Raw genomic sequence first — 115,343 nt, forward strand, 5'->3', positions numbered from 1 at the left:
AAACACTAAAATTGAAATGATAAGTATTTTTACATGAATTATTAAAATAATGAAAGATGTTTTATTTAATGAGGTGCAGGGTGATGACTACTGAAAGAATGGAAAACAATAAAATTTTATACCCTTTTAGAAACCCAAACATTAACATAGAAGAAAGATTAGATGATCTTATTTCAAGACTTACTTTAGAAGAGAAAATACATGTTCTTCCTGGATATCAGGCTCCAATAGAAAGACTTGGAATACAAGCATATTACGTTGGAGGAGAGGGAGCTCATGGGCTTGTAAGAAGACAAGGAAAGTTAACTGGTCCAACGACAGTTTTTCCACAACCAATTGGTCTTTCATCAACTTGGAATCCTAATTTGATGAGTGAAATTGGAAAAGTTATATCAGATGAAGCTAGAGCTTACTATAAGAAGTCTGATAAGATTGCAGGCCTTAATATTTGGGCACCAACTGTTGATATGGAAAGAGACCCAAGGTGGGGAAGAACTGAAGAGGCCTATGGTGAAGATCCTTACCTTACAGGAAAATTATCTGCAGCGCTTACAAAGGCTGAAAGAGGAGAAGATCCTTTCTATTTAAAAATGGTACCAACATTAAAACATTTTTATGCTAATAACTACGAAAAAGAACGTATATCCTGTTCTTCAAGTATAGATCCTAGAAATAAATATGAATATTATTTAAAAGCTTTTAAGCCATCTATTGTAGAGGGTGGAGCTCAATCAATAATGACTTCATATAATGCTATAAATGGAATCCCAGGAATGGTTAATCCTGAAATTCAAACAATATTGAAAGATCAGTGGGGACTTGAGAGTTTTACTGTTTCTGATGGTGGAGCTGTTTGTCAGGTAGTAGACTACCATAAGTATTTTGTTAGTCATGCTGAAACTATAGCAAGTTCCATAAAGGCTGGACTTGATTCATTTACAGATAATCCTGATATGGTAGTAGCAGCAGCTAGAGATGCTATGGAACGTGGATTAATGACAGAAGATGATTTAGATAAAGCAGTTAGAAATATTTTCAGAACAAGAATACGACTTGGACAACTCGACCCAGAAGGGTACGATCCATATGATTATATTTCTGATGAAGTTATTTGTAGTGAAGAAAATTCAAAGGTAGCATTAAAAGCAGCTAGAGAAGCTATGGTTCTTTTAAAAAATGAAAATAACATATTACCTTTAAATAAGGAAAAGCTAAAAAAGGTAGCTGTTATTGGACCTTTAGCTGATGAGTTACTTATGGATTGGTATTCTGGAATACATCCATACAAGGTTACACCGCTAGAAGGAATAAAGAAGAAACTTCAGGAAGTTCAAGTTACATATTCAGACGGGGCGGATATAGTCACGTTAACATCATTATTAAATAATAAATTAATTGCTCAATATCAAGATAATGAAAACATCCTTTATGCAAATAAGACAGAGCTTTGTGATGAAGCTTTATTTAAGCATATTGATTGGGGATGGGGAAGCCATACTCTAAGATCTAAGGCTAACAACAAATATATGTCATCTAAGAGGGATAAAGAAGGAATTTTAGCAGCAGACCAAGAAGAGGCTTTTGGTTGGTTCGTAAAAGAATTATTTAATTTTGATAGAGATTCAGATAATAACTATTATCTTAGAACTTGGAACTGGGAAAATATCGGTGTAGGTGAAGACGAAAAATTATTTATAAACACTGGTAAACCAAAAGTTGAAGTGGATAAGTATAAATTTAAGAAAAGTCTTATTTCTAGCGGAATAGAAGAAGCGACAAGTGCGGCAAAGGATGCTGATGTTGCGATAGTTGTTGTTGGAAACAATCCTGTGATAAATGGTAAAGAGGAAGTTGATAGAAAAGACATTATCTTACCACCATCACAACAAGAGCTTATTAAGGCTGTGTATGAGACTAATAAAAATACTATTGTTGTTATTGTTGGAACATATCCTTTTGCGATAAATTGGGAACAAGAAAATATACCAGCTATCATGTTTACAGCTTCTGGTGGACAAGAATTGGGAACAGCTATAGCAGATTCAATTTTTGGTGACTATGCTCCAGCAGGAAGGCTTAGTATGACTTGGTATAAATCTATAGAGCAGTTACCAGATATTACGGATTACGATATTATCAAAGGTAAAAGAACTTATATGTATTTCGATCAAGAAGTAATATATCCTTTTGGACATGGATTGACTTATCCGAACTTCGAATATAAAGATTTATTAATAAAAAGTAAAAATTATACAAATAATGATACTATAGAGGTTTCTTGCGATATAATAAATACTGGTAATATCGACAGTGATGAAGTTGCTCAACTTTATGTGAGTGCAATTAAATCTAGGATTGTAAGGCCTATAAGAGAGTTAAAGGGTTTCGAGAGAATAAATATTAAAGCTGGGGAGAAGAAAACTGTTAACTTTAAGGTTAAAGTAGAAGACTTAGCTATTTGGGATGTTACAAGAAATAAGTACTGTGTAGAAGCTGGAGAATATAAGTTTGAAATAGGAACATCATCTAAAGATATAAAATTAGAAGGAAATGTTTACATAGATGGAGAAATAATACCTTCTAGAGACTTATCTTTAAAAACAAGAGCAGAGAATTATGATGACTACAATAAGGTCATATTAAAGAACTGTATTAAGGGTGGTACATGTGTTTCAAACATTGATAATAATTCTTGGCTTTGTTACAAGGATGTTGATTTCAGTTTAAGCTACAGCACATTTATGGCACAGGTTGCTAATGATACTACAAAAGCAATTATTGAAGTTAGAATAGATTCCTTAGAAGGTGAAGTTATTGGTACTCTTGAAGTGCCTTCTACTGGAGGATTGCAGAATTGGATAATTAATTCTTGTGAGATTAAAAATATAACAGGAATCCATGATGTTTACTTTACCTTTAATGTTGGTGATAGATTTAATGGAGAGCTTAGAATTAGTTATTTTCAATTTATAACAGGTTAACTTTAAATTTAAAACTAAAAGCCTTATGGCTATTAGATATATTCTTAGATACTAAACTTATTTTAAATAAACATAAAAAAGGAGATGCAATAATGAAATTTGGATTTTTTGATGATGCAAACCGTGAGTATGTAATTAACACTCCTAAGACACCTTACCCATGGATAAACTACTTAGGAAGTGAAGAGTTCTTTGGTATTATTTCTAATACTAGTGGTGGATATTGTTTTTATAAGGATGCAAAGTTAAGAAGGCTTACAAGATATAGATATAACAATGTGCCAATAGATAATGGCGGAAGATACTTCTATGTAAATGATGGTGGAGATGTTTGGTCACATACTTGGAAGCCAGTTAAAAAAGAACTTTCAGCTTATGAATGCAGACATGGACTTGGCTATTCAAAGTTTACAGGAGAAAGAAATGGCGTAAAAGTTTCTCAATTATCTTTTGTACCATTAGGAATGAATGCAGAAGTTCATCAAATAAAGGTTAAAAATACTTCTGATACAGATAAAGCTGTTAAATTATTCTCCTTCATCGAATTCTGTCTTTGGGATGCTGGTGCTGATGGTGAAAACTTCCAAAGAAACTTTAGTACAGGTGAAGTTGAAATTCAAGGTTCTGTAATATACCACAAGACTGAATACAGAGAACGTAGAAATCATTATTCTTTCTATTCAGTAAATACAGAAATAGCTGGTTTTGATACAGATAGAGATTCTTTCATTGGATTATATAATGGTTTTGAGGCTCCAGATGTAGTTATGGCAGGAGAATCTAAGAATTCTGTAGCTAGCGGTTGGGCACCAGTTGCATCTCATGGAATAAATGTTGAGTTAAAAGCTGGAGAAGAAAAATCTTATGTATTTGTTCTTGGATATGTTGAAAACAAGGATGAAGAAAAATGGGAAAGTAAAGGCGTAATCAACAAAACTAAGGCAAAAGAAATGATTGAAGCTTTAGCTGATGATGCTGCTGTTGAAAAGGCTTTAGCTGAATTAAAGAAATATTGGGATGGTTTATTATCAAACTACACATTAAATAGTGATGATGAAAAATTAAATAGAATGGTTAACATTTGGAACCCATATCAATGTATGATAACTTTTAACATGTCAAGAAGTGCTTCATACTTTGAATCAGGTATAGGTAGAGGAATGGGCTTTAGAGATTCAAACCAAGATCTTTTAGGCTTTGTACATCAAATTCCTGAAAGAGCTAGAGAAAGAATAATCGATATAGCTTCAACTCAATTTGAAGATGGTGGTTGCTATCATCAATATCAACCATTAACTAAAAAAGGTAACAATGATATCGGTAGTGGTTTTAATGATGACCCACTATGGTTAATACTTGGTGTAACTGCTTATATAAAAGAATCAGGAGATATGGGAATATTAGATGAAATAGTTCCATTTGATAATGATCTTAACAACACAGCTACATTAATGGGCCACTTAAAAGTATCCTTTGACCATGTTATAAATAATCGTGGACCTCATGGCTTACCTTTAATAGGAAGAGCTGACTGGAATGACTGCTTAAACTTAAATTGTTTCTCAGCTACTCCAGGAGAATCATTCCAAACTACTGAAAACAAAGAAGGTGGAGTTGCTGAATCTGTTCTTATTGCAGGGATGTTTGTATTCATAGGTAAAGAATACGTTGCACTTTGCAAAGAAATTGGTGATTTAGAAGAAGCAGCAAGAGCTCAAAAACATATAGATGAAATGACTGAGGCTGTATTAACTCACGGTTATGATGGAGAATGGTTCTTAAGAGCTTATGACTTCTACGGAAATAAAATCGGAAGTAATGAAAATGAAGAAGGAAAAATCTTCATCGAGTCTCAAGGCTTCTGCGTTATGGGTGGAATCGGTGTAGAAAATGGTCTTGCAGAAAAAGCTATGAACTCAGTTATCGAAAGATTAGATACTAAGTATGGTATAGTTTTAAATAATCCTGCATTTACAAAGTATCATTTAGAAATGGGCGAAATAACAAGTTACCCAGAAGGTTACAAAGAAAATGCTGGTATCTTCTGTCACAACAACCCATGGATAGCATGTGCTGAAACTGTAATAGGCCGTGGAGATAGAGCATTTGAAGTTTATAGAAAGATAGCACCAGCATACCTTGAAGAAATAAGTGATATACACAAAACAGAGCCATATGTATACTCACAAATGGTTGCGGGTAAAGATGCTGTTAGATTTGGTGAAGCTAAGAACTCTTGGTTAACTGGAACAGCTGCTTGGAACTTCATAACCATTTCTCAATGGATACTAGGTATCAAACCAGATTATCAAGGTTTAAGAATAGATCCATGTATACCAAAAGATTGGGAAGGTTACAGCATATCAAGAAAATTCAAAGGTGCTCAATATGATATCGTAATTAAGAACCCTAACAAAGTTTGCAAGGGTGTTGCTTCAATAACTGTTGATGGAAAAGCAATCGAAGGAAACATAGTGCCAACCTTTGAAGGTGGAGTTCATTCAGTTGAAGTTGTAATGGGATAATTATTTATCACATATAATAATATATAATTTTTATTTTTAAAGAGGAAGCTTCTTATATGTTTTACTATATAAGAAGCATGTCCTTTTTACTAAGAGATATATATGGTATTTTAATATGCTTTTTTATATTAAGATACTAAGGTATAATAATATAGTTAAGTATAATAATATACTTAACTATATTATTATAATGAATTTAGAGGTCACATCTTTGATTTGTCATTCATTAGAGAACTTGAAAGAGGTGTATCTATGGAGAAATTTAAGGCTGCACTTAAGCATAGTTGGATATTTTTTGTTTATGCAGCAGTAGGATTAATTTACGAGGTTGTGAATAGACCTTGGGGAGAGGTAAGAAATATTTCTACCGCATTAGATGCGAATATACCCTTTATTAAGGAATTTATTATTCCGTATATGTCTTGGCATTTATTCACGGTAGGCTGTGGAATATATCTTCTATTTAAAGATAGACGAAATTATTACAAGTCCATGTATAGCGTAATAATTGGTTTAATAATTTGTTATGCAACTTATATTGTTTTTCAAACTACGGTTCCGAGACCTACAGTTGTGGGAGACGATATCTTATCACAATTTGTAAGAAAGATGTACAGTCATGATAAGCCAATGAACTGTTTTCCTAGTATACATGTGTATACAACCGTGCTTTTTACTTATTTTATTTTAATAACAAATAGATTAAAAAAATATCAAATAGCTATGATGGTAACATGGGCAGTCTCTATAGTACTATCAACTCTTTTTGTAAAGCAACATGTAATCTTAGATGTAGTTGGAGCATGTGCTCTAGTTTATGCTTGCGTAGGACTAGTTAATTGGTTTGAGGCAAGGAATGATGTTAAGATAAACAATACTGTTGAGAATGAAGGTCAAGTTTAATCATATCAATATTTAGGCTTTGATTTAAGAATTATGTATGTTTATTTAGAATAGAAAATAATAAAAAAAGACAAGTTCTGCAATATTTCAGGAGTTGTCTTTTTTTTATGTAATTTCAAAAAATACAACATAAATTTCTAACGTAAAACAAAAAATATAATGGTTATAAGCTACTCTAATTTTTATAGTAGTTTATATAGAAAAATCATGGTATACGATTACATGGTTATAAACTATAATTTAAATAATCATTATTAAGCTACGAGAGGAGTATGATTATGAAATTTAGTAATGGATTTTGGTTAAATAGGGAAGGTGTGGCATCCTTTAGTCCAGAAGAAGTATATAGCACAAGTGTTAAGGGGAATGTAATAACATTAAATACACCGACTCATAAAATAAACCATCGTGGTGATACATTGCAAGGACCTAATATTACTATAAAAATTTCCTCACCTATTCCAGATGTAATAAGGGTACAATCATTTCATTATATGGGAATAGTAGATAGAGGACCTAAATTTGAAATCAATAATTGTACAGATACAAAGTTTGACATAGTAGAAGATGAAACAACAATTAAATTAACTAGTGGGAATCTTAATGTTAAAATAGATAAAAAAAAATGGAAGATGGAATTCCTCAATAAAGAAGAAAGATTAACATATAGCGGATGGAGAGATCTATCTTACGTTAAGGAAAACTTCAGAGGTATCGCCTATGACAAGGGAGCTCTTGAAGATACATATATGAGGGAACAATTAAATCTTTCTGTCGGAGAACTTATATACGGATTAGGGGAAAGGTTTACACCATTTGTTAAAAATGGTCAGACAGTAGAGACTTGGAATGAAGATGGTGGTACAAGTGGAGAACAATCATATAAGAGCATTCCTTTCTATATATCAAACAAAGGATATGGCGTATTTGTAAATAGTTCAGATAAAGTTTCTTTTGAAGTTGGAACAGATAAGGTTACGAAGGTTCAGTTCGCAGTTCCAGGTGAAAGTTTAGATTATTTCATAATAAATGGACCATCAATGAAGGAAGTGTTAGAAAGATACACTACACTTACTGGAAAGCCAGCTCTTCCACCAGCATGGAGCTTTGGATTATGGCTAACAACATCATTTACAACAAATTATGATGAAGAAACAGTAACAAGCTTCGTAGATGGAATGGCAGAAAGAGATCTTCCATTACATGTATTTCATTTTGACTGTTTCTGGATGAAGGATTTCAATTGGACGGATTTAGAATGGGATTCAAGAGTATTCCCGGATCCAGAAGGTATGCTTAAGCGGTTAAAAGAAAAAGGTTTAAGAATATGTGTATGGATTAACCCATACATAGCACAAGAATCAAGCATGTTTCAAGAAGGAATGGATAATGGATACTTAATTAAGAGACCGAATGGAGACGTTTGGCAATGGGATATGTGGCAACCAGGAATGGCTATAGTAGATTTCACAAATCCTGCAGCATGCAGATGGTTTGCTGATAAGCTAGAAGCTTTACTTGATATGGGTGTAGATTGCTTTAAAACAGATTTCGGCGAAAGAATACCAACAGAAGTAACTTACTTTGATGGTTCAGACCCTGTAAAAATGCATAATTACTATACTTATCTATATAACAAAGTAGTATTTGATGTACTTGAAAAGAAACGTGGTAAAGATGAAGCTGTATTATTTGCGAGATCAGCTACAGTGGGAGGACAACAATTCCCTGTTCATTGGGGAGGAGATTGTTCAGCAAACTACGAATCAATGGCTGAAAGTTTAAGAGGCGGATTATCCTTAACAATGTCTGGTTTTGGATTTTGGAGTCATGATATCGGCGGATTTGAAAGTACTTCTACAGAAGATGTTTACAAACGTTGGGCAGCATTTGGATTACTTTCTTCTCACAGCCGTCTACATGGAAGTTCTTCTTATAGAGTTCCATGGTTATATGGAGAAGAAGCAGTCGATGTAGTAAGACATTTTACAAAGCTTAAAGCTAGTTTAATGCCATATATCTTTAATGAAGCTTATAAGACTTCGAAGACAGGTATTCCTTCGATGAGAAGTATGGTTTTAGAATTCCAAGATGATCCAGCGATAGGATATTTAGATCGTCAATATATGTTTGGTGATTCTATTCTAGTTGCACCAATTTTCAACGAGCAAGGTGTAGCAAATTACTACCTTCCAAAAGGAACTTGGACTAACTTCTTTACTGGTGAAAAAGTTGACGGTGGATCATGGAGAAAAGAGACTCATGATTATATGAGTATTCCACTTATGGTTCGTCCAAACTCGATAATTGCTGTTGGTAGCGAAAACAGAAAGTCAGATTATGATTTTGCACAAGATGTAACTTTAAAAGTTTATGAACTAGAAGAGGGAAAGGGTGCAAGTGCTACAGTTAGATCTATGAATAGTGAAGTTGCACTTGAAGTTTCGGCAATGCTTTCTAAAGGGGAAATAACTATTGATGCTAAGGGGGTTGGTAAACCATGGTCTCTAGTATTAGTAGGAGTTCAAAATGTTGAAGTTGTTGAGGGTGGGTCTTTCGTAATAGAAGGATCAGATACAAAGATATTTCCATCAAGCAATGTAGGAAAATTAGTTATTAAATTAAAATAAATTTTATTAGAAATATGAGAACTTTATTTATATAAAAAGCAGGAGGAAATCTACCTGTGAAAATCTTTCACTTGAGAAATTAGAGTAAAGGATTATCTAGGGATGAAGACTTCTGCTTTTTTATATAATCTAGATAGCATAAAAAATAGAGAGGTACATGCTTATGGATATAGGAAATAAAATAAAAGAATTGATAGAAATGATGACACTTGAGGAAAAGGTTGCAATGATCCACGGTAATGGTCTTTTCAAAACGGGAGGGGTACCAAGGTTAGGGATTCCCCCACTGATAATGTCTGATGGACCAATGGGAGTTAGACGTGATTTTTATGACGATAACTGGATTGCTATCAATAATACTGATGATTTTGTCACATATCTTCCAAGCAATACAGCATTGGCTGCTACTTGGAATATTAATCTTGCCTATAAAGCTGGTCAAGTATTAGGGAATGAAGCAAGAGGTAGAGGTAAAGACGTAATCTTAGCACCAGGAGTTAATATATTAAGAAGTCCAGTGTGTGGAAGAAATTATGAGTATATAAGTGAAGATCCATATTTAACAGCTAGGATGGCGGTAGCAATTATAAAAGGTATCCAAGAAAATGATGTTGCAGCCTGTGTTAAACATTTTGCTGTTAACAATCAAGAAACGAACAGGTTAAAAATTGATGTAGATGTAGATGATAGAGCATTAAGAGAAATTTATTTTCCAGCTTTTGATGCAGCAATTAATGAAGCAGATCCTTATACATTGATGGGGGCATATAACAAATTAAGGGGAATCCATGCATCTCATAGTGATTACCTGCTGAATAGGGTCTTAAAAGGTGAATGGAATTATGGAGGTGTTGTAATTTCTGACTGGGGTGCAGTTCATGATACTTATGAAGCAGTTTATAATGGGCTTGATATAGAAATGAATGTTACTACTAATTTTACTGAATATTTTATGGCTGATCCATTGATTAAAGAAGTTAATGAAGGAAAGATAGAAGAAAAGTCTCTTGATGATAAAATTTCAAGAATTCTTAAGCTTATGTTTAAGCTAAAAATGTTTGATGATAATCGGTATGACGGAGAATATAATACTTTAGAACATAAACAGAGGGTTTTAGAGATTGCAAGAGAATCTATAACATTGTTAAAGAATGAAGGAAAACTCTTACCGTTGGACAGAAAAAAGATAAAGAGATTAGTAGTAATAGGAGAAAATGGTGATAGGATTCATTCGCCAGGTGGAGATAGTGCTGCAATTAAAGCATTATATGAAGTGACCCCTCTTTCTGGTATACGCATGAAATTTGGGGGAAATACAAAAATAGAATATTTCAAGGGTTATTCTTCAGAAGAAAAAGATAACGATAAAATTCTCTTTGATGAAGCTGTAATAGCTGCAAAGGGGGCTGATGCAGTTGTGTTTGTTGGAGGTATAAATCATGACTTTGATACTGAAGGATTCGATAAGCCAGATTTAGTTTTGCCTTATGGGCAAGACGATTTAATTAAAGAACTTCTTAAAGTAAATAAAAATACTGTAGTAGTTATGATATGTGGCACACCAGTTGAAATGAGTCAATGGTTAGATATGGCACCCGCAGTTATTCATAGTTCCTATGCAGGAATGGAAGGAGGAACTGCCTTAGCAGAAGTTTTACTTGGCAATGTCAATCCATCAGGGAAGCTTCCAGTGACATTTCCTAAAACTTTAATGGATTCACCAGCACATAAAATTGGAGAATTCCCAGGAGAGCAAACAGTTCATTATAAAGAAGGATTATATGTAGGCTATAGATACTTTGATACTTATAAAGTCGAACCTTTATTCTGTTTTGGACATGGATTATCTTATACAACCTTTGAATATAGTGACATGGAGGTTTCTAAGGAAGAAAAAGATAATGATATTAAAGTAATAGCAACATTTAAGGTTAAAAATACTGGAACTGTTGCAGGTGCCGAAGTTATTCAAGGTTATGTAAGAGATACAGAATCACAACTTGAAAGACCTGAAAAGGAACTAAAAGCTTTTGCTAAGGTGTTTTTACAACCACAGGAAATAAAATCGGTAGAATTAGAATTTGATAAAAAATCTTTTGCATATTACAACAACGAAGAAGCAATATGGGTATGTGAAGAGGGAAATTTTGAGTTGTTAATAGCAGCATCTTCCCAAGATATTAGATTAAAAGATAATGTTAGTATATATAAGACTATAAAATATTAAGAAAAAACTTTTAGTAGAACAGTTATAATTGTAAAAGATGGTTCTCTATACTGATTTTTATCAATAGAGTTCCACTTTTTACTGCCTAGAATTAAAAAAATGTTTGAGAAAAGAGTGAATTATGATAATATAGCAATAAGAAAATATTTGTAAAATTTATCGGTATTGAGTGTGATAAGTCGTAATATCTTAGAAAGGATATTTAATAATGAAAAGCCTAAAAATATTTAAAAAAGTAATTAGTAATATGAGAATAAGAAATAGGCTTATGGCAATTTATGTGATTGCAGGTTTGATACCATTATTGCTAGTTGGGACATACTTAACAATAAGTACGAGAAATATAGTAAGGGAACGGGCTGTATCAGAAGCAGAAGCAAATTCTGACAGAATTGTTGATAGAATTAAAGAAATTACTGATCTAGCTTCTGATGTTTCAGAATTATTATATGTGGACAAGAGATTGCAAAGTTTAGTAACAACTCAGTATAATGAAAAAGATAGAAGTTTGATACTTGAGGATTATGAACAATATACGACAATAACCGAATACATGAATTATTATGCGTCTATTGATGATATAATTTTATATGTAAAAAATGAGACTGTACTTGATTGGTCTATTGTTAAGGTAACAGATCGAATAGCAGCACAACCTTGGTATCAAAAAACCATAAAAAATGGCGCAAAAATAACTTGGCAGTACGTTTACGATGAATATCTGGATAAATATAATTTAGCATTGCATAGAGTGATAAAGAATGATAATGGCAATGAAATTGGTGTGCTTCAGATAAAAGTTACAGAACAACCATTAAAAAATATAATACAGGATGAACCCTTTGATACATTTATAATATTAAATGATGAGGTGATTATTTCCAACGACAAAAGGACTGAAGACGTATCAATAGCTAATATAAATTACAAAGATAATGGAATTAGTTATATTGAGTATGGAAATGAAAAAATAGTTGCCATAAGCAGAAATATTACATCTAATGAAATAAACAGCATTAAAGTAGTAAGTATGATACCTTTAAATAAAATATATAGACAGTCAGACTTAAAAAGCGCTACAGGATTTGCTATTATTTTCATAAGTATGGCTATTTCTATAATTATAATCTTTAAATTTTCAAATAATTTTAGTAAAAGGGTTATAGTATTTAAAGGTGAGATGCATAAGGTAGTAAGTGGTGATTTCGAAATAATTAAGACGTTAGAAGGTGATGATGAAATTGCTGAACTTTATGATGATTTATATAAGATGATAGACAGTATTCAGCTTTTGATTAATCAAGTGTATGTAGAAAAAATTCAAAAAGAGCAACTTGCATCAAAACAGAAAGATGTTGAATTTAAAATGTTAGCAAGTCAAATAAATCCCCACTTTTTATATAATACTTTGGAAACAATAAGGATGAAAGCTTATTGCAATGAACAATACGAAATTGCTGAGATTGTAAAAATATTAGCAAAAATTATGAGAAGAAACTTAGAAATAAATGATAATCTTGTTTCTTTAGAATCAGAAATTACTATGATTAAGAATTATTTAAAGATACAGAAGTTTAGGTTTGGGGATAGGATAACCTATGATATTAATATTGAATGTAATATAGATGATTATTATGTACTTCCATTATTATTTCAACCAGTAGTTGAAAATGCTTTTGTTCATGGATTCGAACATAAGCAAGGTATAGGTGAAATTAAAATTATAATAAGCAAAGATGAAAATCGACTAATTTTTTCTATACGTGATAATGGCGTTGGAATAAGTCCAGAAACATTGGAGAACCTAAGGGCAAGTATTAGTAATATTAATTATAAAGGTAAAAGTATTGGATTAAATAATGTTAATCATAGAATTAAAATATATTATGGCGATGAATATGGGGTTGAAATTTTTAGTGGATTAGAAGTTGGCACAGAAGTGAAAATATATTTACCAATAAACTAGGAGGAAGACTATGTTAAACGTTTTGATTGTTGATGATGAACCTATTGTTAGGGAAGGTCTAAAGATCATTATTGATTGGAATAAATATGGATACACAGTATGTGGTGAAGGTTTAGATGGTAAGGATGGTTTTGAAAAGATATTAACCTTGAAACCAGACTTGGTGCTAGTTGACATAAACATGCCTGGAATGAATGGAATTGAAATGATTAAAGCTGCTAAAGAACAAGGGGCTCTTAGTAAATTTATAGTGCTTACAGGTTATTCACAATTTGAGTATGCACAAAATGCTATAAAGTTAGGGGTAAAATCTTATCTTTTAAAACCTATAGATGAAGATGAACTTATAGAGAATTTAAAAGGTTTGTATTTAGAGATTGAACAAGAAAAAAATAAAAATAAATATCTTAATCTTACTAAAAAACATTTAAGAAATGAACTTTTAAGAAAAATAGTAACTGGATCATATCTTCAAGATGATTTAATTGAATATAGAGAAATAAGTGGACAAAAGTCAGATGCTGAGAGATTTGTTGTATCAATTATAGATACTTGCGTTGGAGATGAAACTACAAAGCCTATTAAAATAGAAGAGCGAATAGAAGAATGCTTAAAAGATAAAATGGATATAGGGTTGTGCAGAGTAGAAGGAAAGTATGTAATAACCTTTGTAGATAAAAGTGATGCTTCAATTAAGATGCTCTTGTCATCTATTTATAATCAGTTAGTGGGTAATAAGAATGTAAGTGCGTTTATTGCAATTGGAGAAAGCGTTGAAGTTGTAGAAGATATATCAAAATCATATAAGAGTGCTAAGGAAATAATTGAGAATAAGTTCATATATGACGATGAAAAAATAGTAAAATATGGTTCGACAAATCAAGGCGATAAAGATATAACTTTTGGAAAAGATGATATACAGGCATTATATACTTCTATTGAAATAGGAGACATGGATAAGTTAACTAATACAATAAAATTACTTGAGAAAAGCCTTATAAACTCAAATTTATCCACAGAGAAAATGAAAGGATTACTTATAAAGTATTTTCTTGAAATCAAAAGCCAACTTGTGGCAAGTTTTCCAGAGTACAAAGATAAATTTCCAAAGGATGATGATATTATTAACGGAATATATAGTTATGCGAACTTAAAAACTCTTCTTCAATATATTAAAGAGGAATTTATGAGCATGTCTGAGGTTATTGAGAATAACTGTTCTGATAATATAATGAAAAGAATTGTGAATTATATAGATAGGAATTATTATAAAGATATTAAACTTGAAATGTTAGCTGAAATTTTCAATTATAATAGCGCATATCTTGGAAAAATGTTCAAGAATCATACAAATGAAAGTTTCAATAGTTACCTAGATAAAATAAGAATTGAAAATGCAAAAAAATTACTTACAAACGATAGTTTAAAGGTTTATCAAGTATCTGAAAAAGTTGGTTATAAAAATATAGATTATTTTTATAGCAAGTTTAAAAGGTATGTTGGGATGAGTCCAAAAGAGTATAAAAAGTTAAATAAGTGTGAAAACCTATAAAAATAAAGGTGTTTTATGTGCAATTTTCTAGGTATACGTTTTCAGGGTAAAGGTCTATAATATCCTTGTAACAACAAAAGAATACTCCAAAAGTCATAGTGAAAACGATATTATAAATGGTTTTTCGCTTAATTAATTTTGGATATATTCATAATAATTATTATTAGGGGGAACGATGTATGAAAAAAACTAAACTACTTAGTTTACTATTAGTTTCTGCTTTAGCTGTTACATCTTTAGTTGGATGCGGATCCAAAAAAGAAGAAGCAAAGACAGAAAAAGATGACAAAGCACCAATAACTTTTTCATTCTATAGTGCTGATGGAGTTGCAAATGATTTTACAGATCCAATAGCTAAAAAGATAACTGAAAAAACTGGTGTATCACTTAAAATTGATTATCCAGTTGGAGGTAACAATCAAAAGGTGCCTCTAATGATAGCTTCTGGAGAATATCCAGACTTAATCTATGCTAAGGGTGACACAACTAAATTAGTTGAAGCTGGAGCATTAGTACCATTAGATGATTTAATCGACAAATATGGTCCTAACATCAAAAAATTATACGGTGATTACTTAAACAGACTTAGATTCAGTAGTGAAGATAAAAAGATATACACACTAGGTGTTTATGGAGTTAATAATGCAAACTGGAAACCAGATGGTTCAATGCAAATCCAAAATGCAGTATTAGAAGATGCTGGATACCCACAAGTTAAGACTTTAGATGATGTATATAAATTAATAAAGAATTATAAAGCTAAATACCCAACTATAAACGGACAAGAAACTATCGGTATGTCATTATGTGCTGATGATTGGAGATGGTTAATCACAGTTGGTAACCCATCAGGATTCGTTCTAGGACAAGGGGACAATGGTCAATGGAAAGTAGATCCAGAGACTTATAAAGCAGAATATAAATTCTTAGATCCTCAAATGAAAGAATACTATACTTGGTTAAACAAGTTATATAAAGAAGGATTATTAGATCCAGAATCATTTACTCAAAAATATGACCAATATATAGCTAAATTATCTACTGGTAGAGTATTATTAATATCAGACGCATATTGGGATTATAAAGATGCTAACATTTCGTTAAATGCAAACAATCAAGCTAATAGAACATTCTTCCCATTAGCTGTTACATTAAATGATAAAGTTAAATTCAACATGACTAATGCTGGATATTCAGGTGCATCAGGTGTTGGTATAACTACTTCTTGTGCAGATCCAGAAAGAGCAATCAAGTTCATAGACTGGTTATGTACAGATGAAGCTCAAATACTTAACAACTGGGGTATTGAAGGCGTTAACTACGAAATCGTAGATGGTAAGAGAGTTGTTCCACAAGCAGAAAAAGACAAGAAAAACACAGATAAAGATTATGGTAAGAAAACAGGTCTAGGACAATATGGATACCCATTCCCACAATATGGTGATGGTGTTCAAGATGAGTCAGGACAATACTATACAACTAACTCTAAAGAAGATATAATAGCTGATTACAATGAAGCATATAAGAAAACTTTAGCTGCATACGGCAAAAAGATGGTATTAGATATGTTCCCAGATGAAAAAGACTTCCCAGTTTCAGATTTTGGTGCTGCATACAATATCAAAATTCCAAATGATAGCCCAATAACAATAGCTCAAAAGAAAGCAGATGATTTAAGCCAATCAAAAATACCACAACTTATAATGAGCAACAACTTTGATGCTGATTGGACTGCTTATCAAAAAGATTTAAATACTCCAGAACTTCAAACAGCTAACGAAGAAATGACTAAATTAATTAAGGCAACTGTTGATTTATGGAGCGGTAAATAATATCTTTAGTTCACAGAATAACACACAAAACCTTGTATTTCAAAGGCATAGAGTTACTACTCTATGCCTTTTTTAAACAAATTATGTGTAGAAAATTAGAGGTATATCTATATTTTATAAATATCTAAATAGTAGGGTGTTTTACGTTGAATTTCATAGGTATACGTTTCCATGGGGAAAAGTTATAATTAAATCATGAAGAATGGAAGGGGGATTAACGTGGAAAATACAACAGTTAAAGACGAAGAACTTAAATTTTCCAAGAAAAAAAAGATAGGATTAAAAAATCTTATAGAACAAAAATACCTAATATTTATGTCTCTGCCTTTTGTGATATGGGCTATAATTTTTAAATATGTACCGCTTTGGGGATGGACAATGGCTTTCCAAGATTATAAGCCAGCAAAAGCTTTCTCAGAACAAACATGGGTAGGGTTTAAGCACTTTAAAGCGTTTATAACAGATCCAGAGTTTCCAAAGTTAATGAGAAACACATTAGGAATGAGTATTTTAGGAATTATATTTGGGTTTGTAGTCCCAATAATATTTGCATTATTGCTAAATGAACTTAGAGGAAACAAATTTAAGAGGACAGTACAAAGCGTTTCATATTTACCTCACTTTGTATCTTGGGTTGTAACAGCTAGTATTGTAACAACGCTACTTGCTGCACCAAGCGGTCCAATAAATCAATTATTAATGAATTTGCATATAATAAGTAAACCAATTCAATTTTTATCTGAACCAAAGTTATTCTGGGGTATAGTTACAGTATCAGATGTTTGGAAGGAAACTGGTTGGAATGCGATAATATATTTAGCGGCTATGACTGGTATAGACCCAGAGTTATATGATGCTGCAAAGGTTGACGGTGCTGGTAGATTTAGAAGAATGTGGAATATAACATTGCCAAGCATTAAGCCTACTATAATGGTACTTCTAGTAATGAGTATAGGATCACTTATAAACATAGGTTTTGAAAAACAATTCCTATTAAAAACTCCAATGGTAATGGATTATGCTAACGTTCTTGACTTATACGCTTTAAATTATGGTATAGGAATGTTTAGATACTCCTTCGGAACAGCGATAGGTATATTTAAATCTGTAATAAGTATCATACTTATATTCTCAGCAAATAAGATTGCAGAAAAATGGGGAGAAGGAAAGATACTATAATAGTAGGAGGTGGAAATAATGGAAGCTGTAAAGGCGAAAAAGAAAAGAGATATAGGAGCATTTGATATATTTCTATATGTATTAATGATATTAGTTATGATTGCAACGTTGTATCCATTCCTAAATGTATTAGCAATATCATTAAATGATTCAATGGATACAATAAAGGGTTCTAATTTTATAATACCAAGAGAGTTTACTTTTGATAACTATAAAGAAATATTCAAATATAACAATCTAGTGAGTGCGTTCTTTATGTCTGTATTAAGAACTGCAGTTGGAACATTTACGGCAGTTATCTGTACAGCAATGCTTGCTTATGTATTTAGTAGAAGAGATTATGCTTTCAATAGACCAGTAGTTGTACTATTCGTTATAACTATGTATGTTAGTGGAGGTATGATTCCAGAATATATGCTTATTAAGAACATTGGACTTGTAGGAAAGTTCTCAGTATATATAATTCCAGCTTTAATAAGTGTATTCAATGTTATAGTTATGAGATCTTTTATTGATGGTATTCCGATATCATTACAAGAATCAGCTCGTATAGACGGTGCTAATGACTTTGTTATATTCTATAAAATAATAATGCCATTATGTATCCCAGTTTTAGCTACAATATCATTATTCGTAGCAGTTGGACAATGGAACTCTTGGTTTGATACTTACTTATATAGTGCAGGAAAGGCATGGCTCAGTACGTTACAATTTGAAATGATCAAGATCATGGATAATACAAATGCCACCACAGCAATTTCACAGGCACAAGTAAACTCAAACTCTGTAACAAATGCAGTAGTTTCGCCACAATCTATTAGAATGGCGTTAACTATAACAGCTACTGTACCAATATTACTTGTATATCCTTTTGTTCAAAAATACTTTGTTGCTGGTATGACATTAGGAGCTGTTAAGAGTTAATAATAATCTCAAATAAATATGTACAAATAGGGCACGGATTAAGTTCTGTGTCTTATTTATTATGAATATTAAAAACAGTATATGTTAATGATTACTTAGAGGAATCTAGAAAATGTTGAACAAGAAGAATGGAGGAAAAATATGAAAAACTTAAGCTCTATATTTTATGGTGGAGATTATAATCCTGACCAATGGCCAGACGAAATTTATCAAGAGGATATGAGACTTTTTAAGTTAGCAGGTATTAATATCATAACAATTCCTGTATTTAGTTGGGCGCTTCTTCAACCATCTGAAGATGAATATAAGTTTGAATGGTTAGATAAAATTTTAGATTTAGCATGGGAAAATGGAATAAGTGTTTGTCTTGCTACTTCCACAGCTGCACAACCTTCGTGGATGTCAAAAAAGTATCCAGAAATGCTACCAGTAGATTTCTATGGAAGAAGACGTAAACACGGTGGTAGAGTAAACTTCTGTCCAAACAATGAGAAATACCATGAATTTTCAACAAAGCTAACAGGTCTTATGGCAGAAAGATATAAAAATCATCCAGCTATAGCTTTGTGGCATATTGGAAATGAATACGGTAATTATTGCTATTGTGATAAATGTGAAGAAGAATTTAGAAACTGGGCAAAGAAGAGATATGGAACTATTGAGAACTTAAATAAAAAGTGGTACTTAAACTTCTGGGGACATACAATATACGATTGGGATGAAATTGTTATTCCTTCAGGACTAAGTGAAGTATGGATGGACGGGTGGACTGCAAAAACAAACTTCCAATCTATAGCCATTGATTATAATAGGTTTATGTCTGAATCAGTATTTAATTGTTATAAAGCGGAATATGATATTATTAAAAACATAACACCTGAAATCCCAATAACTACAAATCTCATGGGAACTTTTAAACCTTTAGATTATTTCAAATGGGCAGAGTACATGGATATAATATCTTGGGATAACTACCCATCATTAACTGACCCTATGTTTAAAACTGCTATGAGGCATGATCTTATGAGAGGCTTAAAGGATGGAAAGCCATTTTTACTTATGGAACAGACTCCAAGTCAGCAAAATTGGCAACCGTATAATAGCGTAAAACGTCCAGGGGTTCTTAGACTTCAAAGCTATCAAACATTAGCACATGGTGCTGATGCTATAATGTTCTTTCAATTAAGACAGTCTATTGGAGCTTGTGAGAAGTACCATGGAGCAGTCATATCTCATGCTGGACATGAAAATACCCGCGTATTTAAAGAGTTAACACAAATAGGTGATGAACTAAAAGCGTTAGGGGATAAGACTATAGATTCAAGAATGCAAGCTAAAGTTGCAATTGTTTTTGATTGGGAAAATTGGTGGGCAGTAGAGTTTTCCAGTGGTCCTAGCAAGGATTTAAATTATGTTGAACAAGTAGAAAAATATTATGAAGCTTTCTACAATATGAATATAGCTGTTGATATGGTAAAACCAGAAGCGGATTTATCTCAATATAAAATAGTTGTAGCACCAGTTTTATATATGCTTAGACCAGGTGTAGCAAAGAATTTTGAAAGTTATGTCGAAAATGGTGGAACCTTCGTAACTACATTCTTTAGTGGTTATGTTGATGAAACGGATATAGTAAAAGTTGGTGGATATCCAGGTGAATTAAGAAAATTACTTGGATTATGGGTAGAAGAGATTGATGCTATATTTCCAGATATGAGTAATAGTATCGTAATGAAAGAAACAGTAGGAAAACTAGAAAAAGAATACATAAGTAAAATGTTATGCGATATTTTAAATGTTGAAACTGCAAAAGTATTAGCGGTTTATGGAAAAGATTTCTATGCAGGTAAACCTGCGCTTACTGTAAATAATTTTGGGAAAGGTAAAGCTTATTATATAGCTACAGATCCAGAACAAAGTTTCATAGCTGGACTTATGGAAGTTTTATGTGAAGATAACAGCATAACAGCTCCTTTTCAAGCTAAAGCAGGAGTAGAAATTGCCCAAAGGTTTAAGGATGATAAAGAAATTACTTTCATTATGAACTACAATGATGAAGATGTAGTTATAAACCTTAAAGATGAAAATTATATAGATTTAATAAAAAATAAAGGTAAAAAAGGAGAAATATTAATTAAGTCCAAAGACGTTCTGGTTTTAGAAAGAAAGATATAATATGAAAATGTTTACTAAAAGATTTATAGAAAGTTTATTAATTTGACACAGAATTGACACATTAAAGAGTTATAATAAAAACATGATAGATAATCTTTTTTTCATATCCCCTATAGATATAACCCACTGGTATCCCCGTGCCAGTGGGTATTTGTTTGTTTAAATTTAATTATAAAAAATTAAGTAATTTTCTTACTTAATTTAAGGGGGAATCATGAGTAATTATTTTATTAGAAACCATGTAAATGTTTACTAAAATATTTGGTATTAATTATATAAAAAATATATATAATTAAGTAAAGTCTAATATTGATTTTGTAAAAAGTCTGAAAAAATATTAAAACCTAGCTTTTATTATAGTTTATTTTATTGAATAGTAAGCTATTTTTAATATATAATCTATAGTGGAAAACGTAAGCTTATGGAATTATATAGAACATAAGGTTAAAAATTGTTTGGACAAGCTAAGGAGGATATCATGGCTGAAGTAATTCATGATGTGTGCAAAACTGCGCACAAAAAGCTTGCCTTATATAAAAAGGGAAAGGGTAGATATTTTGTTTCATCTGCTCTTGCAGGTTTATATATAGGGCTTGGCATTATCTTAATTTACACTGTAGGAGGATACATGCATGCTGCTAACTCACCAATGACCAAAGTTGCTATGGGTGCTTTCTTTGGAATAGCATTGAGTCTTGTAATGATGTGTGGAGCAGATCTTTTTACAGGGAATACGCTAGTTATGCCAATAGCATCTCTAGAAAAGGAAGTATCATGGAAGGATACGTTCAAAATTTGGGGGTTAAGTTATTTTGGAAACCTTATAGGTTCAATAGTCTTAGCATTTATTTATAAAGCTTCAGGCTTAGCTAGTGGACATACAGGTGAATTTATAAGTGAAGTAGTAGCAACAAAAATGACTACTCCTTATGGAGAACTTATTGTAAGAGGTATTTTGTGTAATATACTAGTTTGTTTAGCAGTATGGTGCACAATAAAACTTAAAGAGGAAACTGCAAAACTTATTATGATATTCTGGTGTTTATTTGCGTTCATTACATCAGGGTTTGAGCACAGTATCGCTAATATGTTTTTGTTAGCTACAGGGTTATTAGTAGCTAATGATCCAGCAGTATCAATAGCTGGTTACATTCATAATATATCTGCTGTAACAATTGGAAATATTATCGGCGGAGTTGTATTTGTTGCTTTAGCTTATTGGTATATTGGGAAAGAAAAATAATATACAGATATATAAAAATGTACCTTAGCTATGCTTAAGGTACATTTTTATAGAATTAATAGGTTTAAGTCTAATTTATAATACTAAAAGAAAGTCTATGTATGTATTGATTTTTCAATACATCCATAGACGTTTTCTTCACTCCTAGCAATGAAGCTTATACATTATAATTTTGAATTTTACAACCGATTGTCTCACCTAAAGATACTTTGGTTTCTATACCTAAACTTGATTGTGCTAAAATATCATCATCTAATTTAAGCTTATCTTTTTCTATAAATAATATAACCGTGGAGCCACCAAATTTGAAATAACCCTTTTCATCACCACGAGCGACAGGCTTATTTGGTTTATAACTTTGTATTATAGAACCTACGCAGGTGGCACCAACTTCTACATATAGTAATTCTCCAAAGTTATCGCTTTTGAAAATACTCCATTCTCTTTTATTCTCACAAAAAAGTCTTTGAATTTTTTCAAGAGCAATAGGATTTACTGAATAATAGTGTCCTTTTATTTTAGTAGTCTCTGAACAAACACCAGAATCAATAAAATGAAAGCGGTGATAATCAGTAGGGTTAAGTCTTAAGATAAGACAAATGCCTCCAGCATATTTATTAGCAATAGTATCATTTTTTATCAAATCCTTTAAAGAATAAGTAAGTCCTTTAACCTGTACTAAGTTATTCATATCTATATTTGTATACGCTATAAGTCTACCATCACCAAGAGATATGAAATCACTGTTATTCTTTGAAATTGGTCTCGCAGTTTCAACTAAGTTCCTTGTAAAGAAATCATTAAAGCTTTTAAATTCTTTAAGTTGTTTTACTGATTGATCCATATCTATATCAAAACTATTTACAAACTTAGGTATTGATCTTTTACTCAAAAAACTATCGTTATAGGCACCATATACCCTAGAAAAAGCTTTCTTTTTGATGAATAGTTCCAAAGGACCTTTGCCAGCTGGAGAAGAGTAGAGCATATTTAGAAACTTTTCGCCTGCAACTTTTTCTATTTCATATTTTTCTGTGGTTCTATTATAAACTTTTATCAAGGTAATACCTCTTTTCATTTTCAATTATATATTTTTAGTTATATCAATAAGAGTATGCATTAATTATAATAATCTTCTGTAAAAATTTCTATATAAGCTAATGCAAAAAAGTTCTCGTTTAATATTTTAAATTCAAATCTTTAAGTTTGAGTCTTATTATTAACTAGAATATAACAATAGGTGCTGAAAGGTCAAGTTAGATAAAGAGACAAAAATATCATTATTCATTAATATAAAAGCTATAGTAATGATTAAAATAAAAATTTTAAGTTTATTATTAGAATAAGTCTATTTTTTATTAAGATTTAGTTTATTATATTTTAGTATATACTATATATAGATTTATAATTAAGAATATTATATATAAGTTTTATTATTGAAGCTAAAATTCTATGGGCATAATATAATCAATGAAGATTCTTTATCTAAACTTATATATATAAGTTTCAATAATAAAAATACATTTAAAATTTTGCGCTATAGCAGCAAATCTTGATAAGTTGTGAATGAACTTTATTGCAATATATATATTTAAAATAGAATTTATATAAAGGAGGAAAAGTATGGATCAAAATATTAAACCAGAAATACTAGATAAACTCACAAAGATATGCTTATGTAAAAGTATATCCAGAGCAACTATAAAAGCAGCTATAATAAAAGGTGCAAAGACTATCGAGGAAGTAAACAAAGCTACAGGTGCTGGTACTGGGGGATGTCAAGGAAGACGTTGTGGTCCTAAGATTCAAGAACTTCTTGAGGCACATGAAAACGGAGAGTTTTAGAGTTGTGAAAATAGGACAGTCAAAGAATCTTGACGTTCTTCGAACCTAGTGATATACTTTTTGTGAAGTAACCTAGAAAAAGGTTACAAAATATCATATTAATTGTGTTCTCATAGTTCAAGGGATAGAACGGTCCCCTCCTAAGGGACAGATACAGGTTCGAGTCCTGTTGGGAATACCAAAAAGCCTTCAGTTTAATGCTGAAGGCTTTTTAAGTATAAAAATAGTAATTCATTTAAATGTATATACAATTGTAAAAAATAAAAGAGATGTGGAGTAAAAATGAATAACAATTTTTTAAAGATAGCAATAGAAGAAGCTAAAAAGGCTCGAGAACTTGGTGAGGTTCCAGTAGGTGCTGTCATAATAAAAGATGATAAGGTTATAGCAGCAGCTCATAATTTAAAGGAAACTAAAAAAGAGGTTACGGCACATGCTGAGTTATTAGCTATAAAAATGGCGTCTGAAATTCTTGATAATTGGAGGCTTAATGATTGTGAAATATATGTGACACTAGAGCCATGTGCTATGTGTGCTTCAGCTATTGTTCAAAGTAGAATTAAAAAGATATATATAGGAACTTTTGAACCAACAACAGGAGCATGTGGTTCTGTAATAAACCTAGTCCAAAATGAAGCACTCAATAGTTTTGTTCATGTAGAATGGCTTTATAGTGATGAATGTAGTGATATAATAACAGAATTTTTTAAGGAAAGAAGAAGCTAGACATGGATAAATTATTTTTACTAAAGAGTGTGCCAATTAAGTAATCTATATTCTTAAAATAAGGTAAAAAACGCTATGTTAAAATAATGATTGTAGTAAACGAATACAAAGGGAAATAAGCTATTTTAAGTCGGTTATTGGCCATTGTAATAGAAATATAATAGTGGTATTATTATAAATGGTAAAAATTAAAAAATCGAATATATATGCATGGTCCAAGGGGATGATCTGGAAAACTGATATACCCTTTGGGTTTTTGGGTTTAAAGTTTTTGTCTACCCATTAATCCTTATAATCTACAGGATTAAGTTGGTTTTAATATAGACTTAATACAAGCTGTGTTTTTGTAGATTATTTCTAGAAGAATATAGGATGACTTTGCGGATGTTCTATAATTTATTTAGGGGTTTATTGTTAAATTTAATTTGTTTAGAGATTGATGATTAATTAATATTATATGTTCCAATAAAGCTATTTCACAATTTATTGCAAGTTATCAATATAAAATAAGGTTTTAATGTCGTTGTATCCTTGAAACCTATATCCATTGATATTTAATATTAATAAGCTTCACTTAATATGGTTAAAAAGTTACAAATTTGTAGTATTGACAATAAAATTATCAGTGATATAATTATGGATATTTGTTATTTATACGGGGAAATATAACAAATTAATACTCTTTAGAAACTGTAATTTATTTGCAAAATAAAAGGGAGAAATGAATTGTGGACATTAAAAGCATTATTTTAGGTAAACCATTAAAAAACTCTGAAATTAAGCATGAGAGATTATCTAGACTATGGGGCTTGCCGATCATGGCCAGCGATGCTGTTTCATCAGTAGCATATGCTATTGAGGAGATTCTATTAATACTTATACCAGCAGTGGGACTCCTTTCCTTTAAATTAGTTCCATCAGTGGTTATTCCAATCTTGATATTATTATCTATTCTTGTTTTATCATATTCTCAAATAATTGACACTTATCCAAATGGTGGCGGAGCTTACGCTGTTGCAAAAGAAAATATGGGAAAGACTCCTTCACTATTAACTGCAGCAGCACTAATAATCGATTATATTATGACCGTTGCTGTTAGTATTTCATCTGCATCTGCAGCTCTTTCATCTGCATTCACAGTACTTCAAGAACATAAGATATTAGTATCTTTAATTTGTGTTGCTTTTATAACTTTAATGAACTTAAGAGGAATTCGTGAGGCTTCAAAGGTTTTCGGATTACCAACATATATATTTATTGGATCAATGGCTATATTGATCATCTGTGGCGTATTCAAGATGGTTTCGGGTACATTAAATCCTATTAGCTATGCAGAACCTATTCTTCCCGCAGAGACGGTAAAAGGAATTGGTATATTAATATTACTTAGAGCATTCTCTTCAGGTTGCTCTGCTATGACTGGAGTTGAAGCTGTAAGTAATGCGGTACCAAGCTTTAAAGATCCTACAACTCGTAATGCTAAGCATATATTGTACATGCTTGGAATAATAATTGTATTTATTTTTGGTGGAACATCAATTCTTGCAGTTCATCTTAATGTTGCGCCTTTAGAAGGACATACAGTTTTATCACAGATTTCTTCAGCAGTTTTTGGTAACAACTTTATGTATTACATTATTCAAATATTCACTGCGCTTATCTTAATACTTGCAGCAAATACTGCATATAACGGATTACCACAGTTATTATATATACTTGCTCATGATGGATATGTACCAAGACAATTTTCATCAAGAGGAACAAAATTAAGTTTTTCAAATGGAATAGTATTTATCTTTATTGCTGCGTCTATATTAATTATTGGTGCTAAAAGCGATGTACATAAATTAATTCCACTATATTCTGTAGGTGTATTTATTTCATTTACAGTTTCACAGTTTGGTATGTTTAGAAGATGGATAAGGAATAAGGGAAAGAACTGGCATTATAAAGCATTTATCAATGGACTTGGTTCTCTTGTGACTTTAGTTGTATCAGGTATTGTTTTATTTACTAAATTTTTTGATGGTGCATGGATGTTAGTTATTGCTATGCCAGCACTTATGGTTGGAATGTATTTTATAAATAAATATTATACTTTTATTGGTAGACAGCTTACTTTAAAAACGTTCAATCCTTATGATAAGGATGAAGTAACTTCAACACAATGTATTTTACTTGTACATGACATAAACAAGCCATTTTTGAAAGCTATGAATTATGCTAACTCTATTTCAGATAATATAGTTGCTCTTCATGTATGTCGTCATCCAGAACATGCTGAAGAATTGCGTAACCAATGGAAGGATTTAAAGATTCCAGTTGAGCTCGTTATTATAGAGACGCCATATCGTGACATAATAAAGCCTATGGATGATTATCTTTGGAAGAGAGAAAGCCAACTTAAACATGGAGAGAATATTTCGGTAATTATGATTAAATTCCTTTCAACTCATTGGTATGATAGGTTTTTGCATAATCAAACAACATATTTCCTTGAGCACCATTTAAGTAGACATAAAAATGTTTCAACAGTAATACTACCTTTCCATTATAAATTTGATAAATCTCTTTTGAGAAAACATAAGAATAGCTAAAATAAATAGAAATAAAAAGCGGTGAACCCAGTGTTGTATTTGGGGGCACCGCTTTCTTATTCAATGAATTGATGTTCTGATAAATCTTTATGAGGTATATAGGTCCAATAATGGGCTACATTAAAAGCAGATACTACTTATAAAAAATGTAGATTTTTAATGGGAACTTATATATACAAGATAGATAATTACTTTTTATATATAGATTATTAGAAGCTTATTAAAGTTTTGCAAGGGCATTTTTCTTATTAAATAGCAAAGCACCCATTAATAATCCACCAAGCAGACCTCCAATATGACCATAGTTATCTATGCCTGTACTTGAAAAGCCAAATATAACATTTACTACAATTACTGAAGCTAAGCTTCCAAGAAAGTTGCTGTTTATATATTTCTTTAACTTTAGTCCCATAATTAGTGCAGCTCCAAAGAGACCAAAGATAGCGCCAGATGCACCAACAGAAACATAAGGTGAAAATAAGAAGCTAGCAAGGGAGCCTGAGAGTCCAGCAAATATATATATTAAAATGAATTTTTTCCAACCATAAACTCGCTCTATTAAGCGACCTATATTATTTAGTGCATACATATTAAAAGCAATATGCATTAATCCACTATGGAGGAATGTACAGGTAAGAAGTCTGTAAAATTCGCCATTAATAATATAACTATTCACTTTTGCACCCAATTGAACTAATATCAAGGTGTTGATGTCAAATATATCTCCATTTATATATGAAGAATAAAGGAAAATTACTATATTTAAAAAGATAATTATTGAAGTTATTTGATTGCTAGAAAAAAGGTTATTTTTTATATGTTTTCTTGAGAATAAAGAGTTTTCCACAGAGGACCTAAGAGAGTCTATTGCAATGTTTGAATATAAAATAATTTTAGCTTTAGAATCTATAAGCATATAATTGTAAAAAGGAGACGATGGGATATAATTATGAGTACTTTCTAGAAAAATTATATTATTAATGATAAATTTCTGGCCTTTCACCAATAGATATTTTCTAAGAAACATTGCATTTGATGCCTCATCATAGGCATTTGAAAAAATAACTGAATAAATTCCATCAGGTAGATATTTTAGTAATACTAGTTTGTCAGAATTGTTAACATTGTCACCATACTTTTCAACAACAAAACCATAATTATTAATCAAATTGTGGATAATTTTATTTATTATAGTATTCATAATAGAAGTCCTTTCTGAAAAGAGTATATATATTTTTACTTATTGAAACTACATCCGAAGTCTATGTAGATATTCCAGTAATAAATAAGCTTTATGTAAGACCTTCATTGAAACATATAACTTATTTCAATAAAAAATAATACTATAAAGTGATATAAACTAGTTTAGTATTACAATACTACATTTTATATAGAAATAGCAAAAAGACCTAAGGCTTATGCCTTAGGTCTTTTTGCTGTTTATACGTTTTCTTTTAATTCATTTAAGCAATTATGGCAAATTTTCTTGCCTTTGTAATTCTCAACGTCTTTTACTTCACCACAGAAAATACAAGATGGTTGATATTTCTTTAGGATAATTTCTTCGCTATTAACGTAAATTTCCAAAGCATCCTTAATTTCTATGTCTAATGTTCTTCTTAATTCTATTGGAATAACTATTCTTCCAAGTTCGTCGACTTTTCTAACTATACCTGTTGATCTCATGATTTGCATCCTCCTTCAAATTTCGACTTCTTATTAAACTTATTTTAATTCAAATAGTAAAAATAGTCAATACCATTAAATAAAAATTAATAAATATTAATGTTTGATAGAAAAATATTAGTAAAATAATATAAAAATGTAGAATGGAGAACAGTTTTAGTATCCTATTCTCTTCCTTTAATATTATTGACATAAAATCAAAGTATTAAAACAAATTTTATAAAAATATTTTAAAAATATTGCTTTAATATAAATTTATATTAAAAAAGAAAAACATCCCAAGTGGAAGAGTATAGGTATTAAATTTTTATTTTTTCCATAGGTTTAAAAGCTTGGGTTTCCAGTTAATATTATTGACATAAAGCTAAGATAATATTACTATAATATAGTAAATGCAAATCATTCGCAATAACTGGAGGCTATATGTTAAAAAGAGTAACAATGTTATTTGTATCAGCAATATTTTGTGTTAGTATAGCTGGTTGTGATAAAAAAGCAACAAGCACAGAAGATAGTGAAAAAATTCAAGTGGTGGCATCTTTTCACGCAGTGAAGGAGATTACAACTTTGGTAGGTGGCGACAAAGTGGATATAGTTTCTATAGTCCCATCTGGTACAGAAGCTCATGACTTTGAACCAAAAGCGTCAGATATAAAAAGAATAGCAGGAGCAGATATATTTATATATAATGGCTTAGGAATGGAAGAATGGGTAGATGATGCTTTAAATAGTGCTCAAAATTCAGAACTTCAAATAATCAATCTATCAAAATCATCTGATTTAATTAAGCTATCTGATGAAGAGCAGAATCATGTAGACATGGAGGATACAAGCGAAAATAAAGAAGATCATAAACATGGAGAATATGATCCGCATATTTGGTTGAGTATAAAAGAAGTAGAAAAGTCTATTTTGACAATAAAAGATAAGTTAGTAGAGGAAGATCCCGAGAACAAAAGTTATTATGAAGAGAATTATAATAAAAATGTAAAAAGACTTCAAGATATTTATGAAGAATATAAAGCTAAGTTTGATGGATTAAACAATAAAAGCTTTATCGCAGGACACGAAGCTTTTGGTTATTTATGTAGAGATTTTAGTTTGAAGCAGATAGGTGTTGAGGATGCATTTGCATCAGGAGATCCAAGTCCTGCAAAACTTAAAGCTTTAGTTGATTATGTTAAAGAAAATAAAGTTAAAACCATCTTTTCTGAAGAAGCAGCAAGTTCAAAGATATCTGATACTTTAGCAAAGGAAGTAGGGGCTACAGTAAAACCGTTAGTGACCTTTGAGAATTCAGGAAGCTACATTGATGATATGAGAAAAAACCTTGATATTATATACGAAGGAATAAAATAATGATGACTTAACTATTATAGATACGCACATTCAATTTTTAAGTTGACCAAGAAACTTTCCAATATAAATATATTTCAATGTTATAAGATTATGATTGGGAGGATAACTTAAGTTTGGGATAGGGGTATCTATATATTTAGAGTTATGGGAAAATAGAAATAAATGAACCAGTGAATTGAAAGAATGTGGAAAATATTTTCATGAAATCCATGAAAATATATAAAACGTAATTAAACTTTATCTATTGACTAAGTAGGGGTAAAAGTTTATAATAATCAAGTAACAACGTGGAAAGGTGTCCGAGTGGTTGAAGGAGCACGCCTGGAAAGCGTGTGTAGGGGCAACTCTACCAGGGGTTCGAATCCCCTCTTTTCCGCCATTTCCGTGCTAGATGGGGAGTCAGCGGTGCCCTGTAACCCGCAATCCGCTATAGCGGGGTTGAATTCCCCATGGAGGCTTTATTCTGTGTTATCGGACTATTACAACTGGTGTTGAGAGTTGGGTCCCACGCATCAAGAACCTGTGAACCTCGTCAGGACCGGAAGGTAGCAGCGATAAGCAGTCTTTCTTGAGTGCCGTGGACAAATCTGGCTTGAGCTGGGTGTAATAGTAACGGGCATAGAGTACTGTCGAAGTGGGGTGCACGGTCTAAAAAAAAGATACCTTAAGATACTATTGGATAGTATTTTAAGGTATCTTTTTAAGTAAAGGTAAAGTATTCAAATATAAATGAGTGATTATCACATATTTTTGCGAGATATAAATTGCAGGAGTATGTGTTTTTTATTTAAAAGTTAATAGATAACATTTGTTTTTAAATTAGCTTATTTTCTTGGGATAAAATTCTATCTTTTAGGATAAGTTTTGTTATATAATGAGCATGTAATAAAAAACACTAAGAGGTGAATTTTATGGCCTACAAAGCGTTATATAGGGAATGGAGACCGAGGAACTTTGGTGAAGTGGTAGGCCAAAGTCAGGTGACTGTAACCTTAAAAAATCAAGTTAAGAATAATAGAATAGCCCATGCATATCTTTTATGTGGTACCAGGGGTACAGGAAAAACATCTACAGCAAAAATATTATCAAAGGCTGTAAATTGTTTGAATCCTATAGATGGGGAGCCATGTAATGAATGCGAAATGTGCAAAAAAATAAATGAAGGCATTGCTATAGACGTTACAGAAATGGATGCGGCATCTCACAATGGTGTTGATGACATAAGAAATATAATTGAGGATGTCCAATACCCTCCACAAGAAGCTAAATTTAAGGTTTATATAATAGATGAGGTTCATATGCTCACTATGGGAGCTGTTAATGCTTTCTTAAAGACTTTAGAAGAACCTCCTAAAAGAGTATTGTTTATTTTGGCGACCACAGATCCTCAAAAGCTACCTATTACAATCTTATCTAGATGTCAAAGGTATGACTTTAAGAGAATAAGAAATGTTGACATACAAGCAAGGTTAAGGTCAATAGTTGATAATAAGAATATAGAGGCTGACGATTTAGCATTGAGTTTTATAGCAAGGATTTGTGATGGCGCATTAAGAGATGCTGTAAGTATATTAGATCAATCTATTGCTATGGGTAATGGGGTAGTTAATTATGATGATGTTATAAACATTCTAGGTATTGTTACCAACGAACATCTTTTAAGATTAACAGAATGTATTATTGAAAAAGACATTGGCAAGGCTATACATGTGGTTGATGATGTAATATATAGCGGCAAGGATGTAAACCTATTTGTTAAAGAATTAGTTACGCATATGAGAAATCTTCTGATGGTAAAGGTTACAGAGAACCCTGAAGAAGTGTTAGATATGTCTATGGAGAATATTGCTCACGTAAAGGAACAATCTTCTAAGATTAGAGTAGAAGAGATTATGAGACATATAAATATTCTTCAAGAATCAGAAGAGCAGATGAAATGGAGTAAGCAGTCGAGAATATACTTAGAACTTGCAATAATAAAGATGTGTAAAATCGAGTATGATACTTCAAAAGAAATGTTGTTATCGAGAATTAACAAAATTGAAGAAATGATACAGAGTGGAGATATTTCTTTGGAAATAAAACCAAAGGAAGAGCAACAAAAGCCTATTATTAAACCAAGGGCTGCAAGTGTCCCAAAGGTACAAGAAATATCACATACTGATGAGGAAAATTCAGCGTTAAGTAGTGATATAAGTCTTGAATATGTAAAAAAACACTGGCAAGATATTTTAGAAACTTTAAAGCAAAAACGACTTATGAGTATATATGCTTATTTAAAGCCGGGAGAACCTGTTGAGTGTGTTAATGGCGTTTTAAAAGTTAAGTTTGGCGAAAAATATGGATTCTCTAAAGTCAACTTAGAAAAAAGTGAGAATGGGAAAAAGGTTGAGGAGATATTTTATCAGGTACTAAAAGGAAAAATTAGAATAGTATATATAGTAGAGCAAAATGATAATAGATACTCTGAATCACCTGAAAAAATTTTAAGGGATTCTTTGGGTGTTGACATCGAGGTTATTGATGAATAGATACTCCAATGATACAATATTAAATATGTATATAATATTTAAGGAGGATTTTTATAATGGCTAGAGGTTTTGGTGGTGGCGGCTTCGGCGGCGGAAATATGAACAACTTATTAAAGCAGGCTCAGAAGATGCAACAACAAATGGAGGATATGAAAAAAGATATCGAAAATAAGCACTTTTCTGCTTCAGTAGGTGGAGGAGTTGTTACTGCAGTAGTAACTGGTAAAAAAGATATCGTAAGTTTAAAATTAAATGAAGAGGTTGTAGACCCAGACGATATAGAAACTTTAGAAGACTTAATCGTTAGTGCTTTATCAGAAGCAATGAAAAAAGCTGATGAAGAAACAAGCAAAGAATTTGGTAAAATTACTGGAGGAATGAACATTCCTGGAATGTTCTAAGAGGTGAACTAATTGGAATTTTATCCTGTTGCCATAGAAAAGTTAATAGAAGAGTTTGCAAAGTTACCTGGCATAGGATATAAAACTGCACAGAGATTAACATTGCACGTATTAAACTTGCCAAAGGAAGAGGTTAGTGAATTTGCTGAAGCCTTAGTTAAAGCAAGAGGGACTATAAAGTATTGTTCTATTTGTGGGAATTATACAGATACAGATCCTTGTTCAATTTGTTCAAACCCAAATAGAGAGAATAGTATTATTTGTGTAGTAGAAGAGCCAAAGGATATAATGGCAGTTGAAAAAGTTCGAGATTTTAATGGAACTTATCATGTTCTTCATGGCACTATATCTCCAATGGCTGGCAGAGGACCTAATGACATAAATCTTAAGCAGCTTGTATCACGAATGAAGGATAACATAAAGGAAATAATCGTAGCTACTAATGCCAATGTTGAAGGTGAAGCTACTGCTATGTATATATCCAAAATACTAAAGCCTTTTGATGTTAAGGTAACTAGAATAGCGCATGGTCTTCCTATGGGTGGAGATTTAGAATATGCTGATGAAATAACATTAGCTAAAGCGTTAGAAGGAAGAAAAGAAATCTAAAGAAATAACGCTAAAATATTTATTTAGAGTATTTATCCATTTAGTGTATAGAAATATAGACTGAATGGATATTTTATTTTTGTAATAATTTATGTTTATGATAATTATATTATAGGAAGGGGTGAGTTGCATGATAGAGACTATTATTATGGCGGTTATAGTTATAACAATTCTTTATATAATAATTAAAATATTAGCGAAGCCTATAAAGTTGTTTTTCAAGCTAGCTTTAAACAGCCTTGTGGGGATTATCGTATTAAATCTTTATAATCATTTTTTAGCAACAACATTTAATTTTCCAATACCAGTGAATACAGTAACTGCATTGATTGTTGGTTTTTTAGGTATACCAGGTTTTATATTAGTAGTATTTCTTCAGTTTTTCGTTGGTTTATAAGAGATTTATATTATTAGGGTTGGGGAGATAAAATGGAATTATTAGCAGGCATATTCTTGGTAATTATAGGATTTAAGATGTTAATAAAACCTAAAGGTATTTGGAGAATCTCAGAGTCTTGGAAGAATAAGCGGAATGTTGAACCTACGATTTTATATATAAGAGCTTTGCAGATACTTGGTTGTATTTTAGTTGTACTTGGAGTTACTGAAATTATAGATTTTATTGAGGGGATATAACTCTAATAAATGGTTATGAAATTAGTTTTTATAGAGCTATAAGTTCTTAAGTTGAAGAGGGATGTTTTTAAGATATATCAACGGGTTAGAAATAAATTAAAGATAACACTTCTATCATTCTGTGTAAGAAGTTACTCTAATCACATATTAATCTTAGAGTCTTAAGGACTCAATTTATATTACGATATTCACAGCACTAATTTATATCTTAATAAACGGAGTGGGTGAATTAACTTTATTAGTAGTTGCATTATCAAGGTTTGTTATAATAAAAATGGCACCATTTAATATTAATTTCCCAGTGAAGCAAATACTTTATTATAGTTGAAGCCATAGTAAAGTATTTGCTTCATTTAATTTTTAATGGAATTAAGCAGTATTAAGTTTTTCATGGAATATAGTCATTAGTCCTCATAAAAATTATGATAGAAGTCATTTTATGAAATAACCATATTATCAGGTAAAGACTATATTGAGGTGCTTTTGTCTTACATTATACAAAATATGTAGATATATTAAAGGAAAATAAAAAAGGTATTTACTGTGACAGATAATGATGTTATAGTATAAGTGTACTACAAGACATAGTACACTTAATACACCTAAATAGGAGGTGGAATTTTTGATAAACATTGACCCACGAAGTAGTACACCTATATATCAGCAGATAATAGATGGAATCAAGGAGAATATTCTTAAAGGAATTGTGGAGCCTGGAGATAAATTGCCATCAGTTAGAGAGTTGTCTGCTATAATAACGACTAATCCAAATACAATAAGTAAAGCATATTCAGAACTGGAAAGAGAGAAGGTTATTGAAACTATAAGAGGAAGAGGTACGTTCGTATCTCGTGAGTATAAACCTAAAATTCAGGAGGATAAAGTTATAATGCTTAAGGAAGCGATAAAGAAGATTGTGTTGGAAGCGCAGTATATGGGCATTACAAAGGAAGAACTTGAGAAAATGTTAGAAGAATTCTATGAGGAGTTAAAGAAGAAGGAATAATTAAGTATGGTGGTGATTTTATGATATCCATTAATGGAGTGAGTAAAGCTTTTGAAGATAAAGAAGTTTTAAAAAATGTAAGCTTAAAGGTGGAAAGAGGAAGTATATTCGGCTTAATTGGACCTAATGGTGCTGGTAAGAGTACATTAATTAGAGGGTTAACGGGTATCTATTGTATGGATAAAGGTACGATTGAGATAGATGGACAAAAGGTTTTTGATAATGCAGAGGTAAAAGAAAAAATCGGATATGTTGCGGACGTAAATGACTACTTTGATATGCAAAAGGTAAAACAAGCATTAAAGTTTTATACAATAGCACATAAAAATTTTGATTTAGAAAAATTCCACAGAATAAATGCTTTTTTTAAGATTCCATTGAATCGTAGAGTTTCTAAGTTATCAAAGGGAATGAAGACAAGGCTTGCTATTATGCTAAATGTATGTATGAAGCCAGAAGTACTAGTTTTAGATGAACCTACATCAGGGTTAGATCCTATAGTGAAGAGGAGTGTTATGAACTTATTGATAGATGAAGTTGCTGAAAATGGTACTACTATATTCATATCATCCCACAATCTTGGAGATTTGGAACGAATTTGTGATAGTGTGGCAATTATTAATGAAGGTGAGATAAAATACACTAACTCTATTGAAAATATGAAACAATCAATAAAGAAGCTTCAAGTTGTATTTAAAGAGGAAGCACCAAAGGATATCCGTACATGGTCCGAAGTATGTTCTGTAAGCAATATTGGAAAGGTATATCATATAGTTACTAAGGAATATAATGAAGAATTTTTAACTAGGCTTAGGAGCTATGGTTTGTTAATTGAAGAGGAGATAGATATGAATTTAGAGGATATGTTCATCTACTCTGTTGGAGGTGAAGAGATATATGGGGAAATTTTTTAGTAAAGCTATATTTTATGAACAATGGTCAAGACTTTGGGCATTTATAATAGCTATAGTTTTTATAATAGGTATAAAACCAATTAATTTTTTAGGAAGTGTTAAAACTATAGAGAGTATTAAAAGTTTTGATGAAATACCAGCTATGATGAGTTTAGGTATTAATTTAGATTTAGCAGATTACTTTCTTTTAATAGTTATGTTAATTACTTTAGTTGCAATGTCCACAGGTAGTAATAAACAGAAAAGCCTTAGCTTCTTAAATTCAAAAAATGTTACGAGGAAACAGATACTTGGAACACAGTTTATAGCTGTGTTAACAATTTCTATGATAGCAATAATTATCAGTACTATAGTTAGGGTAATTGTATATTTTTCGGTGAAAGAAGTATTTAATGAATACTTAAATATTTATATTTCTGATATAGTGATTTATTTTTTTACAGTATCAATAGTAACTATAAATGTATTAAGTGTTACATTTTTATATCAAGCAATATTTGGGAAAACTATAATATCAGTGCTAGCTATACCTGCTACTCTTGGATATCTGATAATTGGACCAATTATATTGTGGAGAATAAATTATCATTTTAGATTTATTGATGCATTAGGAAATAGCATAGAAAAGGTTTTATTTAAGCTGTATGATGTTGCCACGCAACAGTATTTAAGAGGAGGGGATTATCTGGTAAATGGTACCTGTTCCAAAAGAGATTCTATCAGTTGGATGGTTATTGTTTTTATAATTACAGTTATTTTAATTTTTATAATGTTCCTGCTAAATCAATATTATGAAGTTCAAAATTTAGGGAATATATTCGTATTTAGCAAGGTGAAGGTTGCTACTAATTTATTGATTACTATTATGAGTGCATCATTTATTAGTATAATCTTATATGCAATTTATTCAAAAATTCATGCTGAAGCAACAGGGGAAGCATTAAGGATAATGTTGGCACAAGATAGTTTCTCACCTGGCTTAGTAAAAAGTAGTGAAAATTTAGTAAGACATATATGCAATATAATTTCCTTTGTGGTTTCACCGTTTATATATATGTTATTAAACAAGATCGTAAATGTTATTGATGGAGTTGAAGGTAAAAAAATAAGAAAGATTAAAATATAAAAATAGGAGTTGATTTTGTGAATGTTTTAGAAGTAAAAGACTTGCGCAAAGGCTTTGGAAAAAGAGAAATAATAAAGGGAATTTCTTTTAATGTAAAAGAGGGAGAAATTTTTGGGTTCTTAGGTCCTAACGGAGCTGGTAAAACTACTACCATAAGAATGCTAGTTGGCCTAATAAAACCAAACAGTGGCAGCATAACTATAATGGGGCGTAATTTAAATGAAAATACTCAAGAAGCTTTAAAAAACGTGGGCGCTGTGGTCGAGAATCCAGAGTTATATAGATATCTCTCAGGAAGAGAAAATCTAATGCAAATAGCTAGAGTTAGAAATGTTTCAAAGGAAGAAGTTGAAGACACCATTAAGCTAGTAGGTCTAGAAAATAGAATTAATGATAAAGTAAGAAAATACTCTTTGGGTATGAAACAAAGACTTGGTCTTGCAGCAGCTCTTCTTTCCAGCCCAAAACTATTAATCTTGGATGAACCAACTAATGGTCTTGATCCAACAGGTATATTAGATTTTAGAAAAATAGTAAAACAAGCGGCTAACGAACGTAATATGGCAGTGTTTGTATCTTCACATATTTTAAGCGAGGTTCAACAGTTGTGTGATACAGTTGCATTTATTAATAATGGTGTAATTAAGTCAGTGGAAAGCATAAAAGATGGAGAGATGGAGACAGAGTTTGAAATTTTATCCCTATCAATTAATAGTAATGATGAAAAGCAAATACAACTAGTTAAAGAAGTCCTAAAAAGTAGTCCAAATATAGAAAAGATAGATGAAGAGTATGGTAAATACATAATTACTGCGAAAGTTAATACTTCTTCAAGGATATTAAAAGAATTAGTTTTGAAGGATGTTGAAGTAAAGGAGTTATTTATAAGACAAAGAGGACTAGAACAAAGATATATGGAATTAGTTGAAGGAGGTATAAGATAATGCTAGCACTTATTAAAAATGAGTATAGAAAGTTATTTAGAAGAACACAGACATGGGTGCTTATAGGATTATTCTTAGCTGTAATGTGTTTAGGCACTGTATTTGCATACTATACTTATCGTATAGATCAAAGAAATCAAAAACCAGAAACTCAAAAGGCTAATATAGAACAACAAATAAGCTATTTAGAAGAGAATAAAAAACAATTTGCAAATAACGAATCAAAAGATAATCAAGTTAAAGAGGAATATGAGTCAAATATTGATAGGGAAATTGCAAATTTAAGAAATCAAATTGATTACCTAAATCAAGTTATAGAAAAAGGCGAAGAGAATATAGATTGGAAGTCTAACTTAAAAACAGAAATAGATAATCAAAAGAAAACCATAGAAGAAATGGAGAAGAATGCGGAAACAAATGAAGGTACAGAAAATTTTGTTTATTTAAATAACGATCTAAATCAACAGAAAGCAGACTTAGAAAAACTTCAATACCTATATGATAATGATATAAAGCCAATTAAAGGAAGCACTTTCGATGGTTATTCAGTAATAAATAAAATATTTACGGTTTTAGGTGGGATAATTTTAACTTTAGGAGTAATTATATTCTCAAGTGATATAGTATCAGGAGAAATGAACCCAGCAACTGTTAAGTTCTTATTGGTACAACCAACTACAAGAAGGAAAATATTATTATCGAAATTTATAACAATAGTTACAGCAGCAATAGGATTAATAGTAGGAATCCAGATTCTCTTCTTCTTAGGTATTGGAATTACTAATGGGTTTGGGAATGGGAATTATCCAGTAATAGTCGGAGCTAAGTTCGAAGTATTAAAGACAATACTATTATCAGATGGTTCACATCCAATTGCTATTATAGAAAACTCAATGCATATTATAAGTACTAGTCAATATTTTATACAATACATAGGCTTCGAGATACTATTTATTTTAGCTGGATCTGCTTTTGGGTTTATGTTATCTACTATATGCAAGAGTGCAACTTTATCTACGGTAATTGGTATTATAATATCAATAGCTTCCCCAATTTTCTTCCAAGTTGTTAAAGGACTAAAAAAGTTTGTTCATTTACTATTTGTAGCATATAATGATCCATCAATGATACTAAGTGGAATGTCAGCACAGTATTATAATAATATTCATTATAATGGTATCACTGGGATCATTGTATTAATAGTAACTGCAGTAATATGTTATATCGTATCAGATATAATTTTTACAAGAAAAGATTTTGCAGCTTAAAGTACATGTTAAGGATTTTAGTAATAAGGTTAATTATTTAAAGTTTATACTAAATATATATATAAATTTAACCTGTTGTGCTAACAGATAAGTTTTCATTAATAGGATATTTATTCCATATATTTGAGCAGACTTCTCCTAATGAAGATGTCGCCAAATCCTTAGGAATTATTATCCAAATATTAATGTCTTAATCTTTGCTGTATCTATACCTATATTTAAGATTTTATTTATAAAATAACAAAGATTATGAGCTAATATTTTATTTACTATTCTTGTAGCAAAGCCCCAAGTTGACTTTGCAAGAACCCTCTGTATATTCAATTGCTCGGAGAGCTGAGAAAAAGTGGTTTCTATTCTACGACGAGCCTTGAATATGAGTTGCCTAAGTGGTTTTAAAAGTTTAATTTTACTGTTATTACGACTTATGGTTAGAAGATTAATATCCATTATCTCTTTTAATTGCGAAGCAATCTTTTGACCTATATAGCCTTTATCGCCTATTAGTGTATTAACAACTGAATTATCTATAAGTTCCCAGACTGCGTCTCTATCATCAATGTTTGCAGCAGTAATAGAGAAGTCTGTGATATAGCCATCTAAAGCAACTAATGCATGTAATTTGAAGCCGTAATATGTCTCTTTTTTCGAAGCGCATCGCCCGTAGGCAGCCTTCGGCTTAAATGACTTATGAAAGTGAGCTCTACCAAATTTACACACAGGAATAGGCATACTATCTACAATTCTTATTCGATCATATTGATAGTTAAGAAATTTCATAAATTCCTTACGTATTGCATCTGTGACTCGAAATAAGGATTTTCTTACTCTATGAAATCTTGTTCTACTACAAAAATTAGGGAACAGATCTCGTAAGTTTTTAGAACAAAACCCAAACCAAGCTTTTTCAGAGTCAATGGTTAAGAGTTCGCCTACTAAAGATAAAGTAATGATTTCGCTATCAGACATTACTGACTTATCAATATTGCGACGGTTCATAATAAATGCTGGAGTTACCTTTTGGTAAAAATCATCAATTATAACATAAGTGACAACAATAAAATCTTTTAAGTTGTTTATTGTTATGATAAAATCTTTATTAAACTCTGGCATATAAGTTAGCCTCCTATCATTAGATTAGTCGTGTTTTTTAATGATAGGTTAGCAAATATGCTGGAGTTTTTCTATTTGTAAGTATTGCCAACGTATTTAACTAGCACAACGAGTAAATTTAATATTATATTAGGGAACGCCTAAGTATTGATGAAATATATAATACTTAGGTGTTCTTATGTGTGTAAGTATTTTTCACGGAATAAATAATTAATTTCATAAGAATGAGAAAAGATTTTTAAAAAAGATACATAATTGGAGATTTAATGTAGATTTCAAAGGGGTGGCATGCCTATATAATCTACAATACAATATCAACGATGTCGAGTGTATCAATTGATGTAATATAGAGAAATAGATAGATAATGAGAGTATAGTCAATATATTCTTATATAATTAGTAAAATTCTAAAGTTTCAAAGGCTTATCCATGATATTATATATTTCGTCAGTTCGATGCGAACAAACAATTCGAAGAAATGTCTAAAAACTTTAAAAAAGTTGTTGACAATGAAATTTGAAGCTGATATACTGAATAAGCTGTCGGAAGACAGTGTGGAAATTAAGCAATAAACTGATCTTTGAAAATTGAACAGAAGAACAAGACCAGACAAATTCTGAGGTTTTAAAATAAAAACCAAAGTCAAGATTAGAACTCAACAATTTAAATTGAGAGTTTGATCCTGGCTCAGGACGAACGCTGGCGGCGTGCTTAACACATGCAAGTCGAGCGATGAAGCCCTTCGGGGTGGATTAGCGGCGGACGGGTGAGTAACACGTGGGCAACCTGCCTTATAGAGGGGGATAGCCTTCCGAAAGGAAGATTAATACCGCATAAAATGCAATTCTCGCATGAGAGATGTATCAAAGGAGCAATCCGCTATAAGATGGGCCCGCGGCGCATTAGCTAGTTGGTGAGGTAACGGCTCACCAAGGCGACGATGCGTAGCCGACCTGAGAGGGTGATCGGCCACATTGGAACTGAGACACGGTCCAGACTCCTACGGGAGGCAGCAGTGGGGAATATTGCACAATGGGGGAAACCCTGATGCAGCAACGCCGCGTGAGTGATGAAGGCCTTCGGGTTGTAAAGCTCTTTGATTAGGGACGATAATGACGGTACCTAAAGAACAAGCCACGGCTAACTACGTGCCAGCAGCCGCGGTAATACGTAGGTGGCAAGCGTTGTCCGGATTTACTGGGCGTAAAGGATGTGTAGGCGGATTTTTAAGTGAGATGTGAAATACCCGAGCTCAACTTGGGTGCTGCATTTCAAACTGGAAGTCTAGAGTGCAGGAGAGGAAAGTGGAATTCCTAGTGTAGCGGTGAAATGCGTAGAGATTAGGAAGAACATCAGTGGCGAAGGCGACTTTCTGGACTGTAACTGACGCTGAGGCATGAAAGCGTGGGGAGCAAACAGGATTAGATACCCTGGTAGTCCACGCCGTAAACGATGAATACTAGGTGTAGGGGTTGTCATGACCTCTGTGCCGCCGCTAACGCATTAAGTATTCCGCCTGGGGAGTACGGTCGCAAGATTAAAACTCAAAGGAATTGACGGGGGCCCGCACAAGCAGCGGAGCATGTGGTTTAATTCGAAGCAACGCGAAGAACCTTACCTAGACTTGACATCTCCTGAATTACCCGTAACTGGGGAAGTTACCTCTTTGAGGTGACAGGAAGACAGGTGGTGCATGGTTGTCGTCAGCTCGTGTCGTGAGATGTTGGGTTAAGTCCCGCAACGAGCGCAACCCTTATTGTTAGTTGCTACCATTTAGTTGAGCACTCTAGCAAGACTGCCTGGGTTAACCAGGAGGAAGGTGGGGATGACGTCAAATCATCATGCCCCTTATGTCTAGGGCTACACACGTGCTACAATGGCGAGTACAACGAGACGCAAGACCGTGAGGTGGAGCAAATCTATAAAACTCGTCCCAGTTCGGATTGTAGGCTGAAACTCGCCTACATGAAGTTGGAGTTGCTAGTAATCGCGAATCAGCATGTCGCGGTGAATACGTTCCCGGGCCTTGTACACACCGCCCGTCACACCATGAGAGTCGGCAACACCCGAAGTCCGTGAGGTAACCGTAAGGAGCCAGCGGCCGAAGGTGGGGTCGATGATTGGGGTGAAGTCGTAACAAGGTAGCCGTAGGAGAACCTGCGGCTGGATCACCTCCTTTCTAAGGAAAATGACACAGTAGTTTTACTTGTAAGACACTGTGTCCACTGGGTCTTTCTTCTGTTCAATTTCCAGAGATCAAAGCCTAACGGCTAAGAGATTTGGAAGTCTTTTTTATGTAAAGCGAAAGCTTGTATAAAAAGGAAAAGTTGTTCTTTGAAAATTGCATAAGATATTAAAAACCAAGTAAAGTTATTTATATAAACTTTGTATAATTAAGACTAATTTAATTTGATAAGATTAACCGATAACGTGTTAATTAGACCAAATTAAAAAATTGATAGAACCAAGCAGTGCGAGGAACTGAAAACTCGAGGAAGCGGAGTTTACTTATGTAAATGAGCACCGCAGAGGCGAAAGTGACGAAGCAATGCGCAGGTTATAGCAATTTTTAGGTTAAGCTACAAAGGGCGTATGGTGAATGCCTTGGCACTAGGAGGCGAAGAAGGACGCGATAAGCTGCGATAAGCTTCGGGTAGGCGCAAATAGCCAGTGATCCGGAGATTTCCGAATGGGGAAACCTATGCATCAAACGATGTATATCCTGTAGTGAATACATAGCTACATGAAGCCACACCTGGGGAACTGAAACATCTAAGTACCCAGAGGAAGAGAAAGAAATTCGATTTCCTAAGTAGCGGCGAGCGAAAGGGAAAGAGCCCAAACCAGAGATTTATCTCTGGGGTTGTGGAATACTCATAAAAGCTAGAGTTTGTTATTCGAAGATAGCTGGAAAGCTAAGCCATAGAGGGTAATAGCCCCGTAGGAGAAAGCGAATGATAGCGAGAGTATATCCAGAGTACCACGAGACACGTGAAACCTTGTGGGAAGCAGGGAGGACCACCTCCCAAGGCTAAATACTACCTAGTGACCGATAGTGAAGAAGTACCGTGAGGGAAAGGTGAAAAGAACCCCGGAAGGGGAGTGAAATAGAACCTGAAACCGTATGCCTACAACCGGTCGAAGCACCATATGAGTGTGACGACGTGCTTTTTGTAGAACGAGCCAACGAGTTACGGTATGCAGCAAGGTTAAGTACTTAAGGTACGTAGCCGAAGGGAAACCAAGTGTGAACAGCGCGACTAGTTGCATGCCGTAGACCCGAAACCGGGTGACCTATCCATGGCCAGGTTGAAGCGAGGGTAAAACCTCGTGGAGGACCGAACCACATTGGTGTTGAAAAACCATGGGATGAGCTGTGGATAGCGGAGAAATTCCAATCGAACTCGGAGATAGCTGGTTCTCCTCGAAATAGCTTTAGGGCTAGCGTCGGGTAAAATGAGTAATGGAGGTAGAGCACTGAATGAGCTAGGGGCTGACAACAGTTACCGAACTCTATCAAACTCCGAATGCCATATACTTTTACCCCGGCAGTCAGACTGCGAATGATAAGGTCCGTAGTCAAAAGGGAAAAAGCCCAGACCATCAGCTAAGGTCCCCAAGTGTAAGTTAAGTGGAAAAGGATGTGGGATTTCTAAGACAACTAGGATGTTGGCTTAGAAGCAGCCACTCATTTAAAGAGTGCGTAATAGCTCACTAGTCAAGAGATCCTGCGCCGAAGATGTCCGGGGCTCAAACTTACCACCGAAGCTATGGACTCCGTAAGGAGTGGTAGAGGAGCTTTCTGTATGGGCAGAAGCAGTACCGGAAGGAGCTGTGGACTGTACAGAAGTGAGAATGTTGGCATAAGTAGCGAGAATTAAGTGAGAATCTTAATGGTCGAAAACCTAAGGTTTCCTGGGGAAGGCTCGTCCGCCCAGGGTTAGTCGGGACCTAAGCTGAGGCCGAAAGGCGTAGGTGATGGACAATCGGTTGATATTCCGATACTACTATTAGCGTTATTATCGATGGGATGACGCAGGAGGATAGGGTGTGCCAACTATTGGATGTTGGTCTAAGCATTTAGGGGTGTACGTAGGCAAATCCGCGTGCTAATACTCTGAGGTGTGATGGGGAGCGAAATTTAGTAGCGAAGTACCTGATTCCACGCTGCCAAGAAAAGTCTCTAGAGAGCAAAATAGTACCCGTACCGCAAACCGACACAGGTAGGTGAGGAGAGAATCCTAAGACCAGCGGAAGAATTACAGTTAAGGAACTCGGCAAATTGACCCCGTAACTTCGGGAGAAGGGGTGCCTAGCGGAAGCTAGGCCGCAGAGAATAGGCCCAAGCAACTGTTTAGCAAAAACACAGGTCTCTGCTAAAGCGAAAGCTGATGTATAGGGGCTGACGCCTGCCCGGTGCTGGAAGGTTAAGGGGATTGCTTAGCGCAAGCGAAGGCATGAACTTAAGCCCCAGTAAACGGCGGCCGTAACTATAACGGTCCTAAGGTAGCGAAATTCCTTGTCGGGTAAGTTCCGACCCGCACGAATGGCGTAATGATTTGGGCACTGTCTCAACTGTAAATCCGGCGAAATTGTAGTGCAAGTGAAGATGCTTGCTACCCGCGATTGGACGGAAAGACCCCGTAGAGCTTTACTGTAGTTTAGCATTGAGTTTCGATATTGTCTGTACAGGATAGGTGGGAGACTGGGAAGTAGGGCCGTCAGGTTCTATGGAGTCAACCTTGGGATACCACCCTGACAGTATTGGGATTCTAACGGAAACCCATGAATCTGGGTGCCGGACATTGTTAGATGGGCAGTTTGACTGGGGCGGTCGCCTCCAAAAAAGTAACGGAGGCGCCCAAAGGTTCCCTCAGAACGGTCGGAAATCGTTCGAAGAGTGCAAAGGCAGAAGGGAGCCTGACTGCGACACCTACAAGTGGAGCAGGGACGAAAGTCGGGCTTAGTGATCCGGTGGTTCCTCGTGGGAGGGCCATCGCTCAACGGATAAAAGCTACCTCGGGGATAACAGGCTGATCTCCCCCAAGAGTCCACATCGACGGGGAGGTTTGGCACCTCGATGTCGGCTCGTCGCATCCTGGGGCTGGAGAAGGTCCCAAGGGTTGGGCTGTTCGCCCATTAAAGCGGCACGCGAGCTGGGTTCAGAACGTCGTGAGACAGTTCGGTCCCTATCCGTCGCGGGCGTAGGAAATTTGAGAGGAGCTGTCCTTAGTACGAGAGGACCGGGATGGACTGACCTCTGGTGTACCAGTTGTTCCGCCAGGAGCATGGCTGGGTAGCTATGTCGGGAAGGGATAAACGCTGAAAGCATCTAAGCGTGAAGCCCACCTCAAGATTAGATTTCCCATAGCGTAAGCTAGTAAGATCCCTTGAAGAACACAAGGTTGATAGGTGAGGGGTGTAAGCATGGTAACATGTTCAGCTGACTCATACTAATAGATCGAGGGCTTAACCTAAACAAAGTTTTTAATATCTATGCAATTTTCAGAGAACACTCTGAACTTTAAAAGAAATTTTAAAGTGTATCCAGTGATTATGCCTGGTAGGTAACACCCGTTCCCATTCCGAACACGACGGTTAAGCTACTAAGGGCCGATGATACTGCAGGAGAGGTCTTGTGGGAAAGTAGGTTGTCGCTGGTTTTTTTAATAAGGCCCCTTGGTCAAGCGGTTAAGACACCACCCTTTCACGGTGGTAACAGGAGTTCGATTCTCCTAGGGGTCACCAAAAATATGCGGGAGTGGCTCAGTGGTAGAGCGTCACCTTGCCAAGGTGAACGTCGCGAGTTCGAATCTCGTCTTCCGCTCCATAAAAATGTGCTAAAAGTATAGCTTTTAGCACATTTTTTTATGTTAAAATAAGATTAGAATAATATAGACACAATGAAATTTTAATTATCTATAAAAGCTTTTATGATAATAATATATATAAATAAGTTCTGAAAACCAGGTTATATCTAAGAATTTATTCAATAGTAAAATGTTGTATAAGTTATGAAGTAGCTTTAATGGAACATATAATTGGTGAAATAGATACATAAATAAAAATAAATATATATACTTAAACCAAAAATCCTCATAGTATAAAGAAGAGATAAGAGGGATAATATCAGCTCATTAGTAGGAGGGAATATGGACATACATCAAAAGGTTGTTAGAGGAACTTTTATAAAAAGGCCAAATAGATTTCAAGCATATGTAATATTAGATGGAGAAGAACTTCTAGTAGCAGTACCTAATACTGGTCGGTGTAAGGAGATATTAACGGAAGGGTGTACTGTATTATTGAGAGAAGGTTTAAATCCAAAAAGAAAAACAAAATATGATTTGATTGCAGGATATAAAGGCGATAAATTAATTAATATAGATTCGCAGGCACCAAATAAGGTTGTAGAGGAAGCGCTAAAGCTAGGCAAAATAGATATACTTAAGAAATATACTTTAGTAGAAAGAGAAAAATTTTTTGGGAAAAGTAGATTTGATTTTAGACTTACAAATAGCCAAAATGATATATATTTTTTAGAAGTTAAAGGTGTTACTTTAGAAGAAGATGGTCACACAAAGTTCCCAGATGCACCAACTGAAAGAGGTGCAAGACATCTATTAGAATTAGTTGAGGCAAGAAAGCAAGGCTGGGGTGCAGGAGTTTTATTTTTGATACAGATGGATGGAGTAACTTCTTTTTCACCCTATGACAAAATGGATAAGAATTTTGGTGATGCATTGAGGTATGCTGCTGAAAATGGTGTAGATATATATGCATATCAGTGTAGTATAGGTGAAAAGATGTTAACCTTAGACAAAAGAGTACCTATATTTTTAGAAGAGCATTTGAAGTCATAGTTTTACAAGCACAGAAGTTAGATTTATATTGAAAGGTGGTGTAGTGAAGTGTTATCTGAGATAAGTAATTGCGATAGATGCTATGAAAAAGAAGAAAATAGATGTGATGGATCAGTAGATGATTGCATATGCAAAAAATGCCCAAGAAATCTTGGACAGTGTTTAACAACAAGATACTGTAGAGAAACTGAATCAATAATATTCTATGAAGATGAATATTAGTATTGTAAATAAGTATTTTGTTTAGAATAATATATAATATTGAATTAAGTAAATTTAAGAGTTAAATAGAAACATAGTTTATAAGGAGTGATTTGGTTGAATAAAAGTTTGAACGATTTTAAAGATCATTTAAAGAAAATTGAATACTTAAAGAGTACAATTGCATTGCTTCATTGGGATTTAGTAGTTAAGGCACCTGAAAAGTCTGTTGATTATAGAAGTGATATGTTGGGGTATCTATCTAGTGAAGAATATAAACTCACTACTGGTGAAGCTATGAAGGGATTTCTTGATGTTTTTTCTACAAGTAAAGATAATGATGATATCATAAATGCGATGATAAGAACTGCTAAAAAGAATTATGATAGAGTGAGAAAAATTCCTGAAGATATGTATAAGGCGTATACTATAGATGCATCAAAATCTACTAATGCTTGGGAAGAGGCAAAAGAAAAAAATGACTTTTCAATATTCTATCCTCATCTAGTAAAGATGGTAGAGTATAAGAGAAATTTTTCAAAATATTTTGGTTATAAAGACAATATTTATGATGCACTTTTGGATGAATATGAACCTAATGCAACTGTTAAGGATATAGATAAGTATTTTTCAGAACTAAAAGAAGGAATTATAGATATTTTAAGAAGGGTAGAAAAATCAAAAGTTAATATAAATGATGATTTTCTAAAAACATTTTTTGCAAAAGAAGATCAGAAAAAGTTTACAGAATTTATATTAGATAAAATGGGATATGATTATGTTAGTGCAGGAAGAATAGATGAATCTATCCATCCTTTTACTACAAATTTTGGAAATAAAGATGTTAGAATTACAAATCATTATCATGAAAATGATTTTGTCAGTGCGGTGTTTTCTGCAATACATGAAGGTGGGCATGCTATTTATGAGCAAAACATTTCTGATGATCTAATTGGAACGGGATTAGCTATGGGCGTATCTATGGGAATACATGAATCACAATCCAGATTCTATGAGAATATAATAGGTAGGAGTAAAGGTTTTTGGAAGTTTTTTTTTCCAGAAGCTAAAAAAAGATTTCCTCAATTTAAAAATGTATCTTTTGACGATTTTTATAGAGCTATTAATAAAGTACAATGTTCTTTAATTAGAATTGAGGCTGATGAACTCACATATAGTCTTCATATTATTATAAGGTATGAAATTGAGAAAATGCTTATAAACGGAGAAATTGAAGTCAAAGATCTGCCAAGTGTGTGGAATGATAAATACGAAGAATACTTAGGAGTAAGACCAGATAATGATGCTGTAGGAGTTCTTCAGGATGTTCATTGGTCTGATGGTAGCTTCGGATATTTCCCAAGTTATGCTCTCGGGAATATTTATGGTGCACAACTCTTAATAAAAATAGAAAAAGAGATTGATGATATGTATGCAAAAATAGAGCAAGGTGAATTATCAGAGATTAAATCTTGGCTTAAGGAGAATATTCACAAGTATGGCGCTATTTACGAGCCAAGAATTTTATTAGAAAAAATCACAGGTGAAAGGTTGAAACCTAAGTATTTTTTAGACTATTTAAGAAAAAAATACGAGGAAATTTACGAACTTTAATATGAAAAACATGGAAATAGTTTGTGTCGATAATTGCATTTCATTAAATTTCTCAAAAACTATTGTACATGCACAAAAGATATGATACAATGTAAACGTAGTCATTGATCGAACACTTTAGATATTACCAGTAACAGGTAATACAAATTGTAGAATTCGATTGATGATTGGGTTAACAAACCGTCACGAGACGAGGGGAATATTTAACATAAAGAAGATAACTATATCTCAGTTTTAAAAGAGAAGCGGCTAATTAATTTTAAGCTGGGAGAAGATATTTTATACTGGTAAACTTATTTTATAAGTAAATGCTACTAATAAATATATTGCAGTTGTCTAGGTCAAATTTATTTTTTTATTAATTTATTGGGTTTAATTTTTAGGGAAAAGAAAAACTACAACATTAGGGAGTTGTAGTTTTTCTTTTTTCTGAATAATTATTTGAGAAATACCAGAAGCTATACAGTGCTATTAATTTAACTGTATTTATAGTATAGTTTAATTGACAGTATACTTTTAAAGTAGGTGTAAGAATGAATGGACAATACGTAACAATTGAAGTTGTAAAAAGCTTAGAAAGAGAATATTTAATTAAAGATAAATTAGGTATATCATTAGGACGATTTTTTGTCTTAGAATTCAATAAAGATAATAGGTTTTCTATGTTAAAAGTTACTTTATATAAGGATGAAATACCTGTTGCTTTCAAGGAAGCTATAACACTTATGCTACAATGGTTATTTATTAAGAATAAAATGCTTAAGGTAACATTTCTTATAGAAGAGGATCAAGACATACAGGTGTTTGTAGATCTAAGCTTTGATTTAGAAGGCGTAATAACAAATAGCTTAGTTGAAGAAGAGTATAAAAGTCTATTTTTGTTTGGAATTGATAAAAATCAATATTTTAAAAGAGGAATTACTAACAACTTAGTATTGAAGAATGATGATATAGTGTTAAAATTACTTACTCCAGAGTATTCTAAAAATATGCTTGATTACTATGTTAGAAATAAAAATCACTTAAAACCATTTGAACCGATGAGAGATGAATATTTTTATACTTTAGCAGCGCAAAGAAAACTTTTAATAGATGGATACAATCAATACATGAATGGTACAGCAATAGGATTTGGTATATTTAAAGATGATAAATTGATAGGAAGACTTCAATGTTCTAATATTGTCCAAGGGGTTTTTAAGAATGGAATAGTTGGATATTCCATAGATGTAGAATATCAAGGTCGAGGATATATGAAGCAAGCGATGAAGTTATTTTCAGAATTGGCGTTTTCGGATCTTGAGCTCCATAGGCTTGAAGCAACAACTTTAATAGATAATATAAAATCTCAAAAAGTATTATTGGCATGTGGTTTTGAAGAAGTTGGAATCAGTAAAAAGTATCTCTTCATAAATGGTAAGTGGAGAGATCATAAGATATTTGCTTTAATAAGAGAATAATAGATTTTGGTGGTTGTTAAGAGAGAATTATTAATTATCTTTTGACAACCTTTTTATTTTGACCAAAAGTACTAAAAGCTTCAATTTTCATTTGATTCATTGATGAGTTGAAAAAATCAATTTATTAAAAAACGTAAATTGCAAATAATATTAAAGATTCCTATTAATTTAACCCGTTGTGCTAGTTAAATACGCTGGCAATACTTACAAATAGAAAAACTCCAGCATATTTGCTAACCTATCATTAAAAAACACCACTAATCTAATGATAGGAGGCTAACCTATATGCCAGAGTTTAATAAAGATTCTACCATAACAATAGATGACTTAAAAGATTTTATTGTTGTCACTTATGTTATAATTGATGACTTTTACCAAAAAGTAACTCCAACATTTATTAAAAATCGTCGTAACATCGCTAAATCAGTAATGACTGATAGCGAAATAATTACGATTTCTTTAGTAGGTGAACTCTTAACCATTGACTCTGAAAAAGCATGGTTTGGATTTTGCTCTAAAAACCTACGAGACTTATTTCCCAACTTTTGTAGTAGGCCGAGGTTTCATAGAGTTAGAAAGTCATTATTTCGAGTCATTGATGAAATTCGTAAAGAGTTAACGAAATTTCTTAACTATCAATATGACCGAATGAGAATTGCAGATAGTATGCCAATTCCTGTGTGTAAGTTTGGGAGAGCTCATTTCCATAAAGCTTTTAAGCCGGAGGCTGCCTACGGGCGATGCGCTTCGAAAAAAGAAACATATTATGGATTCAAATTACATGCTTTAGTAGCCCTCGATGGCTATATCACAGATTTTACTGTAACAGCAGCAAATATTGATGACAGAGATGTCGTCTGGGAACTCACAGCTAATTCAGAGATTGATATACTAATAGGTGATAAAGGATATATAGGTCAAAAAGTTGCTTCGCAATTAAAAGAAACAAGGTACATTCGTCTTTTAACAATAAATCGTAACAATAGTAAAACTAAACTTTTAAAACCTTTTAGGCAGTTGATATTCAAGGCTCGTCGTAGAGTAGAAACTACTTTTTCTCAGCTCTCCGAGCAATTAAATATGCAGAGGGTTCTTACAAAATCAACTTGGGGATTTGCCACAAGAATATCAAATAAAATATTAGCTCATAATCTTTGCTATTTTATAAATAAATTTTTTAATATAGGTATAGAAATATCAAAGATTAAAGAATTAGTATTCGGATAATAATTTCCAAAAACAGTATATGAGGCAATAGGATAGGAATGCCTAAAATCATGGTATAAATATCCTTTTAATGAAAACTTATCTGCTAGCACAACAGGTTAATTTAATAAGTCGATATTCAGAAAAACTTTATCTGGGTAAGTTAGATAAGGAGAAGGTAATAAAGATGTTAATTAAATTTTATAAATGCAAACTTAAAGAGGGAATTAAAGCTATATATAGAATTGTAAATATAATGCAATGATTTACTTAATTAAAGATAAAATGAATATTACTGAGTCTACATATAAAATTAGGCGATTTGCAAATCTGACTTTAAATTTGGAGTGGAATTATGAAAAGTGAAAATAGGAGAATAGTAGTATTAATAACAACAACGATAATAATTTTAGTTTCTTTGTACTTGAATATTGAACTAAAGGATAAATATATGCAAGATCAAGAATTACAGTGTTTTTCTTATGAGAGTCAACAAAAAAACTATTATTGTGGGCCAGCTACAGCAGTAATGATATTAAGGTACGAAGGAATTGATATGGAACAGGAGGAGGTTGCCATTGATTTAGAAACTGAAAATTATGAAGGAACGCCATGGTATGATGACTCGTACCCAATGAAGGATACTTTAAATAAGTATTTGAAAGAAGATGTGTATCAAGAGCTTAGTGGCAAATGTGATTCTAATGTAATAGTTGATAGTATTGTTAAAACTTTAGATAAAGGATATTTAGTTGCAGTTAACATTGTTGAGACTAGCTTAACAGCTCATCTAGAAGGTCATCCAAGGGATCAGGACATATACCATTGGATAGTTATTTGTGATTATGAGGACAATGGGAAAAACTTCAAATATATGGATCCAGCTGCATCATCTGTTGTATCTTGGCATAGAGGTGTTCCGAAAATAGGTACTGTGACTAGTGAAGATTTATGTTCTATGGTTATAGATAGAGGAGTGATAGTAAGTCCTTAGTGATACCAATCCTCTTTAAAATTGAAAATATGCATATGTTTCATTATTGAAGTTGCTTCAAAAGCCAATAGAATTATTTTAATATAAATAATTCTATACATGGTTAATTACTGAGTTTATATCGAAAACATATAGTGCGTATTCAAATATTAATAAGCACTATATGCAGTTTTTACGAAACATCTATAGATAAATCCTATTTTTATTTTCTAGAACTAGTGATATAAATGTAATTTTAGATTGGGAACAAATAAAATATTCTATGGTCGGATATAATAACTATGAATAATGGCATTATTTAATGACAACAGAAGCTAGTGTATCTCTAATAGCAATTTGGAGAATATGTTAGAATTATAAAGAAATCTTCGAATAATTACAGAAGTTGTCGCTAATTAGCGAAATATTGTCGTAGGATTGTGTTACAATAAGTTACGAACTTGAGGCAAGGTCAATAATGATTAATGATATAAAAGAAAGTTGTTGACAAGGTGTTTTAAGTTTGATATACTAAATAAGCTGTCGGATGACAGTAAGTAAGTTGAAAAAATGATTGATCTTTGAAAATTGAACAGAAGAACAAGACCAGACAAATTCTGAGGTTTTAAAATAAAAACCAAAGTCAAGATTAGAACTCAAACAATTTAAATTGAGAGTTTGATCCTGGCTCAGGACGAACGCTGGCGGCGTGCTTAACACATGCAAGTCGAGCGATGAAGCCCTTCGGGGTGGATTAGCGGCGGACGGGTGAGTAACACGTGGGCAACCTGCCTTATAGAGGGGGATAGCCTTCCGAAAGGAAGATTAATACCGCATAAAATGCAATTCTCGCATGAGAGATGTATCAAAGGAGCAATCCGCTATAAGATGGGCCCGCGGCGCATTAGCTAGTTGGTGAGGTAACGGCTCACCAAGGCGACGATGCGTAGCCGACCTGAGAGGGTGATCGGCCACATTGGAACTGAGACACGGTCCAGACTCCTACGGGAGGCAGCAGTGGGGAATATTGCACAATGGGGGAAACCCTGATGCAGCAACGCCGCGTGAGTGATGAAGGCCTTCGGGTTGTAAAGCTCTTTGATTAGGGACGATAATGACGGTACCTAAAGAACAAGCCACGGCTAACTACGTGCCAGCAGCCGCGGTAATACGTAGGTGGCAAGCGTTGTCCGGATTTACTGGGCGTAAAGGATGTGTAGGCGGATTTTTAAGTGAGATGTGAAATACCCGAGCTCAACTTGGGTGCTGCATTTCAAACTGGAAGTCTAGAGTGCAGGAGAGGAAAGTGGAATTCCTAGTGTAGCGGTGAAATGCGTAGAGATTAGGAAGAACATCAGTGGCGAAGGCGACTTTCTGGACTGTAACTGACGCTGAGGCATGAAAGCGTGGGGAGCAAACAGGATTAGATACCCTGGTAGTCCACGCCGTAAACGATGAATACTAGGTGTAGGGGTTGTCATGACCTCTGTGCCGCCGCTAACGCATTAAGTATTCCGCCTGGGGAGTACGGTCGCAAGATTAAAACTCAAAGGAATTGACGGGGGCCCGCACAAGCAGCGGAGCATGTGGTTTAATTCGAAGCAACGCGAAGAACCTTACCTAGACTTGACATCTCCTGAATTACCCGTAACTGGGGAAGTTACCTCTTTGAGGTGACAGGAAGACAGGTGGTGCATGGTTGTCGTCAGCTCGTGTCGTGAGATGTTGGGTTAAGTCCCGCAACGAGCGCAACCCTTATTGTTAGTTGCTACCATTTAGTTGAGCACTCTAGCAAGACTGCCTGGGTTAACCAGGAGGAAGGTGGGGATGACGTCAAATCATCATGCCCCTTATGTCTAGGGCTACACACGTGCTACAATGGCGAGTACAACGAGACGCAAGACCGTGAGGTGGAGCAAATCTATAAAACTCGTCCCAGTTCGGATTGTAGGCTGAAACTCGCCTACATGAAGTTGGAGTTGCTAGTAATCGCGAATCAGCATGTCGCGGTGAATACGTTCCCGGGCCTTGTACACACCGCCCGTCACACCATGAGAGTCGGCAACACCCGAAGTCCGTGAGGTAACCGTAAGGAGCCAGCGGCCGAAGGTGGGGTCGATGATTGGGGTGAAGTCGTAACAAGGTAGCCGTAGGAGAACCTGCGGCTGGATCACCTCCTTTCTAAGGAAAATGACACAGTAGTTTTACTTGTAAGACACTGTGTCCACTGGGTCTTTCTTCTGTTCAATTTCCAGAGATCAAAGCCTAACGGCTAAGAGATTTGGAAGTCTTTTTTATGTAAAGCGAAAGCTTGTATAAAAAGGAAAAGTTGTTCTTTGAAAATTGCATAAGATATTAAAAACCAAGTAAAGTTATTTATATAAACTTTGTATAATTAAGACTAATTTAATTTGATAAGATTAACCGATAACGTGTTAATTAGACCAAATTAAAAAATTGATAGAACCAAGCAGTGCGAGGAACTGAAAACTCGAGGAAGCGGAGTTTACTTATGTAAATGAGCACCGCAGAGGCGAAAGTGACGAAGCAATGCGCAGGTTATAGCAATTTTTAGGTTAAGCTACAAAGGGCGTATGGTGAATGCCTTGGCACTAGGAGGCGAAGAAGGACGCGATAAGCTGCGATAAGCTTCGGGTAGGCGCAAATAGCCAGTGATCCGGAGATTTCCGAATGGGGAAACCTATGCATCAAACGATGTATATCCTGTAGTGAATACATAGCTACATGAAGCCACACCTGGGGAACTGAAACATCTAAGTACCCAGAGGAAGAGAAAGAAATTCGATTTCCTAAGTAGCGGCGAGCGAAAGGGAAAGAGCCCAAACCAGAGATTTATCTCTGGGGTTGTGGAATACTCATAAAAGCTAGAGTTTGTTATTCGAAGATAGCTGGAAAGCTAAGCCATAGAGGGTAATAGCCCCGTAGGAGAAAGCGAATGATAGCGAGAGTATATCCAGAGTACCACGAGACACGTGAAACCTTGTGGGAAGCAGGGAGGACCACCTCCCAAGGCTAAATACTACCTAGTGACCGATAGTGAAGAAGTACCGTGAGGGAAAGGTGAAAAGAACCCCGGAAGGGGAGTGAAATAGAACCTGAAACCGTATGCCTACAACCGGTCGAAGCACCATATGAGTGTGACGACGTGCTTTTTGTAGAACGAGCCAACGAGTTACGGTATGCAGCAAGGTTAAGTACTTAAGGTACGTAGCCGAAGGGAAACCAAGTGTGAACAGCGCGACTAGTTGCATGCCGTAGACCCGAAACCGGGTGACCTATCCATGGCCAGGTTGAAGCGAGGGTAAAACCTCGTGGAGGACCGAACCACATTGGTGTTGAAAAACCATGGGATGAGCTGTGGATAGCGGAGAAATTCCAATCGAACTCGGAGATAGCTGGTTCTCCTCGAAATAGCTTTAGGGCTAGCGTCGGGTAAAATGAGTAATGGAGGTAGAGCACTGAATGAGCTAGGGGCTGACAACAGTTACCGAACTCTATCAAACTCCGAATGCCATATACTTTTACCCCGGCAGTCAGACTGCGAATGATAAGGTCCGTAGTCAAAAGGGAAAAGCCCAGACCATCAGCTAAGGTCCCCAAGTGTAAGTTAAGTGGAAAAGGATGTGGGATTTCTAAGACAACTAGGATGTTGGCTTAGAAGCAGCCACTCATTTAAAGAGTGCGTAATAGCTCACTAGTCAAGAGATCCTGCGCCGAAGATGTCCGGGGCTCAAACTTACCACCGAAGCTATGGACTCCGTAAGGAGTGGTAGAGGAGCTTTCTGTATGGGCAGAAGCAGTACCGGAAGGAGCTGTGGACTGTACAGAAGTGAGAATGTTGGCATAAGTAGCGAGAATTAAGTGAGAATCTTAATGGTCGAAAACCTAAGGTTTCCTGGGGAAGGCTCGTCCGCCCAGGGTTAGTCGGGACCTAAGCTGAGGCCGAAAGGCGTAGGTGATGGACAATCGGTTGATATTCCGATACTACTATTAGCGTTATTATCGATGGGATGACGCAGGAGGATAGGGTGTGCCAACTATTGGATGTTGGTCTAAGCATTTAGGGGTGTACGTAGGCAAATCCGCGTGCTAATACTCTGAGGTGTGATGGGGAGCGAAATTTAGTAGCGAAGTACCTGATTCCACGCTGCCAAGAAAAGTCTCTAGAGAGCAAAATAGTACCCGTACCGCAAACCGACACAGGTAGGTGAGGAGAGAATCCTAAGACCAGCGGAAGAATTACAGTTAAGGAACTCGGCAAATTGACCCCGTAACTTCGGGAGAAGGGGTGCCTAGCGGAAGCTAGGCCGCAGAGAATAGGCCCAAGCAACTGTTTAGCAAAAACACAGGTCTCTGCTAAAGCGAAAGCTGATGTATAGGGGCTGACGCCTGCCCGGTGCTGGAAGGTTAAGGGGATTGCTTAGCGCAAGCGAAGGCATGAACTTAAGCCCCAGTAAACGGCGGCCGTAACTATAACGGTCCTAAGGTAGCGAAATTCCTTGTCGGGTAAGTTCCGACCCGCACGAATGGCGTAATGATTTGGGCACTGTCTCAACTGTAAATCCGGCGAAATTGTAGTGCAAGTGAAGATGCTTGCTACCCGCGATTGGACGGAAAGACCCCGTAGAGCTTTACTGTAGTTTAGCATTGAGTTTCGATATTGTCTGTACAGGATAGGTGGGAGACTGGGAAGTAGGGTCGTCAGGTTCTATGGAGTCAACCTTGGGATACCACCCTGACAGTATTGGGATTCTAACGGAAACCCATGAATCTGGGTGCCGGACATTGTTAGATGGGCAGTTTGACTGGGGCGGTCGCCTCCAAAAAAGTAACGGAGGCGCCCAAAGGTTCCCTCAGAACGGTCGGAAATCGTTCGAAGAGTGCAAAGGCAGAAGGGAGCCTGACTGCGACACCTACAAGTGGAGCAGGGACGAAAGTCGGGCTTAGTGATCCGGTGGTTCCTCGTGGGAGGGCCATCGCTCAACGGATAAAAGCTACCTCGGGGATAACAGGCTGATCTCCCCCAAGAGTCCACATCGACGGGGAGGTTTGGCACCTCGATGTCGGCTCGTCGCATCCTGGGGCTGGAGAAGGTCCCAAGGGTTGGGCTGTTCGCCCATTAAAGCGGCACGCGAGCTGGGTTCAGAACGTCGTGAGACAGTTCGGTCCCTATCCGTCGCGGGCGTAGGAAATTTGAGAGGAGCTGTCCTTAGTACGAGAGGACCGGGATGGACTGACCTCTGGTGTACCAGTTGTTCCGCCAGGAGCATGGCTGGGTAGCTATGTCGGGAAGGGATAAACGCTGAAAGCATCTAAGCGTGAAGCCCACCTCAAGATTAGATTTCCCATAGCGTAAGCTAGTAAGATCCCTTGAAGAACACAAGGTTGATAGGTGAGGGGTGTAAGCATGGTAACATGTTCAGCTGACTCATACTAATAGATCGAGGGCTTAACCTAAACAAAGTTTTTAATATCTATGCAATTTTCAGAGAACACTCTGAGCTTTAAAAGAAATTTTAAAGTGTATCCAGTGATTATGCCTGGTAGGTAACACCCGTTCCCATTCCGAACACGACGGTTAAGCTGCTAAGGGCCAATGATACTGCAGGAGAGGTCTTGTGGGAAAGTAGGTTGTCGCTGGGTTTTTTATTTTGCTCCACTAGCTCAGTCGGTAGAGCACATGACTTTTAATCATGTTGTCCGGAGTTCGATTCTCCGGTGGGGCACCAAAAATACCTAAGTACTTTGTACTTAGGTATTTTTTTTAGTTTGAAATTTGAAATTATTAATTAGAGTTATTAATATAAGGATTGGTATTATAAATGAAAACTTTAATCTAAAATGTTTAAGAGATATAGCGAGATTTTATACAATAAGATTTATACACGATATAAGTGAGAGGAGACAGTTTACTTTGAAAGATGATGAAATAGTTAATATAACGATGGAATATGTAAAGGATAAGTTAGAAGGAGAAGGATCTGGTCATGACTGGTGGCATATATATAGAGTATATAATAATGCACTGAAGATAGCTAAGAATGAAGGGGTAGGAGATTTATTTGTAATAAAATTAGCATCATTATTACATGATATTGCTGATTGGAAGTTTTATAATGGTGATGTAACAGTGGGATATAAGGAAACGAAAAAGTGGTTAGTTAACTTTAATCTTGATGAACAGCTAATTGAACATGTCGCAAGAATAGTTAAGGATATTTCTTATAAAGGAGCAGGGGAAGCTTCACTTATGAATACAATAGAAGGAAAAATAGTTCAAGATGCAGATAGACTTGATGCAATTGGAGCTATAGGAATTGCAAGAACTTTTGCGTATGGAGGTAATAAGAATAAAGAGATGTATAATCCGAATATAAAGCCTGTATTTCATGAAAATTTTCAGCAATATAAGAATAGCAATGGTACTGTAATTAATCATTTTTATGAAAAATTACTTTTATTAAAAGATTTAATGAATACTGAGGGCGGTAAGAAATATGCTGAAGAAAGACATACTTTTATGGAAGCATTTTTAGAACAGTTTTATTCTGAATGGAACGTAAATGAATAAGTAATATTTTCATTATTAATAAAGCTAAAAAACATACTTGACAAAAGACATGTGATAATTCACATGTCTTTTGCGCTTTTATAAGTTGTAAAATTAATTTGCTTTAACTATTTCTTCAGGTATGACTATTTCATCACCAGCTTTGATAAGACTAGGATCTTTTATACTGTTTTTATTTATAATAGCGTCTTTTACACTATCCCATGTATAACTTGGAGCATGTTCCGAAGCTATACTGAATAAGGTATCTCCAGATTTAACTTTGTAGGTTATAAATTTAAAATCTTCATTTTCAATTCCTACTGCCATAGTTGCATCACTAGTAGTTGCGATTGAATCATTCTTGGTTTTTTCTGATGATAAGTCACTATTTGTATTATTTATTGCGCTATTAATTACAGATGATGAATTACTTTTTATAGATGCGGTACTGTTTTGAATTTCTCTACTTATGGAAGAATAAGTATTATAATAAACAACCCCACTACCTATTAAAAGTATTACTATAAATGAAATTATTATTGATAGCTTTTTTTTAGTCATTTAGACTACCTCCTCATAACTACTTTTTCTGTAATTATTGACAATAATAAATTTATTTATACTTATAATTAAAAATAAAACTTTATTAATGTAGTAATGGTTAGTGATATATGTATATAATATCTATATGGAATAAGAGAAAATGTGTTTAAAAATAGCTTAGTAATATAGAGATTCTAAAAAATTTCTAAAATATGAAGGGTATTCAAAATTGGTATAGATTATAACCTTGGGAGAGATTTCAAAAGGATAGATTTTCTTAATAAGAAATTTTGGTTTTAGGGTTAAATGAGTTTTAGAGAAATTCATGAGCGTAGGTTTATAAGGTGAAAGTTTTAAGTTTATACATAAGTTAATTTTACATATCAAAGATCTATAAAAATATTTTTTAGACTTAAATTGATATATGAAGTGAGCTACAAATTACATAAGGTAGTAGAGAGGAGAGGTATTATCATGAATTATCAGTTATTACTAAGAGAACTGTGTAGTGAAAATGCACCATCAGGATTGGAATTTAAGTTACATCCAATTATGGAAAAGAATTTTGGATATATTAAGGATTTAGAGATCAGTAAAGATGAGAATTATAATCTTTATATAAATAAAAAAGGAAAGCGTAATGGTACAATAATGATTATGGCTCACTCTGATGAGATTTCCTTAGTTATTACAGAAGTGATTGAGGGAGGGTTTTTACGTTTTAAAGCTATAGGTATGGACGCTAATATACTATTAGGACAAGAAGTGGCTATTCATGGATGTGAAGTTATAAACGGTGTTATAGGTGGAATTCCAAAGAGCAAGACTGATGACAACATTTTGAAAAAAGCAGTAGTAACATCAGACCTTTTTATAGATACAGGATATCCTAAAGAATATCTTGAGGAAGTTATTAAAATAGGAGATAGAGCGACTTTAATTGGAGAATATAAAAACTTACTGAGAAATACAATCTCTAGTAAAGCAATAGATGATAGAGCAGGTATTTTATCGATGCTTATATGTGCTCAGGAACTTAAGGAACATGAGTTAGATGTGGTTTTTGTATGTTCATGCCAAGAAGAACTTGGACATAGGGGAGCGAAAATGGCATCGTATAAAGTGAAACCAAACCTTGCAATAGCTATAGATGTAACCTTTGATAATGGTGAATTTGGAGACAGGGACAGGGAAAATAAGTTAGGCAATGGTCCCATTATTTGTATTGGTCCTAATAATCACCCAAGGATGATAAAGAAACTTAAGGAAGTAGCAAGGAAATATTATATTCCTTTTGGAGTGGAAGTAGAGCCTGGGAATACAGGATCTGATGCTTGGGATATTCAAGTTTCAAGAGGAGGTATTCCAACAGTATTAGTATCAATACCAATAAAATATATGCATACATCCGTAGAAACAGCAAATTTGGGGGACATAAAAAACACAGGAAGATTAGTAGCTAGATTCATAGAAGAAATTAAACTTCTGGATTTGGAGGAATTAACATGCTTTTAGAAAGATTAAGTGAGCTTGTAGCACCTTCTGGATATGAAGACGAAGTAAGAAATTTTATAGTTAATGAGCTTAATGGGAAAGTTGATAGTTTGAATAGTGACAAGATGGGCAATGTTATAGCTAATAAGAATGGAAAAAGGAAAAAAATTATTATTAGTACCCATATGGATGAGACTGGGTTCATTATTACAGGGTTTAATAAAGAGGGAACTTTAAGAATTGCTTCTTTGGGTGATGAAAATAGAGATATGGTAAGTAAAGGCGTATTAGTAGGTACTAAAAAGCTTCTCGGAGTAATAGGAGCTAAAGCGATACATTTGCAAACTAAGGAAGAAAGAAGCAAAAGTATAACTCTCGATAGGTGTTGTATAGATATTGGTGCAGAAACAGAATTCGAATCTAGAGAATACATAGAATTAGGTGATTTTGCTGTTTATGATACAAGGTTCCAAGAAATGGGCACTAACAGGCTAAAAGGCAAAGGGTTTAATGGACGTGTAGGTTGTAGTATGCTTATAGAGTTACTCCAGGAAAGTGAGAGTAATAACATTCAAGGTATATTTACTACTCAAAGTTTAGTTGGATACAGAGGAGCATATGCAGCAGCTTATGAGTTAGAAGGAGATTTACTAATCAACTTAGATGTTGTGGAGAGTACTGATTTGCCTGGTGTAGATGATGTGAACATTTCTATTGATAAGGGTCCAGTGCTGTATCTGAAGGAAAAAAATAGGGATATAAGAGCTTTAGCTGAAAAAATAGGGATTCCTTATCAACTAATAAATGATAAGATTTATAATGATAGTAATGCATATAAGATGGAACTTATGAGCACTAATGTTATTAACATATTGGTACCTTGCAGATATGTAGATTCATATGCATCTATAATAAGCAAGAAGGATTATGAAGATACTAAAAATTTGATTAATAGTTTTTTAAAGGAGAATTAATATGAGCAGAGAAATGATAGCTATAATAATGATCGTAATTGGAGCAATATTAGCAGCGACAGGTATTCTAATAAATAAAAAGGGAATATCTATTCCTGGAACTGGAAAGGAATATATGAAAGTGAAGGCTTTTCTAAATATCTTTATAGGAGTAGTATCTATAATTTTAGGTGCAATTTTCTTGGTAATAAATGTTGAAGTGATATTTGTGCAAATAGCCATTTTTGTAGTTCTAATACTTATTGTATTATTAGATTTTTTATTAAAGAAAACTGTTAAATAGCATTAACCTATAATTTTTTGAAGTTAAAGTGCTGAGGAGGATAAAAGGTGGATAAATTATTTTATGATATTTCGAAAGCCTTTGGAGTTGATAGAGAAATATCAGAAGTGAAAGCAGTAATAAGAGAATATATTGAAAAAAAACACATCTGTATCTATGAGGATGAAGTAGGAAATCTAATAGTAAAACTTGGAACTGGTAATAAAAAATTATTGATGAGTGCTCTTATGAATAGATGTGGTTATATGGCAGTAAAAATAGATAATGAAGAAAGTGGTAAAGTTGAGATAAATGGTACAAACATCGAACCTAAGCTAGATGGGAAATATCTTAGGACAAAAGGGGGGGCAATAGCGAGGATACATGATGGGGATAAGATTGATATTTTGGTTGGTCAAATTCAAGCTGGAGAATTTCTGATGATAGATGAAGAAATTCGAGTATTTGATAATAAAGTTTCTGGAGTTGAGGTAAGTAATATATCTTTAATATATTCTTTGATCAAGGTTATAGAGGAAGTTAATATTAAAGATAAGGAAGTATATTTTGTTTTTTCTTATAAGGAAGACAGCATATTTAAAAGTAACTTTGCAGCAAAAGCAATTAGGCCGGATAGAGCATTATTCTTTGATAGTTCTCAAAATAGTGATAAGTTACAACTGATTTATATGAATAGAAAGTATTTAGCTAATGAGAGTTTCAAACAGGATATTTTAAATATTGCCAAAGAAAATGATATAGACATAACATTAAAAGATTGCATAGATGAAACTGAAGCTGATTCAATACATAAGGAAGTTGGGGGCATTGCTACAGTTGTATTAGGTTTGCCATGCAAATATAAAAATACTTCATTACAAATTATAGAAAGAGTAGCTATTGAAGAAATGCGAAAATTATTAAAAGAAATTATAGAGGGGTAATGTGTAGTGACCAAAAGGAATATTTCTTGGACACTTATGATAGTATGGATGGCATTTATATTCTATATGTCTAGTAAGAACGGAAATGACTCTAATGAAATGAGCAATGTAGTTATCAATACTCTAAGGTATATGGGTATTGATGAAAATAGAACACTTCAAAGTATACTAACATTTTTAGTTAGAAAATCAGCGCATATTTTGGAATATTGTATATTAGCATGGTTTATATTCAATGTTGCCAAAGAATATAACAATCTAATCGCATCAAGTGTATTTACATTAATATTATCTGTACTTTATGCAACGACAGATGAAATCCACCAACTATATATCCCAGGAAGAAGTGGAAAGATGACAGATGTACTTATAGATAGTATTGGTATTTGCATGGGAGTAGCTATTAGTTATTTTGTACATAAAAGAATTTATAGTAGGAAAAAAATAAAAGACTAATAATAAGTCCTAAAAATGAAACTGCATCTAAGGTTTTGTTTAACGGTGATTACTATTATTGATGAAGTAACTTTACCGGAATGTATATATTCAAAATAAAATTTACTTTAACATGTATATATTTTATAAATTTTGTTCAAAATAAAATTATATAATAAGAAATGGAGGGTATGCATAAGTTAATCTCCATTTCTTATGGATGTTAAGTTTAATTTTTGTTTCTTGATTTATGATACTAACAAAAGGGAGGTATATTTTTTTAATCTACTATGTAATCGTTTTAAATAGGTATATTATATATCTTTAAAGGTTATATCAGATTTAGGCAATGGTTATTTAGTTGCAATTGTTGATTTTTAGAAAGACAACATCAATTAAGGGGAGTTGATACTTTAATGAAGATTGAAGTTCTAATTTAGGATAAGAAACATTAGGTGAATATTTAAATTAGATATAGCTTAAATTCTATGCTAAATTTTATAGGTTAAGTTTTTAGGAGATATAAGTTCTAATAATATGATTGATATACTGTTGATAAAATCAATGTATATTTAGGGTAGTTCGATAATTTGATATGGTTTAAAAAGATATTTTAGGAATATCAAGCAGCAACTGTTTCAAGCGTATCAACACAAGCAAGTGCGAGAAATACCTTTTAAAACGAAGAAAATTAAAGTTAAATTGTTGTAATCACCTATATTATAAAAATAATACTAGCGTAATATGATAGAATTATCTTCGTTGTGACAAGCGATATGTTAATTCAACAAAAATTAATAAAAAAAACTTGTTGACAAGGAAAAAAAGAAATGATATACTGAATAAGCTGTCAGATGATAGTGAGTAAGTAAGAAAATTGATCTTTGAAAATTGAACAGAAGAACAAGACCAGACAAATTCTGAGGTTTTAAAATAAAAACCAAAGTCAAGATTTAAACTCAAACAATTTAAATTGAGAGTTTGATCCTGGCTCAGGACGAACGCTGGCGGCGTGCTTAACACATGCAAGTCGAGCGATGAAGCCCTTCGGGGTGGATTAGCGGCGGACGGGTGAGTAACACGTGGGCAACCTGCCTTATAGAGGGGGATAGCCTTCCGAAAGGAAGATTAATACCGCATAAAATGCAATTCTCGCATGAGAGATGTATCAAAGGAGCAATCCGCTATAAGATGGGCCCGCGGCGCATTAGCTAGTTGGTGAGGTAACGGCTCACCAAGGCGACGATGCGTAGCCGACCTGAGAGGGTGATCGGCCACATTGGAACTGAGACACGGTCCAGACTCCTACGGGAGGCAGCAGTGGGGAATATTGCACAATGGGGGAAACCCTGATGCAGCAACGCCGCGTGAGTGATGAAGGCCTTCGGGTTGTAAAGCTCTTTGATTAGGGACGATAATGACGGTACCTAAAGAACAAGCCACGGCTAACTACGTGCCAGCAGCCGCGGTAATACGTAGGTGGCAAGCGTTGTCCGGATTTACTGGGCGTAAAGGATGTGTAGGCGGATTTTTAAGTGAGATGTGAAATACCCGAGCTCAACTTGGGTGCTGCATTTCAAACTGGAAGTCTAGAGTGCAGGAGAGGAAAGTGGAATTCCTAGTGTAGCGGTGAAATGCGTAGAGATTAGGAAGAACATCAGTGGCGAAGGCGACTTTCTGGACTGTAACTGACGCTGAGGCATGAAAGCGTGGGGAGCAAACAGGATTAGATACCCTGGTAGTCCACGCCGTAAACGATGAATACTAGGTGTAGGGGTTGTCATGACCTCTGTGCCGCCGCTAACGCATTAAGTATTCCGCCTGGGGAGTACGGTCGCAAGATTAAAACTCAAAGGAATTGACGGGGGCCCGCACAAGCAGCGGAGCATGTGGTTTAATTCGAAGCAACGCGAAGAACCTTACCTAGACTTGACATCTCCTGAATTACCCGTAACTGGGGAAGTTACCTCTTTGAGGTGACAGGAAGACAGGTGGTGCATGGTTGTCGTCAGCTCGTGTCGTGAGATGTTGGGTTAAGTCCCGCAACGAGCGCAACCCTTATTGTTAGTTGCTACCATTTAGTTGAGCACTCTAGCAAGACTGCCTGGGTTAACCAGGAGGAAGGTGGGGATGACGTCAAATCATCATGCCCCTTATGTCTAGGGCTACACACGTGCTACAATGGCGAGTACAACGAGACGCAAGACCGTGAGGTGGAGCAAATCTATAAAACTCGTCCCAGTTCGGATTGTAGGCTGAAACTCGCCTACATGAAGTTGGAGTTGCTAGTAATCGCGAATCAGCATGTCGCGGTGAATACGTTCCCGGGCCTTGTACACACCGCCCGTCACACCATGAGAGTCGGCAACACCCGAAGTCCGTGAGGTAACCGTAAGGAGCCAGCGGCCGAAGGTGGGGTCGATGATTGGGGTGAAGTCGTAACAAGGTAGCCGTAGGAGAACCTGCGGCTGGATCACCTCCTTTCTAAGGAAAATGACACAGTAGTTTTACTTGTAAGACACTGTGTCCACTGGGTCTTTCTTCTGTTCAATTTCCAGAGATCAAAGCCTAACGGCTAAGAGATTTGGAAGTCTTTTTTATGTAAAGCGAAAGCTTGTATAAAAAGGAAAAGTTGTTCTTTGAAAATTGCATAAGATATTAAAAACCAAGTAAAGTTATTTATATAAACTTTGTATAATTAAGACTAATTTAATTTGATAAGATTAACCGATAACGTGTTAATTAGACCAAATTAAAAATTGATAGAACCAAGCAGTGCGAGGAACTGAAAACTCGAGGAAGCGGAGTTTACTTATGTAAATGAGCACCGCAGAGGCGAAAGTGACGAAGCAATGCGCAGGTTATAGCAATTTTTAGGTTAAGCTACAAAGGGCGTATGGTGAATGCCTTGGCACTAGGAGGCGAAGAAGGACGCGATAAGCTGCGATAAGCTTCGGGTAGGCGCAAATAGCCAGTGATCCGGAGATTTCCGAATGGGGAAACCTATGCATCAAACGATGTATATCCTGTAGTGAATACATAGCTACATGAAGCCACACCTGGGGAACTGAAACATCTAAGTACCCAGAGGAAGAGAAAGAAATTCGATTTCCTAAGTAGCGGCGAGCGAAAGGGAAAGAGCCCAAACCAGAGATTTATCTCTGGGGTTGTGGAATACTCATAAAAGCTAGAGTTTGTTATTCGAAGATAGCTGGAAAGCTAAGCCATAGAGGGTAATAGCCCCGTAGGAGAAAGCGAATGATAGCGAGAGTATATCCAGAGTACCACGAGACACGTGAAACCTTGTGGGAAGCAGGGAGGACCACCTCCCAAGGCTAAATACTACCTAGTGACCGATAGTGAAGAAGTACCGTGAGGGAAAGGTGAAAAGAACCCCGGAAGGGGAGTGAAATAGAACCTGAAACCGTATGCCTACAACCGGTCGAAGCACCATATGAGTGTGACGACGTGCTTTTTGTAGAACGAGCCAACGAGTTACGGTATGCAGCAAGGTTAAGTACTTAAGGTACGTAGCCGAAGGGAAACCAAGTGTGAACAGCGCGACTAGTTGCATGCCGTAGACCCGAAACCGGGTGACCTATCCATGGCCAGGTTGAAGCGAGGGTAAAACCTCGTGGAGGACCGAACCACATTGGTGTTGAAAAACCATGGGATGAGCTGTGGATAGCGGAGAAATTCCAATCGAACTCGGAGATAGCTGGTTCTCCTCGAAATAGCTTTAGGGCTAGCGTCGGGTAAAATGAGTAATGGAGGTAGAGCACTGAATGAGCTAGGGGCTGACAACAGTTACCGAACTCTATCAAACTCCGAATGCCATATACTTTTACCCCGGCAGTCAGACTGCGAATGATAAGGTCCGTAGTCAAAAGGGAAAAAGCCCAGACCATCAGCTAAGGTCCCCAAGTGTAAGTTAAGTGGAAAAGGATGTGGGATTTCTAAGACAACTAGGATGTTGGCTTAGAAGCAGCCACTCATTTAAAGAGTGCGTAATAGCTCACTAGTCAAGAGATCCTGCGCCGAAGATGTCCGGGGCTCAAACTTACCACCGAAGCTATGGACTCCGTAAGGAGTGGTAGAGGAGCTTTCTGTATGGGCAGAAGCAGTACCGGAAGGAGCTGTGGACTGTACAGAAGTGAGAATGTTGGCATAAGTAGCGAGAATTAAGTGAGAATCTTAATGGTCGAAAACCTAAGGTTTCCTGGGGAAGGCTCGTCCGCCCAGGGTTAGTCGGGACCTAAGCTGAGGCCGAAAGGCGTAGGTGATGGACAATCGGTTGATATTCCGATACTACTATTAGCGTTATTATCGATGGGATGACGCAGGAGGATAGGGTGTGCCAACTATTGGATGTTGGTCTAAGCATTTAGGGGTGTACGTAGGCAAATCCGCGTGCTAATACTCTGAGGTGTGATGGGGAGCGAAATTTAGTAGCGAAGTACCTGATTCCACGCTGCCAAGAAAAGTCTCTAGAGAGCAAAATAGTACCCGTACCGCAAACCGACACAGGTAGGTGAGGAGAGAATCCTAAGACCAGCGGAAGAATTACAGTTAAGGAACTCGGCAAATTGACCCCGTAACTTCGGGAGAAGGGGTGCCTAGCGCAAGCTAGGCCGCAGAGAATAGGCCCAAGCAACTGTTTAGCAAAAACACAGGTCTCTGCTAAAGCGAAAGCTGATGTATAGGGGCTGACGCCTGCCCGGTGCTGGAAGGTTAAGGGGATTGCTTAGCGCAAGCGAAGGCATGAACTTAAGCCCCAGTAAACGGCGGCCGTAACTATAACGGTCCTAAGGTAGCGAAATTCCTTGTCGGGTAAGTTCCGACCCGCACGAATGGCGTAATGATTTGGGCACTGTCTCAACTGTAAATCCGGCGAAATTGTAGTGCAAGTGAAGATGCTTGCTACCCGCGATTGGACGGAAAGACCCCGTAGAGCTTTACTGTAGTTTAGCATTGAGTTTCGATATTGTCTGTACAGGATAGGTGGGAGACTGGGAAGTAGGGCCGTCAGGTTCTATGGAGTCAACCTTGGGATACCACCCTGACAGTATTGGGATTCTAACGGAAACCCATGAATCTGGGTGCCGGACATTGTTAGATGGGCAGTTTGACTGGGGCGGTCGCCTCCAAAAAAGTAACGGAGGCGCCCAAAGGTTCCCTCAGAACGGTCGGAAATCGTTCGAAGAGTGCAAAGGCAGAAGGGAGCCTGACTGCGACACCTACAAGTGGAGCAGGGACGAAAGTCGGGCTTAGTGATCCGGTGGTTCCTCGTGGGAGGGCCATCGCTCAACGGATAAAAGCTACCTCGGGGATAACAGGCTGATCTCCCCCAAGAGTCCACATCGACGGGGAGGTTTGGCACCTCGATGTCGGCTCGTCGCATCCTGGGGCTGGAGAAGGTCCCAAGGGTTGGGCTGTTCGCCCATTAAAGCGGCACGCGAGCTGGGTTCAGAACGTCGTGAGACAGTTCGGTCCCTATCCGTCGCGGGCGTAGGAAATTTGAGAGGAGCTGTCCTTAGTACGAGAGGACCGGGATGGACTGACCTCTGGTGTACCAGTTGTTCCGCCAGGAGCATGGCTGGGTAGCTATGTCGGGAAGGGATAAACGCTGAAAGCATCTAAGCGTGAAGCCCACCTCAAGATTAGATTTCCCATAGCGTAAGCTAGTAAGATCCCTTGAAGAACACAAGGTTGATAGGTGAGGGGTGTAAGCATGGTAACATGTTCAGCTGACTCATACTAATAGATCGAGGGCTTAACCTAAACAAAGTTTTTAATATCTATGCAATTTTCAGAGAACACTCTGAACTTTAAAAGAAATTTTAAAGTGTATCCAGTGATTATGCCTGGTAGGTAACACCCGTTCCCATTCCGAACACGACGGTTAAGCTACTAAGGGCCGATGATACTGCAGGAGAGGTCTTGTGGGAAAGTAGGTTGTCGCTGGGTTCTATGGCTCGATAGCTCAGTCGGTAGAGCAGAGGACTGAAAATCCTCGTGTCCCTGGTTCGATTCCTGGTCGAGCCACCAGGAAAGCATCATGATTATATCATGATGCTTTTTTTATGTTCAATAATAACCTATAGTAAATAAATATTATCAAAAGTATAAAGGGAAAATCATCAAAATATATCTTGATATTTCTTTTGAGGAAGATTTATAAGTTAAAAGATCTATGTAACATATAAAAATTCTATAAAAGAAGTGAACTAGCCTTTAGTAGCCAAATGAAAGATTATGATTGAATGTGGCTGAAAATGAAAAAAAGTGATTGTTTTTGAAATAAAATGATTGATTTAAATGTTTACATAGTATATAATTTGATTATAGAAACAAACTGAAGATTTAATTATAATCCAAGTTAGTCTATTAGTATCATTAAAGAAAAGCTATAGGAGAGTGTAAGGTGATTTGATAAACAAGCCGTAACTGAGCTTTGAGTGGTCTAAATGAATGATTTGGGTTACTCTTGTAAATGGGGTGTGAAAATGTTAATAGAAGAACGCAAGAGTCGTATATTAAATTTACTAAAGGAAAGAGATGTTGTAACTATCCCAGAATTAATTGATAGCTTACAAGTTTCTGAAGCAACTATAAGAAGGGATCTAGCTTATTTAGATAGCATTAATGCATTAAAAAGGGTTCATGGTGGTGCTACCGCGATGAAAAAAAGTCTAATTGAACCGACTTATAATGAAAAACAGAATATAAATGTTGATGATAAAAAAGCAATAGCAAAATATGCTGCTTCCTTAGTAGAAAATGGAGATAGTATTTATCTAGATGCAGGAACTACTACTTATGAAATGGTACCCTATCTAGAAGGTAAAGATATTGTTGTTGTTACTAATGGGTTAAAACACATTGAATTATTGATTGAAAGTAAAATAGAGGCCTATATCATAGGTGGGAAAATTAAAAGTTCAACTAAAGCAGTAGTAGGCATCGAAGCAATAAGAAATCTTGAAAGGTACAAATTTGATAAGAGTTTTTTAGGTATAAATGGTATACACTTGATACATGGATATACCACACCAGATGCTGAGGAGAGTACTTTAAAGGAGATGGCTATGAAAGCTTCTAAAGAAAGTTTTGTCTTAGCTGATGAAAGTAAATTTGGTCAACAATACTTTATGCAAGTAGCGTCATTAGACAAAGCTAGTATAATAACCTCGTCATCTACAAACTTTGGAGAATATTCGAAGTTAACTGAGATTAGAAAGGTTGAGGAAGAATGATATATACAGTTACATTAAACCCATCGATTGATTATATCGTAAAGGTTGATGATTTTTCTTTGGGTGAGGTAAATAGAACTGAGGTTGATGAAAAATATCCTGGTGGTAAAGGGATAAATGTTTCAAGAGTATTGAAACATTTAGGGGTTGAAAGTAAAGCCTTAGGTTTTGTTGGAGGCTTTACTGGATATTACATTAAGGAGTCTTTAAAAGGGTTTGGCGTAGAGACGGATTTTATTGAAGTAGAAGAAGACACTAGAATAAATATTAAGATAAAGTCAAATATGGAGACTGAGATTAATGGAGCTGGCCCTAAAATTTCTGAAGATAAATTTAATGAACTTAAGGAAAAGATAGCAAAACTAAAGGATAATGATGTTCTTGTATTAGCAGGAAGTGTACAAAGTTCATTGTCAAAAGACACATATGTGCAGCTTATAAAAGCTTTAAAAAGTCAAAAAATAAAGGTTGTAGTTGATACAACTAGAGAATTACTTTTAAGTACCTTAACACACAAGCCATTTCTGATAAAACCTAATAAAAGTGAATTAGCAGAACTTTTTAATACCAAAATAGATTCTCTTGAAGAAGTAATAGAATATGCTAGTAAATTAAGAGAGATGGGTGCAGAGAATGTTATAGTTTCAATGGCTGGAGACGGATCTTTGTTAATATGTGATCAGGGGGTATTTAGGGCTAAAGCACCTAAAGGACAAGTTAAAAATTCTGTGGGAGCAGGTGATTCTCTAGTAGCTGGTTTCATAGAAGGATACACTAAAACTAAAGATATTAAGGAAGCGTTGGTTCATGGCACAGCTTCAGGTAGTGCAACAGCTTTTTCAATGGATTTATGTACTAAAGAAGAATTTGAACTAATTTTAGATAAGGTAGAGGTTAACAAATTGTATTAAATATTATAGCTTTATTCTAAAGGTTTATATAGTTAAAGAATCACAGGAATGTAACTTAGATTTATATGTGGTTATCTGTATATAGATAACCACACTCATAACTAGGTAAGTATGAAAGGATATTTTTGTCCATAGGACAAAGAATCAAATTGATAAAATGGGTAAATAGCTTAATCTTAGGATAGGAAAACTTATATATAACCACAACTATAACAAAAGATATTTAAAAATATTTTAATGTTAGAACAAAGATGTAAGGCAATAAGCTGGGCGAAGAACTTTAGTTTGGAATGTGGGAACTTATAGGACGAACAAATAAGTTAAATATCTAATCATATAGGAAACAAATTTATGTAGAATCCTTGCTTAAAAGAGATGATAAAAAATTTTATGAAAACGTTATCACAAAAATGTGGGCAAATTAAATCAAAAGACAAATAGGAGGAGTTAATTATGAGGATAACAGAGCTTATCAAAAAGGAAACAATTACTTTAAACCTAAAAGCAAGAAATAAAGAGCAAGTTATAGATGAGTTAGTTAATAAGCTTCATTCTGCTAAGGTTTTAGCTGATAAGGAATTATTTAAAAAAGAAATATGGAAAAGAGAAAAAGAATATTCTACTGGTATAGGTGAAGGTATTGCGATACCTCATGCTAAAACAAAAGCAGTGAAAAAACCAGCTCTTGCTTTTGGAGTATCAAGAGAAGGTGTAGAATATGATTCTTTAGATGGAGAAAAGGTAAACATAGTATTTATGATTGCTGCTAGTGAAGGTGCTAATAATGAGCATTTAGACACTCTTTCCAGACTTTCAACTATGCTTATGAATCCAGATTTTAAAGCAGCTTTACTAAATGCAAAGTCTGAAGAAGAAGTTGTTTCATTAATAGACAAGACAGAAGCTGAATTCTTAAGTAAAGAGACTAAAGAAAGCATAGGTACTACTGGTAAATTCATCGTTGCTGTTACAGCTTGTCCAACGGGAATTGCCCACACTTATATGGCGGCCGATGCTATAAAAAACAAAGGCAGAGAGATGGGGATATGTATCAAGGTTGAGACTAACGGTTCAACAGGGGCAAAGAATGTTTTAACAGATGAAGAAATTGCTAGGGCTGCAGGAGTTATTGTTGCAGCTGATAAACAAGTTGAGATGGACAGGTTTGATGGAAAAAGAGTTATTGAAGTTCCAGTAGTTCAAGGAATGAAGAATCCAGAAGGACTTATAAATAGAATCCTTAAGGGGGATGCTCCAGTTTACAAAGCTAAAGATAGTGGTTCAAAGGGCTCAGATGTTAAGGTCAAAAAGGGCTTTTACAAACACCTTATGAATGGTGTATCTAATATGCTTCCTTTTGTAGTTGGTGGCGGTATATTAATAGCAATATGTTTCATGTTTGGAATTAAAGCTTTTGATCCAGAAGATCCATCTTACAATTCCTTTGCTAAGCTTTTAATGGATATAGGTGGTGGAAATGCTTTCAAATTAATGATACCAGTTCTTGCAGGATTTATAGGTATGAGTATAGCAGATAGACCAGGTTTTGCGCCAGCTATGGTTGGTGGACTTATTGCAGCTAACAGTGGTGCAGGATTCCTAGGTGGACTTATTGCAGGTTTCCTTGGTGGTTATGTTGTTGTTTTACTTAAAAAAGTATTTGAATTTATGCCAGAATCATTGGAAGGTTTAAAACCAGTATTACTTTATCCTCTATTTGGTATATTTATAACTGGAGCTGTAATGTTATTAGTTGTAGTAGATCCAGTAACTGCAATGAATAAAGGTTTAGAAAATTGGCTTAATTCTTTAGGAACAAGTAATATGGTTTTATTAGGAATAGTATTAGGCGGAATGATGGCTATAGATATGGGTGGTCCAGTAAATAAAGCAGCTTATACATTTGGTTTAGCTATGATAGCAGCAGGAAATAATTATCCACATGCAGCAATTATGGCTGGTGGTATGGTACCTCCTCTTGGAATAGCACTTGCAACAACTTTATTTAGAAACAAATTTACTAAAGAAGAAAGAGATGCAGGTAAAACTTGTTATATTATGGGCTTGAGCTTTATAACAGAAGGGGCTATACCGTTTGCAGCAGCAGACCCTATAAGAGTATTGGCATCATGTATAGCTGGATCAGCAGTAGCAGGAGGATTATCTATGGCATTTAAGGTAGCTCTTCCAGCACCTCATGGCGGATTATTTGTTCTTCCAGTTGTAAGTAATAAGATACCTTATTTAATAGCGATCTTAGCAGGGACATTAGTAACAACATTTTTATTAGGTGCACTAAAGAAAAATATAAAATCAAGCTAGATAAAAATATTTAATAAATTGAAAAATGTATGATAATTAAATATGACTTAGCAAATAAATACTACGAAAATATTATAAGAATGATTTTGATATGAATTAAAAAATATATAGTAATTAAATAATAAGGCAATGCTTCATAAATAATCTGAGGTATTGCTTTTTTCTTGTTTTTTTAAATTCGATATTATAAAGTTTTTTAGCATATATTGCAATAAAGTTAATTCACAACTTATCAAGCTTTATTACTATAAAACAGAATTTTAAGTGTAGTTTCATTATAAAACTTTTTATTATAATACAAGGTGAAAAGTGGTGAACAAATTTTCAAGTTTATCAAAAATTTAAGCATATGTTAGAGGATTATACACAATATAGAATCAGTTATGGTCGAAGAAGAAATTACGTGATATTATATATTTTGTAACCTATATTCTTTTTTAAGGAGAAATTATGGAAAAGCAATCTACAACAAAAGGCTTCGCAATATTAACTGTAGCTACTATGTTAGGAAAGATATTTTCATTATTATATTTACCTTTTCTAATAAGAGTTTTAGCAGACGAGGGCTATGGTATTTATCAAGCCACTTATACTGTTTTTCTTTTTATATATGGGCTAACTAGCACTGGAATATCAACGGCAGTTTCAAAATATATCTCTGAGCTTACAGCTCTGGAAAATTATAAAGCTGTTAAACGGGCATTTAAGCTAACTATGTTATTAATGTTTCTTCTAGGACTATTTATGACTTTAGTATTAGCTTTTGGCGCTAAGTTTTTTGCAAATTTTACAGAATTTGATGAGGCCAAAATATCGTTAATAACTTTATCACCAACTATTTTTTTAACAGCAGTAGTATCTGTGTACAGAGGATACTTTCAAGGAAGTCATTATATGACCCCTACAGCTATATCTCAAGTTATTGAGCAAATTGCTAATGTATTCTTTAGTATATTGTTTGCTTATTTATGGATGCCAAAAGGAGTAGAATGGGGTGTTGCAGGAGCTACGATAGGAACACCACTAGGAGCTTTAGCGGCACTTATGTATTTACATGTGGTATATATCAAAAGAGCTAAAATCAAAATGCCACAAAGCAGTAAAATTGTTAAGGCAATTAGAAACAAAACAATAGTAAAAAACATAGTGAATATAGCTTTGCCAATAGCTATTTCGCAAGGTGTAATTAATGCTGCTTTTATTGTAGATACTAAGATAGTAATGAGTAGGTTAATGGTAGCAGGTTTTTCAAAAAATGAAGCTACAATACTTTTTGGTATTTTGGCAAAATATAATACACTGAGCAATGTTCCTATTGCTATTATTATAGCTTTATCAACATCTGTTCTTCCAAGTATTGCAGCGGTAATTGCTACGAATAACACTAAAGCGGCAGTGGCAAAGATAAACTATTCGATAAAGTTATGCTTATTAGTTGCAGTACCTTGTACTGTAGGATTGTCAGCATTGAGTGAACCTATATATAGGTTGTTGTTAGGTCAAGGACATGAATTAATGATGTATGGTTCCTTCATAATAATAATTTGGTCTCTTGTTCAAATACATATAACAATACTTCAAAGTATTAATAAAATGTATGTAGCAACGATACTTATGGTAATAGGCTTAATTCCTAAAATTCTTTTAGATTATATTTTGGTGGTTAATATACATTTGCACATATATGGAGTTTTGATTGCAAATTTAGTGTATTATGCGCTGCCACTATTCTTAATGAGAAATTATATGAGGAATAAGCTTAAGTTAAGAGTTAAAATCTTATCACAGTTTATAAAACCTTGCATAGCATCCTTATGGATGGGAATAGCAGGAATATTGAGTTATAATGGTTTCTTTAAGGCATTACACATTGTTTTACCATATAAATTATCAATACTCATTGCAGTAAGTATAGCAATTATCATTGCAGCATATCTTTATGTAACAATACTTATATTCTCAGGTGTTATAACAGAAAGAGATATTAACAGTATATCTCCAAAGATTAAAAAACTTTTACCTAAAATTTTGAGACGTAAGTTAATAAAACAGACAGCTTAAGGGGAGGCAATATTTCAGATAATAGGAGGCGAACTAGATGAGCAGTGTTTGGGGAAACATAATGAAAGTATCTTTATTTGGTGAGTCCCAAGGAGATATTATAGGTGTAACAATCCATGGAATCCCCAGTGGAGTTAAACTTGATCTTGAGTTTATAAAAAAAGAAATGAAAAGAAGACTCTCAGGAAATTACAACGTAGCAACACCACGACAAGAAGATGATGAATTTATTATTACAACGGGATATTTTAATGGATATACTACAGGCGCTCCATTAACAGCAACAATAAAAAACAAAGACATCAAGCAAGCTGACAACGATGAATTTAAAGATAAAATGCGACCATCTTTTGGCGATTATACAGAACACTTAAGATATAATGGATTCAATGATTATAGAGGTGGTGGACACCACTCAGGAAGACTTACAGCACCATTATTGTTTGCTGGCGCTGTAGCTAAGCTGATTTTGAAGGAAAAAAATATAGTAATAGGTGCTCATATATTAAAGATTGCAGATATATTTGATGAAGTCTTTGATAAGGTTAATGTAAGTGAGGAACTATTAAAATCATTGCCTGAGAAATTGTTTCCTGTAATTAAAGATGATATGGGATTAATAATGCAGACAGAAATATTAAAAGCTAAGTATCAAAAAGATACCATCGGAGGAATTGTAGAGTGTGCTGCTATTAATATTCCAGGTGGAGTAGGGAATCCATTTTTTGATTCAATGGAAAGTGTGATCTCACATCTTTTATTTTCTATACCATCGATAAAAGCAGTAGAGTTTGGAGAAGGTTTTAATATTGCTAATTTGAGAGGCTCACAAGCGAATGATCAAATGTACATGGAAGGTGATAAAGTAAAAACTTATACCAACCATAGTGGCGGAATAGTAGCTGGTATAACAAATGGAATGCCAATAATATTTAGAGTTGCTGTTAAGCCACCACCTACAATAGCTAAGCCTCAAAAGACTGTAGATATAAGCACTAAGGAGAATACTACTGTAGATACAGTAAGTGCTCATGATCCATCAATGATTCATAGAATAGTGCCTGTAATTGAAGGTGTTACAGCCTTAGCAATTTTAGATTCTATCTTAAGCGGAAATAATCATATTTGATATTAAGGATTTCCAAGTTGAAATGTTGAGTTATTCGTGTAGAAGCAATAAATTAATTTAATACTTAAATAGTGTCATGAATGGGCTAAACTTTTAGGGATAATCGATATGGAGGTTTGGAAATCTATAGTTTTAATGAGAAAGAGTGGAGTGGGATGAAATTTTTAGTTTTAAATGGACCTAATATAAATATGTTAGGAACAAGAGAAAAAGGTATTTATGGACAGGACAATTATGAAACCTTATGCAAGATTATTGAAGAAAAGGCTAAGGAGATAAATGTTGAAGTTGATGTCCGTCAAAGCAATAGTGAAGGAGCATTAATTGATATTATTCATGATACATTAGGAAAGTATGACGGAATAGTTATAAACCCAGGAGCGTATACTCATTATAGTATTGCTATTTATGATGCACTATTAGCAGTTAATCTTCCAACTATTGAAGTTCATATATCCAACATTCACAAAAGAGAAGAATTTAGACATAAGTCTGTAACTGCAGCAGCTTGCATTGGTCAAATTGTTGGACTTGGACTTCAAGGATATGCATTAGCTATACAGGCATTAAAACAAAGACTATAGTTTAAGTTTAAAATTATCAATTAAATAAGAAATGGTCCTTTCGAAGGTTAGCTAAGGTTAATGATTGCAGCTAATCCTGGAAAGGGCCATTTTTATTTAAAAGTCTTCATTAAGTAATTTCCCAATTGTGTTTACGTTATTATCAAAGCTCAATGGTTTTACTGCAGGTCCTTCAACGATGTCTCCCTTATGTGAGAATCTTGAACCATGACAAGGGCAATCCCAAGTTCTTTCAGCTGAGTTCCAGTTTAGTTCGCAGCCCATATGAGTGCAAGTAGTATTTACCTTATGAAGTTTGCAATGTTCATCTCTATAAACACCTATTCTTTCATCATTTATTTTTACTAGCTTCCCTTCATCAGGCTCTAGGAAAATATCTTCTGGTAATGGAGAAAGCTTACCACCTAAAAGTTCTTCAGCTACATTAAAGTTTTCAACAACAAAGTTTTTTGCTGAAGCAATAATTGTTTTACGTGAAGGATTATAAACATCCTGCCAAGGACTTTTTCCAACAACAATTAAGTCTTTAATAATTATGGCTGCTGCCATACTGTTAGTCATACCCCATTTCCTAAAGCCAGTAGCTACATACAGGTTTGGTGAATTAGCTATGTATTTGCCGACGTAAGGTATATCATCTACGGTTATGCAATCTTGAGCTGACCATTTGTAGGGTATATCTTCTACAGTAAAAATGCCATTTGCAAAGTTCATTATTGCTTCGTAGTGCTTAAAGGTATCTTTACTTTGTCCTGTCTTGTGAGTTTCACCACCGACCATTATTAAATCTCCATTAGGGCTATTAATTAAGCGTAATGAGCGTTTTGGATCTTCAGCTGATAAGTACATTCCACCAGGGTACTTTTCTTTGGCTTTAACTGCTAAAGCATAAGAACGCTCACAATAAAGTCTTGCAAAGTACATTGCTTGTTTGTTGTAGAATGGGTAATGAGATGCGATTATAACCTTATCAGCAGTTATTTTATTTCCTCGTTCAGTAGTCAAAGTATATTTATTTGATTCATCAATCCCCACAATTCTAGTTTTTTCATATATAGTGCAATTGCTATTAGTAATTTCTTTTGCTAAGGCTAAAAGATACTTTCTTGGATGAAATTGACCTTGATCATCAAAGCGAACTGCAGCCTTGATATCTATTGGAAATGGTATATTATCTACGAAAGAAGCTTTAATTCCTAAATCTGAAGCAGTGGCTATTTCATTATAAATTTTTTGAACATAATTATCTTGCTGTGTATAAATGAAGGCAGATTCAGTTTTATAATCACAATCGATATGATGAGTATCTATTATGGATTTTATTCTCTGAATAGCATGTTCATTGGCCTCAGCATATTGTTTAGCTAATTCTTCGCCAAGTTGAAGCTTAGTTTTATTATAAATAAGTCCGTGCTGTGAGGTGACTTTAGCTGTAGTATGACCAGAAGCTCCTTGAGCTATATGGTCTGCTTCAAGAATCGCTATTTTAAAGCCTTCGTCTTTAAGCGAATATGCGCAGGAGATACCTGTAATACCACCACCAATTATTGCTATATCTACAGATATATCTTGATCAAGGGAAGGGTAATCTGTGGCATTAGTAGATGCCATCCAAAAGGATTCAGGAAAGCTTTTTAAAAATTCTTGGTTGTCCATATATGTATTATTCCTCCCAATATATTTTCATATGAAAATATATTTTGCTTTTATTAAATGAAATATACATGTGTATATATATTACAATAAGGGAAATTCATAAATTTCAGGTTTATTGCAGCTGTGTATATGATTATAGAGAAATTTATTAAAAAAATCCGTCCGCTTATCATGAATGTGTTTAGGAGAAGTACGAGTTCAAATAGATAAATACAAAAGTCCACTCACAATGAACTGTGAGTGGACTTTTAAATGAACTTTATATTTAATCAATGCCTAGAATATTATCAATAGCACAGGCTATTTCATCCTTACGCTTTTCATAGGCATCATTTTCTTGTTTTGGTGGAATGTTTGAGGAAAGGTCATTTCTATATATTGGTGTTTCTATGATTCCCTTTACATCTTTATTTATCAAATAAGTTATGTACATAGAAAAATTACCTGAAAACATCTCGTCGGCACGCTGTTGGCCTTTTTCCTTTACTGATGGTTGTATACTTAACGTTATCTTATGACGCAAATCTCTCAACTCCTATCTTAAAGAAAGCTTCTGCATTTGCATATATATCTTCCTTAATTGCTTTAACAGGTAGGTACTCTCCTAATATGTAAGAACCTCCACCGATAAAGTGTCTTTGAGAAGTATCATATTGGCTAAGTCCAGCCATTACTCTGTTAATGATAAGACTGGCATGAGTCCTTAAGGTGGTATTAACTACATCTGTGCAATCAATGAGTTCGCCGTCTCTGAAAATTCGTTTATTTTTTATGATGTCTTCAGCATTTAGAATATCATAGCTTACCCCAAATTCAGCTTTAATATTTTGAACAAGTTTATCATATAGCTTAATCATTCCAAGCTCATAGGTTCTGTAATCTTGAAGTGTCATATCATTGAAGTAAGAAACATCAACAGTCATGCCACCAATATCAATTACTATATTGCTGCCTTCAAATATATCTGGATGAAGTACAAATACACCAGCAGATTGAGGAAATACTACGCACTTAGTAATTTTAAACCTTATTGGTTTATCGTTAAGACTTAAAAATACTTGGATACCTTCTAAAGCTTTTTTTAGTTCTAGCTTTTGATCCTTATAATATTGAACAGGAAGCCCAATTACAAGTTGAACTTCATCTTCTCCAATTGGAAGATTTCTTGCTACAGCAGTGTAAAGACATAGTCTAAATACTGCATCATCGATCTTATTAAGTTTTACAGAAAAGTTACCTGTATTCTCACCTACAGTGTATTCATTTCCAGCTATTTTTACTTTTATAGCATTGACGTTTATGTCCATAATTCCATTCGTGACAGTGCTTCTAAAAATATCCCGTCCGTTTGACGTGTACACTTTTGTATGAGAATAACCAACATCTATCCCCATTATCATTCTGATTCCCCTCCTATATACGGATGATTTACTTATGTGTGTCATATGTAATATATTTCCAATAAAATTATACCAATAAAAGGGATAATTTGTCCATACTGTGGAGTAAAAAATTTACAAATAAGCTTTTGCAAAGTGTATATGTTTTAGTAAAGGGTTTTTGTAGAAAAAGTTTTTAAATAAACTTTTACAGGTTTCTTTTTTTTGTCATATGGTAATAGATAGGTGGAATATATTTTATAAAAGGAGGTGTGGAATATGGATTTTGAAGAATTAATTCTACATGATAGAGAAAAGAGAAATAAGAGTAAATTTGAAGGAAGCTTTTTAGAATATTTAGAACTAGTGAGAAACAAACCAGAGGTGGCAAAACTTGCTCATGAAAGAATGTACAATTTACTAATGGAAAAAGGATTTGATGTATTAAAAGCAGAGGATAACCCAAGAGTTAAAAAAATATATGGAAATGACATAATTAAAAGATACAATTTCTTTAAGGATGATTTTTTTGGTATAGATAAAGTGCTTATAAAGCTTGTTAATTATTTTTATTCTGCTGCAATGAAAGGTGAAGAAGCTAGACAGGTATTATATCTTGTTGGGCCAGTTGGAGCAGGAAAATCTTCTTTAGTAGAGGCTCTAAAAAAAGCGCTAGAGACAGCGGACCCTATTTATTCATTAAAAGGATGTCCGATGCATGAAGAACCACTACATCTCATACCAAAACATCTTAGAGGTGAGTTTGAGGAATACTTAGGAGTTCAGATAGAAGGAGATTTGTGTCCAGCCTGTAGATATAGATTACTGCATGAATATGATGGACAATATGAAAAGTTCCCAGTTGTTGAAACTAGCTTCTCAATAAGATCCAGAAAAGGTGTCGGTGTAGTACCACCAGTAGATCCTAATAATCAGGATACATCAATATTAACTGGTTCTGTTGATATTTCTAAAATGGATATGTACCCAGAGGATGATCCAAGAATTTTCTCTTTAAATGGAGCATTCAATGTAGGTAACAGAGGTTTAGTTGAATTTATAGAAGTATTCAAAAATGATGTTGAATATCTTCATACTATAATTACAGCAACTCAGGAAAAATCAATACCATCACCAGGCAAAGGCTCTATGATATATTTTGATGGAGTTATATTGGCTCACTCCAATGAAGCTGAATGGGAGAAATTTAAATCAGATCATACTAATGAAGCTATTTTAGATAGAATAGTTAAAATAGAGGTTCCATATTGTTTAGAGCTAAGTGAAGAAATTAAGATATATGAAAAGATATTAAAAAAGAGCAACTTCAATGCTCATATAGCACCACATAGTATAGAAGTAGCTGCGATGTTTGCTATATTATCAAGACTCACACCATCAGCAAAGGTTGACCCTGTAACAAAGCTTAAAATATATAACGGTGAAGAAATTGTTGAAAAGGGAACAACAAAGAGAATTGACATAGGTGAGTTAAGGGAAGAAGCGGGACAGAAAGAAGGCATGAAAGGAATTTCAACAAGATTTATTATCAAAGCTATTGATAATGCCCTTTCTAATTCTGAGCACAACTGTATAAATCCTCTTAGCATAATGGAGAGTATGATTAAATCTGTTAAAGAAGTTGACATTGCAGAGGATGAAAAGAAGAGACTTCTAGGATTTATCCAAGATACAATAAGAAAAGAATATAATAAGATTCTTGAAAAAGAAATCACAAAGGCATTTATTCATAGCTTTAGAGAGCAAGCAGAAAGCTTATTTAACAACTACTTGGATAATGCAGAAGCTTTTGTTAATAAGAATAAATTGAAAGATCGTTCAACTGGCGAAGAACTAGTGCCAGACGAAAAATTTATGAGAAACATCGAAGAGCAAATTGGAATATCTGAAGGCTCATCTAAAGGCTTTAGAAATGATGTGACATCATATATGTTCTATTTGGTAAGAAATGGTGGAACTATAGATTATACTTCCTATGAGCCTTTAAAGGAAGCTATTGAGAAGAAACTTATGGCTTCTGTAAAGGATTTATCTAGAATCGTAACCAAATCAAGGGTTAGAGATAAAGAACAGGATATTAAGTATAATACTATGGTGGAGGAAATGAAGTCTAATGGTTATTGTGACCATTGCTGCGACGTAGTCCTTAAATATGCAGCTAACAATCTATGGAAGGATTGATGTGATATGGCTTTTTTTAAGGAGTATAACAATCCTGTAGATTATGATAGGGCGATAGAGGATAGGAGAAGGCATAAGCAGTTAGTAGAGAAATCTATTAAAGAAAACTTAGGAGATATCCTATCTGAGGAGAGTATAGTTGGGCAATCGCAGAATAAAAAGTTTAAGATTCCTATTAGAGGGTTAAAGGAATATCAATTTATTTATGGTAAAAACAGTTCTGGAGTAGGTAGCGGAACTGGTGAAGAAAAAAGAGGAGACAAAATAGGCTCTGACAAAGGGAATCAAGGAAGTGGAAAAGGTCAGGCAGGAAATGATGAGGGCGAAGATTTTTATGAGACAGAGATAACATTAGAGGAAATCTTTGATTATCTCATTGAAGATTTAGAACTCCCTGATATGGATAAAAAGAAGTTCTCTGAAATCCTCACTGACTCTACTTCTAAAAAATCTGGTTATCAGAGACATGGAATTAATCCTCGCTTGGCTAAAAAGAAAACTGTAATGGCTAAGATAGCAAGAACTCAAGGACAAAAAAGAGCTTATATGGAAGAAGGGCTTGAGGAATTGCCAGAAAGAATTCCATTTAAGGAAGAGGATTTAAGATACCATAGAATAAAACACAAGCCAAAGAAAGAAAGCAATGCAGCGATAATTTTAGTAATGGATGTATCTGGTTCCATGGATAATAGCAAAAAATATCTAGCGAGGTCTTTCTTCTATGTGCTCACAAGATTTATAAAGAAAAAGTATAGTAATGTTGAAATTGCTTTTGTAGCTCATTCAACCACAGCAAAAGAAGTTAGTGAATATGAATTCTTTCATAAGGGACAGTCTGGAGGAACTTATATATCAAGTGGTCTGAATAAAGCATTGGATATCATAAAAGAGAGATTTAATTCACAGACTTGGAACATTTATACTTTTTGTGTAAGTGACGGTGATAACTGGAGTGAGGATAATGAAAGAACTATGAAATCTGTTCGAGAGCTTTGCACTATATGCAATATGTTAGGCTATGCAGAGATTCTTCCTATATCCTACGCAACTACTATAAGGTATAAGTTCTTAAATGAAATTACAGAAAAAAATTTCTCATCCGTTGCAATTAAACAGAAACAGGATTTATGGACTTCTTTAAAGCAAATGTTAAAAAAAGAGTTAAAGGAGGCATAGAATGGAGTACTCAGTGAAGGATTTAGAAACTTGGAATGCGAAAATAGAAAAGTTGGTACATGAATTTGGACTAAAATGCTATGACCAAGAATTCCAGCTTATAAGTTATAATGACATGATTGCACTTGAGGCTTATACAGCTATGCCTGCAAGATATCCACATTGGAGCTTTGGAAAGAGCTATGAAAAAACTAAAACTTTATATAAATATAATTTGACAGGATTACCATATGAAATGGTGATAAATACAGATCCCTGTATAGCATATCTTATGAAGGATAATACTTTGTTACTTCAGATATTGACTATTGCTCATGTATATGGGCACAATGATTTCTTTGCGAATAACAGACTATTTGTAGAAGGCACTGATGCCAGTACTACAACTGAAATGTTTAAGTTACATGGAGACAGGGTACGAAGCTATATAAACGATCCTAGTATAGGATACGCAGAGGTAGAGAGAATCCTAGATGCAGCGCATGCACTTAAACTCCAAACTTCTAGGGTGGTAGGAGAAAAAAGGGTAAGTGAACAAAAGCTACGTCAAAGGCTCATAGATGATTATGAAAATAAAGTAGAGGGTACAGACTTTTTTGGTAAAAGAAATGATGTACCTGTGCCTAATATAGATAAAATACCTATAGAGCCAGAGGAAGACCTACTGTACTTTATAATAAAGTATGGAAAGCTTGCAGAATGGGAAAAAACTCTTCTAGAAATTGTTAGGCAAGAAACAAATTATTTTCTTCCTCAGATAGAAACAAAAATAATGAATGAGGGCTGGGCTAGTTATTGGCATTATACCATTCTAAACGCATTAGATTTACCTAGTGGATTGCATCTAGAATTTTTAAAGCGTCATAATGATGTAATTGCACCAGCATTAGGCGGAGTTAATCCTTACTATGTAGGGTTTAAGATTTTTGAATATTTAGATAAGACTTATGGAAGAGATAAAATCTTTGAAGTAAGAACAATGGATAGAGATTCAGCATTTTTAAGAAGATATCTAACAGAGGATCTATGTAGAGAATTAAATCTATTCGAGTATAAAAAGACTGGAAATGACTATGTCATAAAAGAAGTATCTGATGAGGAAGGTTGGAAGGAGATACGCAATAACTTAAGTAGCAGCTGTGGACTTGGGTCTGTGCCGATTATAAGAGTTGTTGATATGTCTAAAAAAGACTACACTTTAACTCTAGAGCATGTATATGATGGAAGAGAGTTAAGTCTTGCTTACGGCGAACCTACTCTTAAGTATGTTCAGGAGCTTTGGGGAAGAAAGGTGGTACTTTTGACAGTAATCGATGATAAAAAGGTTAGATTAGTATGTGATGATAAGAAAATAGTAAAAGAAATAATACAATCTTAAGTTAATCATTGTGCTAAATGAATGTTGCTTAAAATATAATTCAGTATTTTAAGGATCTCTAGATTTTAATTAGCACAACAGGTTAAATTAATAAAGAACAATAAGCTGCCTCTTAATATTTGAGGCAGCTTTGTTTTCTGTAAGGAATTACAGAATTCTAAATTATAATATTTCAAATATATAAGTTGCAATAATAACTCTACATTTGATTGATATTCAATAACCTAGAAGATAACTAGTTTTGGTGTAGAAACTTAATTGCAATATATATATATTTCTATTATTTAGATCGCATAAAAAGTCTATATGATTATTCAAATATCAGGGAACCCTAGGTAGAATTTTTATTGTAAGTTATATATACGTTCTAATTAAAAATCCACACTGCTTTTATCAACATGATGTGAATAAATGTAGAAGTATTATTAGAACTTATTATAGACAGTGCTAAAAATTATTAGAATTGTAACTTTATATTATAGCTTTCTAACCAAGTATTTAATTGAACAAGGTAAGCAATAAGTTGCGGACCATTCATAAGTTGGCCAAACCATGGAGTTATATATGCATTACCGCCAGTATTCACAATCTCCGTAACTTTATCCACATTTATTAGATTTAATATCGGTGAATGTGGATTATTTATAATATCTCTTAAAGCACAAGAGACAAGTGTAGTATAGTAAGGATTATGAGTTTTAGGATAAGGGCTCTTCTTTCTATCAATAATTTCATCTGGAACAATACCTTTCAAGGCTCTTCTAAGCAGGCCTTTCTCACGATTATCAGCAAATTTAATATCAGTAGGAATATTGAAAGCATATTGGACTAGTCGTTTATCTGCAAAAGGAACTCTAACTTCTAAGCTGTTAGACATACTCATTCTATCTTTTCTATTAAGTAAAGTAACCATAAACCATTTTATATTTAGATAGAAAAGTTCTCTCATTCTATAATCTATTTGGTTTTCGTTATCAAGGTGAGGAACCTCTTTAAGTGTATTTTTATAATGCGACTCTACACAACCTTCAATATCGATTCTTTTTAGTGCATCAGATAAAATACTTCTTCTATTAGAAACTGAACGTGACCAAGGGAAGGTTGGGGCATTTATCATTTCAGGTTTCATATACCAAGGATAGCCACCAAAAAGTTCATCTGCACATTCGCCAGACAAACCAACAACAAAGTTGTGCCTAATCTCCTTACAGAATAAATATAGAGAAGAATCAACATCCGCCATTCCAGGTAAATCTCTAGCTATAGTAGCATCAGTTAAGGCTAAGGCAAGGTTCTGATTTCTTAAAATAACATTATGATGAGAACTATCTATATATTTACTCATCATATCTACATAAACAGAATCAGCGGTAGGTTGAAACTCATTTGGTTTAAAGAAGGTGTTATTATCTTCATAATCTATAGAGTAGGTATCAAGTTTCTTTCCTCTATTTTTAAAATCTCTAGAAGCAATAGCGGAAATAGCACTAGAATCAAGTCCACCAGATAAGAAAGTACATAAAGGAACATCACCAACAAGTTGGCGAGTTACTGCATCAACAAATAGAGTTTGCAAGTGTTCTGTGGCAGAATCCAGGTTTTCAGTAAATTCTTCAGCAGTAACCTTCCAATATTCTTTTTGTACGAAGGAATCCTTTGTAATATAGCAGTAGTTAGCAGGAGGTATTTCCTCAATATCCTTTAACACACCACTGCCTAAGGCTGTAGCAGGACCTAAGGAAAATAATTCAGTTAATCCTTTTTCATCTAAAACAGCATCTACTAAAGGGTTTGCTAGAAGAGTTTTAATTTCAGAGCCAAAAATTATTGATGAACTTTTTTTTGAATAAAAAAGAGGCTTAACTCCTAATTGATCACGAGCTAGCAATAAACTTTGATTGTTATTATCCCATATAGCAAAAGCAAAAATTCCATTTATATGATCAAGACAGTTTATTCCCCAATGAATATAAGAAGTAAGTAATACTTCTGTATCAGAATAAGCATCAAAGGTATAGCCGTAATTTATTAATTGATGCCTTAAGTTTTCAGTATTATATAACTCGCCATTATAGGCAATAACGTATTTATTATTGTTTTTAAGTTTTATCATAGGTTGACTTCCGCCTTCAGGATCAACTACAACTAAACGTCTATGGCCCAATAGAATATTATTATCTATATAATAGCCGTGGCTATCAGGACCACGAAGGCTTAATGTGTTTGTCATATTTTTCAAAGTGTTAATTTCACCGACTAGGGAACGTTTAAAATCTAACCATCCACAGAGACCGCACATAGCTTGCTCCTTGATAATATTGCTTATACGTTAGTTTATGATATGAAAATGATTTAAGTGACAATCTAGATGCTTTGCTTACAGTAAATATATAGATATATGTTTTAATAAAAATTTTTGTATTAGTGCATTGATTTTTAAGTATTCTGCCAGAAACCTTATACAGGTTGTCTTTATATAAGTTACCATTATAAATATGTTCTTATTATAGATCTACATTAATTTTATAAACAATATATGTGTTCATTGTAGAAATATTATTGGAATTTATATAGTTTAAATAAAGTAAATTATATATTTAGACTTATATAATAGTGATATAGAACAATTACTACCACCAACAGAAGCGAGCGTGTCTATATAAGTAATTTAAAGCAATTCGATGAATTTAAGAGCAATTAAAGGATAACAATACTAGAAGGTGATATATTAGAAAAAACTAGCGAAATATTATGATAGAATAATCTTCGTCGCTTGAAGCGATACGAAAAATGTCAGCAAGTAATGAAAAAAAGTTGTTGACAAAGAGTTTTTGAACTGATATACTAAACAAGCTGTCAGATGATAGCGAGTAAGTAAGAAAATTGATCTTTGAAAATTGAACAGAAGAACAAGACCAGACAAATTCTGAGGTTTTAAAATAAAAACCAAAGTCAAGATTAGAACTCAACAATTTAAATTGAGAGTTTGATCCTGGCTCAGGACGAACGCTGGCGGCGTGCTTAACACATGCAAGTCGAGCGATGAAGCCCTTCGGGGTGGATTAGCGGCGGACGGGTGAGTAACACGTGGGCAACCTGCCTTGTAGAGGGGGATAGCCTTCCGAAAGGAAGATTAATACCGCATAAAATGCAATTCTCGCATGAGAGATGTATCAAAGGAGCAATCCGCTATAAGATGGGCCCGCGGCGCATTAGCTAGTTGGTGAGGTAACGGCTCACCAAGGCGACGATGCGTAGCCGACCTGAGAGGGTGATCGGCCACATTGGAACTGAGACACGGTCCAGACTCCTACGGGAGGCAGCAGTGGGGAATATTGCACAATGGGGGAAACCCTGATGCAGCAACGCCGCGTGAGTGATGAAGGCCTTCGGGTTGTAAAGCTCTTTGATTAGGGACGATAATGACGGTACCTAAAGAACAAGCCACGGCTAACTACGTGCCAGCAGCCGCGGTAATACGTAGGTGGCAAGCGTTGTCCGGATTTACTGGGCGTAAAGGATGTGTAGGCGGATTTTTAAGTGAGATGTGAAATACCCGAGCTCAACTTGGGTGCTGCATTTCAAACTGGAAGTCTAGAGTGCAGGAGAGGAAAGTGGAATTCCTAGTGTAGCGGTGAAATGCGTAGAGATTAGGAAGAACATCAGTGGCGAAGGCGACTTTCTGGACTGTAACTGACGCTGAGGCATGAAAGCGTGGGGAGCAAACAGGATTAGATACCCTGGTAGTCCACGCCGTAAACGATGAATACTAGGTGTAGGGGTTGTCATGACCTCTGTGCCGCCGCTAACGCATTAAGTATTCCGCCTGGGGAGTACGGTCGCAAGATTAAAACTCAAAGGAATTGACGGGGGCCCGCACAAGCAGCGGAGCATGTGGTTTAATTCGAAGCAACGCGAAGAACCTTACCTAGACTTGACATCTCCTGAATTACCCGTAACTGGGGAAGTTACCTCTTTGAGGTGACAGGAAGACAGGTGGTGCATGGTTGTCGTCAGCTCGTGTCGTGAGATGTTGGGTTAAGTCCCGCAACGAGCGCAACCCTTATTGTTAGTTGCTACCATTTAGTTGAGCACTCTAGCAAGACTGCCTGGGTTAACCAGGAGGAAGGTGGGGATGACGTCAAATCATCATGCCCCTTATGTCTAGGGCTACACACGTGCTACAATGGCGAGTACAACGAGACGCAAGACCGTGAGGTGGAGCAAATCTATAAAACTCGTCCCAGTTCGGATTGTAGGCTGAAACTCGCCTACATGAAGTTGGAGTTGCTAGTAATCGCGAATCAGCATGTCGCGGTGAATACGTTCCCGGGCCTTGTACACACCGCCCGTCACACCATGAGAGTCGGCAACACCCGAAGTCCGTGAGGTAACCGTAAGGAGCCAGCGGCCGAAGGTGGGGTCGATGATTGGGGTGAAGTCGTAACAAGGTAGCCGTAGGAGAACCTGCGGCTGGATCACCTCCTTTCTAAGGAAAATGACACAGTAGTTTTACTTGTAAGACACTGTGTCCACTGGGTCTTTCTTCTGTTCAATTTCCAGAGATCAAAGCCTAACGGCTAAGAGATTTGGAAGTCTTTTTTATGTAAAGCGAAAGCTTGTATAAAAGGAAAAGTTGTTCTTTGAAAATTGCATAAGATATTAAAAACCAAGTAAAGTTATTTATATAAACTTTGTATAATTAAGACTAATTTAATTTGATAAGATTAACCGATAACGTGTTAATTAGACCAAATTAAAAAATTGATAGAACCAAGCAGTGCGAGGAACTGAAAACTCGAGGAAGCGGAGTTTACTTATGTAAATGAGCACCGCAGAGGCGAAAGTGACGAAGCAATGCGCAGGTTATAGCAATTTTTAGGTTAAGCTACAAAGGGCGTATGGTGAATGCCTTGGCACTAGGAGGCGAAGAAGGACGCGATAAGCTGCGATAAGCTTCGGGTAGGCGCAAATAGCCAGTGATCCGGAGATTTCCGAATGGGGAAACCTATGCATCAAACGATGTATATCCTGTAGTGAATACATAGCTACATGAAGCCACACCTGGGGAACTGAAACATCTAAGTACCCAGAGGAAGAGAAAGAAATTCGATTTCCTAAGTAGCGGCGAGCGAAAGGGAAAGAGCCCAAACCAGAGATTTATCTCTGGGGTTGTGGAATACTCATAAAAGCTAGAGTTTGTTATTCGAAGATAGCTGGAAAGCTAAGCCATAGAGGGTAATAGCCCCGTAGGAGAAAGCGAATGATAGCGAGAGTATATCCAGAGTACCACGAGACACGTGAAACCTTGTGGGAAGCAGGGAGGACCACCTCCCAAGGCTAAATACTACCTAGTGACCGATAGTGAAGAAGTACCGTGAGGGAAAGGTGAAAAGAACCCCGGAAGGGGAGTGAAATAGAACCTGAAACCGTATGCCTACAACCGGTCGAAGCACCATATGAGTGTGACGACGTGCTTTTTGTAGAACGAGCCAACGAGTTACGGTATGCAGCAAGGTTAAGTACTTAAGGTACGTAGCCGAAGGGAAACCAAGTGTGAACAGCGCGACTAGTTGCATGCCGTAGACCCGAAACCGGGTGACCTATCCATGGCCAGGTTGAAGCGAGGGTAAAACCTCGTGGAGGACCGAACCACATTGGTGTTGAAAAACCATGGGATGAGCTGTGGATAGCGGAGAAATTCCAATCGAACTCGGAGATAGCTGGTTCTCCTCGAAATAGCTTTAGGGCTAGCGTCGGGTAAAATGAGTAATGGAGGTAGAGCACTGAATGAGCTAGGGGCTGACAACAGTTACCGAACTCTATCAAACTCCGAATGCCATATACTTTTACCCCGGCAGTCAGACTGCGAATGATAAGGTCCGTAGTCAAAAGGGAAAAAGCCCAGACCATCAGCTAAGGTCCCCAAGTGTAAGTTAAGTGGAAAAGGATGTGGGATTTCTAAGACAACTAGGATGTTGGCTTAGAAGCAGCCACTCATTTAAAGAGTGCGTAATAGCTCACTAGTCAAGAGATCCTGCGCCGAAGATGTCCGGGGCTCAAACTTACCACCGAAGCTATGGACTCCGTAAGGAGTGGTAGAGGAGCTTTCTGTATGGGCAGAAGCAGTACCGGAAGGAGCTGTGGACTGTACAGAAGTGAGAATGTTGGCATAAGTAGCGAGAATTAAGTGAGAATCTTAATGGTCGAAAACCTAAGGTTTCCTGGGGAAGGCTCGTCCGCCCAGGGTTAGTCGGGACCTAAGCTGAGGCCGAAAGGCGTAGGTGATGGACAATCGGTTGATATTCCGATACTACTATTAGCGTTATTATCGATGGGATGACGCAGGAGGATAGGGTGTGCCAACTATTGGATGTTGGTCTAAGCATTTAGGGGTGTACGTAGGCAAATCCGCGTGCTAATACTCTGAGGTGTGATGGGGAGCGAAATTTAGTAGCGAAGTACCTGATTCCACGCTGCCAAGAAAAGTCTCTAGAGAGCAAAATAGTACCCGTACCGCAAACCGACACAGGTAGGTGAGGAGAGAATCCTAAGACCAGCGGAAGAATTACAGTTAAGGAACTCGGCAAATTGACCCCGTAACTTCGGGAGAAGGGGTGCCTAGCGCAAGCTAGGCCGCAGAGAATAGGCCCAAGCAACTGTTTAGCAAAAACACAGGTCTCTGCTAAAGCGAAAGCTGATGTATAGGGGCTGACGCCTGCCCGGTGCTGGAAGGTTAAGGGGATTGCTTAGCGCAAGCGAAGGCATGAACTTAAGCCCCAGTAAACGGCGGCCGTAACTATAACGGTCCTAAGGTAGCGAAATTCCTTGTCGGGTAAGTTCCGACCCGCACGAATGGCGTAATGATTTGGGCACTGTCTCAACTGTAAATCCGGCGAAATTGTAGTGCAAGTGAAGATGCTTGCTACCCGCGATTGGACGGAAAGACCCCGTAGAGCTTTACTGTAGTTTAGCATTGAGTTTCGATATTGTCTGTACAGGATAGGTGGGAGACTGGGAAGTAGGGCCGTCAGGTTCTATGGAGTCAACCTTGGGATACCACCCTGACAGTATTGGGATTCTAACGGAAACCCATGAATCTGGGTGCCGGACATTGTTAGATGGGCAGTTTGACTGGGGCGGTCGCCTCCAAAAAAGTAACGGAGGCGCCCAAAGGTTCCCTCAGAACGGTCGGAAATCGTTCGAAGAGTGCAAAGGCAGAAGGGAGCCTGACTGCGACACCTACAAGTGGAGCAGGGACGAAAGTCGGGCTTAGTGATCCGGTGGTTCCTCGTGGGAGGGCCATCGCTCAACGGATAAAAGCTACCTCGGGGATAACAGGCTGATCTCCCCCAAGAGTCCACATCGACGGGGAGGTTTGGCACCTCGATGTCGGCTCGTCGCATCCTGGGGCTGGAGAAGGTCCCAAGGGTTGGGCTGTTCGCCCATTAAAGCGGCACGCGAGCTGGGTTCAGAACGTCGTGAGACAGTTCGGTCCCTATCCGTCGCGGGCGTAGGAAATTTGAGAGGAGCTGTCCTTAGTACGAGAGGACCGGGATGGACTGACCTCTGGTGTACCAGTTGTTCCGCCAGGAGCATGGCTGGGTAGCTATGTCGGGAAGGGATAAACGCTGAAAGCATCTAAGCGTGAAGCCCACCTCAAGATTAGATTTCCCATAGCGTAAGCTAGTAAGATCCCTTGAAGAACACAAGGTTGATAGGTGAGGGGTGTAAGCATGGTAACATGTTCAGCTGACTCATACTAATAGATCGAGGGCTTAACCTAAACAAAGTTTTTAATATCTATGCAATTTTCAGAGAACACTCTGAGCTTTAAAAGAAATTTTAAAGTGTATCCAGTGATTATGCCTGGTAGGTAACACCCGTTCCCATTCCGAACACGACGGTTAAGCTACTAAGGGCCGATGATACTGCAGGAGAGGTCTTGTGGGAAAGTAGGTTGTCGCTGGGTTCTATGCTCCACTAGCTCAGTCGGTAGAGCACATGACTTTTAATCATGTTGTCCGGAGTTCGATTCTCCGGTGGGGCACCAAAAACCTAAGTACAAAAGTACTTAGGTTTTTTTATTGTTTTACGAATACCACAGGTTTTACCTGTGGTTCTAAAAAGCTTCTAGCGATGAGTAGAAAAAAAGAATACCTCCAATGTAAAATGGTAGTAGGTTTGCCGACCACAACCAAAAGTACAAAGGAGGTATATCCGTAATGGATAATAGTAGTTTAGCACATAGTAAATGGAATTGTAAATATCACATAGTCTTCGCACCAAAGTATAGGAGACAAATCATATATGGAAAAATAAAAGCGGATATAGGGGTAATACTTAGAAAGTTATGTGAACATAAAGGAGTAGAAATTATTGAAGCAAATGCATGTAAGGATCATATACATATGCTTGTAAGTATACCTCCGAAGTTAAGTGTCTCTCAGTTTATGGGGTATTTGAAAGGTAAGAGTTCATTGATGATTTTTGACAGACATGCAAATTTGAAATATAAATATGGGAATAGGCAATTTTGGTGTAAAGGCTATTACGTTGATACAGTTGGAAGAAACAAAAAGATAATAGAAGAATACATAAAGAATCAAATACAGGAAGATTTAGCATATGAACAAATGAGCTTGAAAGAATTTATTGACCCGTTTACGGGTGAATCAGTAAACAAAGGCAAAAAATAAAGCACCTTTTAGGTGCAGCCAGTAAAGGTATGCGGTTGGCAAACCGCTCAATGTGCGAGTAGCACGGCCAGTAACATGCCCTTATAGGGCTAAAGCAAACCACCCGTTTGACGGGTGGTCCTGATTTTTTTACAGGAAAGAATAAAATCTAAAAACTGTATATAACTTAATATAACAATTTGAAAAGTGAAATTATATATAACAGTCATTATTGAACATATATCAAAGATCTATGGATATATTGAAAATTAATATATCTTATGAAGATTATTTATTGAAGCTTGTACGATAAAAAACTTCTTTAAACAAAAGCCTAATAGAACATAAACTTTTGTGCTTAAAGAAGTTGATTTATTATTAAATTTTTCAATTATAGGCGTTATTATATATGATCCTGGTAATAGCGTTTATTAACAGATTTAATTATCTTATTTTATCTATAGTTATAGTTGAATAATTATTATCTTTTAAAGTTTTAAGTATCTTGTGCATAGGAGATTCAGAAGAATATGTGTAACTTACATATCCATCAGTCTCAACATTAAACTTTATGTAATCAAATTCTTTCATAGGGTGATAGAAAAAACTAGCTAATGAGCCTTTTTCACGATTATTAATTCTATCAATTAAGTCATCAACATCTTGATCATGCATATAACCTAAAGGTGCAGGGACATAAATTGTAGTTTTGTTTCGCCTACTGACTATAGGCATTTTATTCCATATACCAACACACGGCTCATAGATGTAATGAAAATAATTCTCTATTACTGATTGTTGCAATTCTGTTGCAGCATAATGTGGTGATTCAAAAAACGTAATAGGTATATTTAATTTATTTGCTGTTTCTAAAGCCGATTGAATTATTTTTTTAGTAGACACAATATCATTATTATTGTTTTTATCTAATTCGGTGCTAACAATACTTGTCTCACTATCGTGCTGGTGTGTATAACCATGAGCACCTATTATAGCACCTCTATATATTAAATAATCTAGCATATTAACAAACTGAGCATTAGCAATATTTGATATTTCTAAAAGATCATTATCTATACCTTGAGAAGGTTCTCTGTACCTAGGAATCCAAGCTACATGAAATTTCGTTCCCTCTGAATAAAAGTAATCGGCTAAAGCTTTCATTTTTTTCAGGCTATCGTTACAGAGCATTACAGATCCAGCTGATACATCTTCTAGTCTTATTAAAGCTGCAGTGCCTGATTGCTCAGAAGCTTTAGTGATTATAGGAGTCCTTGATTTAAAGAGAGAAACTTCATTAGCATCATAATTCCAATCATCAACTAAATTGAATATGTATTCCAAGTCTGAAAGGGACAAATATATTTTGTCATTTTTTAATATAATTCCGCCTCTCAATATAAAGGATGAACCATCATCTACTTTTACAGCATAACTATCTTTAAAAACTGTGTATTTAATGCTATTATAAAATACATTAATAGAGTTGACACGCTCAGTATAACTTCCGCCTAATAACGTAAGCATTACATCTAAAGGTAGATAATAGCGTTGAGCTGACGCATAAAGCTCACAGTTAAATGTTATGCGAGTTCCTTCATATTTAAAGGTTATATTATTTAAAGGTTCAACTTTAGCTATAGGGCTAATGTGAGTAGTTTTCTCTATAATGTTATAATTTTCGTTTAGTTTAGGCCCAAGTAATACATTGTTTGATACTTTCAAATCTCCCTTTGAAACAATTAAGTCTTTGTTTAAGGGGTTTATCGATGGTGCTAGTAGTATTGAAGATAAAACAAAGATAATGGATAATGACATACAGTATCTAATTATAAATTGTATTTTCTGCATAAGTCCTCCTGATGAATGTATTATGTAGTTTATAATTTTTTCTATTTAGGCTTTGGATCTCACATTTATTATATATATGTTAAATAGATTTTGTCAAAAAAGGAGAGATATATAAATAACAAGTAATACGGAGATTTATGAGAATTTAAGAGTAAATATTAATGTAAAAAGTTAATCTTGAAAGGTTTATAGTATAAAAATCTCAATAATAAAAACTCCTCATAATTAAGTTGAGGAGTTTTGGGTACTAGGCATTTCTTAATCCGGTAATATTGTCTAGAATTCTTTTAGCATTTTCAGGTTTATTCATTATATAAAGATGAATACCGTCAACATCATGACACATCAAATCTATAATTTGATCAATTGCATAAGCTATACCAGCATCTTTTAAAGCTGACGGATTATGTTCATATTTCTCAAGTATTTTTTTGAATTTTGGTGGCACATTACAACCTGAAAGTTGAATAATACGTTCAAACTGAGCTTTATTAATTACAGGCATTATACCAGCTAATACTTTTGTGTTAACATCAGCTAACTCTAATCGTTCTTGAAAGTTAAAGAACATAGTATTATCTAAAAACAATTGAGAGATTAAAAAGTCGCAACCTAAAGCTGTCTTTTGTTTAAGTTTCTTTATGTCATAAACATTAGAAGGTGCTTCTGGATGTTTTTCAGGATAGCAGGCAGCGCCTACACAAAAATCGCCAAGGCTCTTGATTTCAGGTATTAAATCTGAAGCGTACTTGTAGTCATCATATATAACTTCGCTAGGAATATCGCCTCTTAGTGCTAATATATTTTCTAGATTATTCTCTTTCATTTCATCTAGAAGAGAAGCTATCTCATCTTTTTTAGAATTAATACATGTAAGATGTGTTATTACTTCTAGGTTATATTCACTTTTAATTTTCTTTGATAATTTAACAGTATTATCTCTAGAACTTCCGCCAGCACCATAAGTAACGCTTACGAAGTCTATATCTAAACCATTTAGGTTATCCAAAGTATTTATTATATTATCGAAAGAATCTGTTTTTTTAGGTGGAAAAAGTTCCACCGAGAAAGATTGTCTATTATCTAGTATATCTTTAATTTTCAAAAGAATTAGCCCCCTTAATATAAAATAAAGCTGCTCCTTAGATAAGAAAACAGCTTGAATTTTTGTTTTCTTTTTTTACTGAAGAATTGAATATAGATGAAAATATCAGATAGTTGTTTTTATACAGATGATAATTCATATATTTTTATAATATTGTTATATAATTTTACATTATAAAAAGCAACAATTCAATATCTGTCAAATTTCAATAATAAAATATAAATAAGATGATATTTTATGACATATAGGTCTTATTATTGAAACTACATCAAAACCCTGTAGAAGTATTTAGACGTTGATATATATATATAAATAGAACTTTATTTATAAACTACACCAAGTGTATCACAAGTAATATTACAGTGATATTGTGAGAAAAATGAAGATATATAGACTTAGTTTAACTACATGAGCCAAGGTATTAAGGAAGCATAGTTAATTATTTGTTAGAATTGTCTTCGTTGCGTGAGGCAATGATAAATAACTCTTAACAAATTAATTAAAAAAAGTTGTTGACAAAGAGTTTTGAAGTTGATATACTAAATAAGCTGTCGGATGACAGTAAGTAAGTTGAAAAAATGATTGATCTTTGAAAATTGAACAGAAGAACAAGACCAGACAAATTCTGAGGTTTTAAAATAAAAACCAAAGTCAAGATTTAAACTCAAACAATTTAAATTGAGAGTTTGATCCTGGCTCAGGACGAACGCTGGCGGCGTGCTTAACACATGCAAGTCGAGCGATGAAGCCCTTCGGGGTGGATTAGCGGCGGACGGGTGAGTAACACGTGGGCAACCTGCCTTGTAGAGGGGGATAGCCTTCCGAAAGGAAGATTAATACCGCATAAAATGCAATTCTCGCATGAGAGATGTATCAAAGGAGCAATCCGCTATAAGATGGGCCCGCGGCGCATTAGCTAGTTGGTGAGGTAACGGCTCACCAAGGCGACGATGCGTAGCCGACCTGAGAGGGTGATCGGCCACATTGGAACTGAGACACGGTCCAGACTCCTACGGGAGGCAGCAGTGGGGAATATTGCACAATGGGGGAAACCCTGATGCAGCAACGCCGCGTGAGTGATGAAGGCCTTCGGGTTGTAAAGCTCTTTGATTAGGGACGATAATGACGGTACCTAAAGAACAAGCCACGGCTAACTACGTGCCAGCAGCCGCGGTAATACGTAGGTGGCAAGCGTTGTCCGGATTTACTGGGCGTAAAGGATGTGTAGGCGGATTTTTAAGTGAGATGTGAAATACCCGAGCTCAACTTGGGTGCTGCATTTCAAACTGGAAGTCTAGAGTGCAGGAGAGGAAAGTGGAATTCCTAGTGTAGCGGTGAAATGCGTAGAGATTAGGAAGAACATCAGTGGCGAAGGCGACTTTCTGGACTGTAACTGACGCTGAGGCATGAAAGCGTGGGGAGCAAACAGGATTAGATACCCTGGTAGTCCACGCCGTAAACGATGAATACTAGGTGTAGGGGTTGTCATGACCTCTGTGCCGCCGCTAACGCATTAAGTATTCCGCCTGGGGAGTACGGTCGCAAGATTAAAACTCAAAGGAATTGACGGGGGCCCGCACAAGCAGCGGAGCATGTGGTTTAATTCGAAGCAACGCGAAGAACCTTACCTAGACTTGACATCTCCTGAATTACCCGTAACTGGGGAAGTTACCTCTTTGAGGTGACAGGAAGACAGGTGGTGCATGGTTGTCGTCAGCTCGTGTCGTGAGATGTTGGGTTAAGTCCCGCAACGAGCGCAACCCTTATTGTTAGTTGCTACCATTTAGTTGAGCACTCTAGCAAGACTGCCTGGGTTAACCAGGAGGAAGGTGGGGATGACGTCAAATCATCATGCCCCTTATGTCTAGGGCTACACACGTGCTACAATGGCGAGTACAACGAGACGCAAGACCGTGAGGTGGAGCAAATCTATAAAACTCGTCCCAGTTCGGATTGTAGGCTGAAACTCGCCTACATGAAGTTGGAGTTGCTAGTAATCGCGAATCAGCATGTCGCGGTGAATACGTTCCCGGGCCTTGTACACACCGCCCGTCACACCATGAGAGTCGGCAACACCCGAAGTCCGTGAGGTAACCGTAAGGAGCCAGCGGCCGAAGGTGGGGTCGATGATTGGGGTGAAGTCGTAACAAGGTAGCCGTAGGAGAACCTGCGGCTGGATCACCTCCTTTCTAAGGAAAATGACACAGTAGTTTTACTTGTAAGACACTGTGTCCACTGGGTCTTTCTTCTGTTCAATTTCCAGAGATCAAAGCCTAACGGCTAAGAGATTTGGAAGTCTTTTTTATGTAAAGCGAAAGCTTGTATAAAAAGGAAAAGTTGTTCTTTGAAAATTGCATAAGATATTAAAAACCAAGTAAAGTTATTTATATAAACTTTGTATAATTAAGACTAATTTAATTTGATAAGATTAACCGATAACGTGTTAATTAGACCAAATTAAAAAATTGATAGAACCAAGCAGTGCGAGGAACTGAAAACTCGAGGAAGCGGAGTTTACTTATGTAAATGAGCACCGCAGAGGCGAAAGTGACGAAGCAATGCGCAGGTTATAGCAATTTTTAGGTTAAGCTACAAAGGGCGTATGGTGAATGCCTTGGCACTAGGAGGCGAAGAAGGACGCGATAAGCTGCGATAAGCTTCGGGTAGGCGCAAATAGCCAGTGATCCGGAGATTTCCGAATGGGGAAACCTATGCATCAAACGATGTATATCCTGTAGTGAATACATAGCTACATGAAGCCACACCTGGGGAACTGAAACATCTAAGTACCCAGAGGAAGAGAAAGAAATTCGATTTCCTAAGTAGCGGCGAGCGAAAGGGAAAGAGCCCAAACCAGAGATTTATCTCTGGGGTTGTGGAATACTCATAAAAGCTAGAGTTTGTTATTCGAAGATAGCTGGAAAGCTAAGCCATAGAGGGTAATAGCCCCGTAGGAGAAAGCGAATGATAGCGAGAGTATATCCAGAGTACCACGAGACACGTGAAACCTTGTGGGAAGCAGGGGAGGACCACCTCCCAAGGCTAAATACTACCTAGTGACCGATAGTGAAGAAGTACCGTGAGGGAAAGGTGAAAAGAACCCCGGAAGGGGAGTGAAATAGAACCTGAAACCGTATGCCTACAACCGGTCGAAGCACCATATGAGTGTGACGACGTGCTTTTTGTAGAACGAGCCAACGAGTTACGGTATGCAGCAAGGTTAAGTACTTAAGGTACGTAGCCGAAGGGAAACCAAGTGTGAACAGCGCGACTAGTTGCATGCCGTAGACCCGAAACCGGGTGACCTATCCATGGCCAGGTTGAAGCGAGGGTAAAACCTCGTGGAGGACCGAACCACATTGGTGTTGAAAACCATGGGATGAGCTGTGGATAGCGGAGAAATTCCAATCGAACTCGGAGATAGCTGGTTCTCCTCGAAATAGCTTTAGGGCTAGCGTCGGGTAAAATGAGTAATGGAGGTAGAGCACTGAATGAGCTAGGGGCTGACAACAGTTACCGAACTCTATCAAACTCCGAATGCCATATACTTTTACCCCGGCAGTCAGACTGCGAATGATAAGGTCCGTAGTCAAAAGGGAAAAAGCCCAGACCATCAGCTAAGGTCCCCAAGTGTAAGTTAAGTGGAAAAGGATGTGGGATTTCTAAGACAACTAGGATGTTGGCTTAGAAGCAGCCACTCATTTAAAGAGTGCGTAATAGCTCACTAGTCAAGAGATCCTGCGCCGAAGATGTCCGGGGCTCAAACTTACCACCGAAGCTATGGACTCCGTAAGGAGTGGTAGAGGAGCTTTCTGTATGGGCAGAAGCAGTACCGGAAGGAGCTGTGGACTGTACAGAAGTGAGAATGTTGGCATAAGTAGCGAGAATTAAGTGAGAATCTTAATGGTCGAAAACCTAAGGTTTCCTGGGGAAGGCTCGTCCGCCCAGGGTTAGTCGGGACCTAAGCTGAGGCCGAAAGGCGTAGGTGATGGACAATCGGTTGATATTCCGATACTACTATTAGCGTTATTATCGATGGGATGACGCAGGAGGATAGGGTGTGCCAACTATTGGATGTTGGTCTAAGCATTTAGGGGTGTACGTAGGCAAATCCGCGTGCTAATACTCTGAGGTGTGATGGGGAGCGAAATTTAGTAGCGAAGTACCTGATTCCACGCTGCCAAGAAAAGTCTCTAGAGAGCAAAATAGTACCCGTACCGCAAACCGACACAGGTAGGTGAGGAGAGAATCCTAAGACCAGCGGAAGAATTACAGTTAAGGAACTCGGCAAATTGACCCCGTAACTTCGGGAGAAGGGGTGCCTAGCGGAAGCTAGGCCGCAGAGAATAGGCCCAAGCAACTGTTTAGCAAAAACACAGGTCTCTGCTAAAGCGAAAGCTGATGTATAGGGGCTGACGCCTGCCCGGTGCTGGAAGGTTAAGGGGATTGCTTAGCGCAAGCGAAGGCATGAACTTAAGCCCCAGTAAACGGCGGCCGTAACTATAACGGTCCTAAGGTAGCGAAATTCCTTGTCGGGTAAGTTCCGACCCGCACGAATGGCGTAATGATTTGGGCACTGTCTCAACTGTAAATCCGGCGAAATTGTAGTGCAAGTGAAGATGCTTGCTACCCGCGATTGGACGGAAAGACCCCGTAGAGCTTTACTGTAGTTTAGCATTGAGTTTCGATATTGTCTGTACAGGATAGGTGGGAGACTGGGAAGTAGGGCCGTCAGGTTCTATGGAGTCAACCTTGGGATACCACCCTGACAGTATTGGGATTCTAACGGAAACCCATGAATCTGGGTGCCGGACATTGTTAGATGGGCAGTTTGACTGGGGCGGTCGCCTCCAAAAAAGTAACGGAGGCGCCCAAAGGTTCCCTCAGAACGGTCGGAAATCGTTCGAAGAGTGCAAAGGCAGAAGGGAGCCTGACTGCGACACCTACAAGTGGAGCAGGGACGAAAGTCGGGCTTAGTGATCCGGTGGTTCCTCGTGGGAGGGCCATCGCTCAACGGATAAAAGCTACCTCGGGGATAACAGGCTGATCTCCCCCAAGAGTCCACATCGACGGGGAGGTTTGGCACCTCGATGTCGGCTCGTCGCATCCTGGGGCTGGAGAAGGTCCCAAGGGTTGGGCTGTTCGCCCATTAAAGCGGCACGCGAGCTGGGTTCAGAACGTCGTGAGACAGTTCGGTCCCTATCCGTCGCGGGCGTAGGAAATTTGAGAGGAGCTGTCCTTAGTACGAGAGGACCGGGATGGACTGACCTCTGGTGTACCAGTTGTTCCGCCAGGAGCATGGCTGGGTAGCTATGTCGGGAAGGGATAAACGCTGAAAGCATCTAAGCGTGAAGCCCACCTCAAGATTAGATTTCCCATAGCGTAAGCTAGTAAGATCCCTTGAAGAACACAAGGTTGATAGGTGAGGGGTGTAAGCATGGTAACATGTTCAGCTGACTCATACTAATAGATCGAGGGCTTAACCTAAACAAAGTTTTTAATATCTATGCAATTTTCAGAGAACACTCTGAACTTTAAAAGAAATTTTAAAGTGTATCCAGTGATTATGCCTGGTAGGTAACACCCGTTCCCATTCCGAACACGACGGTTAAGCTACTAAGGGCCGATGATACTGCAGGAGAGGTCTTGTGGGAAAGTAGGTTGTCGCTGGGTTCTATGGCTCGATAGCTCAGTCGGTAGAGCAGAGGACTGAAAATCCTCGTGTCCCTGGTTCGATTCCTGGTCGAGCCACCAGAAATGGCGCCATAGCCAAGTGGTAAGGCAGAGGTCTGCAAAACCTTTATTCTCCAGTTCAAATCTGGATGGCGCCTCCAAATAGAAGTAGTCTAATCAGTGATTAGACTACTTTTTTCGTGCGTCCATTTTCTTTGATTATAGACACTTATATAGCTCTTTGAGTTTGAAAATACTACAAATTGCAAAAAATCATGTTCTGCAAATAAACGTTTAAGTAGAAATGTTTACGAATATTAAAAAGGAGAATATTTAATGACTAAAGAACAAAATTATATAAAAAATAGAGTAGAATCACTTGATTGGTTAAGAGGTTTAGCTGCTTTATCTATAATGCTTTATCACCTCTATTCTTGGGAGGTAGCACCATTATATGCAGATTCTTTGTTAGGTAGGTTTGGGATTTATGCAGTATCGATTTTTTTTATTTTATCAGGATTAAGCATGGCTATAGTATACAGTGACTTTATTAAGGATATTAAAACTGCAATTGCCTTTTTAATAAGGCGTATTTTTAGAATATGGCCATTATTATGGGTTGTAACGACTTTTAACTTTATTATTAATATTAAAAGTGGATTTTCTACTGAGCAAATTTTTGTTTATATAGCTAATATAACTACTATATTTGGGTTTATTAAGCCTGAAGCGTATATTTCTACAGGTGCTTGGTCCATCGGTAATGAGATGGTTTATTATGTAATTACAATAATAATAATAATGGCTTATAGAAGAAAAAAGCTATATGGAAATATATTGTTTGTAGCTTCCCTTATAATTGGATATTTATTTGCGTTTAAGTTTCTTAATCCTAATATGGAATTAGCAAAACAATGGATAATATACATAAACCCTTTTAATAATCTTTTTTTCTATATCGGAGGAATAGCGATTTATTATAATTTAAAAAGAATTGACTTTAATAAATACTTTAATAACATTAGTTTATGTGTGGCTATGGGATTGTTTAATTTCATTCCTGTATGTGGAAACCAAATTTTTATAACTACATCGATATGGAGAGTTGTTTTTTCAGCATTAAGTTTTATAATTGTTATTGGATTCTATAAGTTAAAATTAGATATGCCTAAATTTATTGGAAAACCATTTGAACTATTTGGAATAGCAACATTTGGTGTGTATCTCATACATCCAGTGGTTTATTACGTTATTAAAAAGCTTATTAGTGAAAAACTTAAATTATCGGGTTATGGAATGATGGGAACTATAATGATAATCATTAGTGTATCTTTGATAACAATTCTATTAGCATTGGTAAGTTATTATAAATTTGAACTAAGATTTATGAAGTATGGAAAGAGATATTCAATGATATCTAAAAAAGAAAAGAATAGAAACTTATCAATATGAACATTGCCATTTTGTTATATACAATAAACTGGTGATATATATAAGTAGGAATATAACAGGACAAGCTGAGTGAAAGTTACAATATAATTTAGATAGACTTGGGAGTTTGTTAATACAAGAAAAGGCCATTGCACAAATTAAATGTTCATTATTACATTATGTAATTTTATTTTGATATTGTCTAATTTTTCGATATACAAAAGTATTTTAGGAATATATTTCTGAATTGATGGAGAGGATTGAAGTTAATTTCCATAACAAAATATCATAACAACAGAAACTGGGCAATATAAAACTGTTATGAAAAATTAAAATATATGATAATGGCTCAAATAAAATTTTGTAGATAGGTAGCATAGATTTATCAGGAGAGTATCATCTAATAATATAAGAGGTGTTTCATTTAGTTGGAAAGCCTATTGATAAGTTTGGATTACTAGTAAAAAAAGTGTTATAATTAAAAAAGTACTAGTTAAAAATTGTATTTAATAATAACATTTTTGTTTTTATATATAAATATATATTAATTTACTATATTAAACATTAATCGTTATTTGTTGAAGGGGTGGTAAACTTGAATTTTGATTGTGAACTTGTTGGCAAGGTTGGTTCAATGGCATTAATTAGAAAAGGCGAATATGATATAGACTATAATGTTTTTAGTAGATTAGGGAAGGAACTTTATCCAGGATGTATATGGGTAAGTTCTGGAGCTGTTGAAATTGGTCGTATTGATTATATGAAAAGAAACAACCTAAATGAAATCGAAAATTATGATATTGAAGAAGTTAAATCGAATTATGCCTCACAAGGGCAAGCGATTCTCATGGAAAACTATAGAAAGTTTATTAACCCCAATTTTTCAGTAAGGCAGCTTTTAGTGGAACACCATCATTTTAATGATGTGGAAAAAAGAGAGTTTATAAGGAAGTTGCTGCTTAACTCAATAAAACAAAATGCAATACCAATAGTAAACTATAATGATTCTGTTAGTAATGAAGAAATAAGAAAAATGGAACTTTATAACTTAAGGTTAAATCAAGACAAAGTTGTTGAATGTATTGATAACGATGAAACTGCTTCAGCAATATCAGTATTAGTAAAGTCAAAATATTTATTGATATTAACATCAGAAATAGGTTTGTTAAAGGATCCAAGAGATACTAAAACATTAATTAGGGAAGTAGAGGGAAAAGACACTTATGAGCTAATTGACCACATAAGTGAACTTCAACAATATTGTATTGGAGCAAGCAGAGAAGGAGCAAATGGTATGAAGGCAAAGCTTGAATACTTAATTGAGCCTATAAAACAAGGTACTACGGTAATTATTGGACATTCAAAATATGGTATATCTGATTTAATCAAAGGAAATGTGGAAAGAACAATATTCCGTGTAAGATAGGAGAGTGTGATACTGTAGGATATGAGAAACTTTATGTTTTTTATAGAAGGGTATGCTACAGTTTTTGGAAATATAATTTAGGTACAATGTATTTAAATTATATTACACTAAGGGGAATAAATATGACTATATACGATAAACTTAAAGCTAATATGGAGAAGTTTAGTGGATGTACAGACTTCTTGTATAATATATATGGTTTAGATGAAAATGAAGAATATGAAGCCATTATTTTGGCACCATCTTGGAAACCGGAAAAGATTTTCAAGAATTTCAATGTAGAAATTGACGTGGTCAAGGAAGGGGCAGATTATAAAGGGTATGTTATACATATAGATGGTAAAAAATATGGATATATACAAACTGGATGTGGTGCATCTAATATTGTAGATTGTTGTTTAACATTGGGATGTACCAAATGTAGCAAGGTTATTTTTATAGGTGCAGTTGGAGCATTAAAAGATGATATGATGTTGGGTGATATTATCACTCCTTCAAAGTCTATTGCTGGTGATGGTGCATCACTTTATCTGTATGAAAATATATCTGTTGATAATTTTCAACAGTTAGTATATCCCAAAGCACAGGTAGTAGAAAATGTACGGATAGCTTCTAAGAAGCTTGGGATTGAGTTAAAAGAAAAAGTGGTATATTGTACGGATTCTATATTTTGTGAGTACTTTCATTTGAATGAAATAATGAAATTAGGTAGTGAAGCTATAGAAATGGAAACAGCAGCATTTTATCGTTGTATGGAAATCATGAATAAAGACGGAATTGCACTTTTATGTGTTTCAGATAATTCAGCTACAGAAAATGCATTTGTTGGTAGATGTGAAGAAGACACAAAGAAATTTCATGAAAGTAGAGAAACTTTAATTCCCAAATTGATATTAAGTTTATAAAGTGTTTATTAATAGTTAAAGGGAAACGCTACATTAATATAGTTCTTAATTAGAAAACTCGGAAAGTATTATTTCCGAGTTTGTTAGTACTTTCTATTTTAATTTATATAGCTTTTAACAATGGTTTTACACTTAGTGTATAGGATTCAATAAATATTTCTATATTAAATATATATACTGTTTATAAAATCGATGTAGATTTTTAATGGGAATGTATATAAATTTTAAAGGTTTAGTGAAAGTACTTATTATAGAAAGCTGTATAAAAGTATTTATGATAAAAAACCGAGCGAACATATTTAGTATAAGTTATTAAATAAAAATAATTAGGATAAAACTTTAACCACAGGCTCAAGAACTTTAATTTCACTAGTATTGCAGTTAAGTTGAATTTTTGCACCTATTGGTATTGTTATTTTAGGATTACCATGGCCAGACATGAAATGGCTTATTGTAGGCTTATTTAATGAGAAAATCCTATCCTCTATAACTTGAGGAAGGGTAAAACTTCTATCATAGTTTGAGAGTCCACAATCCTTGAATTGACCTAATATAAAGCCTTTGCATTTATCGAGCTTTCCAGAATGAATTAGTTGAGTAAACATTCTATCTATTCTATATGGTGCTTCACCAACTTCTTCTATAAACAAAATCTTATCAGTAGTTTCTATTTCGTAAGGGGTACCAAGGGAACTGCAGATCATCGCTAGATTGCCGCCTACGATTTCACCTTCAACTATTCCATTAACACTACACTCTAAAGCTAAGTAATCAGGATTTTCTAGTAAATAAGTAGCCTTAGATTCTGTTAAGGTACTTAGGAAGCTTTTTAGTGTATATTCGTCATTTATATCTGAGTTTATCATTGGACCATGGAAAGTTATAAGACCTGTTAGCTTGTTTATATAATTTAATAAGATAGTTATGTCACTAAAGCCTGTAAAGATTTTAGGATTGCTCTCAATGATGTTCATGTCTATATAATCTATAATTCTCATGGAGCCATACCCGCCACGCATGCACATTACCATTTTTACTTCGGGATCTAGGAACATAGCCATAAAATCTTCAGCTCTATTTTTATCATTGCCAGCTAAAAAGCCATACTTATCATAAACATGGTTTCCTATTTTAACATTGAAGCCTAGTTTTTTTAGGCAAGATATGCCGTTATCAATTATTTCTTTTCTTTCTCCACTAGCAGGGGCTACAATTCCTATGGTATCGCCAAGCTGAAGTTTATCTGCAATCATAAAGACACTCCTTTATAAATAATACCTGGTATATAGATAACCACGACAACAACCTAAATTATTTAGGACACCTTTTAGTGTATTTCAAAGATATACAAGGATTTATTTAATGAATAGTAGCCATAACTAAAAGTGTTCAAAAATATTTTTGACGTTAGGACAAAGAATCAAAGTGATGAATTTGGTCAATAAGTTAAATTTAGGATAGGGGTATCTATATTAGATTCCACTCTGAAATGTTAGCTTATTTAAATGATTTATTGGAAGAATCTTTAACTTTGATGAGTCTGTTAGTTATCTCACAAAAAATAGAGATTTATGAGTAAAGCATTTGATTAAGAAACTCTATATATGAATTGACGCTGAAGTTTTAATTCACTCACAAGATTCAATTCTTAAGATATCCAAGAATTTTTAACTATATTTTAAAGTTGCAAGACAATTAAGTTTATAAACAACTTAAATTTTAGTTTAATATGCATATTGATATAGTTTATGATTTTAGGTTTGCAATTGTGAATCGGCAAGGGGGCATGGTTATGCTTCTAAGATAACTGAGTTACATTGGAACTATGATGTTCCCAAGGGTGATGAAAAATATTCCAAATGCTAAGATTGGGGGTGGATAGTTTAATTTTAGAACTTAGAGGGTTATATGTGTAGAGATGAGTTTATAGCAATACTCTATAGGTGCATTTATAACAATTCTCTATGGCTGTATTTTTAAAACGACAAATAGAAAACACCATAAAGCTAAGCTGCTATATGGTGTAGAAAATACTTTAATTTAGTTGTTATACTGGTTGTGGTATCTAAAATTTAGGATACTGAGTTTTAGTCATTTTTCAAGAAATCATGTGATACTGTTGACTATTGTTATATAATTATTTGAACAATCCTCTTCGGTTTAAAAATAGGATCGTGAGAAGCGTTGAACCAAGTATTATGGATATTACGATAGCAAAACCACCACCAGACTCATTAACAGAGAAAGGTAAACCTGTTATATTCATACCGAATATACCTGAGATTATATTAGGTATTGCCATAGCTATAGTTACAGAAGTTAAAAACTTCATTACTGTATTAACATTATTATTTATTATATTTGCAGAGGTGTCCATTGTTGCTTGAAGGATGCCACCATATATCTGGGTCATTTCGATTGCCTGTTTAGTTTCGATAATAACATCTTCTAAAAGTTCTTTATCTTCTTCATATTTCTGAGCAAATTCTAGCTTTGATATTTTTTCTAGGGTTACTTCATTAGATTTCAAGGAAGTCGAAAAGTAAACCGTGGAATTCTGCAAGGAAAGTAGCTGCATTAGAACTTTGTTATTCATGGATTTATGAAGTTTTCCTTGTAGCATCAAAGATTTTTTATTTATTTGTCTTAGTGAAGAAAGATAGTAGCTAGATACTCTATATAATATCTGTAAAATAAAACGTGAGCGTTTAAAGGTATAAAAAGATTTAATTTTATCAGTTATAAAATCATTTAAAATCCTACTGTTTTTAATACATATTGTGATTATATAAGAATCCGTATGAATTATCCCAAGGGGGTAAGTATCGTAAGTTAAAGAATTTTCTTCAACTTCTGTAAACGGAATATCCACTATTATTAGGGTATTGCCATCCTCTACATCTAAACGAGAAGTTTCTTCGTCATCAAGAGCAGCTTTTAGAAAGTCTAGTGGAACGCAAGTCTTTTTTGATATTAATATTAACTCTTGATCGGTGGGAGCAACTAAATTTATCCAACTTCCCGGTTCTACAGAATTAATTTTTATCAAGTTATCGGATAGGTCTAAGTCGCTTTTATAAATTGAAATCATATTCTCACCTTCATCTAGATATATTTTGTTATTTAGAATAAGCTGCTGTGTTAATTAAATTATAAAATCATTGAAGTTAGTACATTATAGTATGAAATTGTTAGACACATAAATAAGTATTTTCAATAGATAAAATTAGTTAGCACAACGGTTATAATAAAAATATCTCATGAATATATTATATAATTTTTATAGGTGTTTAGAAATAGCTATAAAAACTTTAAAAAATAATATGAAAAAAATCACTGGGAATATATAAATAATCAAAAGAAAATGATTTCATTTATAAATATAGTAATGCAAAGCTAGGATTAATGCAATAGAAAGAAAAATAAAGAAAGAAGAACCTGAAGCATTAGAAAATGAGATAAACTTAATTGGTAAATCAATTGAATGATATTTAATGTTTTTTAGTGAAATTTATGATTCGCTAAAGCTAGTAAGTCTTAGTATAATCATCTATATATTAATTTCTATTAAGAAAGTTTTAGGAGAACAAATATGTATAATGAGATGGTTACCCATAAAAAGCTGCCCATGGTAATTATTTGGATAGTTCTTTTATTATCATTAATAGTTGCAAAAGAGATTATAGCAAGCTACTCATCTATGGAGAGTACAATACGTATAGTTTTAGAAGTATTTTTACTTATTATAGGGAGTGTGGGGACATGCTATCAAATAAGAGTCTGTAAGATAAAATACAGATATTCTGTAATAGCTAATGAACTCATTGTAAAGAAAATAATTGGACGAAAGAAAAAGGTACAAGAAATTGTAAAACTTGAGGATATAGTTTTTTTAGGAAAAGCAAATGAATGCAGAAGTTTAACAAATAAATTTTGTCATAAATATATATGTTTATCTTGTAGTAATGAAAAATATTGTTGTATATATAATTCTGGAAAGAAGATTAAGAAATTTTTCTTTCAACCAAGCGGAGCATTTGTGGAAAAATTGAACCATTGTGTTTATCTTAATTGCACTACAAAAACAGTATAGAAAACGAGGCTGGTATTAATTTACTGGCCTCGTTTTTTTACAAGAATATAAATAATTGGGGGGAGAGTTACTTTTCATAAAATATTATGAGTATAAGTTGGAATCTAAGTCTGGAACTCTTCAATAGGTTACATCATTATTTTTCATATAGTCATGTAGTTCTTTTTTTGCTTCAGCAATTAAATCTTCTCTAGCCAAAAGATCATAGCCTGTAAAAGCTAATGCCTGTATTGTTTTAAATAAATTTTCCTCTACTTCTGTAGATACGGATAACTCTGCAAAGGCCTTACTATATGGCTCTATAGAGTTATCTTTAACTACTGATACAAAAGGACTTATTGTAGGAACTACGACACTTACGCTACCAAGACTCATGCCTAAATGAGTATCTCTTGGTGGTGCGATATTTATTATTCCTGCTTCTTTTAGATTATGTGAGAAAAGTCTTCCTAAAACTTTATTTGATACAAGTTCTTCACAAGGAAGCTCATGTAGATGGATTTCACTATCTACATTCATAATTTCAGCTGTATTTTTTACAAAAATTCGTATTTTCTTATCTACATCTTTTAATGTTTTCATAGTTTTTGCTTTGATATAGAAAGTTATTTTTGTAAGAGTTGGGGAAAAATAAGGGGTTGAAGGTGAGTTTATGGATATACCATTTATAAAACAACTATCACCGTAACCATTAATCAATACGTTTAAGCCATTAAGTGTATACAAGCAAGCGTCTAAGGAAGAATAGAAGCCATTATTGTTATAATATTTATCTTTAGTTGTATAGTTTATTTCTATAGGTAATACAGCTAAGGAAGTACCGCTTTCTGCTGTAACTACGTGAGGTCTTGCAGTTAGTACTGTATCTATATCTTCAAAGGCACCTTGTTTTACTAAAATTGATTTTGAGCCACCTTTAAGTTCGCCAGGACAGCCTATTACTATTACAGAGCCACCTATTTTGTCAATGGAATTTCCTATGGCTATAGCAGCACCTACAGACATTGTAGTTCTTAAATTTGTCGCTAGAATATCACCTACATTTGAATCAGAGTCATATTCGCATAAAAAACATATTTTTGGATGCCCATCTCCTTTTTGTGCAAAGAATGAAGTTTTTATATCTAAATAATTTTCTGTTATATTAAAGTTGTTCATAGCAAGGAATTTACTTATAAGCTTGGCATTATTGCATTCATGATAACTTTCCTCACAGCAATTATGTAAGGTGTGAGAAAATTTCAAAAGTTCATCCTTTACAGTTGATAAGTAGGTTATCATCTCTTGTTTCATAATGACTCCTCCAATTAAAAAAATGTTGTAAAATTATTTTTCCCTACTTTTTTTATATTATAAGCCAAAGTTAGAGACAGTGAATAAAATATATATTAGGAGTCCATAATTAGATAAAATAAAATTTTCATATATGATGAAATTTTATTTAGTGAAGAACCTAATTGATTAAAGAATTCTAATATTGAAGAGTTTTGATGTTAGAATCCTAATATGCAAGAATTCTAATGTTAAAGAATTTTAGATGAAAGAATTATAAACTAAAGAATTTTAAGTCAAAAAACTTTAAATAAAAAAATTTGAAAATTAAAAACTTTAGATGAAAAGATTTTAAAACTGAAGCAGAAAATCCTGATGATCTTAAAGTTATATATAAGGAGAATTGCTATGAAGTGTATTGTATGTGGTAAATCAATTCAAGAGGGGATAATAGTAAATAGCAGATTTATATGTTTAAAATGTGAAGAAAGAATGGTAAACTCTAATATAGATACGGATTTTTACAACTATTTTATTGATGTTTTAAAAAAGAGCAGAATTAATAAATTAGACACTAAAGGAGAGAGTATTAATTGTCAAAATCGCCTATAGTCGAAGAGGTTTTAAGTTATTATGAAGAGGATAACATTCTATTTTGTATGCCAGGACATAAGAAAGGCTTTGGATTTACAAGAGATTCCCTTGGAGAAAAGCTTTTTAATTGCTTTATACAAAGTGATATAACAGAGGTTGAGCCTTTAGATAATTATCATAATCCACAAGGGATAATAAAGGAAGCGGAAAACCTTTTAACAAAGTTTTATGGAAGTTATAAAAGTAAGTTTCTTGTTAATGGGAGTACCAGTGGCAATCTTGCAATGATTTTTTCGGCCTTCGAAGAGAATGATAAAGTTATAGTTGAAAGAAACTGCCATCGTTCTGTACTAAATGCAATCATCCTAAGAAAGTTAAATCCTATATATATAGAGAATAGTTTTATAGAGTCATTAGGTACTCCTCTATCTATAAATGAAGAGGATTTTTTTCATGTTTTAAATAATAATCCTGATGCTAAGGGAATTATATTAACCTATCCAAACTATTATGGGGTATGCTGTGATTTGAAGAAGATAATAAAAATTTGTCATGAAAGAAATATGGTAGTTCTTGTAGATAGTGCTCATGGAGCTCATTTTGGTATCCATGAGGATATACCACAGAGTGCAGTTAAATTAGGAGCAGACGTAGTTGTAACTAGTGCGCATAAGACTTTGCCAGCATTGACCCAGGGATCATATATACATATAAATAATAAAATGTTAGAAGATAAATGTAGTTTTTATATAAGTGCGTTTACTACTACAAGCCCATCGTATTTAATAATGTGTTCTTTAGACTATAGTAGGTATTACTTAGAAGCTTATGGAAATGAAGACTATGGAATGCTTTTAGGATTGTGTAGAGAATATAGAGAAAAAATAAGTGAAATTCCTAAGTTCAGTATTCTGGAGAGGAAACATATTTCAGGGAAAGCCTATGATATAGATGAAACTAGGTTTGTTATAACGCTAGATAATGGTTATAGTGGGCATAAACTTCTTGAATATCTAAGAACAAATAAGATACAGGGAGAAATGAGTGATGACAGAAGTGTTGTGCTTTTATTTTCAACTTTTACCAGAAGAGAAGAATTCGAAAGTTTATATCAGGTTATCAAAGCTTGCGATATGTTAGAACTTCAAGATGAAGATTCTATTAAACATATATCTATGCCAAAAGGGCAACAAGTAATTTGTCCTTATGAAGCTATTGAACTTAAAGGGGAATATATAGATTATAAGAAATGTGAAAATAAGGTTGCGTTAAAAGCTATAGTACCGTATCCACCAGGTGTGCCGCTAGTTGCCATTGGTGAGAGGATTACAAAGGCAATAATAGAAGTAATAGAAAAGGCCTTGAAAAATAAGCAACAAATTTTAGGTGTTACGGATAACAAGGTATATGTAGCAGATTTGCATAGGTTTCCACAGCCATAACTAAAAATATTTTTATTGCTACGATAAGGAAATAGGTAGAGAGATCTATTTGCTGCTACGATAAAGAAGCAAGGAAGTAATTTTAAGCTATGGAAATCTATATAGGATTCATAATCAAAGCTTGATTCGCCCATAAGCTTTGTTTTTTTCTGAGGAATTAATCAGAAGTATTAAAGTTGCAAATCTCCCCAATAAATCATCTGAGGAAATTAGAATTTCAGCGTGGAACCATATATAGAAGAAGGTTATTAAAAATAGGGGAAATATTGCATAGGTTACAAAGTAAAGACTCAAAGAACTATTGATTAAATAAAGATGGGAGGAAGTCTGTCAAAATAAGTGTTATAAAGTTTATGAAGTTTTGACGACGATTAGGTT

The 115,343-nt window shown here is 34.8% G+C and carries 68 protein-coding genes, 9 tRNA genes, 15 rRNA genes and 1 other RNA gene; 79 read left to right on the top strand and 14 right to left on the bottom strand.

Going from position 1 to position 115,343, the window contains the following annotated elements; genetic code table 11:
- The first annotated feature begins 83 nt into the window (after positions 1-83).
- From CLOCEL_RS00200 to CLOCEL_RS00255, 12 genes are all read left to right on the top strand, one after another.
- Positions 84-2,981, top strand: a complete 2,898-nt coding sequence (locus CLOCEL_RS00200; protein ID WP_010073070.1) for a glycoside hydrolase family 3 protein — start codon at positions 84-86, stop codon at positions 2,979-2,981.
- A gap of 92 nt (positions 2,982-3,073) precedes the next feature.
- Complete coding sequence (locus tag CLOCEL_RS00205) at positions 3,074-5,506, top strand: glycoside hydrolase family 94 protein (protein WP_010073069.1); 2,433 nt, start codon at positions 3,074-3,076, stop codon at positions 5,504-5,506.
- A gap of 252 nt (positions 5,507-5,758) precedes the next feature.
- On the top strand, positions 5,759-6,409 hold the full coding sequence (locus tag CLOCEL_RS00210) for a phosphatase PAP2 family protein (RefSeq protein ID WP_010073068.1): 651 nt from the start codon (positions 5,759-5,761) through the stop codon (positions 6,407-6,409).
- 278 nt (positions 6,410-6,687) lie between these two features.
- Positions 6,688-9,039: an alpha-xylosidase gene (gene yicI / locus CLOCEL_RS00215; RefSeq protein WP_010073067.1), complete on the top strand. Its 2,352-nt coding sequence runs from the start codon at positions 6,688-6,690 to the stop codon at positions 9,037-9,039.
- Between the two features lie 163 nt (positions 9,040-9,202).
- The gene (locus CLOCEL_RS00220) at positions 9,203-11,266 is read left to right on the top strand and encodes a beta-glucosidase family protein (protein ID WP_010073066.1); all 2,064 of its coding nucleotides are present in this window, start codon (positions 9,203-9,205) and stop codon (positions 11,264-11,266) included.
- A gap of 208 nt (positions 11,267-11,474) precedes the next feature.
- A complete protein-coding gene (locus CLOCEL_RS00225) occupies positions 11,475-13,232 on the top strand; it encodes a sensor histidine kinase (RefSeq protein WP_010073065.1) in 1,758 nt (585 codons plus the stop codon).
- A 10-nt stretch (positions 13,233-13,242) separates the two neighbouring features.
- The gene (locus CLOCEL_RS00230) at positions 13,243-14,784 is read left to right on the top strand and encodes a response regulator transcription factor (RefSeq protein ID WP_010073064.1); all 1,542 of its coding nucleotides are present in this window, start codon (positions 13,243-13,245) and stop codon (positions 14,782-14,784) included.
- A 179-nt stretch (positions 14,785-14,963) separates the two neighbouring features.
- Positions 14,964-16,616: an ABC transporter substrate-binding protein gene (locus CLOCEL_RS00235; RefSeq protein WP_010073063.1), complete on the top strand. Its 1,653-nt coding sequence runs from the start codon at positions 14,964-14,966 to the stop codon at positions 16,614-16,616.
- A gap of 219 nt (positions 16,617-16,835) precedes the next feature.
- Positions 16,836-17,795, top strand: a complete 960-nt coding sequence (locus CLOCEL_RS00240) for an ABC transporter permease (protein WP_010073062.1) — start codon at positions 16,836-16,838, stop codon at positions 17,793-17,795.
- Positions 17,796-17,813: 18 nt separating this feature from the next.
- Positions 17,814-18,719: a carbohydrate ABC transporter permease gene (locus tag CLOCEL_RS00245; protein WP_010073061.1), complete on the top strand. Its 906-nt coding sequence runs from the start codon at positions 17,814-17,816 to the stop codon at positions 18,717-18,719.
- Positions 18,720-18,860: 141 nt separating this feature from the next.
- Complete coding sequence (locus tag CLOCEL_RS00250; RefSeq protein WP_010073060.1) at positions 18,861-20,894, top strand: beta-galactosidase; 2,034 nt, start codon at positions 18,861-18,863, stop codon at positions 20,892-20,894.
- Between the two features lie 475 nt (positions 20,895-21,369).
- Entirely contained in the window at positions 21,370-22,137 is a 768-nt protein-coding gene (locus CLOCEL_RS00255; protein WP_423200056.1) for a formate/nitrite transporter family protein, read from the top strand.
- A gap of 157 nt (positions 22,138-22,294) precedes the next feature.
- Here the strand turns inward: CLOCEL_RS00255 and CLOCEL_RS00260 are convergent, their stop codons facing one another.
- Positions 22,295-23,197, bottom strand: coding sequence for a phosphatidylserine decarboxylase (locus tag CLOCEL_RS00260; RefSeq protein WP_010073058.1), 903 nt, complete (start codon positions 23,195-23,197; stop codon positions 22,295-22,297).
- A gap of 563 nt (positions 23,198-23,760) precedes the next feature.
- Here CLOCEL_RS00260 and CLOCEL_RS00265 point away from each other — a divergent pair.
- From CLOCEL_RS00265 to CLOCEL_RS00280, 4 genes are all read left to right on the top strand, one after another.
- A complete protein-coding gene (locus CLOCEL_RS00265; protein WP_010073057.1) occupies positions 23,761-23,982 on the top strand; it encodes a (2Fe-2S)-binding protein in 222 nt (73 codons plus the stop codon).
- A 106-nt stretch (positions 23,983-24,088) separates the two neighbouring features.
- Positions 24,089-24,163: transfer RNA gene (locus CLOCEL_RS00270), tRNA-Arg, on the top strand.
- 101 nt (positions 24,164-24,264) lie between these two features.
- Entirely contained in the window at positions 24,265-24,708 is a 444-nt protein-coding gene (locus tag CLOCEL_RS00275) for a nucleoside deaminase (protein ID WP_010073056.1), read from the top strand.
- Between the two features lie 728 nt (positions 24,709-25,436).
- Entirely contained in the window at positions 25,437-27,305 is a 1,869-nt protein-coding gene (locus tag CLOCEL_RS00280; protein ID WP_013291566.1) for an APC family permease, read from the top strand.
- Positions 27,306-27,525: 220 nt separating this feature from the next.
- On the opposite strand, the gene CLOCEL_RS00285 is transcribed toward CLOCEL_RS00280, so the two are convergent.
- The gene (locus CLOCEL_RS00285; protein WP_010073054.1) at positions 27,526-28,506 is read right to left on the bottom strand and encodes a rhomboid family intramembrane serine protease; all 981 of its coding nucleotides are present in this window, start codon (positions 28,504-28,506) and stop codon (positions 27,526-27,528) included.
- 239 nt (positions 28,507-28,745) lie between these two features.
- Positions 28,746-28,991: an AbrB/MazE/SpoVT family DNA-binding domain-containing protein gene (locus tag CLOCEL_RS00290; RefSeq protein ID WP_010073053.1), complete on the bottom strand. Its 246-nt coding sequence runs from the start codon at positions 28,989-28,991 to the stop codon at positions 28,746-28,748.
- Between the two features lie 423 nt (positions 28,992-29,414).
- Here CLOCEL_RS00290 and CLOCEL_RS00295 point away from each other — a divergent pair, with 423 nt between their 5' ends.
- The 13 genes from CLOCEL_RS00295 (at position 29,415) to CLOCEL_RS00350 (ending at position 39,785) form a co-directional block, all read left to right on the top strand.
- Complete coding sequence (locus tag CLOCEL_RS00295) at positions 29,415-30,350, top strand: metal ABC transporter solute-binding protein, Zn/Mn family (protein WP_010073052.1); 936 nt, start codon at positions 29,415-29,417, stop codon at positions 30,348-30,350.
- Positions 30,351-30,639: 289 nt separating this feature from the next.
- Positions 30,640-30,729: transfer RNA gene (locus CLOCEL_RS00300), tRNA-Ser, on the top strand.
- A gap of 3 nt (positions 30,730-30,732) precedes the next feature.
- Positions 30,733-30,997, top strand: an RNA gene (ffs, locus tag CLOCEL_RS22130) — signal recognition particle sRNA large type.
- Between the two features lie 264 nt (positions 30,998-31,261).
- Positions 31,262-32,881, top strand: coding sequence for a DNA polymerase III subunit gamma/tau (dnaX, locus tag CLOCEL_RS00305; protein WP_010073051.1), 1,620 nt, complete (start codon positions 31,262-31,264; stop codon positions 32,879-32,881).
- A gap of 56 nt (positions 32,882-32,937) precedes the next feature.
- The gene (locus CLOCEL_RS00310) at positions 32,938-33,282 is read left to right on the top strand and encodes a YbaB/EbfC family nucleoid-associated protein (RefSeq protein ID WP_013291567.1); all 345 of its coding nucleotides are present in this window, start codon (positions 32,938-32,940) and stop codon (positions 33,280-33,282) included.
- A gap of 12 nt (positions 33,283-33,294) precedes the next feature.
- The gene (gene recR / locus CLOCEL_RS00315) at positions 33,295-33,891 is read left to right on the top strand and encodes a recombination mediator RecR (RefSeq protein WP_010073049.1); all 597 of its coding nucleotides are present in this window, start codon (positions 33,295-33,297) and stop codon (positions 33,889-33,891) included.
- Positions 33,892-34,021: 130 nt separating this feature from the next.
- On the top strand, positions 34,022-34,288 hold the full coding sequence (locus tag CLOCEL_RS00320; protein WP_010073048.1) for a pro-sigmaK processing inhibitor BofA family protein: 267 nt from the start codon (positions 34,022-34,024) through the stop codon (positions 34,286-34,288).
- Between the two features lie 32 nt (positions 34,289-34,320).
- The gene (locus tag CLOCEL_RS00325; protein ID WP_010073047.1) at positions 34,321-34,527 is read left to right on the top strand and encodes a DUF6199 family natural product biosynthesis protein; all 207 of its coding nucleotides are present in this window, start codon (positions 34,321-34,323) and stop codon (positions 34,525-34,527) included.
- A 622-nt stretch (positions 34,528-35,149) separates the two neighbouring features.
- Positions 35,150-35,533: a GntR family transcriptional regulator gene (locus tag CLOCEL_RS00330; protein ID WP_010073046.1), complete on the top strand. Its 384-nt coding sequence runs from the start codon at positions 35,150-35,152 to the stop codon at positions 35,531-35,533.
- Positions 35,534-35,553: 20 nt separating this feature from the next.
- Entirely contained in the window at positions 35,554-36,447 is an 894-nt protein-coding gene (locus tag CLOCEL_RS00335; RefSeq protein ID WP_010073045.1) for an ABC transporter ATP-binding protein, read from the top strand.
- Complete coding sequence (locus tag CLOCEL_RS00340) at positions 36,431-37,573, top strand: hypothetical protein (protein WP_010073044.1); 1,143 nt, start codon at positions 36,431-36,433, stop codon at positions 37,571-37,573. The genes CLOCEL_RS00335 and CLOCEL_RS00340 overlap by 17 nt, the downstream gene beginning before the upstream one ends.
- A 17-nt stretch (positions 37,574-37,590) precedes the next feature.
- A complete protein-coding gene (locus CLOCEL_RS00345; protein WP_010073043.1) occupies positions 37,591-38,517 on the top strand; it encodes an ABC transporter ATP-binding protein in 927 nt (308 codons plus the stop codon).
- Positions 38,517-39,785: an ABC transporter permease subunit gene (locus CLOCEL_RS00350; RefSeq protein ID WP_010073042.1), complete on the top strand. Its 1,269-nt coding sequence runs from the start codon at positions 38,517-38,519 to the stop codon at positions 39,783-39,785. Before CLOCEL_RS00345 ends, CLOCEL_RS00350 begins: the two co-directional genes overlap by 1 nt.
- Before the next feature lie 171 nt (positions 39,786-39,956).
- Here CLOCEL_RS00350 and CLOCEL_RS00355 read toward each other — a convergent pair whose 3' ends face one another.
- On the bottom strand, positions 39,957-40,898 hold the full coding sequence (locus tag CLOCEL_RS00355; RefSeq protein ID WP_010076700.1) for an IS982-like element ISClce1 family transposase: 942 nt from the start codon (positions 40,896-40,898) through the stop codon (positions 39,957-39,959).
- Positions 40,899-41,562: 664 nt separating this feature from the next.
- Here CLOCEL_RS00355 and CLOCEL_RS00360 point away from each other — a divergent pair.
- The 16 genes from CLOCEL_RS00360 to CLOCEL_RS00435 all read left to right on the top strand — a co-directional run bounded on the left by CLOCEL_RS00360 (position 41,563) and on the right by CLOCEL_RS00435 (position 59,807).
- Positions 41,563-43,077: ribosomal RNA gene (locus CLOCEL_RS00360) — 16S ribosomal RNA — on the top strand.
- Positions 43,078-43,470: 393 nt separating this feature from the next.
- Positions 43,471-46,375, top strand: a 23S ribosomal RNA gene (locus tag CLOCEL_RS00365).
- A 69-nt stretch (positions 46,376-46,444) separates the two neighbouring features.
- Positions 46,445-46,561 (top strand): 5S ribosomal RNA (rrf, locus tag CLOCEL_RS00370).
- The 16S, 23S and 5S rRNA genes sit together here with 2 tRNA genes alongside, the layout of an rRNA operon.
- A gap of 10 nt (positions 46,562-46,571) precedes the next feature.
- Positions 46,572-46,646: transfer RNA gene (locus CLOCEL_RS00375), tRNA-Glu, on the top strand.
- A gap of 7 nt (positions 46,647-46,653) precedes the next feature.
- Positions 46,654-46,728 (top strand) — tRNA-Gly (locus CLOCEL_RS00380).
- Positions 46,729-47,050: 322 nt separating this feature from the next.
- Entirely contained in the window at positions 47,051-47,761 is a 711-nt protein-coding gene (gene sfsA, locus CLOCEL_RS00385) for a DNA/RNA nuclease SfsA (RefSeq protein ID WP_010074452.1), read from the top strand.
- A gap of 48 nt (positions 47,762-47,809) precedes the next feature.
- Positions 47,810-47,983 carry a hypothetical protein gene (locus tag CLOCEL_RS22960; protein WP_010074451.1) on the top strand — a complete coding sequence of 58 codons (174 nt, stop codon included), beginning with the start codon at positions 47,810-47,812 and terminating at the stop codon, positions 47,981-47,983.
- 96 nt (positions 47,984-48,079) lie between these two features.
- Positions 48,080-49,576 carry a carboxypeptidase M32 gene (locus CLOCEL_RS00395; protein ID WP_010074450.1) on the top strand — a complete coding sequence of 499 codons (1,497 nt, stop codon included), beginning with the start codon at positions 48,080-48,082 and terminating at the stop codon, positions 49,574-49,576.
- A gap of 533 nt (positions 49,577-50,109) precedes the next feature.
- Positions 50,110-51,036 (top strand): GNAT family N-acetyltransferase, encoded by a 927-nt coding sequence (locus tag CLOCEL_RS00400; RefSeq protein WP_010074449.1) that lies wholly within the window; start codon positions 50,110-50,112, stop codon positions 51,034-51,036.
- Positions 51,037-51,321: 285 nt separating this feature from the next.
- Positions 51,322-52,263: an IS982 family transposase gene (locus tag CLOCEL_RS00405; protein WP_013291568.1), complete on the top strand. Its 942-nt coding sequence runs from the start codon at positions 51,322-51,324 to the stop codon at positions 52,261-52,263.
- Between the two features lie 334 nt (positions 52,264-52,597).
- The gene (locus CLOCEL_RS00410; RefSeq protein ID WP_010074447.1) at positions 52,598-53,236 is read left to right on the top strand and encodes a C39 family peptidase; all 639 of its coding nucleotides are present in this window, start codon (positions 52,598-52,600) and stop codon (positions 53,234-53,236) included.
- A gap of 645 nt (positions 53,237-53,881) precedes the next feature.
- Positions 53,882-55,396: ribosomal RNA gene (locus CLOCEL_RS00415) — 16S ribosomal RNA — on the top strand.
- 393 nt (positions 55,397-55,789) lie between these two features.
- A 23S ribosomal RNA gene (locus tag CLOCEL_RS00420) occupies positions 55,790-58,693 on the top strand.
- Positions 58,694-58,762: 69 nt separating this feature from the next.
- Positions 58,763-58,879, top strand: a 5S ribosomal RNA gene (rrf, locus tag CLOCEL_RS00425).
- Between the two features lie 10 nt (positions 58,880-58,889).
- A tRNA-Lys gene (locus CLOCEL_RS00430) sits at positions 58,890-58,965 on the top strand.
- A 185-nt stretch (positions 58,966-59,150) separates the two neighbouring features.
- Entirely contained in the window at positions 59,151-59,807 is a 657-nt protein-coding gene (locus CLOCEL_RS00435) for an HD domain-containing protein (RefSeq protein WP_010077630.1), read from the top strand.
- A 93-nt stretch (positions 59,808-59,900) separates the two neighbouring features.
- On the opposite strand, the gene CLOCEL_RS00440 is transcribed toward CLOCEL_RS00435, so the two are convergent.
- Positions 59,901-60,350 carry a LysM peptidoglycan-binding domain-containing protein gene (locus CLOCEL_RS00440; protein WP_010077631.1) on the bottom strand — a complete coding sequence of 150 codons (450 nt, stop codon included), beginning with the start codon at positions 60,348-60,350 and terminating at the stop codon, positions 59,901-59,903.
- Positions 60,351-60,806: 456 nt separating this feature from the next.
- On the opposite strand from CLOCEL_RS00440, the gene CLOCEL_RS00445 reads away from it, so the two are divergent.
- The 15 genes from CLOCEL_RS00445 to aroQ all read left to right on the top strand — a co-directional run bounded on the left by CLOCEL_RS00445 (position 60,807) and on the right by aroQ (position 78,704).
- Complete coding sequence (locus tag CLOCEL_RS00445; protein ID WP_010077632.1) at positions 60,807-61,847, top strand: M20/M25/M40 family metallo-hydrolase; 1,041 nt, start codon at positions 60,807-60,809, stop codon at positions 61,845-61,847.
- Positions 61,838-62,800: a zinc-binding metallopeptidase family protein gene (locus tag CLOCEL_RS00450; protein WP_010077633.1), complete on the top strand. Its 963-nt coding sequence runs from the start codon at positions 61,838-61,840 to the stop codon at positions 62,798-62,800. Before CLOCEL_RS00445 ends, CLOCEL_RS00450 begins: the two co-directional genes overlap by 10 nt.
- A gap of 1 nt (position 62,801) precedes the next feature.
- Positions 62,802-63,083 (top strand): hypothetical protein, encoded by a 282-nt coding sequence (locus CLOCEL_RS00455; RefSeq protein ID WP_010077634.1) that lies wholly within the window; start codon positions 62,802-62,804, stop codon positions 63,081-63,083.
- A 47-nt stretch (positions 63,084-63,130) separates the two neighbouring features.
- Complete coding sequence (locus tag CLOCEL_RS00460) at positions 63,131-64,006, top strand: zinc-binding metallopeptidase family protein (protein ID WP_010077635.1); 876 nt, start codon at positions 63,131-63,133, stop codon at positions 64,004-64,006.
- Positions 64,007-64,012: 6 nt separating this feature from the next.
- Positions 64,013-64,462 (top strand): VanZ family protein, encoded by a 450-nt coding sequence (locus CLOCEL_RS00465; RefSeq protein WP_010077636.1) that lies wholly within the window; start codon positions 64,013-64,015, stop codon positions 64,460-64,462.
- A 948-nt stretch (positions 64,463-65,410) separates the two neighbouring features.
- Positions 65,411-66,925, top strand: a 16S ribosomal RNA gene (locus CLOCEL_RS00470).
- A 392-nt stretch (positions 66,926-67,317) separates the two neighbouring features.
- Positions 67,318-70,222: ribosomal RNA gene (locus CLOCEL_RS00475) — 23S ribosomal RNA — on the top strand.
- 69 nt (positions 70,223-70,291) lie between these two features.
- Positions 70,292-70,408: ribosomal RNA gene (gene rrf, locus CLOCEL_RS00480) — 5S ribosomal RNA — on the top strand.
- 5 nt (positions 70,409-70,413) lie between these two features.
- Positions 70,414-70,489 (top strand) — tRNA-Phe (locus CLOCEL_RS00485).
- Positions 70,490-70,947: 458 nt separating this feature from the next.
- Positions 70,948-71,697: a DeoR/GlpR family DNA-binding transcription regulator gene (locus CLOCEL_RS00490; protein WP_010076715.1), complete on the top strand. Its 750-nt coding sequence runs from the start codon at positions 70,948-70,950 to the stop codon at positions 71,695-71,697.
- Entirely contained in the window at positions 71,694-72,608 is a 915-nt protein-coding gene (gene pfkB, locus CLOCEL_RS00495; protein ID WP_010076714.1) for a 1-phosphofructokinase, read from the top strand. The genes CLOCEL_RS00490 and pfkB overlap by 4 nt, the downstream gene beginning before the upstream one ends.
- 453 nt (positions 72,609-73,061) lie before the next feature.
- A complete protein-coding gene (locus CLOCEL_RS00500; protein ID WP_010076713.1) occupies positions 73,062-74,930 on the top strand; it encodes a PTS fructose transporter subunit IIABC in 1,869 nt (622 codons plus the stop codon).
- A gap of 450 nt (positions 74,931-75,380) precedes the next feature.
- Positions 75,381-76,991 (top strand): putative polysaccharide biosynthesis protein, encoded by a 1,611-nt coding sequence (locus CLOCEL_RS00505; RefSeq protein ID WP_010076712.1) that lies wholly within the window; start codon positions 75,381-75,383, stop codon positions 76,989-76,991.
- 37 nt (positions 76,992-77,028) lie between these two features.
- A complete protein-coding gene (aroC, locus tag CLOCEL_RS00510) occupies positions 77,029-78,120 on the top strand; it encodes a chorismate synthase (protein WP_010076711.1) in 1,092 nt (363 codons plus the stop codon).
- A gap of 155 nt (positions 78,121-78,275) precedes the next feature.
- Positions 78,276-78,704: a type II 3-dehydroquinate dehydratase gene (aroQ, locus tag CLOCEL_RS00515; protein ID WP_010076710.1), complete on the top strand. Its 429-nt coding sequence runs from the start codon at positions 78,276-78,278 to the stop codon at positions 78,702-78,704.
- 96 nt (positions 78,705-78,800) lie between these two features.
- On the opposite strand, the gene CLOCEL_RS00520 is transcribed toward aroQ, so the two are convergent.
- From CLOCEL_RS00520 to CLOCEL_RS00530, 3 genes are all read right to left on the bottom strand, one after another.
- The gene (locus CLOCEL_RS00520) at positions 78,801-80,360 is read right to left on the bottom strand and encodes an FAD-dependent oxidoreductase (RefSeq protein ID WP_010076709.1); all 1,560 of its coding nucleotides are present in this window, start codon (positions 80,358-80,360) and stop codon (positions 78,801-78,803) included.
- Between the two features lie 265 nt (positions 80,361-80,625).
- Complete coding sequence (locus tag CLOCEL_RS00525) at positions 80,626-80,883, bottom strand: hypothetical protein (RefSeq protein WP_010076708.1); 258 nt, start codon at positions 80,881-80,883, stop codon at positions 80,626-80,628.
- On the bottom strand, positions 80,873-81,760 hold the full coding sequence (locus tag CLOCEL_RS00530) for a ParM/StbA family protein (protein WP_010076707.1): 888 nt from the start codon (positions 81,758-81,760) through the stop codon (positions 80,873-80,875). The genes CLOCEL_RS00525 and CLOCEL_RS00530 overlap by 11 nt, the downstream gene beginning before the upstream one ends.
- Before the next feature lie 258 nt (positions 81,761-82,018).
- Between CLOCEL_RS00530 and CLOCEL_RS00535 the strand changes: the two genes are divergently transcribed.
- From CLOCEL_RS00535 to CLOCEL_RS00545, 3 genes are read left to right on the top strand one after another with little or no spacing between them, the layout of a single operon-like run.
- Positions 82,019-83,941 (top strand): PrkA family serine protein kinase, encoded by a 1,923-nt coding sequence (locus CLOCEL_RS00535; protein WP_010076706.1) that lies wholly within the window; start codon positions 82,019-82,021, stop codon positions 83,939-83,941.
- A gap of 6 nt (positions 83,942-83,947) precedes the next feature.
- Positions 83,948-85,117, top strand: coding sequence for a sporulation protein YhbH (gene yhbH / locus CLOCEL_RS00540; RefSeq protein ID WP_010076705.1), 1,170 nt, complete (start codon positions 83,948-83,950; stop codon positions 85,115-85,117).
- A gap of 1 nt (position 85,118) precedes the next feature.
- Entirely contained in the window at positions 85,119-86,495 is a 1,377-nt protein-coding gene (locus CLOCEL_RS00545; RefSeq protein WP_010076704.1) for a SpoVR family protein, read from the top strand.
- A gap of 457 nt (positions 86,496-86,952) precedes the next feature.
- On the opposite strand, the gene asnB is transcribed toward CLOCEL_RS00545, so the two are convergent.
- Positions 86,953-88,794, bottom strand: a complete 1,842-nt coding sequence (gene asnB, locus CLOCEL_RS00550; RefSeq protein WP_010076703.1) for an asparagine synthase (glutamine-hydrolyzing) — start codon at positions 88,792-88,794, stop codon at positions 86,953-86,955.
- Positions 88,795-89,469: 675 nt separating this feature from the next.
- Here asnB and CLOCEL_RS00555 point away from each other — a divergent pair.
- The 5 genes from CLOCEL_RS00555 to tnpA all read left to right on the top strand — a co-directional run bounded on the left by CLOCEL_RS00555 (position 89,470) and on the right by tnpA (position 95,194).
- Positions 89,470-90,984: ribosomal RNA gene (locus CLOCEL_RS00555) — 16S ribosomal RNA — on the top strand.
- 392 nt (positions 90,985-91,376) lie between these two features.
- A 23S ribosomal RNA gene (locus CLOCEL_RS00560) occupies positions 91,377-94,281 on the top strand.
- A 69-nt stretch (positions 94,282-94,350) separates the two neighbouring features.
- Positions 94,351-94,467, top strand: a 5S ribosomal RNA gene (gene rrf / locus CLOCEL_RS00565).
- Between the two features lie 5 nt (positions 94,468-94,472).
- Positions 94,473-94,548 (top strand) — tRNA-Lys (locus CLOCEL_RS00570).
- 172 nt (positions 94,549-94,720) lie between these two features.
- Positions 94,721-95,194, top strand: coding sequence for an IS200/IS605 family transposase (tnpA, locus tag CLOCEL_RS00575; protein WP_013291570.1), 474 nt, complete (start codon positions 94,721-94,723; stop codon positions 95,192-95,194).
- A 423-nt stretch (positions 95,195-95,617) separates the two neighbouring features.
- Here the strand turns inward: tnpA and CLOCEL_RS00580 are convergent, their stop codons facing one another.
- A complete protein-coding gene (locus tag CLOCEL_RS00580; RefSeq protein WP_010077598.1) occupies positions 95,618-97,024 on the bottom strand; it encodes a DUF2334 domain-containing protein in 1,407 nt (468 codons plus the stop codon).
- Positions 97,025-97,271: 247 nt separating this feature from the next.
- A complete protein-coding gene (gene metF, locus CLOCEL_RS00585) occupies positions 97,272-98,129 on the bottom strand; it encodes a methylenetetrahydrofolate reductase [NAD(P)H] (protein ID WP_010077597.1) in 858 nt (285 codons plus the stop codon).
- A gap of 674 nt (positions 98,130-98,803) precedes the next feature.
- Between metF and CLOCEL_RS00590 the strand changes: the two genes are divergently transcribed.
- The 8 genes from CLOCEL_RS00590 (at position 98,804) to CLOCEL_RS00625 (ending at position 107,564) form a co-directional block, all read left to right on the top strand.
- Positions 98,804-100,318 (top strand): 16S ribosomal RNA (locus tag CLOCEL_RS00590).
- Positions 100,319-100,711: 393 nt separating this feature from the next.
- Positions 100,712-103,616 (top strand): 23S ribosomal RNA (locus tag CLOCEL_RS00595).
- Positions 103,617-103,685: 69 nt separating this feature from the next.
- Positions 103,686-103,802 (top strand): 5S ribosomal RNA (rrf, locus tag CLOCEL_RS00600).
- 5 nt (positions 103,803-103,807) lie between these two features.
- Positions 103,808-103,883: transfer RNA gene (locus tag CLOCEL_RS00605), tRNA-Phe, on the top strand.
- A 5-nt stretch (positions 103,884-103,888) separates the two neighbouring features.
- A tRNA-Cys gene (locus CLOCEL_RS00610) sits at positions 103,889-103,963 on the top strand.
- Positions 103,964-104,138: 175 nt separating this feature from the next.
- Positions 104,139-105,254: an acyltransferase family protein gene (locus tag CLOCEL_RS00615; RefSeq protein WP_010075334.1), complete on the top strand. Its 1,116-nt coding sequence runs from the start codon at positions 104,139-104,141 to the stop codon at positions 105,252-105,254.
- Between the two features lie 565 nt (positions 105,255-105,819).
- Positions 105,820-106,659 (top strand): amino acid kinase family protein, encoded by an 840-nt coding sequence (locus CLOCEL_RS00620; RefSeq protein WP_242655196.1) that lies wholly within the window; start codon positions 105,820-105,822, stop codon positions 106,657-106,659.
- A 122-nt stretch (positions 106,660-106,781) separates the two neighbouring features.
- Positions 106,782-107,564, top strand: coding sequence for a phosphorylase family protein (locus CLOCEL_RS00625; RefSeq protein ID WP_010075336.1), 783 nt, complete (start codon positions 106,782-106,784; stop codon positions 107,562-107,564).
- A 326-nt stretch (positions 107,565-107,890) separates the two neighbouring features.
- Here the strand turns inward: CLOCEL_RS00625 and CLOCEL_RS00630 are convergent, their stop codons facing one another.
- Together CLOCEL_RS00630 and CLOCEL_RS00635 are read right to left on the bottom strand one after the other, a co-directional pair.
- Positions 107,891-108,817, bottom strand: a complete 927-nt coding sequence (locus tag CLOCEL_RS00630; RefSeq protein ID WP_010075337.1) for a S66 peptidase family protein — start codon at positions 108,815-108,817, stop codon at positions 107,891-107,893.
- Between the two features lie 884 nt (positions 108,818-109,701).
- Positions 109,702-110,655 carry a magnesium transporter CorA family protein gene (locus tag CLOCEL_RS00635; protein WP_010075338.1) on the bottom strand — a complete coding sequence of 318 codons (954 nt, stop codon included), beginning with the start codon at positions 110,653-110,655 and terminating at the stop codon, positions 109,702-109,704.
- A gap of 501 nt (positions 110,656-111,156) precedes the next feature.
- On the opposite strand from CLOCEL_RS00635, the gene CLOCEL_RS00640 reads away from it, so the two are divergent.
- The gene (locus CLOCEL_RS00640; RefSeq protein WP_010075339.1) at positions 111,157-111,657 is read left to right on the top strand and encodes a hypothetical protein; all 501 of its coding nucleotides are present in this window, start codon (positions 111,157-111,159) and stop codon (positions 111,655-111,657) included.
- A 120-nt stretch (positions 111,658-111,777) separates the two neighbouring features.
- Here the strand turns inward: CLOCEL_RS00640 and CLOCEL_RS00645 are convergent, their stop codons facing one another.
- Entirely contained in the window at positions 111,778-112,950 is a 1,173-nt protein-coding gene (locus tag CLOCEL_RS00645; protein WP_010075340.1) for a zinc-binding metallopeptidase family protein, read from the bottom strand.
- A gap of 387 nt (positions 112,951-113,337) precedes the next feature.
- Here CLOCEL_RS00645 and CLOCEL_RS00650 point away from each other — a divergent pair, with 387 nt between their 5' ends.
- Both CLOCEL_RS00650 and CLOCEL_RS00655 read left to right on the top strand, forming a co-directional pair.
- Complete coding sequence (locus CLOCEL_RS00650) at positions 113,338-113,541, top strand: sigma factor G inhibitor Gin (protein ID WP_010075341.1); 204 nt, start codon at positions 113,338-113,340, stop codon at positions 113,539-113,541.
- Positions 113,523-114,965: an aminotransferase class I/II-fold pyridoxal phosphate-dependent enzyme gene (locus CLOCEL_RS00655; protein ID WP_010075342.1), complete on the top strand. Its 1,443-nt coding sequence runs from the start codon at positions 113,523-113,525 to the stop codon at positions 114,963-114,965. The genes CLOCEL_RS00650 and CLOCEL_RS00655 overlap by 19 nt, the downstream gene beginning before the upstream one ends.
- Positions 114,966-115,343: the final 378 nt, after the last annotated feature.

The sequence above is a fragment of the Clostridium cellulovorans 743B genome (assembly GCF_000145275.1).
GTDB lineage: Bacteria > Bacillota > Clostridia > Clostridiales > Clostridiaceae > Clostridium_K > Clostridium_K cellulovorans.

Coding starts and splice junctions, on each gene's coding strand:
- CLOCEL_RS00200 (WP_010073070.1), top strand. CDS start 84: ATGACTACTGAAAGAATGGAAAACAATAAAATTTTATACCCTTTTAGA.
- CLOCEL_RS00205 (WP_010073069.1), top strand. CDS start 3,074: ATGAAATTTGGATTTTTTGATGATGCAAACCGTGAGTATGTAATTAAC.
- CLOCEL_RS00210 (WP_010073068.1), top strand. CDS start 5,759: ATGGAGAAATTTAAGGCTGCACTTAAGCATAGTTGGATATTTTTTGTT.
- yicI (WP_010073067.1), top strand. CDS start 6,688: ATGAAATTTAGTAATGGATTTTGGTTAAATAGGGAAGGTGTGGCATCC.
- CLOCEL_RS00220 (WP_010073066.1), top strand. CDS start 9,203: ATGGATATAGGAAATAAAATAAAAGAATTGATAGAAATGATGACACTT.
- CLOCEL_RS00225 (WP_010073065.1), top strand. CDS start 11,475: ATGAAAAGCCTAAAAATATTTAAAAAAGTAATTAGTAATATGAGAATA.
- CLOCEL_RS00230 (WP_010073064.1), top strand. CDS start 13,243: ATGTTAAACGTTTTGATTGTTGATGATGAACCTATTGTTAGGGAAGGT.
- CLOCEL_RS00235 (WP_010073063.1), top strand. CDS start 14,964: ATGAAAAAAACTAAACTACTTAGTTTACTATTAGTTTCTGCTTTAGCT.
- CLOCEL_RS00245 (WP_010073061.1), top strand. CDS start 17,814: ATGGAAGCTGTAAAGGCGAAAAAGAAAAGAGATATAGGAGCATTTGAT.
- CLOCEL_RS00250 (WP_010073060.1), top strand. CDS start 18,861: ATGAAAAACTTAAGCTCTATATTTTATGGTGGAGATTATAATCCTGAC.
- CLOCEL_RS00265 (WP_010073057.1), top strand. CDS start 23,761: ATGGATCAAAATATTAAACCAGAAATACTAGATAAACTCACAAAGATA.
- CLOCEL_RS00275 (WP_010073056.1), top strand. CDS start 24,265: ATGAATAACAATTTTTTAAAGATAGCAATAGAAGAAGCTAAAAAGGCT.
- CLOCEL_RS00285 (WP_010073054.1), bottom strand. CDS start 28,506: ATGAATACTATAATAAATAAAATTATCCACAATTTGATTAATAATTAT.
- CLOCEL_RS00290 (WP_010073053.1), bottom strand. CDS start 28,991: ATGAGATCAACAGGTATAGTTAGAAAAGTCGACGAACTTGGAAGAATA.
- CLOCEL_RS00295 (WP_010073052.1), top strand. CDS start 29,415: ATGTTAAAAAGAGTAACAATGTTATTTGTATCAGCAATATTTTGTGTT.
- dnaX (WP_010073051.1), top strand. CDS start 31,262: ATGGCCTACAAAGCGTTATATAGGGAATGGAGACCGAGGAACTTTGGT.
- CLOCEL_RS00310 (WP_013291567.1), top strand. CDS start 32,938: ATGGCTAGAGGTTTTGGTGGTGGCGGCTTCGGCGGCGGAAATATGAAC.
- CLOCEL_RS00320 (WP_010073048.1), top strand. CDS start 34,022: ATGATAGAGACTATTATTATGGCGGTTATAGTTATAACAATTCTTTAT.
- CLOCEL_RS00325 (WP_010073047.1), top strand. CDS start 34,321: ATGGAATTATTAGCAGGCATATTCTTGGTAATTATAGGATTTAAGATG.
- CLOCEL_RS00335 (WP_010073045.1), top strand. CDS start 35,554: ATGATATCCATTAATGGAGTGAGTAAAGCTTTTGAAGATAAAGAAGTT.
- CLOCEL_RS00340 (WP_010073044.1), top strand. CDS start 36,431: ATGGGGAAATTTTTTAGTAAAGCTATATTTTATGAACAATGGTCAAGA.
- CLOCEL_RS00350 (WP_010073042.1), top strand. CDS start 38,517: ATGCTAGCACTTATTAAAAATGAGTATAGAAAGTTATTTAGAAGAACA.
- CLOCEL_RS00355 (WP_010076700.1), bottom strand. CDS start 40,898: ATGCCAGAGTTTAATAAAGATTTTATCATAACAATAAACAACTTAAAA.
- sfsA (WP_010074452.1), top strand. CDS start 47,051: ATGGACATACATCAAAAGGTTGTTAGAGGAACTTTTATAAAAAGGCCA.
- CLOCEL_RS00400 (WP_010074449.1), top strand. CDS start 50,110: ATGAATGGACAATACGTAACAATTGAAGTTGTAAAAAGCTTAGAAAGA.
- CLOCEL_RS00405 (WP_013291568.1), top strand. CDS start 51,322: ATGCCAGAGTTTAATAAAGATTCTACCATAACAATAGATGACTTAAAA.
- CLOCEL_RS00410 (WP_010074447.1), top strand. CDS start 52,598: ATGAAAAGTGAAAATAGGAGAATAGTAGTATTAATAACAACAACGATA.
- CLOCEL_RS00440 (WP_010077631.1), bottom strand. CDS start 60,350: ATGACTAAAAAAAAGCTATCAATAATAATTTCATTTATAGTAATACTT.
- CLOCEL_RS00445 (WP_010077632.1), top strand. CDS start 60,807: ATGAATTATCAGTTATTACTAAGAGAACTGTGTAGTGAAAATGCACCA.
- CLOCEL_RS00450 (WP_010077633.1), top strand. CDS start 61,838: ATGCTTTTAGAAAGATTAAGTGAGCTTGTAGCACCTTCTGGATATGAA.
- CLOCEL_RS00455 (WP_010077634.1), top strand. CDS start 62,802: ATGAGCAGAGAAATGATAGCTATAATAATGATCGTAATTGGAGCAATA.
- CLOCEL_RS00490 (WP_010076715.1), top strand. CDS start 70,948: ATGTTAATAGAAGAACGCAAGAGTCGTATATTAAATTTACTAAAGGAA.
- pfkB (WP_010076714.1), top strand. CDS start 71,694: ATGATATATACAGTTACATTAAACCCATCGATTGATTATATCGTAAAG.
- CLOCEL_RS00500 (WP_010076713.1), top strand. CDS start 73,062: ATGAGGATAACAGAGCTTATCAAAAAGGAAACAATTACTTTAAACCTA.
- CLOCEL_RS00505 (WP_010076712.1), top strand. CDS start 75,381: ATGGAAAAGCAATCTACAACAAAAGGCTTCGCAATATTAACTGTAGCT.
- aroC (WP_010076711.1), top strand. CDS start 77,029: ATGAGCAGTGTTTGGGGAAACATAATGAAAGTATCTTTATTTGGTGAG.
- aroQ (WP_010076710.1), top strand. CDS start 78,276: ATGAAATTTTTAGTTTTAAATGGACCTAATATAAATATGTTAGGAACA.
- CLOCEL_RS00520 (WP_010076709.1), bottom strand. CDS start 80,360: ATGGACAACCAAGAATTTTTAAAAAGCTTTCCTGAATCCTTTTGGATG.
- CLOCEL_RS00530 (WP_010076707.1), bottom strand. CDS start 81,760: ATGATAATGGGGATAGATGTTGGTTATTCTCATACAAAAGTGTACACG.
- CLOCEL_RS00535 (WP_010076706.1), top strand. CDS start 82,019: ATGGATTTTGAAGAATTAATTCTACATGATAGAGAAAAGAGAAATAAG.
- yhbH (WP_010076705.1), top strand. CDS start 83,948: ATGGCTTTTTTTAAGGAGTATAACAATCCTGTAGATTATGATAGGGCG.
- CLOCEL_RS00545 (WP_010076704.1), top strand. CDS start 85,119: ATGGAGTACTCAGTGAAGGATTTAGAAACTTGGAATGCGAAAATAGAA.
- asnB (WP_010076703.1), bottom strand. CDS start 88,794: ATGTGCGGTCTCTGTGGATGGTTAGATTTTAAACGTTCCCTAGTCGGT.
- tnpA (WP_013291570.1), top strand. CDS start 94,721: ATGGATAATAGTAGTTTAGCACATAGTAAATGGAATTGTAAATATCAC.
- CLOCEL_RS00580 (WP_010077598.1), bottom strand. CDS start 97,024: ATGCAGAAAATACAATTTATAATTAGATACTGTATGTCATTATCCATT.
- CLOCEL_RS00615 (WP_010075334.1), top strand. CDS start 104,139: ATGACTAAAGAACAAAATTATATAAAAAATAGAGTAGAATCACTTGAT.
- CLOCEL_RS00625 (WP_010075336.1), top strand. CDS start 106,782: ATGACTATATACGATAAACTTAAAGCTAATATGGAGAAGTTTAGTGGA.
- CLOCEL_RS00630 (WP_010075337.1), bottom strand. CDS start 108,817: ATGATTGCAGATAAACTTCAGCTTGGCGATACCATAGGAATTGTAGCC.
- CLOCEL_RS00635 (WP_010075338.1), bottom strand. CDS start 110,655: ATGATTTCAATTTATAAAAGCGACTTAGACCTATCCGATAACTTGATA.
- CLOCEL_RS00640 (WP_010075339.1), top strand. CDS start 111,157: ATGTATAATGAGATGGTTACCCATAAAAAGCTGCCCATGGTAATTATT.
- CLOCEL_RS00645 (WP_010075340.1), bottom strand. CDS start 112,950: ATGAAACAAGAGATGATAACCTACTTATCAACTGTAAAGGATGAACTT.
- CLOCEL_RS00650 (WP_010075341.1), top strand. CDS start 113,338: ATGAAGTGTATTGTATGTGGTAAATCAATTCAAGAGGGGATAATAGTA.